Genomic DNA, 114,868 nt, shown 5'->3' on the forward strand with positions numbered 1-114,868 from the left:
CGATCAGCCCTGCCACCTTCATTCCGATCGCCGAGGAATCCGACCTGATCCACGAACTGGGCGATTGGGTGCTCGCAAGATCGCTGGAAGCCGTGAAGACGTGGCCGGATCACTATGTGTCGATCAACTTCTCACCGCGACAGTTCGGCCGGACCAATTTCGTCGGCCATTTGATGGAGACGGTGCAAAGGGCCGGGGTCGATCCGCGCCGCCTGCAGATCGAAATTACCGAAACCGCGCTGTTCGACGATGTGGAGCGTGCGGCGGAGACGCTGTACCGCCTGCGGCAGATGGGGTTCAGGGTGGCGCTGGACGATTTCGGGACGGGCTATTCCAACCTCTACAACATCCGCAAATTCGCGCTGGACGCGCTGAAGATCGATCGCAGCTTCACCGATGGCCTGGCACGCGAGCCGGTGTCGGCGGCGATCGTGCGGTCGATCGCGCAGCTTGGGCAGGCGCTGAACGTGGAGGTCATCGCCGAGGGGGTGGAGACCGAGGCGCAGGTCGCGCTGCTGACCGCGGCGGGGGCCAGCCACTTCCAAGGCTTCTTATTTGCCCATCCGCTGCGATCGGAGGACGCGCGATTGCTCGCCGGGAGTGGCCTTGTCGCCGAGGCGCAGGAGTGCGGCCCGGTGGCGATCGCCCCGATCATCCTTGTCTGAAGCGCGGCCAATACCTCGCCAAAGATTGGCGTTTACACCAGCCTCTTCAGAACCAGTCGCACACCGTTCTTCGGGCGGAGGGTGAGGCGGCTCACGGGTTCTGGTGCGGCGCCCGGCGCGGGGTGAAAGGTGAAGGCGCGCAGGAGCGTCGCGAGGACGATCACTGCCTCCTGGGTGGCGAAACCTGCCCCGACACAGATGCGCGGCCCCGCGCCGAAGGGCAGCCAAGCGTCACGGATGGTGGCTTTGTTCGCAGGATCTTCGAAGCGTGCGGGGTTGAAGGCGTGCGGGCAGGGCCAGTGTTCGGGATTGCGCTGGATCAGCCACGGAGACACGACAAGCATCGCGCCCGGCTGCAATGCCTTGTCGCGCATCTGGGTGGGGCAGCGGACTTCGCGCGGCATGAACGCGACAGGGGGATAGAGCCGGAGGGTTTCTCGAAAGATCTGGCGCAGAAAGGGCAATTGCCGGAGCATATCGGCCGATAATGGCTGGTCGCCGGCAGCGGCCAGAACCTCCGTGCGTGCGCGGCCTTGCGTCTCCGGATCGCCGGCAAGGCAGTAGAGCGCCCAGCTGAGCGCGCTGGCCGACGTCTCGTGCCCGGCGAGGAAGATCGTCGACACCTGCCCCATCAGATCGTCGTAGGCAAAGGGGGCGCCGGTTTCGGGGTGACGCGCGTCCAGCAGGGAAGCGAGGATGTCGTCGGGCCCGCGATCCTTATTCGTGCGATAGGCGTCGAGGCGGGTGCGGACGATGTGGGCGAAGACGGCGTGGATGTCGTCGGCCGCGCGACGTGATCGGCCGAAGAAGCCGAGCGACGGCAGGCGATAAAAGCGCAGCATCGAGGCCGATTGTGCGTGGCGCTGAAACCGGTTGAAGCCGTTGTGGATACGCCGGGCATCGGCCTCGCCCAAGGATTGGGAGAAGAGCGTTCGGAAGATGACGTCGGCGGCGACATGGGTCATCAGCGGATCGATATTCACCGGCTGGCGAAGATCGAGGGCGTGCAGCCGCGCGACCAGCGCGTCTGCCGCATCGCGCATCATGGCAAAGGTGCGCGCGAGCGCGGTCTGCTGAAAGGCGGGATTGATCATCGCGCGCTGCGTCGCCCAATCATCGCCATTGGCCGAGAACACGCTGTTGCCGATCGCCGGGTCCAAGGTTCGGACGAGTAGGTGATGCTTGGGAAAGTCTTTCCACTCGCCCATGATCCGCTTCACCAGCGGCAGCTCGTTGGCGATGTACATGTGGAGGCCGGGCGTGCGGATCTCGCCCATCTTCATCGTGTAGCTCTTCTGGAACAGCACGTGGATCCACGAATTCCAGCCGCGTACGAAGCGCCAGAACAAAGACGATTTCTTCGGATGCGGATCGGGGAAGGGGGGCACGAACAGGCCGTCGACGCGGCTTCCGCCGAGATCCGGCAGGCGCATCAGATCGCCCGGAACTCGGCGACAGATGCGTCGATCGGGCGCGCGGCGGTCATCAGGCAGGGGAAGTCGAGCGGCGACCGGCGATCGCCCATGCGCAGGTAATCGAAGTGGATCTCGTACTTGTTCGTATAGCCCTTGTGATAGGTTTCTGGATTGTAGAACAGGTGGAAGCGCGGGCTGAGCAACTCCATGCGCGGGCGCGGGTCGGGCGCGACGATCGCCATCGGGTTAACGCCGAAATAGGCGGCGCCATCGGGGGGCGAGCCGATGTCGATCCAGCGGAAGTCGGCTTGGGCCAGACGGCGTAGCTGATCGTGGAAGCGCGTCGCGTCGCGGCGGCAGGCGACCAGCGGGATGCAATGACCCATCGTCACGAGCGCGAAATTAGGCGGGAGGGTGCCGCTGCAGCGATCGAGCAGGCGGACCATTAGTGGCACCGACAGGATCGAGCCGTTGCTGTGCGTGAGCAACAGGATCTCGTCCCACGGCTGGTCGAAGCTGGCGAGGATCTCCTGTGCAAAGGCGTCTAGTCGCGCCTCGATCGCGGGGTGCGCGTCGCCGCCGCCCAGTTCGCTGTTAAAGACGAAGAAGCGCAGCAGCCAGGGCGCGTGCCATTTGCGCAGCAGCGGCGCGGAAATCAGGACGGCTGCCACGAATGCGGCGAGGAAGGCGATCCAGCCGGGCAGCCAGATTGCGGCGATGCCACCAATAATGAGGGTGAGCAGCAGCGGCAGCGCGATGGTGAGGATCGGCGGGTAGAAAAGGGTAATCAGCGGGCCCTTGCCCAGCTTCTTGCCCGTCTCGAAATCGAGGTGCCGGATGTTGGCGCTGTAGGCGCGCCATGCGCGGACCGCGAGCGCGAACGGATTGCGGACCCAGGCGGTGCGGACGATATCGTCCCAGCGCAGGAAGCTGTAGTCCGTCTCGACATCCTGCGCGGGATTGAGGATCGACCAGTCGGTGCGGAACTCGCCGGCATTGCGGCGGGTGGAAACGGAAGCGGGCTCTCCGGTCAACTTGGCGTAGCGCGCCACCTGCTCCACCGCGAGGGCATGGTAGAAGCGCACGCCGCGCGGATCGAAGCCGCCGACATAGAAGACTTTCCGCTTGAACCCCGCCATGGCGCCTGCCTACACGATGCGATGACCGATCGGGAACGGAATTACTGTCTTTTCCTGAACCCGCGCAAATACAACCGTAACATCGGCTGTCGGCGGCACGACAATCTTTATGGGATCGCCGGTGGCGGGACCGAGCGGCAGCGCTGGGCGGTCGATCGTGACTTCTATCGCACCATGAAACGGCAGGGTGATCCCATGGCGTTGCCGGCACTGATCGCCTGCCTCCTGTTCGGCTGGTTCTTCTGGAATTATCATGGCGAGCGCTGGCCGTGGAAAGGGCAGCTGCTGCGCCGCTTTGTGAAGGCACCGCGATGACCGTTGAGGTGGGCAACGTCATGTTCGGCAACGACCGGCCGTTCGTGCTGGTGAGTGGACCGTGCCAGATCGAGAGCCGCGATCACGCCTTACGACTAGCGGAAGCGATCGCCGGCATGGCGCGGGCGGCGGGCGTGCCGTTCGTGTTCAAATCCTCGTTCGACAAAGCGAACCGGACCTCGATCCATGGCAAGCGCGGGCTGGGGATCGACGAGGGGCTGCGGGTGCTGGCCGACGTAAAGGCCAGTGTGGGGTGTCCGGTGCTGACCGACATCCACGCGCCCGAGCAGGCCGCGCCGGCTGCCGAGGCGGTCGACATTCTTCAGATCCCCGCGTTTCTGTCGCGTCAGACCGACCTGCTGGTCGTGGCGGGTGCGACGGGGGCGGCGGTGAACATCAAGAAGGGGCAATTTCTGGCGCCGTGGGACATGGCGGCGGCGGCGGCCAAGGTGGCGGCGACGGGCAACGAGCGGATCATCCTGACCGATCGTGGCGCGAGCTTCGGCTACAACACGTTGGTCAGCGATTTTCGCGCGCTGCCGATCATGGCGGAGACGGGCTATCCGGTGATGTTCGATGCGACTCATGCGGTACAGGCGCCGGGTGGCAATGGCGCGTCGTCGGGCGGCGACCGGCGCTTCGCCCCGGCGCTGGCACGCGCGGCGCTGGCGGTGGGGGCGGCGGCGATCTTTGCCGAGGCGCATGACGATCCGGACAATGCGCCGTCGGATGGCCCGGTGATGCTGCCGCTTGGGTGGCTGCCGAGGCTGCTCGATCAGCTGCGGCGGATCGACGAGGTGGCCAAGGCGCCCGCCTGATCGGAGTTCAGGGGCGCACATCCCAGGCGATCAAGCGGCCGTCCCGCACTTCGCCGTAAGCGCCGGTGCGCAGGTGGGCGGGTGGCAGGCCGAGCGCGATGCGCGCGAACCGCGCCGCCCCGTTGCTGGTGACGAGAAGGAGCGTGCCGCTCGCGGTGGCGAAGAAGTGCTGCCAGGCGGCGATGCGGGCGGGCGCATCGACGATCCAGCCGGGCGGCGGCAGCGCCGCGGCGTTCCATCGTGCCAGCGCATCGGCGCCGATGCGGGCGACGACGTCCTCTTCGAGCGCGCCCTCGTCGGGGCCGTGATCGATCTCGCGCAGCCAGTCGGTTGGCTTTGGGGCGAGGTGCGGCGCGATGATCGCGGCGGTCTCCTGAGTGCGGGCGAGGGGAGAGGCGAGGCAGCGATCGAAGGGGGTGCCGGCAAAATGGCGCGCGAGGGCGGCGGCCTGTGCCCTGCCGCTTTCCACCAGCGGCAGATCGCTTCGGGCGCCGATGCGGCGGGGTGGGTCGCCGGGCGAAAAGGTGTTGCCGTGGCGGAGGATGATGGCGCGCATCACGCGTGCGGGTCGCCATGCGCCGCGATCAGCGCCTCCGCGCGTGCGATGTCCGCCGCGGTATCGATGCCCGATATGTCGAAGGGCGCAGGGGCGACCTCCACCGCATCGATCCTGAAGCCGAGCTCGAGCAGACGCAGTTGTTCCAGCCCCTCCAGCCGCTCGAGCTCGGTCGGCGGCGTTGCTTCGAATTGTTCGAGCGCGTGGCGCCGATAGCCGTAGATCCCGATGTGGCGCCAGATCGGGCAGGGCGCGCCGGCGCTGCGCAGCCGTTCCTCGTCTCGGATGGCGGGAATGATCGCCTTGGAGAACCAGAGCGCGCGGCCGTCGGCGGCGCGCGCGCAGCTGGTGCCGCTGAACGGCGTGGTTCTTTTGTGATCGCGCAAGGCGTCGAGGGCCGCCCAGCTCAGCCGAACGACGGGCGTGGCGACGTCGGTGGTCGGCGGGGCGAGCGCGCGGATCAGTGCGGCGGGCGCGCCGACCGGCTGGAAAGGCGCGTCGCCCTGAAGGTTGATGACGATCTCGGGCAGCGTCGGCGTCAGGCGCGCGGCGGCGAGCGCGCGGCCCGATCCCGTCGTGATCCTGGTGTCGGTCATCACCGCATCGCAGTCGACCTCCTGGGCATGCGCAACGATCGCGGGATCGTCGGTCGCCACCATCAGGCGCGCGGCGGGCAGGTCGGCCAGCGCGCGGCGGGCGTAGGCGATGGTGCGGTGGAGCAAACTGAGCCCGGCGATCGGCAGCAGCGGCTTCATCGGCAATCGCGTGGAGCCGGCGCGGGCCGGAATGACCACCAGCACGGTCATCGCTTCTGCCCGGTCAAAGCACCCCCGCGCGCAGGACGTCGTGCAGGTGGACGATGCCGACGAGCTGCTCGCCCTCGCGCACGAACAACAGCAGCACGTTGCGTTCGTGCATGCGCCGGATCGCCTCCGACGCCAACTCGTCCGGGCCGATACAATGCGGGCTGACGCTCATATATTTGTGCACCGGGTCGGTCAGCGTGCGCTGCACGGTAACGCTGCGCCGCAGATCGCCGTCGGTGAATGCGCCGACGAGCCGGTCGGCATTGTCCACGACGGCAGTCGCGCCAAGGCGCGTGCGCGTCATCTCGATGGTCGCGTCGAGCAGCGAGGCGTCGGGCGCGATCCGGGGGATATCGGCGCCGCGCGCCATTACGTCGTGCACCTTGAGCAGCCGGGCGCCGAGCTTCCCATTGGGGTGAAGCCGCTGGAAATCGTCACGCGAGAAGCCCTTGCCGGCCATCAGCGTCATCGCGAGCGCGTCGCCGAAGACGAGCTGCACGGTGGTGGAGGTGGTCGGGCTGAGCTGGATCGGGCAGGCCTCGGGAACGACAGGCAGGGCGATGCAGAAGTCCGCCGCCTTGCCGCCGGTCGATTGCGGGTCCGCGGTGATCGTCACGATGGGGATGGCGAAGCGCTTGCAGTAGCTGAAGATCGCCGCAAGCTCGCTGCTTTCGCCCGAGTGCGAGACGATCAGCACCACGTCGTCCTGGGTGATCATCCCCAGATCGCCATGGCCTGCCTCCGCCGGATGGAGAAAGGAGGCGGGTACGCCGGTGGAGGTGAGGGTGGCGGTGATCTTGCGGGCGATGATGCCGCTCTTGCCCATGCCCGCCAGGATCACGCGGCCGCGCACATCGGCGATCATCGCGACGAGCCGCTCGAACGCGTCGGCAAAGGCGGGGTCGCGAAAGCACGCCTTCAGCGCCGCAATCCCTTCCGCTGCCAGCGAGACGGTGCGGGCGGCGAGCGCGATGGTTTCCGGACTCGCCGACCGGGTGGTGATCGTTTCCGATTGTATCGTTGTCATGTCACCCCGCGATCAACACGCCGGAGCCTAGCGCGTCACCGCGCGGACGGCGAGGATCGGCGAGAACAGCTGCCCGAGGATCTGGGCCAATTTGGCCGGCGCATTGGCGCGCGCGGTGGCGATGTAGATCACATCCTTGTCGTGCATGCCGATGCGCTGCGAGAGGAAGTAACTGTCCGGGCGCATCATGTTGAGGCGGTAGATCACGGGCCGGGTGGTCGTTTCGTCGCCAGCGTCGGGGGCATAGCGGAAGAGGTACACCGCGGCCGGATCGGCGAGACGCTCGCTCGGACCACCGGTGCGCGCCAGTGCCTCGGCGAGCGACAGTTCGTTGGCGCCGAAATTGACCTGGCTCACCTTGTCGCTGGCGCCGAACACCAGATAGGTCCGAGGGCGATTGAACAGCTCGATCCGATCACCGGGCAGCAGCGCGATGTTCTGGGGGCCCGATGCCTCCACGGCGGAGAGCCGGCTCTCCTGCGACACGGTGCCGCGGGTGACTCGCACCACCATGTCGTCGGGCTGGTTCACCGTGCCGCCGGCGCGGGCCAGCGAATCGAGCAGGCGCTCGCGCGGTAGGCCGAGCGTATAGCGCCCCGGCTGGCGCACATCGCCCGACACGTAGAAGACGTTATAGGCATTGTCCTTGACCGACACGAGCGCCTGCGGGCGCTGCGACAGGCCGCGCAGGCCGCGCTCGATCATGCGCTCGACCTCACCGGGGGTCTTTCCCGCCACCGCCAGCCGGCCGATGTACGGCAGCTGGATGTCGCCTGCGCCGTCGACCTTTACCGTGCCGAGCTGGGTGCCGCGCGCGGACGGATTGAACGAGCCGCCCTGCGCCGGGCTGTCGGTGCTGGCGCCGGTGAAGAGCGTGACGCCGACCTCGAAGATGCTGATCTCCAGGATGTCGCCGGGTCCGACCGTGTCGATGCGGCCGGGCTGGTCGAGCGTCGCGAGGCCACCGGGCGGTGGCGGCGCAAAGGCAAGGCCGGGCGCGGAGGCGGCATCGATATCGACGATCGTGAACCCGGTCTGGTTGTCCTTGCGCAGCGCGGCGTTGATCTGCGACGCGGTCGGCCCGGCGCTCGGCAGTGTCGTGCAGCCGGCAAGCGCCGTCCCCACCAGCGCCGCCGCGATCAGCCGCGTCGAACCAAAACTGCCCTTGCGCATAGCGTCCCCCCGGAAGCGCCGCTTCAAACCATCCGGCGCTCAGGCGCGGGTTATCGCGTCAGATCAGCCAAGACAATCCGGCAGGCGCGGGAGGACCGAGGTTCAGGCCGCCTGGCCCTCGCGCGCGCCCAGGCTTTGTAGCCGGTGGTGGACGTCGGCTGCCTCTGCAATGGTATCGTACAAGGTGACGCTGCCGCCGTAGACCACCGCGCCGCGCTTGCAGTAGCGAAAGAGCGTGCCGGTATCGTGGGACACCATTACCAGCGTGCCGTTGTCGCGCCGCTCGTACAGCGCCTCCTCTGCCCGCACGCGGAAGCGCTCGTCGCCAGCGCCGGTCACTTCGTCGACGAGATAGCAATCGAACTTGATCGCCAGCGACACGCCAAAGGCGAGCCGCGCCGCCATGCCTGCCGAATAGGTGCGGATCGGCTCGTGCATGTACGAGCCGAGCTGCGCGAAGTCTTCGACAAAGGCGAGCAGCTCACGTTCATCGGCACCATAGATGCGCGCCACGAACTTGGCATTGTCCGCGCCGGTCAGATGCGGGTGAAAAGCGGTGGCATAGCCGATCGGCCACGACACGGTCATGTGGCGGGTCACCATGCCGGTGGTCGGCCGCTCCACGCCGGCGATCAGCTTCATCAGCGTCGACTTGCCGGCGCCGTTCGCGCCGCACACCCCGATGGAATCGCCGCGCGGGATCACCAGATCGACGGCGCGCAGCACCTCGTTGTCGACATTGTGGCCGCGATAGACCTTTGAAACATTGTCTAGGACAATCATGCCCGCCCCGTGCCATTGATGCCGCAATGGTAGAGGATCGGACGCCGGAGCGACAGGTGCCAGTTTGCATCGACGGCCGGCTTGCCGCTGCCGAAGCGACAGGCGTGGCGTCTTACGCGGGTGCCCTGCGCGACGGGCTGGCCGCCACCGGACCGGCGCCGCTGGTCCTCGATGACGACCAGCATGGGCGGTTCGGCGAGCCGGTGTCCACCGCCGGGATGATCCGACGTGGCCTGGCCGGACGGCTGCGCAGCAGGGTGAGCCTGCAGCGGGATGTGGCGCGGCTACATGCGCCGGACGTATTCCGGCTTGCGCAGTCGCGCTTCACGTCGACGGGCAAGCTGCTGACCCTCGACTGCCCCGGCCCGCCGGGGATCATGCACTGGACCTATCCGATCCCTGCGCGGATCAACGGGTGGGTCAATCTGTACACCGTTCACGACGTCATCCCGCTGGTGGCGCCAGACGTCGCCGCGGTGGAGCCGGCATCGTTGCAACGGCGGATCCTTGCCGTAGCGGCGGTGGCGGATCGCCTGCTGACGGTCTCCGCCTCTGCGCGCGAGCAGATCCTGTCGGCGCTATCCCTCTCGTCGGCGCTGGTGGTGGATTGCGGCACGGCGGTGACGGCACTGGAGCCGGGCGACGGGCGTCTGCCGGCTGACCTGCGGCCGGACGGCTATTATCTGTACTGCGGGCTTGCCGAGCCGCGAAAGAACCTGCCGCGGCTGATCGCGGCGTGGCGGGCGAGCGGCACGCGATATCCGCTGGTGCTGACTGGCCCGGATCACCAGTCAGTCGCATCCCAGCCGGGCCTCGTCATCCTGCCCTATCAGCCGCGCAGGGTACTGGTCGACCTGATGCGGCAGGCGCGTGCGCTGCTGTTTCCGTCGCTTCACGAGGGCTTCGGCTTGCCGGTGGCGGAAGCGATGGCGCTCGGCACGCCCGTGCTGGCGGCGAACGGCGGTGCGCTTGCCGAGGTGGCGGACGGCGCGGCGGTGATGGTCGATCCGCATGATGAGGCCGCGATCACGCAAGGTATCGCGCTGCTTGACCGGGATGATGCGCTACGGCGCGATCTGGCGGCGCGTGGCCGCGCGCGGGCGCAGGCGTTCACGATCGCGCGCTTCGGCGCGCGGGTGCGCCGGCTGCACGACGAATTCGCTAGCGATTCTCGCTTCGACGTTTAGTCCTTCGGCCGCATGGGGGACGAGCGAACAACCATTGCGAGCATCGGCATCGACGGGTTCAACCTGGCGCTGCCGCAGGGCACCGGGGTCGCGACCTATGGCATGGCGCTGGCGCAGGCGGTGCGCTCGCTCGGCATGCCGCTACATGGGCTGTTCGGCGTTCCGATCGGCCGTGATCCGCGGCTGCGCGAAATACTGTTCTATGAAGCGATGGGGCGCGGAATGCCGCCCCGCCGCGCGCCTCGCTGGCTGCGTCCCATGCTCGACCGGGTGTCGGTTGCCCGCGGACTGCGCGTCGCCGAGGTCGAGGACAGCGGGCGGATCGAGCGCGAGGGCTTCGTCGATCGTCTGCCCAGGTTCGATCGGCTGCTGAGCAGCGCGCATCTGTTCGAGCAGGCCGAGCATCATTTCCGGCGCACTCGCCGCTTTTTGGACCTCGAACTCCCCGATCCGCCGACGATCATGCACTGGACGTACCCGATCCCGATCAGGGTTGCCGGGGCACGCAACATCTACACCTTGCACGATCTGGTGCCGCTGAAGCTGCCGTTCGCCACCTTGGACCGCAAGCGCTTCTACCATCGGCTGGTGGAACGGTGCGTGGTCGAGGGGGATCATATCGTCACGGTGTCGGAGGCGAGCCGGCGCGATATCATCGAGCTGCTCGGCGCGCCGGAGGCGGGTGTCACCAACACCTATCAGCACACCCCGATGCCGGCAGCCCTGGCGGACGAGATGGTCGATGTGGAGGCGGTGTTCGGCGTCAAACCCGACGGCTTTTTCCTGTTCTTCGGTGCGATCGAGCCAAAAAAGAACGTCGCGCGGCTGGCCGAGGCTTTCCTGTCGACCGATACGCCGCATCCGCTGGTCCTGGTGGGCGGGCGAGGGTGGCAGAAGGACGAGGAACTGCGGCTGGTCGAAGCCGCGCAGCGCAGGAGCGGCGCGTCCGGGCCGCGCATCATCCAGCTCGATTACCTGCCGCGCCGGCTGGTGATGCAGCTGGTGCGGGCGGCGCGCGCCGTGCTGTTCCCCTCGCTGTACGAAGGGTTCGGCCTGCCGGTGCTGGAGGCGATGCAGCTCGGCACGCCGGTGATCACGTCCAACCGCGCCTCGTTGCCCGAGGTGGCGGGCGAGGCGGCGCTGATCGTCGATCCTTATGACGTTTCGGCGCTCTCCGCCGCGATCGCGCGGATCGATCGCGACGCCGACCTGCGCAGCAAGATGCGGCAGGCCGGGCTGGCCCAGTCAGCGCGCTTTTCGCTCGGCGAGCATCGCCGGCGGCTCCATGCGCTATACTCGGGCGTGCTGGCAGCGCCGCCACGATGACGTAGCGGGTGCCTCGACGGGCCGATCGCTTTCGTTTAGCGTTCTTGCACAATCCGGGGCAGGAACATGGCAAGCGTCAGCACTGATTTGCAGCCACAGCGCAATGTGCTGAGGACGGGGCTGCGCATTCAACGTCGCGTGGTGGGCGCGTTGATGATGCGCGAGCTGCACACGCGCTACGGGCGCGAGAACATCGGCTATCTGTGGTTGATCCTGGAGCCGCTGTTCCTTGCCACGGCGATCGGCCTGATCCACTCGCGCACGCCCAACCACTTCGCCGGCGACATCAAGCCGGTGCCGATGGCGCTGATCGGCTATTGCAACTTCATGACGTTCCGCTCGATGGTCGGGCGGGCCGAGGGGGCGCTCGAGAGCAACGTTTCGCTCTTCTATCACCGCACGATCACGCCGTTCGACGTGCTGTTGTCGCGCGCGCTGCTGGAGCAGGCGGGCACTCTCCTGGCCTTCTGCATCCTGATGGGCCTGGCAGTGGCGACCGGGATCGCCAACGTGCCCGAGCGGCCGCTGATCTACGCCGCGGGCGTGTTCGCGATGTTTCTGCTGTCGTGGAGCCTGTCGATGGTGGTGTGCGCCGTGACGCACGATCGCCGTGCCTTGGGACGTATCATCCACCCGATCGTCTATGTGCTGATGCCGCTGTCGGGCGCGTTCTTCATCATGAACACCTTGCCCAAGCAGGTGCGCGACGTGTTGCTCGCCATCCCGCTGGCCCATTGCTACGAGATCATGCGCTATGGCTGGTTCAAGTCGGCACGCTCGACCTACATCGATATCGGGTATCTCAGCGCCTGGATCCTCGGGCTGATGCTGTTGGGGCTTCTTTTGCTTTCGGTGGTGCGCAAGCGTATCGAGATGCCGTGATCGGCGGACCGGAAAACGTGGCGGCGGATCGGACGAACAGGGGGAAATAAGAGCGTGCACGGTTTCATGACGCCGGCCGAGGCGGAAGTCGAAGCTGCACCGCCGCTGCGCACGCGCCTGCGTCGCTTGTGGAAGCGGCACAAGTGGTTCGTCCTGACGGTGGTCGCGCCGACGCTGCTGCTCGCAACCTATCTTTATGGCCTCGCGTCCGACCAATATGTGTCGGAAGCGCATTTCATCGTGCGCACGCAAGGCGGCAGCAACCCGACGCCGTCGGTCGGCGGGATTACCGCCGCGCTGGGCTTCGGCGGCGGCGGGGGGGCTGGTGCTGCCTCTACCGAGGCGCAGAGCGTGGCGGATTACCTGACGTCGCACGATGTCGTGTCCACGCTGCAGAAGCGCCTGAACCTGGTGGCGCTGTTCCGCCGGCCCGAGGCCGATTTCGCCAGCCGGCTGACGGTGGCCGATCCCACGCCGGAGTATCTGCTGCGCTATTACCAGCAGCAGGTGGACGTGTACTTCGACACCGATAACGGCATCACCACACTGAAGGCGCGCGCGTTTCGCCCCAAGGACGCGTATGATCTTTCCAAAACGCTGCTGGCGCTGGGCGAGCAGCGGGTGAACGAGATGAATATCCGCGGCTTTTCCGACGCGGTGGCGCTGTCGCGGCGGCAGCTCGACGAGGCCGAGGTCGCGCTGGCCGAGGTGCAGACGCGGCTGACACGTTTCCGCCAGAGCGGGCGCGATGTCGATCCAGCGGGCACGGCGCAGGCGCAGATCGGGCTCGTCTCGCGGTTGTCGCAGGAGCTGTCCGCGGCGCGGGCGCAACTCGCGACGACCCAGTCGCTGATCGGATCGGAAGGGCCGCAGGTCGAGGCGCTGCGCCAGCAGATCCGGAGCCTGGAGGGGCAACTGGCCGCGCAGAGCGGACGGTTGGCCGGTGGATCGAGCACCATTGCCGAAGGACTGGGCGGCTATGAGCGGCTGCGCATCCAGCAGGAACTGCTCGCCAAAAGGTATGAGGCGGCGGCCGCGACCTATCAGCAGGCGCGGCAGAATGCGGTGCGGCAGCAACTGTACGTCGTGCGCGTGGTCGAGCCGAACCTGCCGGTGAAGTCGCTTTACCCCAAGCGCGCCTTGACCCTGATCACCGTTTTGTGCGCGTTGCTGGTGATCTATGCGATCGGCTGGCTGATCGCCGCCGGCGTGCGCGAGCATGCCGCCTGATCGGGGCGAGCGAGAGACGATGATCGCGGCGGCCAGCGCACCGTTGCTGCTGCGCGCGCCGCCGTTCCCCTGGATGGAGCAAGCGGTGGCCGCCGTCTCGATGCCGGGCCGGTCCCGCCTTCAGGATCCCGACCGCCTGTTCGCCGCGATGCGCGCCGGCGGTGTGGGAGGGGCGTTCTGGCGCGACGATCCGGTCGGGGGCGACGCGCACGAAGATGCGGTGCTTCGCTGGATTGCCGGCGCGCCGGGCGAACCCGATCGTCGGGCGGATGCAATTGCCGCGGTCGAGTCGGCAACCTATCGCAATCCCTTCACCAACGCTGCGTGCGATGCGCATGAGGCGGTGCGGATCCTGGCTGACTGGGCGTCTGCGCTGCGGGCGAACCGCCGGATCATCGGCGCGGTTGGCATGAGCGGTTGGAAGCGCGAGGCGATCGGGCGGTTCCTGTGGGACGGCGAGCGGGCGCCGCCCTTTCTGACGGCTGATCAGGCGCTGACGTCGGTCAGACCGGGAGACGCGATCACTTACTGGCCGTCGCGTGCACCGGCGAATTTTGCCGATGAGGTGGCGGCGCGCGGCGGAATTGCGTGGCAGGTGGAAGATGGCTTCATCCGCTCGGCGGGGCTTGGCGCGGAGTGCCGGCCGCCATGGTCGATCATCGTCGATCGATCGGGCGGCATCCATTATGATCCGCGGCAGGAGAGCGAGATAGAGCGGTTGCTCGCCACGCACAGCTTCGATGCGCCGCTGCTGGACCGTGCGCGTGCATTGCGCGCACAGATCGTGGACGCGCGCTTGTGCAAATATGGTGTCGATGCAGGAACGATGGACGCCGACCTGCCAACGGGCAGGCGCATCGTTCTGGTGATCGGGCAGGTTGCCGACGACCTGTCGGTGATGCGCAGCAGCGACGGTGGCATGGGTGACTTGCTGCAACGCGTGCGCGCGTGCGAGCCCGATGCTTTTATAGTCTATCGCCCGCATCCCGACGTGATCGCCGGGCTGCGCAGCGGCGCGGTGCCGGGTGCGGGCGAGGCGGATCTGATCAGCGCCGGTGGATCGCTGCTCGCGCTGCTCGAGCGGGTCGATGCGGTTCATGTGCTGTCATCGCTCACCGGCTTCGAGGCTTTGTTGAGGGGGGTTCCGGTGACGGTGCATGGTGCGCCGTTCTACGCCGGTTGGGGGCTGACGCGGGATCTTGGCCCCGTGCCGTCGCGCCGTGCGCGCCGTCTTTCGCTCGACGCATTGGTGGCGGCGGCGCTGATTCTGGCGCCGCGCTATTGCGACCCGGAAACCGGCCTGCCGTGCCCGCCCGAAGTTCTCGTCGACCGGCTCGCCAAAACGGGTAAGCCGACGTACAACGCCGTTACAGGGTTCAGGCGTGCCTATGGGGCAGCGCGTGCAGCAGGGCGGCTTATGACGAGGGGGCGGCGATGACAGCGCAGGCGCGACGCCGCTTCTTGTTTCTGCAAGGGCCGCACGGTTCTTATTTCGCTCGGCTTGGTGGCGCCTTGTCGGCGCTTGGCCATGCGGTGTTCCGAATTAATCTTTGCGGCGGCGATTGGCTGGACTGGCCGGAACCGGCCGTGGATTATCGCGGCACGCTGCATAACTGGCCGGTATTCTTCGACGATTTCATCGTCGATCATGAGATCACCGACGTGGTGCTGTTCGGCGATTGTCGCCCGCATCATTCCAGCGCGCACGGCATGGCAAAGATCCGCGGGCTGCGGGTGCACGTACTGGAAGAGGGCTATATCCGGCCCGATTACGTGACGCTGGAAGAAGGCGGGGTGAACGGCCATTCGCGCATGCCACGCGATCCCACCTGGTTCCGTGCGGAGGCGACGCGCCTGCCGCCCGAGCCGGTTCACGATCCCGTGCCGTCGAGCTTTCAACGGCGCGCGTCGGAAACGATCCGGCATCTCGCCGCGACGTTGCTGATGGCGCCGGCCTATCCATTCTATCGCACCCACCGGCCGCACAGCGCGATGGTGGAGGCGGCGGGCTGGGGCATGTGGAGCGCGACGCGCAATCACGAGCGCATTCGATCGCAGCGGACGCTCGACGCCATTTTGCCGGGGCGAGACAAGCACCCGATCTTCCTTGCCCCGTTGCAGCTGAATTCGGACTATCAGCTGCGGGTTCACTCGCCGTTTCGCGACATGCGCGCGGCGCTCCGGTTCATTATAAAGAGCTTCGCGCAGACCGCGCCGGCGCACAGCCGGCTGCTGGTAAAGCGTCACCCGCTGGACAATGGACTGGTCGCGTGGCGGCGTCTCACGCGTGCGCTGGCGCGCCATTACGATGTAGAAGATCGTGTTTTCTACATCTCGGACGGCGATATCGCGACGCTGCTGCCGAACGTCGCGGGAGCGGTGATGGTGAACAGCACGGTGGGGACGCTGGCGCTGAACCAGGGCGTGCCGGTCGCCGTGCTGGGCCATGCCGTCTATGATGTAGCGGGTGTGGTGCATCGCGGCGCGCTGGATGAGTTCTGGGCCGCCCCGTCTGCGCCCGATGCAGATCTATGGGCTGCAGTGCGGCGGGTGTTCGTCAACCGATCGCTGGTGCATGGCGGCTTCCTCAGCGAAGAAGGGCTGGCGATGCTGGTCGAGAACGCCATTCCCCGCCTGACCGGACCGGCAGCGGCCACGCCGGCCACGTTCGACAATGTAACGCGGATCGCGCATTGGCGCTGAAACCCTTTCGCGCTCCGGCGCAAATGCTGTTCAGCAAGGGATTGCCCGGCACGGGGCGGCATGGGCGCCGGGCGCGCAAGCCGATCGTGTTCGACCTGTCGCGCCTGCTCAGCCGGGCCTATCACCTGACGCCGACCGGCATCGACCGGGTCGAATATGCCTATGCAGTCGAATTGCTGAACCGTGTGCCGGATCGACTGCGCTTTGCGGCGGTGCATCCGGCGGGTGGCTATTACGGACGGCTGGAGATCGGTGCGGTTCGCCAGTTCCTCGCCTTCACCCAGGCGCGCTGGCAATCCCGCGGAGAGGCGCAGCGCGACGCCGTGCGCACCCAGGCGATCCGGCACCTGTTTGCGCTGCGCCCGCGCGCCGTTCCGGTAGCGCTGGGGCAGCGCGTGTACCTACAAGCATCGCCGCATCATCTGGAGGACGGCAAGCTGGTGCGCAGCATCCTCCAGACCGAGCGGGCGCGCTTCGTCAACCTGGTGCATGACGTGATCCCGCTGACCTACCCCGAATTTGCGCGGCCCAACGGCGCGGTGCAGCATGCCCGGCGGCTTCGCACGATCGACCGGCTGGCCGACGGCATCATCGCGAACTCGCACGCGACGCTGGCCGCATTGGGACCGCACCTTACCGACCGGCCGGGGCGCGTGGCGCGGGTCGCGCACCTTGGATGCGAGTGGAGCGATCCCTTGCCACCTTTGGCCGGCAAGGACGCGGAGCGGCCATACTTCCTGTGCATCGGCACGATCGAGCCACGCAAGAACCACCTGCTGCTCCTGAACGTCTGGCGCCGGCTGGCGGAGAGCATGGGTGACGCGGCGCCTCGCCTCGTGCTGATCGGCCGACGGGGCTGGGAAAACGAGAACGTGATCGATCTGCTGGAGCGGTCGGTGGCGTTGCGCGGCCATGTGGTGGAGCAGCCCGACGTCGACGATCGCCGGCTGACGCGATTGCTGGCCGGCGCGCGTGCGGTGCTGCTGCCGTCGTTTGCGGAGGGATATGGCATGCCGGTGGCGGAAGCGCTGGCGACGGGCGTTCCGGTGATTTGCAGCGACATCAGCGCGCTGCGCGAGGCAGGCGGCGACCTGCCCGATTATCTCGATCCGCTCGACGGCGTAGGATGGCTGCGCACCATTCTCGATTACGCCCGGCCCGATTCGCCGATGCGGGCCGCGCAATGCGAGAGGATGCGCGGCTGGGCGCCGATGTCGTGGAGCCGCCACATGGATATCGTGCTGGACGTGGTGGAAGCAGTGGCGGATCAACGCCGCTAGGTGGGCTGCGTCAGCCTCGCGTCAGCAGCAGCATCTGATCGTCGTGAGGCGAGGCGTTCAGCACGTCTGCCGGGCTGCGACCCTGCACGCCGCCGACCAGATCGACTTCCGCCAGATTGAAGCCGTGCGAGAGGATCTGGTTCAGAAAACCCGCGGGATCGGCGTAGCGAACGGCGGCGAATTCGAGCAGAATGGTCAGTGGGCGGTTGCGGGCGAGGATATCGTTCAGACCGGTCCAGATCGCCTGCTCGGCGCCCTCGGCATCGATCTTGATGAAGTCGGCATCGAGCGCACCGGGGATCTCGTCGGCGCGGCGCAGCGGCACCTCCACAGTGCCCGGCCCGCCCTTGCCCTGCACCACATGGGCGTTCTTTGGCTCGTTCTTCGGCACTTCGAGTGTTGCCGTGCCGCGTTCCTGGCCCAAGGCGATCTCGTGAACGGTCGTTCGCCCGTCGAAGCCGTTCACCGCTACGCTACGGCGCAGCAGCTCGGCCATTGGCGGATTGGGCTCGAACGACAGGAGCTTGCCGGTCGGGCCGACAAGATCGGCCAGCAGCACCGAGAAATAGCCGCAGTGCGCCCCCACATCGAGCACGGTCATGCCGGGCTTCACCAGCCGAATGATCGTCTCGGTGTTCCACATCTCCCAATAGCCATCGAGCATCAGGTGGCTGGCGACCCCGACGTCGCGAGTGTCGACATACATCTTGTACCGACCAAGGATGCGGCAGATGGCGGTATGATCGCCCAGATAAGCCGTCTGGCAAAGGCCGCGGATCACCGCCTCGTGCCGCCAGCGGTCGCCGGTACGCAGCGCCCAGATATCGAAAATGGTACCCAGCGCTTCGCCGTGGCGGCGGATTTCCGCCGGGCTTGCTTGATGATCGAGGAAGCGCATTGCCCTTCTTAGCCGCCGGGCGATGCTTCGGGAATATGACGCCGACGCTTTGTTATCAGGCGAGGATGTTTTCGGTGGCGGCGCGCACCACCAGCCCGAACGGGCCGGGCGTCTTACCGTGGCGCAGCTGTGCCGTGAAATGGCCCTGTGCCGCGATTTCGAGCGCAATTCGGTTCAGCCCATGGCGATCGAGCTGCGGACCGGTTTGCGCCATGACGATCGCGAGCCCGCCGGGGCGTAGGCGTGCGAGCAGGTCCTCGATCAACTTGAGCGCGCGCGCGACATCCCCTGCACCGAACGTGTCGCTGCGCGTATAGGCAAAGTCGAAGCCGACGCCGTCGCTGCCGGGCGCTTGCGTGGAACAGGCGGCATCGAGCGATTCGCCGGGCGGTAGGGCGATCGCCTGCATGGCGCAGCCGACCGTGCTGGCGAAGGCGGCGACTGGCTCTGGATGGGCGGACGCCGCAAGGCCGCGCGCCTCCGGCTCCAGCCGGCCATATTCTTCCAGCACGCGCACGATAAAGGCCGCCTCCCACCGATCCTTTACCGATCCGTGCTGCGCGAGCTGCGCGTCGAGCCGCTTGAAATCGGATTCGTCGACCTGGTCGGTCGTGAACCCCTGCGACACCGGCCAGGCGAGCTGGGGCTCCGTGCTGCTGATCATCGCACTCGCACGCCGCGCCTTCAGGCGACCGAAGAGGCTGCGCCTGCGGGCTGGATCCTCGTCCTCACCAGCGCGGCTCGCAATGGTGATCGCGATGCCGTCGGCCCGCGCCGAACACTCGCCGTAGACATAGCCGGTGACGGCATAGAGCGCGCCGGGGAGCGCCTCGAACGGCAGCCTGATGCGCCGTGGTGCCTTGGCCAGCGACGGCAGCAGGACGGTGATCTTGCCGCGCTCGGTCACCGGCGGTTTGCCGTCGGGCAGATGCTGGAAAATGCGAATTGCCAGCATGCCGACGTCCGCGGTCAGCCCTGCTATCTCGATCTCGGCGATCGATGGGCCGGGCGCCGCAGCCACATAGGAGGTGTGGAAGACGTAGCTTGAATCCTCGCTCTTGTCCTTGCCGCCAAGCGGGCGGATGCGGCTGCGCTGCGCTGGCCAATAGCCGAAGGGGTCAAGCGTTTGGGCGATCATGCGCGAACACTAGGCGAGCGGCAGATGCCGTGACAATCGGTGGAACCGCCTTGCTGGCAGAGAATGCGTGCGTCATGCCAGCGGCATGGGTGATCGATCATGACTCGCTGGACACGGCCGGGCCGTTCGCTGAGCACGCGGCCGATCATTCCGCCACTCGCCGCATTGGGTGCGATGGGCGAGGAGCGGCGGTTGCCCGCAGCACGGCCGGCCACTGACCGGATAGACAAGGGCCAATCGACGCACGATGATGGTGCTGCACGCTGGCGCAAGATCCTCGCCGTGGCGGAGGCGTTTGCGAGCGAGCGGCTCGCCGACGAAGCGCTCGCCGCCAGCCTTGGTTACCCGATCGAGGCGTACGATCAGTTTCGTCGCGACATTGCGGTGCGACCACCGCCGCCATCGTCCGAAAAGAGTTCGGTGCCAACGGTGCTGGTCGATGCACGCGATACGGAGCCGTATCTTCTTCGGGCGACGCTGCGCAGTCTACAGGATCAGTCGGTCGGCGACTGGTCGGCGCGGGTGATCGCGCCGGCGGCGATTTGCGAAGGGCCGGTCGCCTCTTTCGCCGACACCGATCCACGCATTCATTTCAAGAGTTCTGCGGCTTTTTCGCCGGTGGCGGGCGAGCATGCGATCCTCCTCGATGCGGGAACCGTGCTCGATCCCGAGGCGCTGGCGTGGTTCAGCTTCGCGCTTTTACGAACTGGCGCGGCGGCGGTGTTCGCCGATGAAGACCGCGGCGTCGCCGATCCTGACTTCGGCCTGCTACGGGCCGATCCATTGCTGTTTGGCATGTTCGATGAAGCGTTGGTCAGCCATGGCGTCGTGCCAGCGGTGGTCGCGCTGGCCGGCCCCTTGCCGGATCAGGCTGGCGCTGGATCGCGAGGCGCGGCGCTGCTTGCGGCCGCAGGGCGAGGCATGGTGGCGCATGTGCCCCGTGTCCTCGTGACGCGGCTCGAAGTGCCGCTGGTCGCCAGAGGGGGCAGGATAGACGCGCCCGGCGAGGGGCGTGAGGAGACGCCAGGGGAGCCTGCTGCAAGGACTGGAGCGAGTCCCGCTCAGGGCGGGCGCAGGATCGCCGTTGTTATTCCCACCCGCGATGAAGCACGCCTTCTCGCACGTGCTATCCAGAGTCTGCGATCAACCGCCAGCCAGCCAGATCGACTGGACATTGTGGTAGTGGACAATCGCAGCGTGCTGCCGGAAACAACGGCGTTGCTGGATCGGCTGATCATGGCCGGCACGGCGCGCGTGGTGCCGTTCGATTCCGCCTTCAATTGGTCGCTGGCGTCAAATCGAGGCGCAGCGGCCAGCGATGCGCCGCTCATCGTCTTTGCCAATAACGACATCGAGATGCTGTCTGCCGGCTGGGACGAACTTGTCGAAGATTGGCTGGGGCAGAGCGACGTGGGCGCGGTGGGTGCGCGATTGCTGTATCCGGATCGTACCATTCAGCACGCCGGCATCGCCTTCGGCTTCGGGCCGACCGGTACCGAGCATGAGGGGCGCGGCGTGCCGGCACCGGATAGCGGACCGGGTGGTCGCTACACCTCACCGCATCGGGTCTCCGCCGTGACCGGCGCCTTTCTGGCGGTGCGCCGGAGCGACTTCGAACAAGTGGGTGGCTTTGACGCGGCTCGCCTGATGATCGGGCATAGCGACATCGATCTGTGTCTGCGCCTGCGCGATGCGGGCCGGACGATCCTCTACTGCCCTGCCATCCAGGCGATCCACCATGAAGGCGCGACGCGCGGCCGCAACGAGACGCAGGCTGCGATCGCGTGGGACGAAGGGGAGCGGATAGACCTTGTGAAACGCTGGGGTGGCGCGCTGAACGACGATCCCGGCGTCAGCCCATATTGGCGGCGCGGCGAGCGGCCCTTCGCCTTTCTCCGCGAGCCGACGATGCGCGAGATACTGGCGCACATCGATCGCAGTGCCAGGGCCGATCCGTGGCGGCCGCACAAGGGGCAAAGTGTCCCACACCATGCGACGGACATGGCTTAACACAAGGCAGCGGATCGATTAGCCGCGAAGGCGGAACACTCGTTCCAATCGGGGGGAAGGCAGTGGGTCGAAGCTACCTGGCGCGCGCGGCAGCAGCACTTGGCTTTGGTGACACCAGGGCAGCGCCGGACGGCAAGCATCGGCTGTTGGGCGACAAGGCGCGCGACGCGGGCGATTGGGGGCTCGCTGCCGAACACTACCGATCATATCTGCGTGGGCATCCGGACTCGTTCGCGATCTGGGTTCAGTTGGGCCACGCGCTGAAGGAAGCTGGCGATTTCGCGCGGGCGGAAGAAGCGTATCTCCGCGCCGAACGGCTGGACCCGGATGACGCGGATCTTGCGCTCAACCTTGGTCACCTGATGAAATCCATGCGGCGTCTGCCGGATGCCGAACATTATTATACCCGCAGCTTTCAGATCGACGGCAATGCGCAGGCCGGAAGCGAATTGGAGCGGCTGGGTACCACCACCGAAGCGGAGGCGACGCCCGGCCCCAAGCCCATCCAGCAGGGCATGGCGGGCAGCGTCGATGAAATACAGGGGTGCGTGGTGCGGGGTTGGGCGGTGGAGCCTGACCCGACTAACGGCGCGGCGCAGATCGAGGCGGTCAATGCGGACGGCCATGTTGTTGCCACCGGCGTCGCAACGCGCGTCCGCTCGGATGTTGCCGCTGCCGGGTACACCGATGGACCGTCGGGCTTTACCCTGGTGATCGATCATCTGGCGCTGAGCGGCAATCAAGCATGGGTCGACGTTCGGCTGCGATCGAACGGCGCGTCGCTAAGCGGATCGCCGGTGATCATCGGCCTGCCTGAACAGACGGAAGCAGACGCCGCGCGGCGGATCAGCACGGCGCGCTATGTCATGCCGAAAACCCTGGGTGCTATCGGCGGCGAGCACGCGATCTTTGTTGCCTATGCCGCCACGGGGATGCTGCATTCGTTTGTGCGGCCGTTCCTGCGCATGCTGCGCGATCAGGGTATTGCCGTGTCACTGGTGGTCAACACCGACCGGCCGGTGGCGTTAGACGACGACCTGCTCGATCTGGTTGCCAGCGCGGTGGTGCGAGAGAACAAGGGATATGATTTCGGCGCCTGGGCGCACATGTTACGGCTTGAGCCGAAATTGCATGGCGCAGAATGCTTGTACATCATCAATGACAGCATCGTCGGGCCAAGCAACGAGGCTGACTTCGCAGCGATGATGGAAAAGTTGCGGCAGAACAAGGCCGACTTGCTCGGTCTTACCGAGACGCTTGAACGTGGCTGGCACGTGCAAAGCTATTTTCTGCGGGTCAGCGCGCCGCTCTTGCAATCCTATGCCTTTCAGCTCTTCGTCAACTCCGTTGCAGTGATCGCGGACAAGGACGCGATCATCAATACGTTCGAAGTGCCATTGGCGCGGCGCGTTGCCGAGGCAGGTTTCACCGTCGACAGTGTCTTCAAGATCGACGAGGCGCGCAATCCGACGCTGTTTGCTTGGAAGCGGTTGCTTGCGGCGGGCTTTCCCTTCGTCAAGCATTCATTGCTGCGACATGGCTTCGAGCATCTGAATACAGACGGCCTGGCACGCGAGATGAAGCGCGCAGGGTTCGACATGAAGGCATTCGAGGCGGCGCGGGACTATCGCAGTGAGGAGCCGCTGCCTCCAGCGGGGTTTCCGCTGCTGGCACGTGCAAAGCCAAGCGAACCGGACGAGGAGCGGCCGCAGAAGCCGTACAAAGTGGCATTCTATGGCCCGTGGAACTACGACAATGGCTTGGGCTCGGCCAGCCGAGGGATCATCTCGGCCATTAGGCAGGCTGGCGCTCGGCTGAACCTCCACCCGATCCGCAAGCCGTTTCACGTTCACAAGCCGGTGGGGCCGGCACATGATGTGCTCGACTTCGACGGCGCGGCCGACGTGGCGATCGTGCATCTGAACCCAGATTCCTGGCACCTGCTGACGGACGAGCAGCGTGCGCAGATCGACCGGGCGCAGCGGCGGATCGGCTATTGGGTGTGGGAGATGGAGGAGCTCCCCGCTGCGTGGCAGCAGGATTTCGGATCGGTGGACCGGATCTGGGCGCCGAGCGGCTTCAACGCGCAGGCCTTTGCGGCGGCGAAACAAGCCCCGGTGGACGTGATACCACACGTGGTGCCGGTGGCTGGCGAGGCAACTGCCGACCGACTGGCTATTCGCCATGCGCTGGGCCTGTCGACCGAGCGACGGCTGATCCTCTACGTCTTCGATGGCGCGAGCTATCTCGTGCGCAAGAACCCGGCCGCATTGCTGCGTGCTTTCGCCGCGTCGGGGCTGGCGGAGCAGGGCTGGAGCCTGGTGCTGAAAACCAAGCACCTGATGGATCGACCGGGCGAAGGGCAAGATCTGGCAGCCTTGGCCGAGGCGACCGACGGCGTGATCCTGCTGGATCGGTCGCTCAGCAGCCATGAGCTTTCCGACCTCGTCGCATCGTGCGACATCTACGCGTCGCCGCATTGTTCGGAAGGGTTCGGCCTGACCGTCGCCGAAGCGATGGCGGCCGGGCGGATCGTGGTGGCGACCGATTACAGCGGGACGACGCAATTCCTCGATCAAAGCTGCGGGTTCCCGGTCGCGGCAGAGCCGTGGACGCTGGAGGAGGATTTCGGCCATTACCTGAGCGGCGGCACATGGGCGCGTATCGACGAGGCGGCGCTGGCCGAGGCGCTGGTTCAAGCGGCAGCGCGGATCGATGCCGGCGACGAGACGATCGGCGAGGCGGCACGTGCGCGAGTGGCAGCGATGCTGTCTGCCGAAGCGGTGGGGGCCGCCATTGCGGCAAGCCTCGACGCGGTCGTTCACGACGATGGGCCGGTGCGACAACCCGTTCCGGCGATTGAAGATGCCGGCGCGGGCGTTGACCTGGCGGCGCTCGCGGGCGGGGCGCGCGACGGGCTTGCCGTGCTCAGCCTGTCGGAGGGTACGCTGACCGCCGAAACCGATGGGCTGACCGACGTGGCGGCTGATCGTGACGCGTGGCTTGCGATCGCGCCGGCCGGGGCACGCCTGCATCCGCATGCGGCGAACACCCTGGCGCGGTTCGCCGGACAGCGCCCCGACGTGGCGATCTTCTATGGCGACGATGTGGCGTATGCCGAGGAAACACTGCTGGAGCAGGTGCGGTTGAAGCCGCAGTTTGACCGGACGCTGTTCGCCGCGCAGGATTACATCGGGGCCCCGATCTTCGTACGTGGTTCGGCGCTTCACGAACTCGGCGGTTTGCGACTGTCGCTAGACGATGCGGCGCTGTACGATCTGGTGCTGCGCGCGGCAGAGCAGGGCATGTCGATCGGGCGGATCCCCGAGGTTCTGCTGGTGCAGGGCGAGCGGCGGGTGAGGGCGCCGCTAGCGGCGCGGCGCGCGCTGCTGGAACAGTCGCCGCTCTACGCCGGCTACCAGATCGCAGAAGGACGTGCGCCCGGGGCGCTGGCGCTTTCGCGCGATTTCGAGAGAGAATGGCCGCACGTCACCTTGTGCGTGCCGACGCGGCGTTCCGCGATCGAGGGTGGCGAGGGGAGCTATATCGAGCGGCTGCTGCATAGCCTGGCTGGTGTCGCGTGGCCGGCAGACCGGCTGACGGTGCTGGTGGGTGATGACGTGGAGGGCGAGCCGTCCTGGGCCGACCACGCATGGCCATTCGAGCTGCGGCGAATCGAGACACCACGCGCGCCGGGCGAGCCGTTCAACTTTTCCGCGAAGATGAACAGGTTGTGGCGTGCTGCCGACAGCGAATTCGTGGTCCTGCTCAACGATGACGTGGTGGCCAAGCGGCAGGACTGGTTGCGCGCGCTGATCAGCTTTGCGGTGGATCGCGACGTGGGCGCCGTCGGTCCTCGACTGTTGTATGACGATGGCACGATCCAGCACGCCGGCATCTATGGCGGAATAATGGGGACGAGCGCCCACGCTTGGCTGGGGCTGGAAGTGGATGCGCCGACGTATCAGGATTGGGCGCTTACGCAGCGCGAGGTGTCGATGGTGACGGGCGCGGTGCTGGCGACACGGCGCAGCGTGATGGAGGCAATCGGCGGCTTCGACGAACGCTTCACACTGGAGTTCAACGACATCGACCTGTGCCTGAAGATGCGGCAGCAGGGGTATCGCATTGTCTATAATCCGATGGCGGAGCTGATCCATTCCGAGAAGAAGTCGCGGGGTGACACGGCGCCGCCGGGCGAGCAGCTGGCGCTCTTCCTCGCTCGGTGGAACGATTGGCTGGCGGACGATCCTGCCTTGCCGCCGAACATGCGGCGCGACATGCTGGAGCTGACCCCGCGGGCCGGTGCGGCCGACTGGTTCGTCTGAGCTATCGAGCGGTGGTGGCGGGGTGGGCGAAGGGATCGTCGCGCAGCGACCGCCCAGCTGTTTCGGGCATGTAGCGAAGTGCAATCAGCCCGACGATGCAGGCCAGCATCATATAATAGGCTGGCATCAGCGGATCGCCGGTCATGCTGATAAGCCCGCTGCCGACCATCGGAGCGGTACCGCCGAAAATCGAGGTCGCGACGTTATAGGCGATGGCGAAGCCGGCGAAGCGCACCGATGTCGGGAACAGTGCGGGAAAGGTTGCCGAGATGGTCGCGAGCTGCGGCACGTACAGCAGGCCGAGCACCATAAAGGCGATGACTGCGCCTACGAAGCCGGTGCCAATCAGCATATAAAGCGGCACGACGAGCAGGAGCAGCCCGAGCAGCGACCAGCGCCACATAACCCGCCGGCCGACGCGATCGGACAAGCCGCCGGCGAACGGCACAAAGACCATCATGAACAGCATGCCGATGATCGGCACCAGCAACGCCTCGTCATGGCCGAGGCCGATGCGCCGCTGGAGATAGGTGGGCATGTAGCTGAGCAGCGAATAGTTCACGACGTTCAGCGCGATGACGAGCCCGCTGACGACCAGCATCGGCCGCCAATGGTGGCGCAGCAACGCGGCGAGCGTGGGTGGGTGGCGATCCTCGGCGGCTGCCATCTCCTCGCGGAAGATAGGCGTGTCTTCCATCTTCGAGCGAACGTACATGCCGACGAGGCCGATCGGGCCGGCGATGAGGAAGGGGATGCGCCAGCCCCAATCCTGCATCGCGGCGTCGCCGAGCGATAGCGAGAAGCCGAGCATCAGCGCCGCCCCGGCCGAGAAGCCGGCGAGCGTGCCGAATTCGAGAAAGCTGCCAAAGAAGCCGCGCCGGTCGTCGGGAGCATATTCCGCCATGAAGGTCGCCGCGCCGCCATATTCGCCGCCTGTCGAGAAGCCTTGCAGCAAGCGCAGGACGATGAGGATCGAGGGCGCCCAGAAACCGATCGATGCATAGCTCGGGATCAAGCCAACCGCGAAGGTCGCGCCGGCCATCAGCAGGATCGTCATGGCGAGCACCGCCTTGCGCCCGATGCGATCACCCATTGGCCCCCAGAACAAACCGCCCAGCGGTCGCACGAGAAAGGAGATCGCGAAGGTGGCGAGCGCGAAGAGCACCGCCTCCTCGGTTTCGCCCGGGAAGAGCGCGGCGGAGATGAAGGTCAGGCCGTACGCGTAGATGCCGTAATCGAACCATTCCACCGCATTGCCCAGCGCCGATGCGCCGACCGCTCGTCGCAGTTGCGCGCTGTCGACCGAATGGGAAGGCGGGAGCGCGGCTGCAGTCATCGATCACCTGTTTGCATGGCGGGCGTGTCGTACGGGGCGGCGTGCTCAGGCCCGGCGGGGTCGAGCAGCGCGGCGACGGGGGTGGTGCGCGGCAGAATCTGGAAATCCTGCTGCGCGGCGCTCGGCACCGGTGCGCTGGCGACGAGACGCCACAAGCCGAACGCGAGCGTGCCCATCGCCGCAAGCGCGATGAACCAGAACATGCCGCCGATCCCGAGCAGCGACATGGTGGATGCGGCGCCCATCGGGCCGAGCGCAGCGCCGGCTGAGTAGAGCAGTACCAATTGGCCGCTCGCCGCGACGCGCTCGGCGGCGAGCAGCCGGTCGTTGGCATGGGCGACGCACAGCGGATAAAGCGCAAAGGCGAGGCCGCCGAAGGCCGCGCCGAGCGCGAAGAGGATTATGCCGCCAGGCGCCGCCGCAAGTGCAAGGCTGACGGCGAGTGTCGCGGCGAGGCAGCCGAGGATGACGTGGCGGCGATCGAAGCGGTCTGACAAGCGACCAAGCGGCCACTGCAGGGCAACGCCGCCGAGGATCACTGCGGTCATGAAGCTGGCGGTACCCTTCAGGTCGAGGCCGATGCGACGGGCGTACACGGCGGCAAGGCCGTAGAAGGCGCCGAGCATCAGCCCGGTAACGCCCGCGCCGACGACGCCGAGCGGTGATGCCTCGTACAGCCGGCGGAGCGGGAGCGAGGCGGCATCCTCTAGCAAGGGTGCCGGGCTGCGGGTCAGGCAGACGGGAATGATCGCGAGGGTGATCAGCACCGAGGCGAGCTCGAACGGGACCTGCGGCGCGGTGTTGCCTGAGCGGAGCAGCAGCTGGCCCAGCGCCTGGCCCGAATAGAGCGCCACCATGTACCAGGCGAGGATCGATCCACGCGTGGTGGCGTCGGCGCGATCGTTCAGCCAGCTTTCGATGCAGATGAAGACGCCGGCGACGCAGATGCCGTCGACGAGCCGCAAGGCACCCCACAAGGGGGGCTGCTGGACCAATGCGTAGGTGAGCGTGCTGGCCGACAGCAGCGCCACGAAGGTGGCGAAAGCGCGGATATGGCCGACGCGGCGCACGATCGTGCCGGCACGCAGCGCGCCGATCGCCAGCCCGACGAAATAGGCGGTGGCGACCAGCCCGATAACCATCGTGCTGCTGCCGCCCCGCTCCAGCCGGAGCGCGAGCAGCGTCGACAGGAAGCCGCTGCCCGCCATCATCATGAAGATGGCGGCGAGCAGGCTTCGGACAGGAAGGATCGTTGCGAACATGATGGGTCACCGCCGGCCGGTCAGGCGGCGCGGCGATCCTCCGCCGCATCTGCCTCGTCTTCGATCAGCGCCCGGTGAAGCGCGCGTACCGCGGTGTCAAACTGATCGCAGTCGACGATGAACTGGACGTCGACGTTGCGGATCTGGTGCTGCATCGCGATCATCGTAACGCCTGCGTCGGCCAACGCGCGCAGTGCGTCGGGCACGAGACCCGGGCGCGAAATGTCGCTGCCGATCGCCGCCACCATTGCCACCGGCTGCGCCGAAATCGCGGCCTCCGGATACGTTTTCTGCAGCTCCGCCAACACTTTCGCTACGACGTCGGCGCCGGCGGACAGATAATGGGTGATGGTGTTCGCGTTGGACGCCTTGCTGACGATCCAGACGCGGTGCTTTGCCAGCACCTCCAGAATGGCGCTGTCGTAGCCCTTCACACCGACCATGTCCTGTTCGAAGAATTGCAGCGCCTGCATCTGACGAACGCCGGTCACGATCTCGACGCGTGGCTTTTCGGAGATGTAGTCGCCCGTCACCAACGTGCCGCCGTCCTCGCGATCGAAGGTGTTGCGGACGCGCAGCGGGATGCCGCTCTGCCGCAGGCCACGCCCCGCGCCAGGGTGGATCGCCTCCATGCCGACGTTCGCCAGCTGATCGGCGACATCGTAGTTGGTGCGCCCGATCTTGCGCGCCTTCTCCTCGCCGACAAGGCGGGGGTCGGCACTCGACAGGTGAAATTCCTTGTGAATGATCGCCTCGCGCGCGTCGGTGAGCACCGCCAGCCGCGAAAAGGTCATCTCGGTGTATCCGCGCGCGTAACGCCGCACCATGCCGCCTTCGCAACCCGCATAGCCGGTGACGATGGGCAGAACCTTGGTGAGATCGATCGCGGCGAATGCATCGCCGATGCGCGCGTCGAGGCTGCGCATGTCATCCTGATCCCACATGGTGAGATCGACGAATTGCGCGTTCACGTCGCGATCGCGCAGCAACAGTGCGGTGCTGTGCGCACTGTGCGCCTCGCCGATCCCGGCGAGCAGCTCGCGCACGGTCATAAGCTGTTCCTTGACGCAGAAGCGGCCGTGGCTGCGCAGCCGGGCGAGATCGTCGAGGCAGGCAGAGACGGCCGCGATCCGCTTGTCGACAAAAGCGTCTGCGGCCTCGCGACTGGCGGCACGGGCAAACATGCCGGCGTTGCGCTCATGCATCGCGCTGCGCACGCGCTCCATGGCATCGCGCCAGCCGTTCGCGTCGTCGTCCGCGATGAAGCGGCCGTAGACGCCGGGCTCGCCCGTCTTCTTGCACTCGAGCAGCAGGTTGGTCATCCCGGCATAGGCCGAGACGACAAAGATGCGGTTGTAGAGATCGGCACCCGACCGGCCGGCAATCAGCACATTGTCGAACAATGTGGTGGTGGCCGCCATCGACGTGCCCCCGATCTTCTCGACACTGTGGGGCTTGCTCATGCCGCCACCGCCTCGGCCAGTCGGCCGTGCTGCACCTGAAGCGCCTGCGGCGCATCACGATTGGCGAGGAACCAGGGGCGCGGCTTTTCGACGCCGAACGGCTTATGCAGCCGATTGCTGACCGCGTTGTACACCAGGAAGGCGTTGGCACGCGGGAAGGGCGTGATGTTGCCGTTCGAGCCGTGCATCAGGTTGCAATCGAACAGGATCACCGTGCCGGGCTTGCCCATCGGCGCGACGATGCCGTGCTTGTTCGCGAGCTCGGCAAGGCTCATCTCGTCGGGGACGCCATATTCCTGCTTCTTGAGCGAGGAGAGGTAATGGTCCTCCGGCGTCTCACCGATACAGGTGAGATAGGTCTTGTGCGATCCCGGGATCACCATCAGCGGGCCGTTGTTGGGCGTGTTCTCGGCAAGCAGGATCGACATGGACAGAGCGCGCATGCGCGGCATCCCGTCTTCGACGTGCCAGGTCTCGAAATCGCTGTGCCAGTAGAACTCGCGGCCCTTGAAGCCGGGTTTGTAGTTCAGCCGCGACTGGTGGATGTACACCTCGTCGCCGAGCAGGAAGCGCGCCACGTCGGCGAGGCGAGAGTCCGCGGCGAGGCGGCCGATCACCTCGCTCTGCTGGTGAATCTCGAAGATCGAACGGACCTCGTTGCCCTGCGGTTCGGTGACCACCGTTTCCGCGTCGAGGCGTGCGGGGTCGGCGAGCAATGCGCCCGCCGCCTGCTGCAAGAACGCCACCTCATCGGCGGAGAAAATGTCCTCGAGCACGAGATAGCCGTCGCGTTCGAACTGTTCGGCCTGCGCCGCGCTGACCGGCGCGTCCGGGCTCCACTGGCTGTGGACAACGGGATCCTGCCGCGACCGCATCTCGGCCTCGGCGGCGAAGCGTGAGGGGTAGATATCCTGCATGAGATGTCTCCCTTTTTGTAAGTTTCTGATTTTGGCTGCGGGCGCTCAGGCGGCCTTGGCAGCGACCTTCTGCGCGTCGGGATCGGCCGGATAGGCGCCGCTCTCGTCGTGAACCTCGCGGCCGGTGACCGGCGGATTGAAGGTGCAAGCGGTGAGGATGTCGGTTTCCGGACGAACGATGTGTTCGTCATGCGCGTTGAGCGCGTACATCACGCCCGGCTCCAGCCGGTGAACCTCGCCCGTACCCAGATCCTCGATCGTGCCCGTGCCCTTCAGCACCAGCACCGATTCCAGATGGTTCTGGTAGTGCATCTTGAGCTCGGCACCGGCAAACATGGTGGTGACGTGGAACGAGAAGCCCATGTTGTCGTCCTTGAGCAGCATGCGGGCGCTGGCCCAGCCCTTCGAACGGACGTTCTTGTCGGTCTTGCGGATGTCTTTCAGCTTGCGAACGATCATGAATGATCTCCTTTCTTATTCTGCGGCGATGGCTTGATTGGCGGCGTGATCGGCGCCCATCGCGTCGCGGATGCGGGTTTCCAGAATGTCGAGGCCGGCGCTCAGCACCGCATCGTCGATGACGAGCGGGGCGAGCACCTTGATGACCTCGTCATGGGCGCCGCTGGTTTCGATGATCAGCCCGTCGTCGAAGCAGGCCGAGGTGACTGCGCTGGCGAGATCGCCCGACTCTACGTTGATGCCCCGCATCATGCCGCGGCCGCGCATGCCGAATCCGTAGGTGTCGGCGATCCGCTGAAGCCGGCTGCCTAGCAGGTCGCTCCGCCGGCGGACGTCGGCGGCAAAGCCGTCAGTGCTCCAGAAGTGGCGCAGCGCGGCAGTGGCCGTGACAAAGGCATGGTTGTTGCCGCGGAACGTGCCGTTGTGCTCGCCGGGCAGCCACTGGTCGTGCTCGGGCTTGAGCAGGGTGAGCGCAAACGGCAGCCCCATGCCCGACAGCGACTTCGCCATGGTGACGATATCGGGCGTGAAGCCCATGTCCTCGAAGCTGAAGAAGTTGCCGGTGCGGCCGCAGCCTGCCTGAATGTCGTCAACGATCAGCAGTGCGCCGTGCGCCTTGGCGATCTCGGCAATGCGCCGCAGCCATTCGGGCGACGCGGCGTTGAGACCGCCTTCGCCCTGCACGGTTTCGACCAGGATCGCGGCCGGCGCGTCGAGTCCGCTCGACGGGTCAGCAAGGCGCTGCTCGAGCAGATCCGCGGTGTCGACGTCCGGGCCGTAATAGCCGTCGTACGGCTCATGCGAGACATGGCTGAGCGGCACGCCCGCGCCGCCGCGCTTGGTGGCGTTGCCGGTGCACGCAAGCGCGCCCAGCGTCATGCCGTGAAAGCCATTGGTGAAGGCGATCACCATCTCGCGCCCCGTCACCTTGCGCGCGAGCTTGATCGCGGCCTCGACGGCGTTGGTGCCGGTCGGGCCGGTGAACATCACCCGATAATCGAGGTCGCGCGGCTTCAGGATCACCTGCTCGAACGTGTCGAGGAATGCCTGCTTCGCATCGGTGTGAAGATCGAGGCCATGCGCGATCCCGTCTGCGGCGATGTAATCGAGCAGCGCCTGCTTCAGGATCGGGTGATTGTGCCCGTAATTGAGCGTGGAACAGCCCGACAGGAAGTCGAGATACCGGCCGCCCTGGTCGTCGTGCATCCACACGCCCTCGGCGCGGTTGAACTGCCGCGGCATCGAGCGGGCATAGCTGCGCACGATGGATTCACGGCGTTCGTAGATGCTGCGATCCGGCAGGCTGTCGGACGGTTTTGGTGTCGTGAACAAAGTCTTATCCCCTCTGTTCGTTGAAGTTAACGTGGTCGAGCGGCCCGATCCGGGCCTGGAACTCGGTGGCGTGTGCGCCGGCGAAATGGGCCTGGCGGTCGAAAAGCGTGCTGCGCTCGAGCGTGACGCCCCAGGTATTGGCCAGCCGCTGGAAAAGCCCCCACGACGCGGCATTGTCGTCCGTGATCGTGGTGATGAGGTGCGTGACCCCGCGCTGCGCCGGGCGCGCCAGCAGATGGTTGATCATGCGGCTGGCGAGACGCTTGCCGCGTCCTTCCGCCGCAACCGCAACCTGCCAGACGAAGAAGGCGTCCGGGTCGGCCGGCGGCCGATAGCCGGAGACCCAGCCGATCGTCTGCCCATCCTGTTCGGCAAGGACGCAATGATCGGCGAAATGCTCGCATTGCAGGAGATTGCAGTAGGGCGAGTTTTGATCGAGCGGCGGACATGCCGCGATCAGCGCCGTTACCGCGGGGCCGTCAGTAGCGCGCGGGACGCGTAGCTGAAGCTGATCGGCGGGAGGGTGGGTTCGGTCTGGATCGGACATTGAAGGGCTGGACTGATCAACGAATGGCCGAGCTGTAATGATTCACTCCTCGAAGCAAAAAGCGGCCGCCTGAGCAGCCGCGGTGAGGCGTAAACATAGGGTTGTTGGCTGATTCGGCAACCCTCCAGCAACAATTATATTTCAGTCCCCAAAGCAACAATAAGGCAGGTGTGGCATTCTTGTGCGCGCCTGCGAACGACGGCTACTCTGCCACGATGGATTCAGAGATTGCCCGCGCAACCCTCAAAGCCCTGCGGCGCGTGTTGCGTGCGGCGGAAGGCGGCACGCGCAAGCTGGCGGCCGCCACCGGCCTGACGCCTTCGCAACTCCTGGTGCTGCGCGAGATTGCGGGTGGGCAGGATGTGACTCCCGGTCAGGTGGCGCAGCGATTGCAGTTCAGCCAAGCCACCATCACGGCGATCGTCGATCGACTGGTTGCTCTGGAGCTCGCGACCCGCGTGCGTAGCGAGGCGGACAAGAGGCGCATGCTGCTGAGCAGCACGGCGAAGGGCAGAAACTGTCTGAACGACGCACCCGATATGCTGCAGGAGGTGTTCGAGGCGAGGTTCGCAGCGCTGCCGGCCTGGGAACAGGCGATGGTGCTGGCAAGCACCGAGCGCCTAGCCGATATTTTGGGCACGGGCGACATGGATGCGGCCCCGCTACTGGACTCAGGACCGATCGATCGGCCGTGAGCATGGCGGGAGTGCAGAGCCGATCCCGCGATGCAACTTGGCCGCAAACGCGATCCGGCTGCCCTGCAACCGTCCGGGTCCCGAGGGGTTGGGCATTGGCATGATTGCAGGTACGCGGTAGCGATGATTGAAACACGGATGAACCCCCGCGTCTTTTGGGGCGGGTCTGGGGTGATCTTCGCCCTGCTGGGTACGACATTGCTGATGCCGGGCCGGGCGGACGTGGTGTTCAAGGCCGCGCAAAGCTGGACGATCGACACCTTTGGTTGGTTCTATATCGCGTCGGTCGCGGTTTTCCTGTTCGTTGTGCTGATCCTTGGGTTTGGTCCGGCGGGTAAGCTGAAACTCGGCCCTGACGATGCCGAACCCGATTTCCCGTATGTTTCGTGGCTCGCCATGCTGTTTGCGGCGGGCATGGGTATCGGCCTGATGTATTTCGCGGTGGCCGAGCCGATCCAGCACTACATCTCGCCGCCGGAGGCGGAGAGCGGGACGATTTCCGCCGCGCGTGAGGCGATGGCGATCACCTTTCACCATTATGGTGTTCATGCTTGGGCGATCTACGCGCTGGTCGGGCTAAGCCTTGCCTATTTCACCTTCCGACGGGACATGCCGCTGACGCTTCGATCGGGCCTGTCACCGATCCTGGGCAAGCGCATCAACGGCCCGATCGGTGATGCCATCGACATCTTCGCGGTGTGCGGGACCGTGTTCGGCGTTGCCACATCGCTCGGTCTTGGCGTGTCGCAGATGACGGCGGGGCTCGCCTACAATTACGGTTTGCCTGATACGATGACGGCAAAGGTCATCGTCATCGCGATCGTGATGGGGGCGGCCACGCTTTCCGTGCTGAGCGGCGCCGATCGCGGCATTCGGCGCTTGTCCGAACTGAATCTGGCGGTGGCCGTGCTGCTGATGCTGTTCGTGCTGGCGGTCGGCCCGACCCTGTTCCTGATGCGGGCGCTGGTGCAGAATTTCGGCCTCTACCTCGACCATTTCGTGATGCGTACCTTTACACTGTACGCTTACGAGCCGCGCGCGTGGATGGCCGATTGGACGCTGTTCTACTGGGCGTGGTGGATCGCCTGGTCGCCCTTTGTGGGCATGTTCATTGCCCGTATCTCACGTGGGCGAACGATCCGCGAGTTCGTGACCGGCGTGCTGTTCGTGCCGACTGCCTTTACCTTCCTGTGGATGACGGTGTTCGGCAACACCGCCATCTCGCTCGATCTCGGGCAAGCAGCCGGTGGCATCGGCGACGCGGTGCAGGCGAACCTTTCTACCGCGCTGTTCAAGTTCTTCGAATATCTTCCTGCCGCCAGCGTCACATCCTCGCTCGCGATCCTGCTCGTCGCGGTGTTTTTCGTGACTTCGGCGGATTCGGGCGCACTGGTGATCGATACGCTCGCATCGGGTGGTGCAGAAGATTCGCCGCGCTGGCAGCGTATCTATTGGTGCCTGCTGCTGGGGGTTACCGCCACGCTGCTGCTCGTCGCGGGGGGGCTTGGCGCGTTGCAGGCAGCGACGCTGCTGGCGGCCCTGCCATTCTGTTTCATCATGCTGCTTTTGTCATTTGGGCTGATCCGCCAGACGAGCGCGGATCTTTCGGGTGTGACGCTGGCGAACGACGCGCCTGCGGTGAGCGAGCGGCTCAAGCGATTGTTCGTGCCGGCAAGCCGTGCGGAGATCCTGCGCCAGATCGAACGTAGTGCATTACCAGCTTTGGAGTCGGTCTGCGAAACACTGCGTGACGAGGGCTGGGCGAACAGCCGGGTTGATCGGGATGGTGACGACGTGATGCTGTCGGTCGACCTCGCGCCGGAGCGAACCATGACCTATCGCGTTGCGCCACGATCGCGCCCGCTGGCTGCCTATACGGCACTGGAGGCGTCGGAAGCGCGGCGCAGCATTACCTGGATCATGGGCGCGCAAACCAACGGCACCGGCCGGTATCATGACCTCACCGGCTTTTCCGCCGACCAGATCGCAGGCGATGTGCTGACTCAACTGGAAAGCCGGCGCGAGCGTTAGGCGGGATTACCGTGCACGCAAGGGCGCCCGCGCAGCAACAAGCGCGCGGTGCTAGCCCGGCCGCCACTCGCTGAGCGTCGCACCCTCGGCATCCTCATAGGCAACCCGATCGAGCCGGATCGCGACAATGCAGACGGGCCGCTGATCGGGCCCAGATGCGCTGCATTCGATCGCCCGTCCGCTGGGGTAAGAAGCGATGCGTCCTTCCAGCCGCATCCGGAAGCCGGCGGTCGGCGGTGTCGGTGCGGCATCACCCTCGCCGCGGATTGAATGCTCGTACGCCCGGCCATTACGTCGCCCGAGCCGGGAGCCGCCCTTCTCGAAGGCAGCGGCAAGTCCGATCGTTTGGGGCGAGGCCGGCGGCGTGCCGGTCTGCAATGGATCGGCCTGAACCGCAGGACACGTCTCCGCCAAGAGCCACGGGCGCGGCAGCCAAAAGCCCTCCACCGCTTCCCATGTGTCAGGCGCACCCGCCTTCGCGAGCAATGCCGAATCGGTCCAGTCGCTTGGCGTCATGCGCAGCTGAATGGCCTTGTGGTCGGTGCTCCAGCTCCAGACCGGCAGGCCGCTTCCGTCGGTCGCCGAAGCGTCGGCGACGGTCGGACCAGTACAACCAAAGGGAATGCGTACAGCGAAATTCCTGCCAACCAACGGATCGCTAGTGGGCGACGCTTCTCCCTGCGCAAAGCTCGACGCAGCCTGCGTAGCCGCGGACACGAGATCGCTGCGCGTGAGCGGCGGGAGGGGTAACGGCACGACGGGCGCTGCCGTCTCGTTAGCGTCTGCAGGCGCCGCCGCAGGGACGTCTGCCGTGTTCGCAGTCGGCTCCTTTTGATCGCAACTTGCCAGCGACAAAGCGGAAAGCGTCAACGCGGCGGTGGCGGCTGCGGAGCGGAAGGTAGCGGATCTCGGGTCACGGCGAAGCATGTCCGCGGGATAGCACCAGCGGCCTCAAAATGGGAGCGTTGTGCGTGCTGCGCTTGACGAAAGCGCGGCAGGGGGGTCTGCCACGCACATGAACTTCAATCAGATTGCCGCGCTGGTCGTCCTTGTTGCCGTCGTCGGTGTGCTGATCCACGGCAAGATCCGGTCGGAGGTGGCCGCGTTGGCGGCGGCAGCATCGCTGATGCTGCTTGGCGTGATCCGTCCGGTAGAGGTGCAGGAAGCCTTTGCGAGCCCCGCCATCATCGCGCTAGCCTGCCTGTTCATCATCGCATACGCGATCGAACTCTCCGGGCTGCTCGGCTTGCTGATCCGACAGGCGACCAAATTGTGCGCCCGGCTGGGCAGTTTGGGTTTGTGGATCGTCATGGTGCTGTGCGGCGCCGGATCGGCATTTCTCAACAACACGCCGATTGTCGTCCTCGCGGCGCCGGTGGTGAAGGATGTGGCGACCTCGCTTGGCCTGTCGCCCAAGCGCTTCCTGATCCCGCTGAGCTACATTACGATCATGGGCGGATCGTGCACCTTGATCGGCACGTCCACCAATCTGCTGGTCAACGACATGGCGCGTAACGCCGGCCAGCCGGTGTTCGGGGTTTTCGAGATCACCCCGGTGGGTCTGGTCGTCGCGGCGGCGGGCGGGCTGTACCTGTTCCTTTTCGGTGGTCGGCTGCTGGCGCATAGCCAGGATGGCGAGGAAGCGCCGAGCAGCAAGACCACCAACCAGACCGGCGACGGCACCTTGGGCGATGCCAAGATGTTCACGATGAAGACGCCGTTCCAGCCGCGCAAGGCGGCTATTTCGCTTGGCGTGTTCATGGTGGTGATCCTCTCGGCGGCGGTTGGCGTCACCTCCATCGCCGCGGCCGCCTTTGCCGGCGCGGTGCTGCTGATCCTTCTGAAGATCATCAGCCCTGAAGAAGCCTATGCGGGGCTCCGGCCGGAGGTGCTGCTGCTGATCGCAGGCATGGTGGTGGTCGGTTTGTCGATCGAGGTAACGGGGTTGGCGGCGGCCGGCACAGCCAAGCTGATCGACTTCATCCGGCCGTTCGGACCGCTGGTGGCGCTGGCCATTCTGTATGGCGTCACGCTGTTCGCCACCGAGATCCTGTCCAACGCCGCGGTCGCGGTGCTGATCACCCCGGTTGCCGTAGCGTTGGCGGAAAGCCTGGGCGTGGCGCCGCGCCCGTTTCTGATCGCGGTGATGATGGCGGCGAGCGCCGCCTTTGCGACACCGTTCGGCTATCAGACCAACGTGCTCGTCTTTCAGGTGGGCAACTACAAATACCTCGATTTCGTGCGGGTCGGCGTGCCGCTCAATCTGGTGACTTGGGCCGCCGGCGTGATCGCCATTCCGATCTTTTTTCCGTTCTGAAGCATGCGCCGGTCGCCAGTGAAACGTTGATGTCGCATGCTACAGCCGTTGCAGGCAATCGAGGGCTGGAGAAATCATGCGCGTGATGAGCCGGCAGCGGCCGAGACAATGCAGGCAGATGCCGACGCCACGTACGGGACGGCGGCCGCGGAAGGACAGCGGGGCGATCGCATGAGGGAGTTTGGTTTCGAGCAGCTCGGCCTCGTCCTTGTTGTCGCGTCGCTTGTGGCGATGCTGTCGCGGCGGATCGGATTGCCGTATACGGCCGGGCTCGTACTGGCGGGCATGGCGCTCGCGCTCTTCCCGGCTGGTGCCGAACTGCCGCTGTCGCGCGAGTTGATCTTCAACGTCTTTCTCCCGCCGCTGATCTTCGAGGCGGCATTGCAGCTGAAGTGGGACCGCTTCCGTCAGCAGATGCCGTTGACGGTTGTTCTGGCCTTTCTGGGCGTTGCCGTGTCGGCAGCGGTGGTTGCGATCGGCATGCGCGTCGGGCTCGGCTGGAGCTGGCTTGGCGCAGCGTTCTTTGGCGTGCTGATCGCGGCGACTGACCCGGTGTCGGTGATCGCCGCGTTCAAGGAGATGCGGGCAGAACCGCGGTTGAGGATCGTGGTCGAGTCGGAAAGCCTGCTTAACGACGGAGTGGCTGCAGTGGGCTTTGCACTGCTCGCCGGTGTGGCTGCGGGAACGCCGCTCAGTGCCGGTGCCGTCGCATTGTCATTTGGATGGACAGTGCTGGGTGGGCTGATCTTCGGGGCGGCGACCGCTGCTGTCATCCTGCTGATTGCTGGTCGGACGGAAGATCATCTGGTCGAGATTACCCTTACCACCGTTGCAGCCTGGGGCTCGTTTCTGGTGGCGGAGCATTTCCACGCCTCGGGGGTGTTTTCCGCGCTAATCGCCGGCCTGATCGTCGGCAACATCGGGTGGATGGGTTCGATATCGGACACCGGCCGCGAGCACGTGGTGGGATTCTGGGAATATGCCGCGTTTCTCGCCAATTCGTGCTTGTTCATCCTGATCGGCAGCCATGAAGCGCATCAGCCGATCGCGCTACTCACCGCAGCGCTTGGGCTGGCGATCGTCCTGACGCTGATCGGGCGAGCTGCTGCCATCTACCCGCTGGCCTTTCTATTCAGAGCGACCACTCTTCGGCTTCCGGCGACCTACCAGCATGTTCTGGTATGGGGTGGCCTTCGCGGCGCCGTGGGATTGGCGCTTGCGCTGGCGGTGCCGGGCACGGTCGCGGAACGGGCCGACATCATCGTGCTGACGTTCGGCGTCGTGGCGTTTTCGATCTTTGTTCAGGGGCTGACCATGCCGCCATTGATCCGCCGGTGGCGCCTGACCCGCCCCGCCGGCGAACCTGATGAGCACTGAAGCGGCACTACTCGCCTGCCGGTTGCTAAGCAGGTGGAGGACAGAAGAAGAATGGCGCGCCCGGCAGGAATCGAACCTGCGGCCCCAAGCTTAGAAGGCTCGTGCTCTATCCAACTGAGCTACGGGCGCGCGGCTTGCGCCTGTTAGCGTGGATTGCGGGCGAGTGAAACTGCCGGCATGATCGGTGCATGAGCGAGGGGGCGAAACCGGGGCGGGTCTCCGCCGATTGGCTGCACGGCCGCAACCTGCGCTTCTACGACTTCATCATGGCGGCGTTTGTCGCCATCCTGCTGCTCTCGAACGTGCTGGGCGCCGGCAAGGTGGCGCAGATCTGGTTGCCGGGCGTCGGCTATTGGCCGTTTGGCGCCGGGATCCTGTTTTTTCCGATCAGCTACATCATCGGAGACGTGCTCACCGAGGTGTACGGCTACGCACGCGCGAGGCGGGTGATCTGGGCGGGCTTTAGCGCAACAGTGTTCATGGCGTTTATGTCGTGGGTGGTCGTTGCGCTGCCGCCTGCGCCGGATTGGACCAACCAGCCGGCATACGAGGCGGTGTTCGGTCAGGTGCCGCGCATCGTGTTCGCCAGCATGTGCGCGTTCTGGGCGGGAGAGTTCGTCAACTCCTATGTGCTTGCCAGGCTGAAGGTCGCAACGGCGGGGCGCCATTTGTGGATGCGAACCATCGGCTCAACGATCGTGGGGCAGGGTGTGGACAGCGCGATCTTCTATCCACTGGCGTTTCTCTATGCCGAAGGATGGACGACGCAGCTGGTCTTCACCGTGCTGGTGACGCAATGGGTGCTGAAGGTTTCGTGGGAGGTGTTGCTGACGCCGCTGACGTACCTGGTGGTGGGGGCGCTGAAGCGGGCGGAAGGCGTTGACGTCTATGACGAGGACACGAACTTCACGCCTTTCGGCACCAAGGTCTGATCGCCATCAACCTGCCGTCAGGCGACGAGATCGAGCAGTCCTTCAAACAATCTGCGCCCGTCGGTGCCGCCATGCGCGCCTTCGACGCGGCGTTCGGGGTGTGGCATCATGCCGAGCACGTTACCGGCATCGTTGAGGATGCCGGCAATGCGGCGTGCCGAGCCGTTCACCTCTTCGTCGTAGCGAAAGGCGACGCGCCCCTCGCCCTCGAGGCGGTCGAGCGTTTCCTGATCGGCGACGTAATTGCCGTCGTGGTGCGCGACCGGCACCGTGATCGTCTCGCCGGCGGCGTAGCGGCTGGTGAACGCACTGTCGCCGTTCTCCACGGTGAGCGATACGTTGCGGCAGACAAAATCGAGGCCGGCGTTGCGCATCAGCGCACCCGGCAGCAGGCCCGCCTCGGTCAGCACCTGGAAACCGTTGCAAACGCCGAAGACCGGTAGCCCGCCGGCCGCCTTGTCGGCGACGGCGCGCATGATCGGCGAGCGCGCAGCCATCGCGCCGGAGCGGAGATAGTCGCCGTAGGAGAAGCCGCCGGGGACCGCGAGAAAGCCGATGCCGTCGGGCAGCTCGGTTTCGCGGTGCCACACCATGATCGGCTTGGTGCCGATCACGCTTTCCAGCGCGACCGCAATGTCGCGATCGCAATTGGAGCCGGGGAAAACGACAACCGCCGTCTTCATGCGCGCTCGACCCGGTAATTCTCGATCACGGTATTGGTGAGCAGCTGACGGCACATCGCATCGACCTGCGCATCGTCGACGGAGTCGGCGACGTCGAGCTCTATCAGCTTGCCGACCCGCGCGCCCTCGACGCCGGCGAAGCCGAGGCCGGAGAGGGCGTGTTCGATCGCCTTGCCCTGAGGGTCGAGGACGCCGGGCTTCAGGGTGACGTGAATGCGCAATTTCATGGCGGGCCCGCTATTCGATGAGGGTGAGTATCGCAACCGTGCGCGGACGTTACTTGCCGCGACGCTCGCGGTGTTCGGCCATGTCGAGAACCGCGGTCTCGCCGCCCTCCGGCAAGAGACCGAGACGACGCGCGACCTCCTGATAGGCCTCGACCTCGCCGCCGAGATCACGGCGGAAGCGATCCTTGTCGAGCTTTTCGTTGGTGGTCATGTCCCACAAACGGCAGCCGTCGGGGCTGATCTCGTCCGCCAGGATGATGCGGCCGTAGTCGTTGTCCCAGATGCGGCCGAACTCGAGCTTGAAGTCGACCAGGCGGATGCCGATGCCGGCGAACAGCCCCGACAGGAAATCGTTCACGCGGATCGCGAGGTCGGCGATGTCGTGCATTTCTTCCTGGCTGGCCCAGCCGAAGGCGGCGATATGTTCGTCGGAGATCATCGGATCGCCGAGCGCATCGTCCTTATAGTAATATTCGATGATCGTGCGCGGCAGCTTGGTGCCTTCCTCGATCCCAAGCCGCTTGCTGAGCGAACCGGCGGCGACGTTGCGCACCACCACCTCGATCGGCACGATCTCCACCTGGCGGATGAGTTGTTCGCGCATGTTGAGACGACGGATGAAGTGCGTCGGCACGCCGATCGCGTCGAGCATGGTGAAGACATGCTCGCTGATCCGGTTGTTCAGGACGCCCTTGCCGTTGATCGTGCCCTTTTTCTGAGCGTTGAAGGCGGTGGCATCGTCCTTGAAATACTGGATCAAGGTGCCGGGTTCGGGACCCTCGTAAAGGATCTTGGCCTTGCCTTCGTAGATCTGCCGGCGCCGCGCCATCGCATCACCCCTGAAATGGATAGCCCCGGCCACGCGACGTGTCGGCGCGGCCGGGGCGGGAATCGCCTGCCGTATAGGGTAGGGGGGCGAGGGGTGCAACGTCGCTCACCGATCGGGTGCCGCCGACAGCGCGCCGCGGATCGCCTCCTTTGCCTTCGTCCAAGCGGCGGTGCCTGGCGTCACCAGCTCGACGTGGCCGGTGGCGGGGACGGTCACGAGCCTCGCACGGTCGCCCGCACGTGTGGCGCGCGCGACATAGTCGGTGGCCATGCGGTAGGGAATGATGCGGTCTTCGCGGCCGTTGACGAGGGTCTGCGGGGTGCCGAACGGCAGGAGGCGGGGTACCGAGGTGTCGGCATACGGATCGCGCCGATCGGTACCGACCAGTTTTGCGACCACTTCCGTACCGCAGCCATTGTCGGGGCTGGCGGCGGTTGCCTCCAGATCGGGGAGGCCGCCGAGACTGATGACGTGATCGATCTTCAGCGGGCTCGCGGTGCGCAGCGGGCTGTCGGCGGGAAGTTTGCTGCGCCCGGCGAGCCACAGGGCGAGGTGACCACCGGCGGAGTGGCCGACCGCGACGATCCGCTTGATATCCAGATTGTACTTTGCGGCGTTCGCGGCGAGTTGGTCGCTGGCCTTTGCCGCATCTGCGAAGGTGCCGGGATAACCACCGCCGCTGCGATCCACCCCACGATAGTCGATGTTCCACACCGCGATGCCATCATGCCGCAAGTCGGCGGCGATCCAGTCCATGATCGACCGGTCGGCGATCTTCGTCTGCCAGCAGCCGCCGTGCACCATCAGGACAACCGGGTGCGGCCCGGACCCGGCGGGGAGCCACACGTCGACCTTCTGCATGGTGTCGTCACCATAAGCGATGGTCGCATCGGGCTTTTCGCGCGCACGGGATGTAAGGTCGTCCCAGGTGAGCGGGGCGAAGGCAGTTGCGGGAGTGGTGCTGGTCATGACTGCGGGAGAACATGACGTGGCGAGGAGCAGGGCGGCAAGTAGGGGGCGGGGCCAAACTTCTCGAAACTTGTGCATAAAGCCAATCTTTTGACCGTGTGATGTTCCGGCCGGGTGGGATCGAACGGCGGGAGCCGGAGTGCAGGCGGAGCGCATTGCGGCAAGGTGACACATCCGGCGGCTGTAGGACAGTGAGCGGAACGGTTGTGGAACATGGCCACAGCCTGCTAGCACACGGGCCATGCCGACCGATGCGACCGCGCTGCCACCCGACAATCCGCCCGTGGGGGTGTTCGACGCGCCGTTCGATTCCGCGCTGTCGGAACGGTATCTCGTCTATGCGCTGTCGACGATTACCGCACGATCGTTGCCGGATGTTCGCGACGGGCTGAAGCCGGTGCACCGCCGCTTGCTGTGGGCGATGCGACTGCTGCGGCTCGACCCCAGCCAAGGGTACAAGAAGTGCGCGCGCGTCGTCGGTGACGTGATCGGTAAATACCATCCGCATGGCGATCAGTCGGTTTACGACGCGATGGTGCGCCTCGCGCAGGATTTCGCGCTCCGCTATCCGCTGGTCGACGGACAGGGCAATTTCGGCAACATCGACGGCGATAACGCCGCCGCCTATCGCTACACCGAGGCGCGGCTGACGCAGGTCGCGATCGACCTGATGGACGGGCTAGACGAGGATGCCGTCGGCTTTCGCCCGACCTATAACGGCGAGGACCACGAGCCGGAGCTGTTCCCCGGCCTGTTCCCCAACCTGCTGGCGAATGGGGCGAGCGGAATCGCGGTCGGCATGGCGACGAGCATCCCGCCGCACAATGCGGCGGAGCTGCTCGATGCGGCGATCGCGCTGATCGACGATCCCGCTGCCGACCCGCTGGCACATGTGCTGGGGCCCGACTTCCCCACCGGCGGCCTGCTGGTGGATGCACCGGCGATCATTCGCGAAGCCTATGCGACCGGGCGCGGCGCCTTTCGCGTGCGCTGCCGCTGGAGCGTCGAGAAGGAAAAGGGCGGGAGCTGGCAGATCGTCGTCGGCGAGATCCCGTATGGCGTGCAGAAGGGCAAGCTGATCGAGCAGATCGCCGGTCTGGTAAACGACAAGAAGTTCCCGATTCTGGCCGATGTGCGCGACGAGTCGGATGCCGAGATCCGGCTGGTGCTCGAGCCGCGCAGCCGCACAGTCGATCCGCAGCTGTTGATGGACGGGCTGTATCGCCTTTCCGACCTGGAAGTGCGCGTGCCGCTGAACCTGAACGTGCTCGACGCGTCGCGCACGCCGCGGGTGATGAGCCTGGCCGAGGCATTGTCGGCATGGGTGGAGCATCAGTTCATCGTCCTGCGCCGGCGCACCGAGCATCGGCTGGCGAAGATCGCCGACCGACTGGAGCTGGTGAAGGGCTACATCATCGCCTTCCTCAACCTCGACCGGGTGATCGAGATCATCCGCACCGAGGACGAGCCGAAGGCGGTAATGATGGCCGAGTTCGACCTGACCGACCGGCAGGCCGAGGCAATACTCAACATGCGGCTGCGCAGCTTGCGCCGGCTGGAGGAAATGGAGCTGAAGCGCGAACAGGCGGCACTGGAGAAGGAGCAGGCGAGCCTTCAACTGCTCCTCGGCTCCGACCAGCGGCAGCGCACGCGGATGAAAAAGGACCTGACGACGATCCGCGACCGTTATGGTCCGGAGACGGCGCTGGGCAAGCGGCGCACAACGCTGGAGGAAGCGGCGCCGGCGCGCGACATCCCGATGGAGGCGATGATCGAGCGCGAGCCGATCACGGTGATCCTGTCGCAGCGCGGCTGGATCCGCGCCATGAAGGGGCATGTCGATCTCGCCTCCGCCGAGACGCTGAAGTTCAAGGAAGGCGACGGGCCGGCCTTCGCCTTTCACGCGCAGACCACCGACAAGCTGCTGCTCGCGGCGGAGAACGGGCGTTTCTACACGATGGGCGCCGACAAGCTGCCGGGCGGGCGTGGCTTTGGCGAGCCGGTGCGCGCGACGATCGACCTCGACGGCAATGTCGGCATCGTCCGGCTGCTGAAGGCGGAGCGCGAGGGCAAGCTGCTGGTGGCGGCAAGCGACGGGCGCGGCTTTATCGTGGCGGTGACCGAGGTGATCGCCGAAACGCGCAAGGGCAAGAATGTGGTGAGCCCGCGGCCCGGCGCGAAGCTGGCGGTGGTGCATCCGGTGCAGGCCGGCGACGACTACGTCGCGGCGATCGGTGACAATCGCAAGATGGTGGTGTTCCCGATCGGCGAGCTGCCGGAGATGACGCGCGGGCAGGGATCGCAGCTCCAGCGCTATCGCGACGGTGGGCTGAGCGACGCGACGACGTTCCGCTTCGGCGAAGGGCTGAGCTGGCCGATGGGCGGCGAAACCGGGCGGACGCGGACCGAAGCCGACCTGTCGTCGTGGCGCACGGCGCGCGGCGCGGCGGGGCGCATGCCGCCGACGGGCTTTCCCCGTAACAATCGGTTCACGTAACAACCGTTTCGGATTCAACGAACGTTAACGCCGTTCATCTACACGTTGACCAATGCCGTTGTTCGCCGCGCTAAAGACCGTTGAAGAGCCATCGGACGCTGCGTTCGATCGGACGGCGGCGGCGATTGCGATGGATCTGCTACCGATCGCGGCGGTCGTCGTGGCGCTGGAAGGCGGCAAGCTGCAGATCAAGCTTTCCAATGCGGCATTTCACGAGCTGGGGCTGGATGTTGATCCGCTTCGCTGCGTGCTGACGCGCGATCTTGGCGGGGCGCTGGTCCAGTTCCTCAACAGCGGCGGCGACCGCGAACAGCGTAGCTGGCGGACCGGAAGCGCGGTGGAGCAGCAATGGTTCGACGTGACCTTTGCGCGCATCGACCTTGCCGCGACGCCGCGCTGCCTTGTCACCCTGGTCGATCAGACGCGGGGTATGCGCACCGAGGCGAGCCTGCGCCGCGAGATGAGCACCGACAGCCTGACGGGGCTGCCGAACCGCGCCGGTTTTGGCGATTCGCTCGAAGCGCGGATCGCGAATGGTTCGAGCCAATATGCCGTGCTGGTGGTCGACCTCGACCGGTTCGGCCGCGTGAACGCCTGCCTTGGCAGCATGGCGGGCGACGAGATGCTCATCACGGTTGCGCGGCGCATCAGGGAGTCGCTGCAACCGGGCGACGTGCTGGGCCGCATCGGCGGCGACGAATTTGGCATCATGCTGGAAACCGGTGGTGACCGGGCCGCGATCGACCGCGCCGCCACCCAGATCCGCGCGTTGCTGGCCACGCCGGTGCGGCTGCGCGATTTTGAAATACGCATAACCTGCTCGATCGGAATCGCCTTCGAGGCGGAGACGACCGACGATGCGGAGGATGTGATCCGCAAGGCGCAGTTCGCCGTGCGTCGCTCCAAGGAGACGGGGCAGGCGGAGGTTTACGACACCCGCGCGCTCGATCGCGCGCGTGAGCGGTTTGCGATGGAAACGGCGCTTCGCCGCGCGGTGGAGGCGGAGCAGCTGACGCTGCATTACCAGCCGATCTGCGACCTCGCGAGCGGGCGGATCGTGGCCTTCGAGGCGCTGGCGCGGTGGACCACGGAGGACGGAAGCGACATTCCGCCGGCCGATTTCATACCGGTAGCGGAAGAATCGGGGCTGATCGTGCCGCTGGGTCGCTGGGTGATCGATCGGGCGCTGCGCACGTTGGCCGAGTGGGACAAACGTGCCGGTACGCCGCTGGACGTTCAGATGGGAGTCAACATCTCCCCGATCCAGCTGCAACGCGACCAGATCGCGCCACTGGTGGCCGACGCGCTGAAGACTCACGGGGTGACCGGCGATCGGCTGAAGCTGGAACTTACCGAAAGCGCGCTGGTCACCGACCCGGACGGCACCGCCGAGACGTTACGAGCGCTGAAGGCAACCGGCGCAACGATCGCGATGGACGATTTCGGCACCGGTTATTCGAACCTCGCCTATCTCCAGAAGCTGCCGATCGACACGCTGAAGATCGACCGCAGCTTCGTCACCGGCATGATGGCGGACCGCGACAAGATCGCGATCGTGCGTGCGGTGCTCAGCCTTGCATCGGCGCTTGGCATGGCGACCGTTGCCGAGGGGATCGAGAGTTGGGCGGTGTCGCAGACGCTGTCGGCGCTGGGCTGCACCTATGGCCAGGGTTACCATTTCTCGCGGCCGCTGCCGGCGGAGCAAGCCTATGCGCTGCTGGAAGCCCCGCGCGGCTGAGCGGTGAGGGCGTCGGCGATTGCCGCCGTGCGCGCCGCGTCGGGAAAATCTTCCGCAATCCACTGCGTCTCGACCTGCCGAAGCGTGCGCGCGACCTCCGGCCCGCGGGCGATGCCACGCGCCACCAGATCGCCGCCGCCGAGCGGCAGGCGCGGCGGGGTCCAGCCCGCCAACGGCTCGACCGACGCCCCGGCGAGTAGCAGACGATCGAGCGCGATCGCCGGGCCGACGCGATAGGCGAGCGCGCGTGCGCCTTCGCTGCCCGGCCCTTCATGCGCGGCGATCAGCCGCTTGCGATCGGCATTCGACAGTCGCAGCCGCGCGCCGACGCTCTCCGCCGCATCGGACGGGATCAGCGACGCCAGACGGCGGATCGGATCGGGGGCAAGCCCGGCCTGCGCCTCGGCATCGGCCAGCGCTTCGAACGCCGGCACGTCCGTGATTTCGGGCAGGACGGGCCGGAGGATGCCGCGCTCAATCATCAGCGCCACCACCGGCACCGCACCCTTCGCCACCAGCAGCTTTAGGAGTTCGGCCGCGATCCGTTCGCGGGAAAGCGCCATAAGGTCGTTGGCGCGATCGGTGCAGGCGTCGAGCCCTGGACCATCGGGCGCATCGCCAAAGCGCGCGTGGAAGCGGAAGAAGCGTAAAATACGCAAGTGATCCTCCGCGATACGCGTATATGGATCACCGATGAAGCGGACGCGGCGGTGGGCAAGATCGGCCAGTCCGCCGAACCAGTCGAACAAGGCGCCGCTTGTCGGATCGGCATAGAGCGCGTTCATCGTGAAGTCGCGGCGGGCGGCATCTGCCTCCCAATCGTCGGTGAACGCCACCTGCGCGTGGCGACCGTCGGTTGCGACATCGTGGCGCAAGGTGGTGACTTCCACCACCGTGCCGGCGGAGACGGCCGTGATCGTGCCGTGCGCGATCCCGGTCGGGATGGCCTTGATTCCCGCAGCCTGAAGGCGTGCGATCACTGCTTCAGGCTGATGGCTGGTCGCGATGTCGATGTCCGCGACGGGCAGGCCCAGCAACGTATCGCGCACGGCGCCGCCGACGTAGCGCGCCGCACCGTCCGATGCGCCCAGCGCCTCGGCCAGCGCGCTCAGCCCGGCCTTGTCGCGCCACGCGGCGTTCGGCAGGATCACGCGGTCCATCGCAGCCGTCGCGCCAGGTTCACGATCATGGCAGCGGTGGCACCCCAGATGCGGTGATTATCCCAGATGATCTCGTAATAGCGCCGCTCGCGTCCCTCCCATTGGGTGCGCGCCTCGACGTGATTGGCGCTGTCGAGCAGAAAGTCGAGCGGCACTTCGAACACGCGGGCGACCTCCGCCTCCGACGGGCGCAGCATCAGATCGGGCGGGACGACGCCGACGATCGGTGTGACGGTGTAGCCGGTGACCGTGCGGTAGCGGTCGGCCTCACCGACGACCTGGACCATTGACGGCGGAAGGGCGATTTCCTCGTCCGCTTCCCGCAGCGCGGCCGTGACGACATCCTCGCCAGGATCTAGCCGCCCACCGGGGAATGCGACCTGGCCGGCGTGCCGGCGGAGCGTTTCGGTGCGCTGCGTCAGGATCACGCCAGGGCGCGGCCGATCGGTGACGGGCACCAGAACGGCGGCGGGCGTCAGCGCCCCTTCGGTATGAAGGGCAACGTCGCCGTGATCGCCGGCGAGCAGGATCGTCTGCTGCGCCATGCCCTCGGTCAGCGCCCGTCCCAGCCGGTCAAAAAGCGTGCTCACGGCGCGATCGGGAAAAAGGCACCCGCGCTCCAGACGCCGGGCGGGTCGTCGTTTCCGCTGATCGCGCGCTCGGCGAGTTCGTAATAGATCGACCGGGCGATCAGCGCCTCGAGCCCGCCGCGCACATGCAGGTAAGGATGCGGGCCATCTGCATGCTCGACGAAACGCAGCGGGTGGTCGGCGGAGGCGGTGACGATGTCGCCGGTGTTCAGGCGAAAGGCCAGGGAGGCGGCCGCGCCGTCCCCTTCCACTTTCATCTCCACCGCAATAAAGGGCGCGTCCTCCACCTCGATGTCGAGCTTTTCGACCGGGGTCACCAGCACATAGCCGCCGTCGGGCTCGCGCCGCAGGATGCGGCTGAAGGCGCGCACCATGGCGAGGCGGCCGATCGGCGATCCTAGGTGAAACCATGTGCCGTCACGCGCGATGCGCATGTCGCTGTTGCCGCAATGATCGGGGTTCCAGCGGTCGACCGGGGGCAGGCGATCCGCCTCGGCCAGCCGCGCAATGTCGGCCATCGTCAGCGTGTCGAAATCGGGGGAGGGCGCCATGGGCATGCGCCCGACGTAGGGACGGGGGCGCCTTCCGTAAAGGATCAGCGGGCAAGCGCCGTGTTCGGTCCGATCTCGCCTGCGCCAGCGGGGACGCCATCGCCGCGTGCGAGCAGGCGGCGCTGCTCGAACGGGCCGGGCAGGCGCCATGCGCCCGTACGCGCCGCCGTGAATCCGAAAAAGCGCCCGTAATATTCGGGATCGCCGATGAGCATCAGCGGCGCGCCGGGCACGCGCGCCAAGGCGCCCTCCACGAGGTGTCGTCCGATGCCGTCGCGCTGACGCTCGGGCCCCACGGCGACCGGACCGACGAGCACCAAGGGCACCTGGCGGCCATCATCGCCGCTGAACAGCACCGGCCACAGCTGAATCGTGCCGAGCAGCGCGCCATCCTCGACCGCGCCGAGGCTAGGGCCGACAAGCGCGGGCACACCATCGCGTAGGCGATAGGCCGTGCGGCCGTGACGATCGGCACCGAAGGTGCGGTCGAGCAACTGCTCCACCGCCCGTTCCCCGACCTGTTCAAGCCCGATCAGTTCGACCACCAGCATCCTCCGCCCCCGACGTAACGGGGTGGCGCGCCTTAGCGATTCGCGCCTGTAACGCAAGTGGCATGGCGCGGGGCGCAATCTGGCGCTAAGCGCGCCGCGTGGAAGACATGCTCGAACTCGAAGTGCACGATCTGGAGGTGCCGGTGCTGACCGGCGTCTATTCCGAAGAAACGCACCTGCCGCAGCCGCTGCGAATCTCGCTCACCGTGCTGCTTGATGCGCCCAGCCATTTCGCGCCTGACACGCCGCTGTCGGCCTCCAAGAACTATCTCGACCTGAAACATGCCGCCACCGGCGCCTTGCCGCCGGGCGTTCATTTCACGCTGATCGAGGGTGTTGCCGATCATATCGCCGACACGCTGTTTCTGCAGGACAGGCGCGTGCGACGCGTGAAGATAAAGATCGTCAAGCTGGCGATCGCCGAGGACGGCGAATCGATCGGCATCACGCTGGTGCGGCATCGCCGCTGAACGCCGGCCGAGCGGCGGACCGGTCGGCCCGCCGCCCAATCAAATGGCCTTACTGCCCGCTGCGGGCGCATGGCCCGAGTTGCTGCAGGACGAACTGATAATCCTCGCGCGCGAGGTCGGCATCTGCGGGCTCCATGGCCTGCAGGCTGCGTGCCGGCAGCGACCGTGGCAGGCCGCACGCCAAGCGATACCATAACAAGGTGTCGCGCGCGGGCGGGGCTGCCGCGTCGTCGACGATCTCCGACAAGGCGACCGCCCAGCGGCGTTGCTCGCCCGGGCGACGCAGGATGTTGAGCGACACCGGCCGATTGTCCTGCGTGGTCAGAAATACCTGGGTTTCGCCTTCGCCGGGCAGCGATCCCGGAACGTGAAAGGCATTGCCTATCCCCGTCACGACGGGCGGGGCATCGGCGGCGAGCACGTCGCCCGCGATGCGGCGGGTGAGCGCGTCCAGCGCCGGCGACCACGCGCGCTGTGCCTCAGGGCCGACCAACTGGACCTGACCCGGGTTGCCGGGAACAGGACGGGCGAACAACAAAACGCGCGCCTTCTTGTAGCGCGGCTGCTTGCCGCCCGGGCCGAGCGGTGCGTCCAGCACATAGCCGATGCGTGGGGGTATTGCGCCCGGGCCGCGGATCAGCGCGGCGACATCAGCCTCCACATAATATCGGACAAAGCCGGGCGGCACGTCGGCCGCCTCGGCACCTTTGATCCGCGTCGTGCTCGAAATCGTTGCGTCCACGACAACCGGAGACTCGATCACCAGATCGGCAAGCGCGACATAGGAAGGCGCCGGCGCATCGGCCACCGAAGCGAGCGGGGGTTGCTGCGCGCCCATGCAGGCCGGGGCAAGCGTGACGGCGGCGCTGGCAAGCGCGAGCCTACGAATTGTACGGAACACCATGCGCAGAAGTTATCGCAACGTGCGCTTCTGATACAGAAATAAATCTGTTTTGCGCCGATTGTACGTTTGTTGCGTCCGACAAAGCGTTTGCGTGTCGTTAAGGCTCAAGTTAGGAGTCGCGCTGTGCAAGGGTTCCGTTTAGCCCTTGCCGTACGGACCGGCACGCCTACTCCGCACCATGCGGAGGCCGTGGCAGGCCGCCCGGCCCCTTCGGGCCATAGGGATTAGGGAGTGCTTTTGCTGAATGGCCTACTCTGACCAGAAGATGAGCGGGAGCAAGATCGTCGCGATTGCAATCGTGGCGCTCATCCATGCTGCTCTCGGCTACGCCTTCGTCACCGGCCTCGCGTTCCAATACGTGAAAAAGGTGTCGGAGAAGCTGAATACGTTCGACGTTGAGGAACCACCACCCCCGCCGCCGGACGAACCGCCGCCTCCGCCGCCAGACATTCCGATGACGCCGCCGCCCGTTGTGGCGCCGCCGCCTATCGTGTCTGCGCCGTCGGCGCCGGTGACGATCGCCACCGTGCCTACGCCGCCGCCGGTCTTCGTGCCGACGCCGGTCGCACCGCCGGCCCCGCCGCCACCGCCGCCGCCGCCTGCGCCGCCGACGGTGAGCAAGGCGTCTGCGCCTAAGGGCAATCCTGCCGACTGGATCACGACGGATGACTATCCGCCGAGCTCGATCCGTGCGGAGGAAGAAGGCACCACGGTGATCAAGTGGACCATTAACGCCCAGGGGCGCGTGGAAAACTGCGTCACCACCCAGTCGAGCGGCTCCAACGCCCTTGACCAGGCAGCATGTCGTGCACTGACGCGCCGGGCCCGCTATGCGCCGGCATTGGACGCGGCAGGCAACCCGATCGCCAGCACGCAGACGCGCCGCGTCGTGTGGAAGCTGCCACGGGATTGATCCAGGCTTAACAGAATCGCGCTTTTCAGAGGGAAACACATCGAATGATCACCACCATCCTCGCCGCTGCAGCCGCGGCGCCGGCCGCGGCCGAAGGCGAAAACCCGTACGGCCTGGGTGCCGCACTGGAGCAGGGCGGCATCATCGCTCAGACCGTGTTCGGCATTCTCGTGCTGATGTCGGTTGTCTCGTTCTACATCATGTTCACCAAGCTCTTCGAGCAGCAGAAGATCATCAACCAGGCGAAGCGCGTACGCGGCGGGTTCTGGCAGACGAATTCGCTGCGCGAGGGCGCGGCGAAGCTGGAGAAGAACTCGGCCTATAAGCAGATCGTCGACGACGGCCTGCAGGCGCAGGAGCAGCACTCGAAGCTGACCGACCCGGTTGAAGCACACGACTGGCTGCACGGCTCGCTCGCTCGCTCGGAAGCGATGATCAACTCGCGTCTGGGCACGGGCCTCGCGTTTCTCGCGACCGTGGGCGCGACGGCGCCGTTCATCGGTCTGTTCGGTACGGTTATCGGCATCTACCGCGCGCTCATCAAGATCGGTGCGGCTGGCCAGGCGTCGATCGACGCGGTCGCCGGTCCGGTCGGTGAGGCGCTGATCATGACCGCCCTCGGTCTCGCCGTGGCCGTTCCGGCCGTGCTCGGCTACAACTGGCTGCAGCGCCGCAACAAGTCGATCGCAGAGGACCTGTCGGCCTTCTCGAACGACGTGCTCGGCTACCTGGCTTCGAACGGCGCAGTGCGCCCGACGGTCGCCGGTGCAACCAAGCCGGTCGCAGCGAAGCCGGCTGCAACCGCCACGGCCGGTCAGGCCGGCGGCGTGCAGACCCGCTCGTAATAGGGGAAAGCGGGGCTGCCAGCCGGCAGCCCCGCCACCTTTCCCGGCCGGACAACCGGCGGGAACGAAGACATAGGATAGTCTGACTTATGGCGATGAGCGTTGGTGGAGACTCCGCCGCAGAAGCCCCGATGTCGGACATCAACACGACGCCTCTCGTGGACGTCATGCTGGTGCTCCTCATCATTTTCCTGATCGCGGTGCCAGTCGTGATCCAAACGGTTCCGGTGAAGCTGCCAAGCGTGCGGTTCGATCCGACCACCACCAAGCCCGAGAACGTTTCCCTCTCGATCACGACAAAGCCGGACGGCACCTGCGCGGTTTATTGGGGCATGACTGCTGTGACCCAGCAGGAGCTGCTCGATCGCGCGGTGGCCAAGCTGAAGGCCGAAATCGAACGCCAGGGTGGCCCGAATGCGCCCGGCCTCGAACTGCCGGAAGCACACGTCCGCGGCGACGTTAATGTGCCGTGGAAGTGCGTGGCAGGCGCGATCTACAACATGCAGATGGCAGGCTTCGCACGCGTCGGCTTCATTTCCGAACCGCCCCCCGGCTCGGGCGTCGAGCGTCTGTAAGCTAAGCCACGAGGAGTAATCGATATGGCAATGAGTGGCGGCAGCGATGATGGCGAGCCGATGATGGAGATGAACACGACGCCGTTGATCGACGTCATGCTCGTGCTCCTCATCATGTTCATCATCACCATTCCGATCCAAACCCATGCGGTGAAGGTCGACCTTCCGGTCAACAACCCGGATTCGCCGACCAACCCCGTCGATCCGCAGAAGAACAAGATCACCATTGCGGTGGATGGGACGACCAGCTGGAACGGTGTGCCGGTGGATGCAGTGCGCTTGCGCCAGTATCTCGACATCGCCGCGGCCATGAACCCGGAGCCGGAGTTGCACTTCCAGCCCGACGCGCAGGTTCGCTACGATGTGGTCGACCAGACGCTGGCGGTAATCCGGCGGTCCAACGTGACCAAGCTGGGCTTCATCGGCAACGAGCAATATTACAAGGAGTTCTAATCGCGCGAGCGACGTAGAACCCCATGAGACGGGCGGCCGCTTTGGCCGCCCTTTTTTTTGTTCGCGAACCCCGATGAGCCGGTTCGCGCCGCAACCGGTAGTTGCACCTTTGTCTTCGATATGTCATCACGATGTCACAAAACAGTAACGCGGATGTAGCGACACTGTAACTTGGGAGATCGTAGATGCGTGTAGCGCTTTTCGTGAGCCTTGCGGTTGCCGCGGCCTCGCCGGCACTGGCCACTGATCGCACCGGCTATCAGGCAATCGCCGCGGGCGATTACCAGAAGGCCGAGGAAACACTGGTCCAGGAACGTCGCATCTTCCCGCGGCGCCCCGAGCTGATGATCAATCTCGCGACGGTATATGCACGGACCGGACGCACGTCGGAGGCAGCCAATCTGTATCGCGCCGCATTGCAGGCGGATGCGGTCGATATGGCAATGCCGGACGGCATGGTGACGTCGTCGCACGACGTGGCACAACGCGGCCTCAATCGCCTCGGCACGACCACGCTCGCGGTCCGTTGATCTTCGGCGCCTAACAAGAGATTGGCGTATGCTGAAACGCCTTTGTCTTGTCGGCAACCTGGGACTGCAGCCGATTCTACGTCGAGACGGTGTGCGAAGGCCCGTCGGGCTCGGGTGATATGTCGAGCCGGTAAAGGAGATGAAGGCGAGGCCTTCCACTGTCCCATTCGCTGTCGGTGACTTTATCTACAGAGTCAGTCTCGCTGCTCACACATGATCGATCGGCACTGCGTAGCTTGGGTCGATAAGGCCGGGGCTGGCGCGGGTGCCCCGATGCTCGCGGGCGGTGCGCACAGTTGACCTTTGCGGGTCGTCGCTTCGCGTGTCGGTACGTCCGCACCAGCGCACGGCTTTCTGAATCAGCAGTTGGGCGCTGCATGGACCAATTTCATGGCGTTTGAGGGCATTGCTTCTCGCAAACGGCGTATGAATAGGCGCCGCCGCGTTGACGGGTTCTTCACCCTTGCCGGATATTGGTGAGTTCGTGCTTCTAGCCGAGCACTTCTCTCCCTAGTCTCGCCCTCTAGCCAGGGCACCTTGGCCGTTCGCTCGATCGGACGGCCATTTTTCTGCCGGTGTTCCTTGCATCCGACGGCCGATGGGCCTAGCGGCCGCGCGATCATGTCTACCGATCAGCAATCTGCCGTCGTTCTCGTGTCTGGCGGGCTCGACTCGATGATCTCCGCCGCCATCGCGCGCGAGGCCGGCTATCGCATCTTTGCGCTGTCGATCGATTACAATCAGCGGCATCAGGTCGAACTGGCGGCGGCACGCCGCATCGCGCAGACGCTCGGCGCAGTACGGCACGTTGTGTTGCCGATCGACTTATCCGCGTTCGGCGGATCCGCGTTGACTGCGGATATCTCCGTACCAAAAGATGGCGTTGGCACTGACATTCCGGTGACCTATGTGCCGGCGCGCAACACGGTGTTTCTCAGCCTCGCCCTGGCGTGGGCGGAGGCGGCCGGCGCGCGTTCGCTTTTCATCGGGGTCAATGCGCTTGATTATTCGGGCTATCCCGATTGTCGCCCGGAGTTCATCGCCGGGTTCGAGCATCTGGCCGAGCTCGCGACGAAAGCCGGCGTGGAGGGAGAGGCGTTTCGCATCCATGCGCCGTTGCAGCATATGACCAAGGCGGACATCGTGCGGGAGGGAACGCGGCTTGGTCTCGACCTGGGCATGAGTTGGTCCTGCTACGATCCGAGCCCGGCGGGCACGCATTGCGGATTGTGCGACAGCTGTCGCCTGCGTCACAAGGGGTTCGAGGACGCGGGAATCGCCGATCCGACAATCTATGCCGTTGCGCCGCCGGCGCCCTGACATGAGCTATGCGGTCAAGGAGATGTTCCTGACGCTCCAGGGTGAGGGCGTGCAGGCCGGGCGGCGCGCCGTGTTCATCCGCTTTGCCGGCTGCAATCTGTGGTCGGGGCGCGAGCAGGATCGCGCTACCGCCATCTGCCGTTTTTGCGACACCGATTTCGTCGGTATCGACGGGCTGGGGGGTGGGCGCTTTGCCGATGCCGAGGCCCTGGCAGCCGCCGCCGTGAATATGTGGGATGGAGACAAGGGGGGGCGTTTCGTCGTGCTGACCGGCGGCGAGCCGATGCTGCAGGTCGACGATGCGCTGATCGACGCGCTGCATGCCGCGGGGTTCTTCATCGCGATCGAGAGCAATGGCACGTTGCCGGTGAACCCAGGCATCGACTGGGTCTGCATCAGCCCCAAGGCGGGCAGCGAGACGGTGCAGCGGCAGGGCAACGAGCTGAAGCTGGTCTGGCCACAGCCCGGCAGCGATGTTGTCGCGATGGAAAGCTGGGCGTTCGATCATCTGCTGATCCAGCCGCTGGACGACATCAATGCTGCCGCAAACCAGGAAGCGGCGATGGCGCTGGTGATGGAGCGACCGCGCTGGCGCCTATCCCTGCAAACGCACAAGCTGCTCGGCTTGCGTTGATTAACGACGCGGCGCGACGGCGGTCAGGTTGAAGCAGTAACGGCGCTTAACGCTTCTTTTTCTTCAGGCCGTGCACCTTGTGCCACAGGTAGAATCCGCCCGCCGCCACCAGCGCCAGGCCGATCGCCAGATCCGCCTGATGGAAGAACGCCTTCAATCGAGGATCGTTGTTCCACGATTCGCCAAGCTGCGCCCCGATCCAGGCGAGAAGGAAGCAGAACGGCCAGGAGCCGACAAAGGTGTAAACGTGAAACGGGATGAGCTTCATCCGCGCGACGCCGGCGGGAAAAGCGATAAAGGTGCGGATGATCGGTAGCATGCGGCCGATCAGGATGGCTGCTGCGCCCCAGCGATTGAAGAAGCGGTCCGCCAGGTCGAGCTCGCCGGGGCCGACCAGAACATATTTGCCCCAGCGTTCCGCCAGCGGCCGGCCGCCGCGCTTCCCGATCTCGTAAGCGACGATCGAGCCGAGGTTGCAACCGAGCGCGCCAGCGGTTGCGGCAAGGAAGATGTTCATCTCGCCGGTCGAGACTAGATAGCCCGCGAACGGCATGATGATCTCGGACGGAAGCGGGATGCAGGCGCTCTCAATCGCCATGAGGAGGACGATGCCCCAATAACCGCCGGCACGGATCACGCCGACCGTGAAGATGGCAAGCGCCGCAATGATCTTCTCGAACATGGGTAGGCGCTTTGGCGGGGAGTGGGGGCGATGGTCAATCGCCGATTGCAGATGCTCGGCTGCCCGTCAGGCAATGCGCTGTTGCCGCACCAGAGTGCTGGGTCTGGTCAGGCGGCGGCTTTTGCGGCCAATCGGAGGTCGTCGACGAAGCGGGCATATTCCTGCGTCCGGGCGGCCTCATCCGGCAGCCGCAGAAGGTAGCTGGGATGAACCGTGATCCACGCCTCGCCGGCATTGTCGGGTAGTTGCTGCGCGCGGCCGCGCTCCCGACTGATCGTCATCACCTTCCCGAACAGCGAGCGCGCGGCCGTGGCGCCGAGCGCAACCGTTACCTTGGGGCGGACGAGCATCTGCTCCTGCTCGATCCACCAGCGGCACGCCTCGATCTCGCCGGCGTCGGGCTTGGCGTGGATGCGGCGTTTGCCGCGCGGCTCGAACTTGAAATGCTTGACGGCATTGGTGACATAGGTCTGCGAGCGGTCGATCCCTGCCTCGCCGAGCGCGCGATCGAACAGTTGGCCTGCCGGGCCCACGAAGGGATGACCGGCCATATCCTCCTGATCGCCGGGTTGTTCGCCGACGAACATAATGCTGGCAGACACCGGACCTTCGCCGAACACGGTCTGCGTGGCGGGCTTGTAGAGGTGGCAGCGGGTGCAGCTCATCGCCTCTTCGCGCAAAGCGTCCCACGCAATCTCGCTGTTTCCACCCGGTGCACTTCGTGCCTTGGCGATCATCCCGCTCTCTCGTGCCTGCGCGGTTGCCAGCAACTGGGGGACCAATGCGGTTTCAGGCATGTTTTTCCAGTATTTGCGCGGCATCTCCTTCAACATCGCGCCGACCTTCACACGCGCGGGGTTGAAGATCGATGCGTAATAGGTCTTCCAGACTTCCTCGATCGGATCGCCTTCGGGCGCATCGTCCTTGGTCGCACCGGGCCCTTGGCTGAGGGCAGCGCCATCCCAGTGCAGCGACACATCGGGCGTTAGGATAGACCAGCGCATGCTGGCGAAGCGGTTGACGAAAAACGCTGCGTTGGCGCGGACGATGTGATGCTCTGGCTCGAACCAGGCGACAAAGCGGCTGGCACCATCGTCTGGCACTTCGCGGAAGCGCAAAAAGGCACGCATCTTGTGGATGTCGCGACGGACGTGCTTGGCGAGCCCTTCAAGGCGCCGCACGAGCGGGTCGGCATGATCCTCGATCAGCCCCGCCTCGCGTGGAAGTCGGTAGAGCAGGGTGTAAAGGAGCGCGAAACGCTCCGGATCGCGGTTGAGGATCGCGTTGCGTGCGAGATCGAGGAAGGCGCGTGGTACCTTGAAGCCGGGCTGGACCGGATCGTGGTGCGGCGTTGCGCCGGCCGCGAACAGATCGCCGGCGTGGGCGCCGACCTGCCAGACGACATCGTCGGGCGGCACGTCTTGGGCGACCAGCCCGCGCGCCGCATCACGCCACGCGTCGAAGTCGTCGGGCTCCGGCAGGGTGATTAGGCGCATCGGGCGGTCGTGACGACTTAGTCGCGATCGTCGCCGCCGGGCGGGTTGTCGCGGGCGAGCTCCAGTTCCTCGGGCTTGCGCTCCTTGTAGGTGCCGGCGAGCTTCTTTTCGGTCGCATCGTCCAGTTCCGCGTCGGCGGCGGGGAACATGTCTTCCTCTTCCTCGTCGATGTGATGCTCGTAGCGATGGCGCATGTGGCCAAACCGCTCTTCCCATTCGTCGCTGCCGAACGACATGTCCATCAGCTCGCCGATGAGATCGTCGACCTCCTTGTGCTCGGCGACCGAGTGACGTGCGTCGTCGCGCAGATCCGGATTGCCGAGCATGACGGCGTAGAGCGACTCCTCTTCCGCCGCGGCGTGACTTTGGACTTCGAGGCGGAATTTCTCGAAAAGCGAGCGACGCTCGTCGGTGTCGCCCTTGAGCTCGCCCAACTCCTTCAACATGGATCGCTGCTTGTCGTGATCCGCCTTCAGCGCGGCGTAGATCTCTTGCTGGGCCATTGCGTGGTACTCCTCGGTGTTGCCGGGGAGAACAGGCGGCGCGAACGCTGGTTGCTGTTGCGATCGACTTTCAGGCGGGCAGGGCGGCGCCAAAGGTGGTGTGCAGCGCGACGTCGGCCTCTGCCTGGGCGAGCGCGCGGGCATCGTCGACGTCGAGCCACCAGCCATCACCGATGTCGATCGCGCGGGCACCGCCGGTCGGCACCAATGCCTCAACGCCGGCTGAGATCGAGCCGATGCCGCCGCTTGCGATTACCGCCCGAAGCGCGTCGTGAAAGCGGCCATCGACCGTGAAGACACCGCAGTCGAACGCGTCATAGTCAGGCAGGTGCTTGCCGATCGCCGTGATTGCATCGCCCCGGGTACGGACGCGCGTGACATCGTCCATGTCGACCAGCGGATTTTCGAGCCGCCGATCAACGGCGAGCGAGAGCGGGGCGGGCGGGGCGGCGATCATCTGCGCGATGATGGCAGGATCGCACAGATGGTCCGCCATCATCAGCAGGTGGCGTTCGGGGCCGATGACGTCGGCGCCGGTCAAAACCGAATGGCCATTCGGCAGCGTCCAGTCGGGCGTCGTCACCGTAACGATCGACGGGTCCAGATCGCCGAGATAGGATCGCAGGCGCCCCCCCTCATGCCCGGTAACGACGACGAAACCGCTCGCCCCGCCGGCGCGCGCCGCTTTGATCACGCGCGCGATCAAGGGGACGCCGGCAACGGGGGTCAGCGGCTTGGATGGTGACACCTCGCGCAGCCGGCTGCCAAGGCCGGCTGCGACGATGAGGGCTTTCACGGGAAAGCGCCCTTTTTGCTTACTCTGCGGCGAGCGTGGAGGGCGACTGGATGAACTCGTCGGTCATCTGCGCCGCGACATCGTCGGTGAACTGCTCGGGCGGATGCTTGCAGAAGAAAGCGGACGGGCCGGTGAGCGCGCCGGCCATGCCGCGCTCAAGGCCGAGCTTCACGCAGCGGATCGCGTCCACCACGACAGCGGCCGAGTTCGGGCTGTCCTCGACCGACAGGCGAAGCTCGAGGTTCATCGGTACGTCGCCGAACAGATTGCCCTCAAGTCGAAGGAAGCACAGCTTGTTATCGTGCAGCCACGGAATGTAGTCCGACGGGCCGACGTGGATGTTCTCGTCCGCCAGACGCTCGGACAGGACGGCCTGCACCGCCTCGGTCTTCGACTCTTTCTTGCTGGACAGACGATTGCGATCCAGCATGTTCATGAAGTCGGTGTTGCCGCCGGTGTTCAGCTGATAGGTGTGATCGATCGTCACGCCGCGCTGGTTGAACAGGTTCGACAAAACGCGGTGGACGATGGTGGCGCCGACCTGCGCCTTTACGTCGTCGCCGATGATCGGCAGGCCCGCATCGGCGAACTTCTTTTCCCACTCGGGACGGCTGGCAATGAAGACCGGCATGCAGTTCACTACGCCGACCCGCGCTTCAAGCGCGCATTCCATGTAGAATTCGGTCGCCTCCTGGCTGCCGACGGGCAGGAAGTTGACCAGGATCTCAGCGCCCGAATCCTTCAGCGCCTGGACGATCTCCGCCTTGGTCGCGTCGCGCGTCTCGTCCATGGAAAAGCCGCGATCGTTCGCTGCGGTGAGCATGTGCGGGGCGACACCATCAAGGCGCACGCCCATCTGCACGACGGTGCCCGTGTCCGGCACATCGGCGTGGAACACCTTCGTGCAGTTCGGCTTGGCGAAGATCGCCTTGCCCAGATCAAGGCCGACTTTGCGCGAATCGACGTCGAACGCGGCCACGAATTCCAGATCGGACACGCGATAGCCGCCGATTTCCTCGTGGATCAGGCCATGCGCGGTGTTGCTAGCGGCATAATGGTATTTGCCCTGCACAAGACTGGATGCGCAGTTGCCAACACCGATAACCGCAACCTTGATCGTCGCCATTCTGAAGAAATCCCATGCGGTCAGCGAGGAGCGCCGGCCGTGACAATTGATTTGCAGCGTCGTGACAGATGCGTGTCTCCTGTCAAGCGACCCCTGCCGATGCTAAGGCGCCAAACGCAAAGGGGCGAGCAACGTGACGATAACCGACCAGCCAGCGACAGTGACGGGCAAACCGCGCGAGTTGCAAGGTTTTTTGAACCGCGTGATTTACCATCCGGCGGCGCGGCGCCTGGCCCGTGCGCTGGTGCCGACGCCCGTCACGCCGAACATGGTATCCGTCTTCGGGGCGCTGCTCGTGATCAGCACCGGCGTGCTTTATGCGCGCGTCGGTACGCTTGGAGCCGTGCTCGCCGGCTTCGCCATCCACCTCCTGTGGCATGTGGTGGACGGTGCGGACGGCGATCTTGCTCGGCTTACGGGCCGGGCCAGCGCCAGCGGCGAAGTGGTGGACGGGCTTTGCGACTATGGCGGGCATATCGCGCTGTATGTGCTGTTGGGCAGCGCACTCGACGATGTGATCGGCGTTGCGGCCTGGGTATTGGCGGTGGGCGCCGGCGGGTCGCGCATCGCGCAGTCCGTATTCGCGGAAAGCTCGCGGCGCAGCTATCAATGGTGGGCCTACGGCGTACCGTGGCTCCAGCAGCAGCGCAGCGGTGCGACGGGGATCGGCCGTGCCCTGGGGATGGTCTATCTTGCGATCGGCCGGGTGCTGACGGGCGCGACTGCCAGGATCAACGCGGTCGTCGCGGGCGCGGAGGTGGACCCGTCCGAGCGGCAGCGCATCGCGCGGCTGGCGCGGGAGGTCGGCCCGTCTTTCCTCTTGTTGCCAAGCGCACTCGGCGCCAATCCGCGGACCATCATCCTGGGGCTCAGCATGATCGCGGGTAGCCCGATCTGGTTCTTTCTTGTGGAGATCACCGTGCTCAACCTCCTGCTTGTTACCGGCATCGTGCGACAGCGCAGCCAATGCCGCCGGCTGCTCGGCCTGATCGGGCGGGGGCGCGGCTGATGCCGGGTTTGTGGTTCGAGCAATTCTCGGTCGGGCAGCGCTTCGCTCATGAGATCCGTCGCACGGTGATCGAAGCGGACAACATGCTGTTTTCCGCGCTGACCTATAATCCGGCGGCGCTGCATATCGATCACGATTATGCCGCGACTACCGAGTTCGGGAAGCCGCTGGTCAACTCCTTGTTCACGCTGGGGCTGGTGATCGGCTTGAGTGTGCAGGACACAACCTTCGGTACGACCGTCGCCAATCTGGGCATGAGCGAAACGACGTTTCCGAAGCCAGTTTTCGCCGGTGATACGATTCGCGTCGAAACGGAAGTAAAGGCGCTTCGCCCATCGTCGTCACGGCCGGGGCAGGGGATCGTCACCTTCGAGCATCTCGGGCTCAATCAGCGGGACGAGATCGTGTGCCGAACGCTGCGTGCCGCGCTGATGATGGCAAAGCCCGCCTGAGAGGGAACAAGCGTCGCGCCCCCGCCGTTTCGCTTACGAAACAGGGAGACGTTCATGCTACGTTTAACGATGGCGGCCGGTCTGGCCGCTTGTGTCATCGGGCTCAGCGCGTGCGATGAAGGCAAGCTGGAAACTGGGGCACCGGTTGCGGGCGGCGCCACCGCCGTTGCCCCGTTGCGCACGGCGGCAGGCGCCGACGTCGGGCGCGCCACAGCTACCGAGGTTGCGGGCGGCCTGCGCTTCACCGTTGATGGAATGAACATGCCGGCGGGCACGCACGGCGCGCATGTTCACACCACGGGCCGCTGCGACGCGCCTGATTTCACGACGGCGGGTGGGCACTGGAACCCGACGGAGATGAAGCATGGGACGATGAACCCGCAGGGTCCGCATTACGGCGACATCCCCAATCTGATCGTCGACTCGGGGGGCCGGGGCACCGTGGCGGCGACCATTCCCGGTGCGACGATGGCCGGGCTGCTCGATGCGGACGGTGCGGCATTCGTGATCCACGCCGGGCCTGACGATCTGAAGACCGACCCGTCGGGCAATAGCGGCGGCCGGATTGCTTGCGGCGTGTTCCAGGCGTCCTGATGTCAAAAGGGGCTGCGCCATCAGCACCAGCCCCTTTTTTTCACCTGCCGAAACTTCGGTCGCTTTCAGTGCGGCCTCGCGTCACTCCTTGCGGGTGAGGCTGACGCCGTAAAGCTCCATGCGGTGATCGACGAGGCGAAAGCCCAGCCGCTCCGCGATCTGCTTTTGCAGCAATTCGAGTTCGGGATCGACAAACTCGATCACCTTGCCGGTTTCTACGTCGATCAGATGGTCGTGGTGCGCCTCCGGCGAAGGTTCGTACCGCGCGCGGCCATCGCCGAAATCGTGGCGGTCGAGGATGCCGGCCTCCTCGAACAAGCGCACGGTGCGATAGACCGTGGCGATCGAGATACCGGGGTCGATCGCAGACGCGCGCTCGTAAACCTTTTCCACGTCGGGGTGATCGTCGGCTTCGGAGAGGACGCGGGCTATGACCCGGCGCTGTTCGGTGATTCGCAGCCCTTTTTCATGGCAGAGCGCTTCAAGGTCGATCTTGCGTGGCATTCTCCCCGTGTAGTCGGGGGAGCCTGTTGCGAAAAGCGTAAACGACTCGCAACAACGCTAGGCGAGCTCCACCGAATAGCTGTGAGCGTCGTACGCCTGTCCGGTATGGCCGCGATAGTAACCGCGGCGCTCGCCGCATTTCACGAAACCGTTCGCGCTGTAGAGCCCGATCGCGGTGTTGCCGGCCCGCACCTCAAGGTGAACCCGGACGGCACCGCGGCTGCGCGCCTCTGCCAGAATGCTGCGGACCAGCGCCGCGCCGACACCCTGCCGGCGAAATGGCTGCGCGGTGGCGATAAGCAGCAGTTCGGCTTCGTCCACGATCGCGCGGGCAAGCGCGAAGCCCGCAACACTGCCGTTCACGCGCGCAAGCGTCAGCCACACGCCCGGCATGCCGAGAATGCCGAGCAGCTGGCTGCGCGTCCATGCCTCGCCGAAGCGAGGGTCAAAGGCGCTGTCCATCACCGCCTCAACGGCAGTTGCGTCGGCAGCAACACCGCTGGTCAGTTCCACCATGCGCAGGCGCGTGCTCATGCCGGCAACTTGGCATCCGGCGCGCGTCCATAAAGCGGACGGGCGGGCAGGGTGGAGAGGTCCGGCGGCAACAGATGCGCCTTGGCAGCCTCAGGCAGCGCCTCGCGCGTGGCGAGTTCGGGCTGCAACTGGGTGAGCCAGCGTACGCCGTTGCCAACTGCTATTCGGTGGCCAAGAGCTGCGATCGCTGCCTCGGGCCGCAGCGACGCGAGCGGCTCGGTGGGCATCAGGGGCGAGGCGGTAAACCCTTGCATGAAGACCTCACCGTGCCCGCCTTCCAGCACAACCGCAAGCGGCGTGGCATCATCCTCGGCAAAGGCCGCAGCGGCGATCAGCGCAAGCGAAGAATAGCCGCGTACCGGCACGCCCCACCCGAGCCCGAGCGCGCGGGCAGCGGCGATGCCGACCCGAATGCCGGTGAAGCTGCCGGGGCCAACGTCGACCAGCACGTCGCCTGCGCGGCCGCCATCGGGCAGCGCCGCGATCATCGGCACCAGTCGCTCGGCGTGGCCCCGCCCGACGACATCATGGCGGGCCGCAACGACGTGCCCATCCTCCAACAGCGCGACGGAGCAGGCGGCAGTGGCGGTATCGATAACAAGCGTGCGCGGCATCGCACCCCTTTGCCTGCGGGGCGTTGCGGCTCAAGCCCCTTTTGTTTGGTCCTTGACGTCCGAAGCGATACTCAGACGACGCGGTTAAATTTCTCAAATGCCGGGCGTGGGCTCCGTTCGAAGATGGTGGATGGATCACCATAGCCAAGCGTCGAGATGAAGTTCGTGCGCACGCCCGGCTGATCGGCGAAAAACGCCTTGTCCACTTCGCCCGCGTCAAAGCCGCTCATCGGGCCGGTATCGAGGCCGAGTGCCCGGGCGGCGAGGATGAAATAGCCGCCCTGTAACGACGAATTGCGGAAGGCGGATGCCTCGCGCAGCTCGGTGTTGCCGTCAAACCAGCTCTTCGCGTCGGCATGCGGGAACAGCTCGGGCAGATGCTCGTGAAAGTTCACGTCCATGCCCAAGACCACGCAGACGGGCGCCTTGCGGATCTTGTCGGCATTGCTGTCGCTGGCGAAGCGCGCAAGCTTCTCCTTTGCCTCGTCGCTGACGCACCACACGAGCCGGGCAGGCAGCTGATTGGCGCTGGTCGGCCCCATCTTCATCAGCTCCCAGATCGCGCGCAGCTGGTCTTCGCTGACCGGCTGATCGGTGAAGCCATTGTAGGTCCGGCCAGAACGAAACAGCTGGTCCAGCGCGGCGTCGTCGATCGGAGCGGCCATGAAAAGTCCTTCAGCGTTGATGGTCGCGCCGTTTCGGCCACGGCGCAAAGGGCGGGTGGTGATCGGCGCGCCGGATCAGACGGCGCGGACCTCGGTTACTTCGGGCACGTAATAGCGCAGCAACTGCTCGATGCCGTTCTTCAGCGTGGCCGTGGAGGAGGGGCAACCGGCACATGCGCCCTGCATGCGCAGGAAAACCTTGCCCTTGTCGAAGCCGCGATAGACGATGTCGCCGCCATCGTTCGCGACGGCCGGGCGCACGCGCATGTCGATCAGATCCTTGATCTGTGCCACAATCTCCGCGTCGGCCGGATCGTCGGCAAAGCTTTCTTCCTCCGCGGGGACCGAAAAACCGGCCGAGACGGTGCGGAACAGCGGCATCTGCGCAGTGAAGTGATCCATCAGGATCGCCAGCACGTCCGGCTTCACATCGCGCCAGTCGCTGCCCGGCGCGATGGTGACGGAGATGAAGTCACGGCCGAAGAAGACGCCGCTGACGTCACCCAAATCGAACAGCGCCGTTGCGAGCGGCGACGCCTCCGCCTCCTCCGGGTTTGCGAAATCGCGCGTGCCGGCATCCATGACGATGCGGCCAGGCAGGAATTTCTGGGTAGACGGATTGGGCGTCGGTTCTGTCTCGATCAGCATAAGGCGCATGTGGCGTGCGCAACGGCGACGATCAAGCGCGCGGGCGGAAAGGAAAGGTTTCCGGTCGCGCAAGGCGGCTGCGTCGGATAGCGTCAGGGCCGTGACGCCCATACGGATATCGCTCGATGCAGCCCGGCGCATTGCGCTTGCGGCGCAGGGATTTGGCATATCGCGGCCGCCCCACGCGACCCGGGCGCATCTGCGGCGCACCTTGGATCGGCTCGCGCTGCATCAGATCGACAGCGTCAACGTGCTTGAGCGTGCGCACTACCTACCGGCGTTCTCCCGGCTCGGCAGCTATGACCGGACATTGTTCGACCGCGCCGCCTGGGGGCCGCGATCGCAGCGGACGATGTTCGAATATTGGGCCCACGAAGCCTCGTTGCTGCCGCTGGATCTCCGCCCGCTGCTCCGCTGGCGCATGGATCGTGCCGATCGCGGGATCATGCGATCGGCGGGCATGCGGCGCTTTGCTACGGAGCGGCGATCCGAGGCGATGGCGCTGCTAGCCCGGATCCGCGCAGATGGCGCCATCGCAGCGTCCGATGTGGAGAGCAGCAAGACGGGGTGGTGGGCGTGGAGCGGGGCCAAGGCCGCGCTGGAATGGCTGTTCTATGCCGGCCACGTCACCACCGCGACGCGCCGTCGCGGGTTCGAGCGCGTCTATGACTTGCCCGAGCGTGTGTTGCCTCAGGCTGTTCTGGACCTGCCCACGCCGGACGAGGCAAGCGCGCAGGCCATGCTGATCGAGCGTGCCGCGCGGGCGCTCGGCATCGCGACCGCAGCCGAACTGCGCGACTATTTTCGCATGGGGCCGGCAGATACCGCAGCCGCTATCGGCAGGCTGGTGGCGGAGGGCATGCTACGACCCGCTGCGATCGACGGCTGGCCGCCCGTGTATCTTCATCACGCCGCCAAACACCCGCGCCGTATCGCCGCGCAGGCGCTGCTTGCCCCGTTCGATCCGCTAATCTGGGAGCGTGCACGAACGGAACGGCTATTTGGCTTTCGCTATCGGATCGAGATCTACGTGCCGGCGGACAAGCGGCAATACGGCTATTATGTCCTGCCCTTCCTGCTTGGCGAACGGATCGTCGCGCGGGTGGACCTGAAGGCAGATCGGGCGAATGGCCGCTTACTGGTTCGCGCGTGTCATCTCGAGCCTGGCGCACCGCCGGATACGCGCGAGCGGCTGGAGGAGGAACTGGCAGCCATGGCGACTTGGCTAGGGCTCGAAGCGGTCGAACACTGATCGTTTGCGGGCGTGTCTGCGCCTGGCTGTCGCGCCGCTGCGTACTATGCGGTCAAGTTGCGGCGTCGTTCCTGCGCAAAGGCGGCACGCCGGGCGGTCTGACGAACCAAGTTGGCGATCCATTTGCCGGGATTGCGCAGCGGACGATCAAACTCCAGCAGCAGCACAAGGCAAATTTCGTCGGTGTCGTTCCACACCTCATGCTCGAACGTGTCATCGAACACGAGGGTTTCACCTTCCGCCCAGCGTACGACGCGGCGACCGACTCGCATGCGCGCGTCGCCGTCGCGCGGCACGCCCAGCCCCAGGTGACAGGTGACAAGACCCTTGCTGACGCCGCGGTGCGCGGGAACGTGCGTGCCTGGCGCGAGAAGGGAGAAGAAGGCGCTGCTCAGGCCCGGCACCTGCCGCGCCAAGCCGCTGGTGACGGGACAGCGCGCGGCATTCTCATCGACGCGATAGACGTGATCCGAATGACCCAGCGACGGTGAGTCGGTGGTTTGCGGCATGGCGTGCTGGTCGGGAGCACTTCCGCCGTCACTGGGCGAGGCGTGGCCGCATAGCGCAACCTCAACCGCTTCGGCCCGGATTTCCTCCCAGCGGTCGCGGAACAGCTGCGTCCAGGGGAACAGGCGCACATCCAGAACGGGATCGTTGGGGATGATTGACGATGCCGCGATCAGGCGGTTGAGCGGGCCGCGCAGGTGGTTGCCGATGAGGGCGAGGACGGCGCGGCGCGGCGCTGCCACGATCGGTGCTGGGGTGCGGGGGCGGAGCGCGATCGGCGGAATGGAGCCAGCGGTGAGTTCAGCCGACATCGACACGCGCGGCGGGCAGGCGACGAGGTCGCGATCCTGCCTTGCTGCGCTTCGAGTCGAGATAGCGGCCTCCGCTCTGCCAATCGATTTTCCCCGCGCCGCGCACTTCGCGATCCGGCGGGAAGGCGGAACGCTAGGTACGATTCAGGTCAAAAACATGGCGCGATCGGGACCGTCGAAAGATCGGGAGGAAGTGTGGCGATGATGCAAGCGGCAGGCTAGAAGCCGCGCCATGATCCGCTTTTCGCGCGCTTGTTCTGCGCCACTCGCCGCTCTCCCGCTTCTTGCTCTGCTCGCCGCGCCCGCGATCGGACAGCGTACGCTGCCGAAGCAGGTCGCATCGACGAAAGCTGCCCCACAAGAAGGTGCGAGCACGATCGTCGATCCGGCGACGATCAAGGTCGATACCGCGCCGTGGCTGTTCAAAGGATCGGACATTCCACCCGATACGGCGTGGAATTTCGGCGCGCTGCGCAATGGCCTACGGTATGCGGTGCGCCGCAACGGCGTGCCGCCCGGGCAGGTGGCGGTCCGCGTGCGGATCGACGCCGGTTCGCTGAACGAAACCGATGCAGAGCGCGGCTATGCGCACCTGATCGAGCATTTGTCGTTTCGCGGATCGAAGTATGTGCCCGATGGCGAGGCGAAGCGCGTGTGGCAGCGTTTCGGGGCGACGTTCGGCTCCGATTCCAATGCGCAGACCACGCCGACGCAGACGGTGTACAAGCTCGATCTCCCGGCGGCGACCGAGGCGAACCTCGACGAAAGCCTGAAGATCTTCGCCGGCATGATGTCCGCACCCGGGATCAACGCGCAGGGCCTGGCGGCCGAGCGCCCGGCGGTGCTGGCCGAGCAGCGCGAGGCGCCCGGCCCGCAGGTGCGCCTTTCGGATGCGCGGAACGCCTTGTTCTTCGAGGGGCAGCCGCTGGCGGAGCGCTCTCCGATCGGGAGTGTGAAGACGCTTGAAGCGGCAACGCCGGAAAGCGTGCTCTCCTTTCACCAACGCTGGTATCGCCCGGCACGGACGGTCGTGATCATTTCCGGCGACATCGATCCGGCGACGGCGGCGCGGTTGATCGTCAAGAATTTCGGCGGCTGGCAGGGCACCGGCCCGAACCCCGCCGACCCTGATTTCGGCAAGCCCGATCCGAAGGGCACGCCGACCGCCGCGATTAACGAGCCGTCGATCCCGCCGTTGGTCATCACCGGGGTGCTGCGTCCGTGGACGTACCGCGACGACACGATCATCTTCAACCAGAAGCGGCTGGTCGACCTGGTCGCCATGCGGGTCATCAACCGTCGGCTGGAAGATCGCGCGCGTCAGGGCGGCAGCTACCTTCAGGCGAGCGTCAGCCTTGATGACGTGGCGCGATCCGCGAACGGCACGTTTGTCAGTATCCTGCCGATCGGGGACGATTGGGAGGCTGCGCTGAAGGATGTGCGCGCGGTCATCGCAGATGCGATGGCGACCGCGCCGACTCAGGCGGAGGTCGATCGCGAAACGGCCGAATTCGAAGGCGCTATGCGCAACGATGTCGAAACCGCGCGGGTTGAGGCCGGGTCGAAGCAGGCCGACGACATGGTGCAGGCGCTAGACATTCGCGAGACGGTGGCGGGGCCACAGGAATCGTACAACATCTTCGTGGATGCCAAGAAGAAGGGCATGTTCTCGGCCGCCGGCGTGCTCCAATCGACGCGGCGCGTCTTCAAGGGCGATGCCGAGCGGGCAATGGTAAACACGCGGGTTGCCGATCCGGGCGCCGCGGCAAAGCTGGCGGCGGCGCTCAACGCTGACGTATCGAAGCTGGCAGGGCGCCGCGCCCGCCAGAGCAAGGTCGATTTCAAGGATCTGCCCAAGCTCGGCACGCCCGGAAAGGTCGTGACGCGGGAGGCGATTTCCGATCCCGGCGTGGAAAAGGTGACCTTCTCCAACGGCGTCCGGATGCTGATGTACGCCAATGCGTCTGAAACCGGGCGAGTCTATCTGCGCGTTCGGTTCGGTCGTGGCTATGGGGCGCTGCCGTCCGATCGCCCGACCGCGGCGTGGGCGGCCGAGAGTGCGCTGGTGCAAAGTGGAATCGGCAAGTGGGATCAGGGCGATCTCGACGCGCTGACGACAGGCCGTCGCATGGGGCTGGGCTTCGACATCACGGACGACGCCTTTGTTCTGAACGCCATTACGACGCCAGGCGACTATGCCGACAATCTGGCGCTCATGGCGGCGAAACTGGCCGCGCCGCGGTGGGATGCGGCCCCGGTGTTGCGCGCCAAGGCCGGAGCGCTGGCGGGTTATGCCGGGTTCGATTCGTCGCCGGACGGCGTGCTGTCGCGCGATCTGGAGCGCAAGCTTCGGGCCGGCGACCCGCGCTGGGGGCCGCCGACCCGCGAGGAGATCGAAGCGCTGACGCCGCAGTCGTTCCGCAGCCTGTGGGAACCGCTGTTGGCGACGGGACCGATCGAGGTGGACGTCTTCGGCGACGTGAAGGCCGATGAGGCCATTGCAGCGGTCGCGCGGACGTTCGGGGCGATGAAGCCGCGCAGCGCGGCGCCGGTGGTGGCGCCCGCCACGGCGTTCCCTGCCCATAACGATCGTCCCACCGTGCTGACGCATGATGGCGCGCAGACACAGGCCGCGGCGGTGATCGCCTGGCCAACGGGCGGCGGCACCGACGGGATTGCGGAAAGCCGTCGGCTCGACATCCTGGCAGCGATCTTCGGCGATCGCCTGTTCGATCGGCTCCGCTCGGTGGCGGGGGCGAGCTACAGCCCGAGCGCGGTCAGCCAGTGGCCTCTGGGGCTGAAGAACGGTGGTCGCGTGCTCGCGGTCGGCCAGGTTGCACCGGAAAACGTCGATCTGTTCTTCAAGCTGAGCCGGGAGATTGCCGCCGAGTTGGCGACCAAACCGGTCAGCGACGACGAGTTGCGGCGCGCGATCGGGCCAATGATGCAGTATCTGTCGCGTGCCTCGTCCGGCAACCAGTTCTGGCTGCTTCAGGTGAGTGGCGGGGCCTATGACCCGCGCCGGCTGGATGGCGCCCGGACGCTCGTCACCGATTACATGTCGATCACGCCGCAAGTGCTGCAAGCGACGGCCGCCAAGTATCTGCAGCCGGCAAAGGACTGGACGCTGACGGTCCTGCCGAAGGACGTCGCAAAGTAGCGCTGCTGTGGAGAGGGACGCCGGTGGTGAAAACCGGCGTCCTTCTTGGTTTCGGCCGATCGCTCGCCGAGACCTGACGTGCCTTAGCCCTTGTAGAGCGCCTCAAGCCGATCGCCATAGACACTGCGCAGCACGTGGCGGCGGATCTTCAGGCTGGGTGTCAGCTGCTCGTTTTCGATCGTGAACGGTTCGTCAGCCAGGATGAAGCGGCGCACGCGCTCGGTGACCGACAGGTCCTTGTTGGTGCGCTCCACCGCCGCGCCGATCGCCGCGCGATAGTCGGCATCCTGGGCGAGCGAGGCGAAGTCGCACTTCGTACCGCGCGCGGCGCAGAATTCCTGCGTCCATTCGGGGTCCGGTACGATCACCGCCACCATATGCGGCTTGCGGTCACCGGCGATCATCGCCTGCATGATCTCGGGCTGAAGGGTCAGCATCCCCTCCACCTTCTGGGGCGCGACATTCTCGCCCTTGTCGTTGATGATGAGATCCTTCTTGCGGTCGGTGATCTTGATCCGGCCGACGCCATCGATCACCCCGATGTCGCCGGTGTGCAGCCAGCCGTCGTGCAGCACGCGCGCCGTCTCGGCCGGATTGCGCCAATAGCCGTGCATGACGAGTTCGCCGCGCACCAGGATCTCGCCATCCTCGGCGATCCTCACCTCCGTGTGCGGCAGCGGCGGGCCGACGCTGTCTACTGTCACGCCGACCTTGGGGCGATTGCACGAGATGACCGGCCCGGCCTCGGTCTGGCCATAGCCTTGGAGGAAGGTGACGCCGAGCGACTGGAAGAACACGCCCACCTCCGGTGTTAGCGGCGCACCGCCGGACACCATCGCCTTCATCCGCCCGCCGAACTTCTGTGCGATGCGCGGCTTGAACAGGCGGTCGACCAACAGCGCCTTCGGTCGGTCGATCAGCCGCAGCGTACCCGCCGCGCGCCGCTCGCCGATCTCCAGCGCGGCGCTCAGCAGCCGTTCGGACAAGCCGCCCTGTTTGGCGATCGCCTTGCCGATGCGCAGCCGCAGCACCTCGAACAGGCGGGGCACCACGAACATGATCGTGGGGTGCACCTCCTCCATGTTGGCGGCGAGCTTCTCCAGCCCTTCGGCGTAATAGATCTGCCCGCCCATCGCGATCGGCAGCATCTGCCCGCCGGTATGCTCGTAAGCGTGGCTGAGCGGCAGGAACGACAGGAACACTTCGTCACCCCAGCCCAGATCCTCCGAGATCACGTCCGCGCAGCCGGCGATGTTGTGGAGGATCGCGCCATGATGCTGCATCACGCCGCGTGGCGCGCCGCCGGTGCCCGAGGTGTAGATGATGCAGGCGGTGTCGGCGCGGGTGAAGGTGGCCGTGCTCGCGATCGCTTGGGGATCGGTCGCATGCTCCTCGATCAGCCCAGCCCAACTGCAACTGCGCACACCCAAGGGCCGCGGTCGAAGCTGGTCAAACGCGATCACCGTTTCAATGTGGGTGGTACGCAGCACCGCCTTCAGTAACGAGTCTGCCAGCTTCTGCGTCGACACGATCACCGCGCGCGCGCCGGAATTCTCGATGATGTGCGCATGATCGCGCTCGGTGTTGGTAATGTAGGTCGGCACGGTGATGCAGCCTGCGCCCATGATCGCAAGGTCGCTGATGCACCATTCGGGGCGGTTCTCGCTGATCAGCATCACGCGGTCGCCCGGCTGCAGCCCGATCGATTTCAGCGCCGCGGCGAGACTCGCGACCTGCCGCGCGGCCTCCGCCCAGCTGGTCTGCTGCCATGCTCCACCGCGCTTGGCCCACAGAAACGGCGCGTCACCCTTTTCCCGTGCGCGGGTGAAGAACATCGTCACGAGGTTCGGGAAATGCTCGAGCTGGCGCATGGCCGCATCCTCTCTCAATGCTGGCTTTCTCTGCTGGCGCTATCGGCCGCTTATTGCTGAAGTGCGGTGCCTACGCTGCGCGGATCGGCGGCGCCGCGCCAGCCGGCGGCGGTCTTCTCCGCGGCATTGGCCTTCAGCCCCAGCTTCGCCACCGATACCTTGTGGCCCATCGCCTCAAGCGCGGGCTTCATCGCCGGCAGGTTGGTGCCCTGTTCCAGCACCAGCCCGTCCTTGTTGAAGAATACCAGGCCCTGGCCGAGCGCCTCGCGCGCTGGCATGCCCCAGTCGAAATGCGCGATGATCGCCTTGGCGACCTGCATGATGATCGTCTTGCCGCCGGCCGCACCGACGGTGAACACCGGCTTGCCGCTCGCATCGTAGACGATCGTCGGGGACATTGAGGACAGCGGGCGCTTGCCCGGCTGCACGCGATTGGCGACGGGGGCACCGTCCTTCTCGGGGGCGAGACTGAAGTCGGTCAGCTCGTTGTTCAGGACGTAGCCGTTGGCCATCAACTGGCTGCCGAACGGCATTTCGATGGTCGAGGTCATGGTGGCGATGTCACCGGCTGCATCGATCGCAATAAAATGCGTTGTGCCATGCTCGTTACGCTGCGGCGCGCTGGTCCGCGGCGGGGCGCCCGGCGGCGTGCCCGGTTCGTAGCTGCCGAGCGCACGCGTTTCGGAGATCAGCCCGGAGCGCTTGGCGATGTACCCGCGGTCGATCAGCCCGGCGACCGGCACGTCGACGAAATCCGCATCACCAAGATATTTGTCGCGATCGGCGTAGGCGAGCTGCATTGCCTCGCCGATCAGATGCCAGGCGACCGGCGAATCCTTGCCGAGCTTGGCGAGATCGAACCGCTCCAGCATGCCGAGCACCTGGAGAACGGTGGTGGCACCGGAGGACGGCGGCCCCATGCCGCACACCTTGTAACTGCGATAGGTGCCGCACACCGGCGCACGCTCGGTCGCCTGATATTTGGCGAGATCGGCCTCGGTGATATCTCCCGGCGCGACCTTGCTGGTGGTAACGGCGGCGACCAGCGCCTTGGCGTTCTGGCCGCGGTAGAAGGCGTCAGGGCCTTCGGCGGCGATCCGGCGCAGCAGCTTGGCAAGCGTCGGGTTGGTGATCCGGTCGCCCTCCGCCAGCGGCTTGCCGGCGCGCGAATACATGCCGGCGATGGTCGGGAAGCGGCTTGTCGCCTTGGCGACGCCGGTTGAGGTGCCGCCCTCCGGCCCGGCGACGGCGGTCGTGCCGCCGGTCCACATCGGCGTCAGGTTCGTGCTGGCGGCGGCCATCGGGCGGGTCACCGAATAGCCGTTCTCCGCCAGCCGGATCGCGGGGGCGAACAGCGCCTTCCACGGCAGCTTGCCCCATTTCCTATTGGCGAGCGCGGCAAGGCGCACGTTGCCGGGCACGCCGACCGATCGGCCGCCGGGGAACGCTTCGACAAACGGCACCGGCTTGCCGTCGGGACCCAGGAAGCGCTGCGGCGTCGCCGCCATAGGTGCGCGCTCGCGCCCGTCGATCGTCTCCAGCGGGCCCTTGGCGGATTGATGGACCAGGAAACCGCCGCCCCCGATGCCGCTCGACTGCGGCTCCACGACGGTCAGCGCAAGCATCATCGCCATCGCCGCGTCCGCCGCCGATCCACCGGCACGCAGGATCTCGCGACCCGCCTCCGTGGCGCGCGGGTCGGCGGAGGTGACCATTCCCTGCGCAGCGGCGGGGAGGGGGGCGAGCAATGCGGCGAGCGCCAGCAGGTTCTTCATGGAGCGCGACCCTATCGGCGCCTTCCGCCGCGTCAACCGGCACCCACTGCCGACGACACTGACGCATATCCGTCACGCCGCAGCAGCGCGGCCAGATCGCGCAGGATGCGGAGCGGCAGGCCAGGGCCGGCATAGACCATCGCGCTGTACAGCTGGACGAGGCTCGCGCCGGCGCGGATGCGGGCATAGGCCTCCGCCCCGCTGTCGATGCCGCCAACGGCGATCAGCGGGATCGCGGCGCCCGTCGCGGTGCGGAACTCGGCCAGCTTCTGCCGCGCGAGCGCCTTCAGCGGTGCACCCGACAGGCCGCCGCTCTCGCCGGCATTGGCGGACGAAAGCGGCGGACGAGAGATGGTGGTGTTGCCGAGGATCAGCGCGTCGAGACGATGATCGATTACGGCCCGCGCGATGTCGTCGATCGCCGCGACATCGAGATCGGGCGCGACCTTCAGGAACAACGGCCGGCTGCCCGCGGCTTCTCGTGTCGCAGCCAACAGGTCGCGGAGTGCCGCGCCATGCTGGAGGTCGCGCAAGCCCGGTGTGTTGGGCGAGCTGACGTTGATGGTCACGTAATCGGCCACCTTAGCGGCCGCGGTCACCCCGCCGACGTAATCGGCGATGCGGTCCGCGGCATCCTTGTTCGCTCCGACGTTGAGCCCCATCACGCCGCGCCGCTTAGCAGGCAACCGGTGAAGTGCCGCCGACAGCCCGCCGTTGTTGAAGCCCATGCGGTTGATCACCGCGCCGTCTTCCACCAGCCGGAACAGGCGGGGCTTAAGATTGCCCGGCTGCGCGAGCGGGGTAAGCGTACCCACCTCCACTGCGCCGAAGCCGAGTGCGTGTAGTCCGGTGACCGCCTCGCCATCCTTATCGACTCCGGCGGCGACGCCGAGTGGATTGGCGAAGTCCAGCCCTGCGACTCGCGTCGCCAGCACCGGATCGGCAACGACGCGGGCGCCCGGCGTACCGATCCGGCCCCAGGCGGCGAGGCCGCGTATGGTGAGGCGATGCGCGCGCTCGGCATCGAGAGCGAACAGGGCGGGGCGCAGCGCAAAGGTCATGCCTCGTCCGGTGCCCGCGAAGCGACGGTGAAATCAAGAGGTGAGATCCGACGCGCGCTGGTTCGGCGCAGCGCTGATGCGCCGCAACACAGGCGGTTGATTTCCGTACGTGGCGCGCCCATCTGACAATCGGAACGAAACAGTCCGATTTGAGAATAGCTCGCAACATGCGCTTGTCCAGCCTTGCCGATTATGCCGTCGTCATGATGACGGCCGCGGCGCGCCATTGCGGCGGGCTGGCGCGTGTCAACGCGACAAGCCTGGCCGAAGAGACCGGCGTGCCGCTGCCGACCGCGCAGAAGCTGGTCAGCCGGCTGTCGTCTGCCGGGTTGATCGAGAGCACGCGCGGCACGGGCGGTGGGTTTCGCCTGTCTCGGCCGCCCGCCGCGATCACGCTTGCTGACATCATCGAAGCGGTGGAGGGGCCGATCGCGCTCACCAACTGCGTCGATCCGTCGCACCACGAATGTGCGCTTGACGGCACGTGCCGCGTGAAGCCGCATTGGCCGGTGGTGAACAATGCGGTTCGCGGCGCACTGGCGGGCGTGACCCTGACGCAGCTTGCCGGACAATCCTTGCCCGCTCCCCATGAGGGGCGGACTACGCATGACATGAGAGTTGAAGCCTGATGGCCACCAAGAACGCCGAGGCGCTCGCCGCCGTATCCAAGAAGTACGAGTGGGGCTTTGCCACCGAGATTGAGCAGGACTTCGCGCCCAAGGGGCTGAGCGAGGACACGGTGCGCTATATCTCCGCCAAGAAGGGCGAGCCCGAGTGGATGCTCGACTGGCGGCTGAAGGCCTATCGCAAGTGGCTGACCATGGCATCGCCGGACTGGGCCAAGCTCAACGTGCCGCCGATCGATTATCAGGACGCATATTATTATGCGGAGCCGAAGCAGAAGAAGACGATCGCGTCTTTGGACGAGCTCGACCCGGAGATCCGCCGCACATACGAGAAGCTCGGCATTCCGATTGCCGAGCAGGAAGTGCTCGCCGGCGTCGAGGGTGCGCGCAAGGTCGCGGTCGACGCGGTGTTCGACAGCGTCAGTGTGGCAACGACGTTTCGCGAGGAGCTGAAGGCCGCCGGCGTCATCTTCCTGTCGATCTCCGAAGCGATCCGCGAATATCCCGAGCTGGTGAAGAAGTGGCTCGGCAAGGTCGTGCCGCAGCATGATAATTACTTCGCGACGCTGAACAGCGCGGTCTTTTCCGATGGCACCTTCGTGTACATCCCGGAAGGTGTGCGCTGCCCGATGGAGCTTTCGACCTATTTCCGCATCAACGCGGAAAATACCGGGCAGTTCGAGCGCACGCTGATCGTCGCCGACAAGGGGGCGTACGTCTCATACCTCGAGGGCTGCACCGCCCCGATGCGCGACGAAAACCAGCTCCACGCTGCGGTGGTCGAGCTGGTCGCGCTGGACGACGCCGAGATCAAATACTCGACCGTCCAAAACTGGTATCCGGGCGACGAGAATGGCGTGGGTGGCATCTACAATTTCGTCACCAAGCGCGCGTTGTGCCAGGGCAAGAACAGCAAGGTTTCGTGGACGCAGGTCGAAACCGGCTCCGCGGTGACGTGGAAGTATCCGTCCTGCGTTCTCGCGGGCGACGGCAGCGTCGGTGAGTTCTACTCGGTTGCGGTGACCAACAATCGCCAGCAGGCGGACACCGGCACCAAGATGATTCACCTCGGCAAGAACACTCGCTCGACGATCGTGTCGAAGGGGATCAGCGCCGGCCGTTCGGACAACACCTATCGCGGGCTGGTGCGCGTCGCGCCTACCGCGGAGGGCGTGCGCAACTTCACCCAGTGCGACAGCCTGCTGCTGGGCGACCAGTGCGGTGCACATACGGTGCCGTACATCGAGGTCCGCAACCCGAGCGCGCAGATCGAGCACGAGGCGACCACGTCGAAGATCAGCGAGGACCAGCTGTTCTACGCCATGTCGCGCGGCCTCGATCAGGAAGCCGCCGTGGCGCTGATCGTCAACGGCTTCGCGCGGGAGGTGCTTCAGCAACTACCGATGGAATTCGCCGTCGAGGCGCAGAAGCTGCTGGGGATCAGCCTAGAGGGCTCGGTCGGATGATCCGCGCCTCCGTCACTCACCTTTGCGGGTCGGCCGCTCCGACCGCCTTCATCTCGGAATGACCATGCTCAAAATCGAAAACCTTCACGCCGAGATTGACGGCAAGACGATCCTCAAGGGCCTCAACCTTTCCGTGAATGCGGGTGAGGTGCATGCGATCATGGGGCCGAATGGCGCCGGCAAGTCGACGCTCGGCTATGTGCTCGGCGGTCGCCCGGGCTATGAAGTCACCGAGGGCAGCATCACCTTCGATGGGCAGGACCTGCTCGAACTGGAACCGCACCAGCGCGCAGCCGCGGGCGTGTTCCTAGGCTTCCAATATCCGGTCGAGATTCCCGGCGTGTCGAACGTTCAGTTCCTGCGCGAGGCGCTGAACGCGCAGCGCGGCGGGCGGGGCGAGAAACCGCTGTCGGGGGGCGAGTTCCTGAAGCTGGCGCGCGAGGAAGCGAAGAAGCTCGACATGGACGCCGAGATGCTGAAGCGCCCGGTCAACGTCGGTTTTTCCGGCGGCGAGAAGAAGCGCAACGAGATGGTGCAGATGGGTGTCATCGATCCGAAGTTCGCGATTCTCGACGAGACGGACTCGGGCCTCGACATCGACGCGCTGCGCATCGTCGGCGACGGCATCAACCGCATCATGCGCAAACCCGACAAGGCAGTGCTGCTCATCACGCACTACCAGCGGCTGCTCGACTATGTGAAGCCGGACTTCGTTCACGTTCTCGCCGACGGTCGGATCACCCGCTCGGGCGGTGCGGAGCTCGCGCATCAGCTCGAGCGTGAAGGCTATGCCGAGGTGGCGGCGTGAGCGACGCCGTGCTCGATCTACCCTCGACGCGCGAGGAGGCGTGGCGCTGGGCCGACCTGGGCGGTCTGGCGGCCGCCGCCGCGCTGGCGCCGGTTGCCGAACCCACGCACGAGTTCCTCGATCTTCCCGGTGCGCGCCTGTTGTTCGTGGATGGCGTGCTGGACGAGGGGCGTAGCAGGCTGTGCAATGTTCGTCTGACGACGCTGGAAGGCGACGATCATGCGCTCGGCCGCCGCGCCGCCGGCACCGGCTGGTCGCTGCGCCTCGACGCGCAGGGCGTGGCCGATCCGGTGCAGATCGTCCATGTCGCGACCGGCGGCGAGAACCATCTCGCGTCGGAAATTGTCCTGGCGGACGACGCAGTGGCGGAGGTCGTCGAGACGTTTGTCGGTGCCGGATGGCAGAATTGCTTCACCCGAACCCGGCTGGGCAAGGGTGCGCGGCTGATGCGCTCGGTACGGCTGCTCCAGCCGGCCGGATTCGTGTCGCTGCGGGAGGCGGCGGAGATCGGCGAGGCGGCGAGCCTCGTTGCCGTGTTTCTTGGTGCCGGCGGGCAGGGGAGCCGCATCGATGCGCAGCTCGTCATGGCGGGCGAGGGCGCGTTCGTGGAATATGGCGGCACGCTGCTAACCTCGGCCGAACAGAAGCAGGAGTGCGCGGTTCGCGTGAACCATGCGCAGCCCAACGGTGCGTCGCGCCAAGTTTGGCGCGCGGTGGCATCGGATCGCTCGCAGGTCAGTCTGGCCGCCGCGGTCGACGTCGCGCGGCATGCGCAGAAGACTGATGGCGAACAGTCGCTGCGCGGCTTGTTGCTTCACCGCACCGCAACGGTGAACCTGAAGCCCGAGCTGGAGATCTTCGCCGACGACGTGAAGTGCGCGCACGGGGCCACCGTGGGCGAGCTCGACAATCGTGCACTGTTCTATATGCAGAGCCGCGGCATCCCGAAGGCGCGGGCGCAGGCGATCCTCACGCGCGCGTTCGTCGCGGACGCGCTGGAGCGGATCGGTGACGAGACGGTCCGCGCCGCGTTCGAGGCGGATGCCGATGCATGGCTGGACGCGGCGCTTCAGTGACTCAGGCGACCACCATCCTTGACGCGGCCCGCCCGCTCGACGTGCTGGCCGACTTTCCGGCGATCCCCGAAGGCTGGGCGTATCTCGATACTGCTGCGACTTCGCAGAAGCCGCAAGCGGTCGTGGACGCGATCACGCGCGGCTATGCCGAAACTTATGCCACCGTGCACCGCGGGGTGTACCAGCGCTCGGCCGATATGACGCTGGCCTATGAGGCGGCGCGGCGCCGTGTTGCCCGGTTCATCAACGGCGCGGAGGAAGAGATCGTCTTCGTTCGCGGCGCGACCGAGGCGATCAATCTCGTTGCGCACAGCTGGGCGGGCACGCAGCTAAAGGCGGGCGATCGCATCCTGCTGTCGGCGCTGGAGCATCATAGCAACATCGTGCCGTGGCAGATGGTGGCGGAGCGCGTCGGCGCGGCGATCGACGTGGTGCCGCTGACCGACGATCACCGCATCGATCTGGACGCGATGGCGGCGATGCTGACTCCAGCGCACAAGCTGGTCGCGCTAGCACATGTCTCCAACGTGCTCGGCTCGGTGCTGGACGCGAGACGCGCGACCGAGCTTGCGCACGGCGTCGGGGCGAAGATCCTGATCGACGGGTGCCAGTCGGTGCCGCGGCTGGCGGTGGACGTGGCCGACATCGGCTGCGACTTCTACGTCTTTTCCGGTCACAAGCTCTACGGGCCGACGGGCATCGGCGTGCTGTGGGGCAGGGCCGATCTGCTCGACGCCATGCCGCCGTATCAGGGCGGCGGGTCGATGATCGATCGCGTCACGTTCGCCAGGACGACCTATGCGCCCGCACCGACCCGCTTCGAGGCGGGTACGCCGCATATCGTCGGCGCGCTCGGTCTCCATGCCGCGATCGACTATGTCGAGGCAATCGGGCTGGACCGCATCCACGCGCATGAGACCGCGCTGGTCAGCCGCACGCGCGAGGCGCTGGGTGCGCTGAACTCGGTTCGCCTGTTCGGTCCGGCGGACAGCGCCGGCATCGTCTCCTTTGCGGTGGAGGGGGTTCATCCGCACGACGTCGGCACCATATTGGATGAGGCCAAGGTCGCAATCCGCGCCGGCCATCATTGCGCGCAGCCGCTGATGGAGGTGCTGGGCGTGGAGGCGACCGCGCGTGCCAGCTTCGGCGTCTACAACGGGCCGCAGGATGTTGATGCGCTGGTCAAGGGCATCGAACGAGTGAGCCGGATTTTTGGATAGGGATCTTGCGATGAGCAGCGACACGTTCCGGATCGAGGAAGTGGAGGCGGAAACCAGGCCGCCGCGCGCCCGTGTCGAGGATGCGGTCGATGCGCCTGCCGTGGGTGAGCGCAAGCGCGACTATCTCGATGGTTTCCTGACGCAGAAGCCGCAGGGCGACGCTGCGCACGAACCCGGCGGTGCGTTGTACGAGGCGATCATTGATGCGCTGAAGGAGATCTACGATCCCGAGATCCCGGTGAACATCTACGAGCTTGGCCTCATCTACAACGTCGAGGTGACGGACGGCGGCCATGCGGTGGTCACCATGACGCTGACGACGCCGCATTGTCCGGTGGCCGAATCGATGCCGGGTGAGGTCGAACTGCGCGTCGGCTCGGTACCCGGCGTGTCGATCGCCGACGTCAACCTCGTCTGGGATCCGCCCTGGGACCCGGCCAAGATGTCCGACGAGGCGCGGCTCGAATTGGGGATGTTGTGATGGCGACGACAGTTCGTGAACGCCCCGCCGCGCTGATCCTGACCGATAGCGCGAAGGCGCGGATCGCATCGCTGATGGCGCAGGCGCCGGCGGGCGCGATCGGCGTCAAGCTGTCGACACCACGTCGCGGGTGTTCGGGGCTCGCCTATTCCGTCGATTATGTGAGCGAGGCGAAGCCGTTCGACGAGAAGATCGAGACCGATGGCGGCACGCTGTACGTCGATGGCGGATCGATCCTGTATCTGATCGGATCGACGATGAACTGGGTGGAGGACGATTTCACCGCCGGCTTCGTGTTCGCCAATCCGAACGCCAAGGGTGCCTGCGGCTGCGGCGAGAGTTTCACCGTCTGATTTTGGCTCAAGCTGCACCGCAGCATCGTGCGTGACTCTGGCGTCGCCGGCGCTAAGCTTGGCTTGCCATGACCGAACCCGAGATCGCGCCCGCTCCCGCTCCCGCCCGTTCCCCTTTGGCCGATCGCATCGTCGACACGCTGATCCATCGCATCGGCAAGGACGAGCGCGCCGCGCGCAAGCATGATTGGCTCGCTGCAACCATCCTGACCCTGCGCGATGAGATCATCGACAAATGGATGGCATCGACGCGGCAGGCGCATGCCGCGGGCGCGAAGCGCGTCTATTATCTCAGTCTCGAATTCCTGATCGGCAGGCTGTTGCGCGATGCCTTGTCCAACCTCGGCCGCAATGCGGAGGTGGGCGACGCATTGGCAGTGCTTGGCGTCGATTTGGCAGAGATCGAGGAGATCGAGCCCGACGCTGCGCTTGGCAACGGAGGGCTTGGGCGGCTGGCGGCGTGCTTCATGGAAAGCATGGCGACGCTGGACCTACCCGCCTACGGGTATGGCATCCGCTACGTGAATGGCATGTTCCGTCAGCGCATTGATGATGGCTGGCAGGTGGAATTGCCCGAGACATGGCTCGCGCACGGCAATCCGTGGGAGTTTGAGCGACGCGAGAGTGCTTATTTCGTCGGCTTCGGCGGTGAGGTGATCGGCAACGAGGTCGGGCATGTTCATTGGAAGCCAGCCGAGGCAGTGGAGGCGCTTGCCTATGACACGCCGGTCGTGGGCTGGCGCGGCAAGCGGGTCAACACGCTGCGGCTATGGAGCGCGCGGGCCTTTGATCCGATACGCCTGGACGCCTTCAACGCGGGTGATCATATCGGCGCGCTGGCGGGGCAGGTGCGCGCGGAGAGCCTGGTGCGGGTGCTCTATCCATCGGATAGCAGCGCCGCCGGCCAGGAACTGCGGCTGCGGCAGGAGTATTTCTTCTCCTCGGCGTCGATCCAAGACATCGTTCGGCGTCATGTCCAGTATTTCGGCGACATCCGCACGCTGCCGGACAAGGCGGCAATCCAGCTGAACGACACCCATCCTGCCGTATCAGTCGCGGAATTGATGCGCCTGCTGATCGATCACCATGACCTGCCGTTTGACGAAGCATGGGAGATCACCCGCAAGACGTTCGGCTACACGAACCACACGCTGCTGCCGGAAGCGCTGGAAAGCTGGCCCTTGCCGTTGTTCGAGCGACTGCTGCCCCGGCACATGCAGTTGATCTACGCCATCAACGGCCGGGTTCTTCGCGAAGCCCGCAAAAGCGACGGGATGAGCGATCAGGCGGTGGCGGCGATCAGCTTGATCGACGAGAATGGCGAACGGCGGGTGCGGATGGCCAATCTGGCCTTTGTCGGCAGTCACAGCGTGAACGGCGTGGCGGCGCTTCATACCGCTTTGATGAAGCAGACGGTCTTCGCCGATCTTCACCGCCTGTATCCGGCGCGCATCAACAACAAGACCAACGGGATCACGCCGCGACGTTGGCTGATGGATTGCAACCCGGGGCTGACCGCGCTGGTGCGGGATGCGATCGGCGCCGAATTCTGTGACGATACAGCTAAACTTCAGTCGCTTGATTCTTTTTCGAATGATCCCTCTTTCCGGGAGCGTTTCTCAGGAGTGAAGCGTTCGAACAAAGTGGGACTGTCAAATTTCATCGGGGAAAGCATGGGGTTGCGTCTCGACCCCGACGCGCTGTTCGATGTGCAGATCAAGCGTGTGCATGAATACAAGCGGCAGTTGTTGAATATCATCGAAACCGTCGCACTCTACGATCAGATCCGTAGCCATCCCGAAGAGGACTGGACGCCGCGCGTCAAGATTTTTGCCGGCAAGGCAGCGTCGAGTTATCATAATGCCAAACTCATCATCAAATTGGCCAATGACGTGGCGAAGCGGGTGAACAGCGATCCATCGGTCGGTGGCTTGCTGAAGGTGGCGTTCCTACCGAACTACAACGTCAGTCTGGCGGAGCGTATCATCCCGGCGGCTGACTTGTCGGAGCAGATCTCCACTGCTGGTATGGAGGCGTCGGGCACTGGCAACATGAAGTTCGCGCTGAATGGCGCGTTGACCATTGGCACGCTCGACGGCGCCAATATCGAGATCAAGGAACATGTTGGTGACGACAACATCGTCATCTTCGGCCTGACGGCTGATGAGGTGGCGGCAAAGCGGGCAGGCTCCTATCGCCCGCGCGAGGTGATCGAGGGGAGCCGCGAACTGTCGCAGGCGGTCAACGCCATCGCGTCCGGCGTGTTCTCGCCCGACGATCCGAGCCGCTATCGCGAATTGATGAACGGGCTATACGACCACGACTGGTTTATGGTTGCTGCGGACTTCGATGCGTACACCGCGGCGCAGCGCGCGGTTGATGCGCGTTGGGCGGACCAGGCGGGCTGGCAGGCGGCAGCGATCCGCAACGTCGCGCGGGTCGGGTGGTTTTCCTCCGACCGCACCATCGGCGAATATGCGCGTGAGATTTGGGGTGTGATGTGAAGCCGCCCCGTGGCGCCATCGAGGCATTGCTAGGGGGCGAGCACAGTGACCCTTTCGCGCTGCTCGGCACCTATGCCGGGCCGCAAGGTACATTTGCCCGGACGCTTGTTCCCGGCGCGGATACAGTAGAGGCGCACAGCCTTTCGGGCGACGTGCTTGGCACCCTGACACGCGTCGATCATCGCGGTCTATTCGAGGGGTTCATCGATGGCGAGCCGCAGCCGCTGAAGTACCGCGCAAAGGCGAGCGGCGCGGAATGGATGGTGACCGACCCATACACCTTCGGCCCGGTGCTTGGGCCGGTCGATGACGTGTTGATGGCGGAGGGCACGCATTATCGCCTGCATGACAAGATGGGCGCGCATCTGATCGAGCATGAAGGTGCCACCGGTGTGCATTTCGCGGTGTGGGCGCCCAATGCGCAGCGCGTCTCCGTTGTCGGTGACTTCAACGGTTGGAATGGCAAACGGCACCTGATGCGCCGACGTGGCGACGTGGGCGTCTGGGAAATCTTCATTCCGGACCTTGCTGCGGGACAGCATTACAAGTTCGAGATCATCGGGCGTGACGGGCAGGTGCAGCCGCTCAAGGCCGACCCTTATGCCTTTGCCACCGAGCTACGGCCCGGCACGGCCTCGGTCACGGCGGCGCCGCTGGCGCATGAATGGGGCGACGACGAACACCGCGCGCATTGGGCGTCGGTGGATCCGCGGCGCGTGCCGATCAGCATCTACGAGGTCCATGCCGGATCATGGGACCGGGATGAGAATGGCTGGTTCCTCACCTGGGATGCGCTGGCTGACAGGCTGATCCCTTATGTGGTGGAGCTCGGCTTCACGCACATCGAATTTCTGCCCGTGGCGGAGCACCCCTACGATCCGTCCTGGGGATATCAGACCACCGGGCTTTACGCGCCATCGGCCCGGTTCGGCGATGTCGAGGGGTTTGCCCGTTTTGTCGACGGCGCGCATCGTGCGGGGATCGGCGTGCTCCTCGATTGGGTGCCGGCCCATTTCCCTACCGATGCCCACGGGCTGGCGAGGTTCGACGGCACGGCCTTGTACGAGCACGAAGATCCGCGGCTCGGCTTCCATCCCGATTGGAACACCGCGATCTACAATTTCGGGCGCCGCGAAGTGTCCGCGTTTCTGGTGAACAACGCCCTGTTCTGGGCCGAGCGCTATCATGTCGACGGCTTGAGGGTCGATGCGGTCGCATCGATGCTCTACCGCGATTACAGCCGTAAGGCGGGCGAATGGATCCCGAACGAGGCTGGTGGGCGAGAGAATTGGGAGGCTGCCTCCTTTCTCCAATCGATGAACCGCGCGGTATATGGCGCGCATCCCGGCTTCTTTACCATCGCCGAGGAATCGACGGCGTGGCCAGGCGTTACTCATCCGGCGCATGACGGCGGGCTCGGCTTCGGCTTCAAGTGGAACATGGGCTTCATGCACGATACGCTGAAGTACATGGCGCGCGAGCCGGTGCATCGCCGGCATCATCATCAGGATGTGACCTTCGGGCTGGTCTACGCGTTTAGCGAAAACTACGTGCTGCCGATCAGCCATGACGAGGTGGTGCACGGCAAGGGATCGATGCTCACCAAGATGAGCGGCGACGATTGGCAGCAGTTCGCCAATCTGCGCGCCTTTTACGGCCTGATGTGGGGCTATCCCGGAAAGAAGCTGCTGTTTATGGGGCAGGAGTTCGCCCAGCGGCGCGAGTGGGATGAGAGCCGTGCGCTGGATTGGGATCTTTGCCGCTCGACCTCGCATGTGGGCGTGCGCAAGCTGGTTCGCGATCTAAACATTCTGTACCGTGAAAAGCCGGCGCTTCATGCGCGCGATTGCGAACCAGAGGGTTTCGAGTGGCTGGTGGCGGACGATGCGGATAATTCGGTCTTTGTCTGGCTGCGCAAGGCGCCCGATGCTCCGCCCGTAGTAATCGTGTGCAACATGACGCCGATCGCGCGCGCGCCGTATCGATTGCCGCTGCCGCGAGCGGGATTGTGGCGCGAAATTCTGAATACCGACGCCAAGGATTATTGGGGATCGGGGCTCGGCAATCTGGGCGGCGTGGTGGCAAAGGACGGGTCGGCGATGGTGACGCTGCCGCCGTTGGCGACCATTATGTTCGAGTTCGCAGGAGAGACGGCTGCCGCGTAGCGTTTGATGCCGTCTGGCAGGGACGCGTTCCTTGCAACCAAAAATCTGGGAGCACCGCCTCCCCAACTTCCTCTCGGCCCGGGAGGAGAAGGATGAAGAGGATGGAACACCGAAAGGGACAGCCACTTGCGCGTGACGCAATGGCGTATGTGCTTGCGGGCGGGCGCGGCAGCCGGCTTGCCGAGTTGACGGACACCCGCGCGAAGCCGGCGGTGTATTTCGGTGGGAAGAGCCGGATCATCGATTTCGCGCTGTCGAACGCGATCAATTCGGGCATTCGCCGGATCGGCGTGGCGACGCAGTACAAGGCGCATTCGCTGATCCGGCATCTTCAGCGCGGATGGAATTTCCTGCGACCCGAGCGGAACGAGAGTTTTGACATTCTACCCGCGTCGCAGCGCGTCAGCGAGTTCCAATGGTATGAAGGTACCGCAGACGCCGTCTTCCAGAACATCGACATCATCGAAAGTTACGATCCCGAATATATGGTGATCCTGGCGGGTGATCACATCTACAAGATGGATTACGAGCTGATGCTTCAACAGCACGTCGAGCAAGGCGCCGACGTGACGGTCGCCTGCATGGAGGTGCCGCGGATGGAAGCTGTTGCGTTCGGCGTCATGCACGTGGATGAAACCGATCGGATCATCGACTTCGTGGAAAAGCCGGCCGATCCGCCGGCAATGCCGGGGAAGCCCGACGTCGCGCTGGCGTCGATGGGCATTTACGTATTCAAGACGTCTTTATTGTTCGACCAGCTAAGGCGCGATGCCGAAACGCCCGGATCGAACCGCGACTTTGGGCGCGATATCGTGCCGTGGCTGGTCAAGCACGGCAAGGCGGTGGCGCACCAGTTCAGCACGTCCTGCGTGCGATCCTCCAATGAATCGTCGGCCTATTGGCGCGATGTGGGCACGGTGGATGCGTATTGGAAAGCCAATATCGATTTAACCGACGTGGTACCGGCGCTGGATCTGTACGATCGTTCCTGGCCGATCTCCACCTATTCGGAGCTGACGCCGCCGGCGAAGTTCGTCCATGACATCGACGGGCGGCGCGGATCGGCGGTGGCGAGCCTTGTGTCGGGCGACTGCATCGTTTCGGGGTCGTCGATCTACCGTTCGCTGCTGTTCACCGGAGTTCGCACGCACAGTTTTGCCATGCTCGATGAAGCGGTCGTGCTGCCGTACGTGAAGGTGGGGCGCGGTGCGCGGCTGCGCAAAGTGGTGATCGACCGCGGAGTGGAGATCCCCGACGGACTGGTGGTGGGTGACGATCCGGCGCTGGACGCGCATCGTTTTCGCCGCACCGATGAAGGCATTTGCCTGATCACCAAGCCGATGATCGATCGCCTTGCATGATGAATGCTGGGCCAAACCCGGCCGCCTTCTGGCGCAAAACAGCCTCCTTCGTAGCGGTTGCGGACGCTTGTGGCGCAATTTGGCCGCCTAGCGCACCTGTTCCGGCCAAGGCGTAGTGCGGTGAAGGTTCTCGCTGTCGCATCCGAGGCTTACCCACTGGTGAAGACCGGCGGGCTTGCCGATGTGGTCGGCGCGCTGCCGGCTGCGCTGGCGCCGCATGGCGTGCAGACCACGACCTTGCTGCCCGGCTTTCCCGCCGTGCTCAAGGCGACGTCAGGCCCGGCGATCCATAGCTGGCGTGACCTGCTCGGCGGCGGGGTTGCGCGGCTGCTGAGCGGTGAGATCGCGGGGCATCCGCTGCTGGTGCTGGATGCGCCGGGCTTCTTCGCGCGCGATGGCGGCCTGTACGGCGACCAATCGGGCGAGGACTGGTCGGATAACTGGCGCCGCTTTGCCGCGCTGTCGCGGGCGGCGGCCGAAATCGCGCGCGGCGGGGTAAAGAAGCTGCGCTTTGACGTTCTTCATGCGCACGACTGGCAGGCGGCTCTTGCCCCGGCGTATCTGCGATATGCGGCGGCACCCATCAAGACGGTGCTGACGATCCATAACATCGCGTTTCAGGGTCGGTTCGGGCCCGAAATCTTTAGTGAGCTTGGGCTTCCCGATGATGCATGGTCGATCGACGGTGTCGAATATTATGGCGGCGTCGGGTATTTGAAAGCAGGACTGCGCGCCGCCGATGCGATCACCACCGTCAGTCCGACGTACGCGCGCGAAATCCTGCAGCCGGACTATGGGATGGGGTTGGAGGGGTTGATCGCCGACCGGGTCGCGCGGGTGAGCGGCATCGTGAACGGCATCGATCCCGCGGTGTGGCGCCCGGACCATGATCCGGCTTTGGTGTCACGCTACACCTCCAAGACGCTGGCGCGACGAGCGGCGAACAAGCGCGCGGTGGAGCGGGAATTCGACCTGGCGCCCGGCGAGGGCCCGATATTCACCGTTATCAGCCGACTGACGTGGCAGAAGGGCATGGACGTCCTGGCGGATTGCGTCGACGATCTGGTCACCATGGGTGGGCGGCTCGCGCTGCTGGGCTCGGGCGATGCCGACCTGGAGCAGGCGTTCACGGCTGCGCGCGAGCGGCACCCGGGTAAGGTGGGCGTGCGGATCGGCTACAACGAGCCACTGTCGCACCTGCTGCAGGGCGGGGCCAACGCGATCCTCATTCCCTCGCGGTTCGAGCCGTGCGGGCTGACGCAATTATATGGCCTTGCCTATGGCTGCGTGCCGGTCGTGGCGCGGACCGGCGGTCTGGCCGACACGATCATCGACGCCAACATTGCGGCGCTTGGCGCGCAGGTGGCCAGTGGTATTCAGTTCGACGGCGTGACGCGCGACAGCCTGGTGCATGCGCTGACGCGCACTTGCGCGCTGTATGCCGACCAGCCGACTTGGCGGGCGATGCAGCGCTGCGGCATGAAGGCCGACTTTTCGTGGGGTAAGAGCGGCGCGGCCTATGCCGCGCTTTATCGGGGATTGATCGGGGAATGATCGAAACGGTTTCTACCACCGCCTTCACCGACCAGAAGCCGGGCACGTCCGGCCTTCGCAAGAAGGTGAAGGTGTTCCAGCAGCAACATTATGCAGAAAACTTCATCCAGGCGGTGTTCGACGTGCTGGACGATCGCGCCGGCGCAACGCTGGTGATCGGCGGCGATGGCCGGTTCCTCAATCGCGTGGTGATCGACAAGGCGATCCGCATGGCGGCGGCGAACGGCTTTTCGCGCGTGCTGGTGGGGCAGGGCGGCATCCTCTCCACGCCGGCCGCCTCCAACCTGATCCGCCAGTCGGGTGCGATCGGCGGGCTGATACTGTCGGCGAGCCACAATCCCGGCGGTCCCGACGAAGATTTCGGCATCAAATATAATGTCGGCAATGGCGGCCCGGCACCGGAGAAGATCACCGAGGCGATCTATGCTCGCACCCGGACGATCGACGCCTATCGCATTGTAACGGCGGGAGAGATCGACCTCGACCGGGTAGGAACCCAGGAGCTGGGCGGCATGACGGTGGAGATCGTCGATCCCGTGGGGGCCTATGCCGACCTGATGGCGACGCTGTTCGATTTCACCGCCATTCGCGGTGCTGGCCTGACGGTGGCGTTCGACGCCATGAGCGCGGTTACCGGCCCTTATGCGACGGAAATCCTCGAGTGCCGGCTCGGCTTTGCCGAGGGGACGGTGCGCAACGGCACGCCGCTGGAGGATTTCGGCGGCCACCACCCCGATCCCAATCTGGTGCATGCGCGCGAGCTATACGACCTGATGGTGGCCGAGGACGCGCCCGACTTCGGCGCGGCCTCGGACGGCGACGGCGATCGCAACCTGATCATCGGGCGCGGGATCTTCATCACGCCGTCCGACAGCCTGGCGATGCTGGCGGCCAATGCTCACTTGGCGCCGGCCTACGCCAAAGGGTTGAAGGGCATTGCGCGCTCGATGCCGACCAGCGCGGCGGCGGATCGCGTTGCCGACGCGTTGGAGATTCCCGCTTTCGAGACGCCAACGGGCTGGAAGTTTTTCGGCAATCTGCTCGATGCCGGCAGGGTCACGATCTGCGGCGAGGAGAGCGCGGGCACCGGATCGGACCATGTGCGCGAGAAGGATGGCCTGTGGGCCGTGCTGCTATGGCTCAACATTCTGGCGGCGACCGGCAAGAGCGTGCGGCAGATCGCCGAGGAGCATTGGGCACGCTTTGGCCGCAACTATTACGCGCGGCACGACTATGAGGGTGTCGACAGTGCGGCGGCCGACGCGTTGATGGCGACGCTGCGCGACAAGCTGGCCCATCTGCCCGGACAGAAGGTGGGCGATCTGACGATCGAGGCGGCGGATGATTTCGCCTATCACGATTCGACCGACGGGTCGGTGAGCAGCAACCAGGGCGTGCGCGTCCTATTCGCAGGCGGGAGCCGCGTGGTGTTTCGCCTGTCGGGCACGGGCACGTCCGGTGCGACGCTGCGTGTCTATCTGGAGCGGTACGAGCCGGTGAGTGGGCAGTTGGATGCGGACACGACGCAGATGCTTGCCGACATTGCGTCGGCGGCTGATGCGATTGCCGGCATCGTCCGACATACCGGGCGTACCCAACCTGATGTCGTGACCTGACACGAGCCTTGTGGCGAACAGGGCATCGCTGTGAGCGCCCCCGATAAAGACCTGCGTTCGAACGAGACGCGCGCTTTCCGCGTTCGCTCGCCGCGTGCCGACCAGTTGTGGCTATGTCTGTTCGACGGAGACGATGAGCGCCGGGTGGTGATGATCCATACGGGCGACGATTGGGTGTGTGAAACGGTGGCGCCAGCGGGAACGCGCTATGGCTTTCGAGCGGCGGGAGCACCACCGTTCGATGCGTCGAAGCTGCTGGTCGATCCAGGGGCGACGCATCTCGACCGGCCGTTCGCCTATGATCCGCGGCTTGCGACCTTTGGCTGCGACACCGCCTCCCTGGTGCCCAAGGCGGTGGTGACGCCGCCGCTGCCGCCGCTTGCCCGGCGCGCGCCCGTGTTTCGGCCCGGCGGGCTGATCTACGAAGTGAACGTGCGCGGTCTGACGATGCTGCACCCTGACATACCGGCGGCGCTGCGCGGCACGGTGGCGGCAATCGGGCATCCGGTTATCCTTGAGCATTTGCAGCGACTTGGCGTCGATGCGGTCGAGCTAATGCCGATTGTCGCCTGGATCGACGAGCGCCATTTGCCGTCGCTCGGGATGCACAATGCATGGGGCTATAATCCGGTGGTGCCGATGGCGCTCGATCCGCGGCTGTGCCCCGGTGGCATGGCGGAGCTGCGTGCGACGGTGGCAGCACTGCGCGAGGTGGGGATTGGCACCATCCTCGACCTCGTCTTCAATCATACGGGCGAGAGCGATCTTCAGGGGCCGACGCTGTCATTCCGCGGGCTAGACGATGCGGTGTATGCGCGTGCGCCGGACGGCACGCTGATCAATGATGCGGGGACGGGCAACACGCTCGACTTCGGCTATGCGCCCGTGCGCGAGATGACGCTGGCGGCGCTGCGGCATTTCGTCACGCAGGCCGGGGTGGACGGCTTCCGCTTCGACCTGGCGACGGTCATGGCGCGATCGCCGGGGTTCGATCGGGACGCGCCGATCTTTGCGGCGATCGCCGCCGATCCGGTGCTTGCCGACCGCATCATGATCGCCGAGCCGTGGGACATCGGGCCGGGTGGCTATCAGCTCGGGCAGTTTCCGGCGAACTGGCTGGAATGGAACGACCGCTTCCGCGACGACGTGCGGTGCTTCTGGCGCGGAGATGGGGCGGCGGGTGCGCTCGCCACGCGGCTGAGCGGATCGACCGACCTGTTCGGCGGCGCGCGGACCCGCAGCGTCAACTTCGTGGCGGCGCATGACGGCTTTACCCTGGCCGACACGGTCGCCTACGCAGGCCGGCACAACCATGCCAATGGCGAGCAGAACCGCGACGGGCATGGCGACGAGGTGAGCTGGAACGCGGGCGAGGAGGGGCAGGGCCGTGCCGAAGACCGGCGAGCGCTGCTAGCCACGCTGTTCGCCGCGCGCGGGACGATCATGCTGACGGCAGGTGACGAATTCGGGCGGACGCAGGCCGGGAATAACAATGCCTACGCGCAGGATAATGCGACGTCATGGCTCGACTGGGCTGGGCGGGACCGGGCGCTGGAGGCGTGCGTGGCTGGCCTCGCTGCCTGGCGGCGGGCGAACCGGGCGATCGGCGATCCTGGCATCCGACATGATCTGATCTGGCTGCGGCTGGATGGCGAGCCGATGACGGCAGAGGATTGGGGCGCCGCCGATGGCTTTGCCATGATGCTGCCGGGCGGGAGCGGCGTGCGGGTCGATCGGCGCACCCGCACTGCCGAGATACTGTCGCCGCGCCAACCCTGAAGGCTGACGCGGCGACCAATGGTCAGCGCTGCGGCATCACCAAATACTTTTCGCCCGTGGCGCGCTTGCCGAACGCGGCAATCGTCTCGGGATCGAGCATCTCGGAAAGCGCGATGCGCTTGGTGTACTTGCTGGCAAAGGTGGTCTTGAGCTCGCGCGCGACGCGATCACGCAGGTCCTTCGCTGCGTCGCTACCGATATCCTCAAGGAAATAGGTGAGCAGCCAACCGCCCATGCGCCAGCGCATGCCGAAGCCGCGGTTGAACTCGGTCGGGGCGGGGGAGAGGCCGCCGTAGAGATAGACCTGCTTCATCTGGCGCGAGCCATAGGGACCGTCGGCACGCTGGGTGCGCAGCGCGGCCTGCTCCATCGCGGTGAGGATCTGCCCGGCGAGCTTGCCGCCCCCAACTGCGTCAAAGGCGAGGTACGCGTTCGTCGCGGCGATCGCGTCGATCAGCTTGGGCAGGAAATCGTCGGCGGTCATGTCGACCACATGCTCCGCGCCGAGATCGCGCAGCAGCGATGCCTGCGCCTCACTGCGCACGATATTGACCAGCGGCACGCCATCAGCGGCGCACAGCTTTACCAGCATTTGACCGAGGTTTGAGGCGGCGGCGGTGTGGACGAGGCCGCTATAGCCCTCGCGCTTCATCGTGCCGACCATGCCGAGTGCGGTGAGCGGATTGACGTAGGACGAGGCGCCTTCCTCGGCGCTGGTGCCTTCGGGCACGATCATGCAATCGGCCGCGCGCACCTTGCGATATTGCGCGTAGAAACCGCCGCCGGCGAGCGCCACGGTCTTGCCGATCAGTGCCTGGGCCGCTGGAGACTGTCCCGCCGCGACCACTTCGCCTGCGCCCTCGTTGCCCACGGGCAGATCAACGCCAGCGCGCGCCGATAGGGCACGCTGCACCGCCGGGTTCAGCGGCGCGGTTGCGGCATCGCCATCACGGGTAAACTGCGTCCCATCGGTGAGGGCGAGCAGCACCGCAAGATCGGACGGGTTGATCGGGGTCGCTTCGACGCGGACAAGCACGTCATCCTCGTTCAGCGACGGCAGCGGCATTTCCTGGAGCGACAGCTTCACCTGCCCCTCGGACGTCACGGTAGATACAAGGCGGCGGTAGGTGTCGGGCAGATCGGTCATGGCGGCTCCTCTCGAAAGCTCTGTTGATGCCGGCTGTCCTTCTCCCCCGCGCGGCGCGATGTCGAGCCTATAAGTGGCGGCGCGGCGGCAAACCGCGCCGGATGGGGTGTGCTTCAGGCCAGGGTCATGCCCTTCATGCTCCCTTCCTCGCGCCAATCCTTGATGATCCGGAAGAAGGCGTTTGGACCCTTGCCATAGCTGGAGAAGCTGGCGGCCTTGGGGCTCAATTGACCTTCGCCATTGTAATAGCCGGGGGTGCATTCCTCGAGGAACTTGCGGCGATCGAGCACGGCGGAGAGAATCTGCTGCGTCCATGCTTCCTCGGCCTCTTCGGTCGGCTCGATGCGCGATTTCTGCGAGCGGCGCGCTTCGCCGATAATGTGCGCGGCGTGACCGGCCTGTTCGAGCAGCGCGTGCGGATAATTCGCGGTGAAGCCCGACTGGACGACGGAGAAGATGAACATGTTGGGGAAGCCGTTCACCGTCATGCCGTGCAGCGTCTTGCCGCCATCGGCCCATTTCTCCTCCAGCGTCCGACCGCCGATGCCGCGCACGTCATAGCCGGCGCGGCGCGCGTAGCTGGTGCCGACCTCGAAGCCGGTGCCGAAGATGAGGCAATCGAGCTTATACTCCTTGCCGGCGACGACAACGCCGTCGCGGGTGATCCGCTCGACGCCCTGGCCCTGTGTGTCGACCAGCTTGACGTTGGGGCGATTGAAGGTGGCGAGATAGTCGTCGTGAAAGCAGGGGCGCTTGCAGAACTGATTGTACCACGGCTTCAGCGCGTCGGCGGTGGCGGGATCCTGCACCACGTCGTCAACGCGTGCGCGGATCGATTCCATTTTCTGGAAGTCGGCCAGCTGCACGAGCTCGTCGGGGTTCTCGGCGCCGGCCTTTACCGCCTTCATGCGTGCGATCATGCCGAGGTTGCGGATGATGTCGGTCCAGCCGTCGTTGACCAAATCCTCCTCCGCCCAGCCGCCTGATACGAGCGTGTTGAAATTTTCCATGCGATCGCGGTGCCAGCCGGGGGTGAGCGACTGCGCCCATTGCTCGTCGGTCGGCCGATCGCCGCGTACGTCGATCGACGAGGGCGTGCGCTGGAAGACGTAGAGCTGCTTGGCGGTGGCGCCGAGATGCGGGACGCATTGCACCGCGGTCGCGCCGGTGCCGATGATGCCGACTACCTTGTCGCCGAGCTTGTCCAGCCCGCCATTCTGGTCACCGCCGGTATAGGCATAGTCCCAGCGGCTGGTGTGGAAGGTGTGGCCCTGAAACTGTTCGATACCGGGGATGCCGGGGAGCTTTGGGCGATGCAGCGGGCCATTCGCCATGACCACGAAGCGCGCCTTGATCGCGTCGCCGCGATTGGTGAATACCGTCCAGCGGCGGGTGTCCTCGTCCCATGCCATGTCGGTGACTTCGGTCTGGAACAGGACGTCATGATAAAGGTCGAATCGCTCGGCGATGCGGCGTGAGTAGGCGCGGATTTCCGGACCCTGGCTGTACTTGCGCTCGGGCATGAAGCCCGTTTCCTCCAGCAGCGGCAGGTAGACGTAACTTTCGATGTCGCAGGCAGCGCCGGGGTAACGATTCCAATACCAGGTGCCGCCGAACTCGCCGCCCTTCTCGATGATGCGAATGTCCTCGACGCCGGCTTCGCGCAGCTTGGCGCCGGCGAGAAGGCCACCGAAGCCGCCGCCGATCACGACGACCTCCTTCTGATCGGTGAGCGGCGCGCGCTCGATCGGTTGTTCGATATAGGGGTCTTCGAGATAATGGGCGAACTTACCATTCATCTCGACATATTGCTCGTTGGCGTCGGTGCGCAGGCGCTTGTCGCGCTCCGCCAGATATTTGGCTTTCAGCGCGGCCGGATCGAAGCCGAACTGCTCATCCGGCGCGGTGTGCACCGCCTGCGACTCGAGTGTCATTTGCCTCTCCGCGTTCTCGTTTATTGGAACGCATTATGGCTTAGCGCCGCCCGGGACGGTAGATTTAATTTGCGCTGGTGGAGTGCTTAACGCTCCAGCCGCCCGTCGCCGATCGCGGATGCCTCGAACGGGAAGAGGGTGTCGGGATCGGGTTTGCCTACATCCTCAGCGATCTTTGCCGGTGCAAGCTCGCGCAACAGATGCTGGATGATAGCGCGGCGGGCCTTTTTCTTGTGATCGGCGCGCACGCAGATCCAGGGCGCTGCCGGCGTACTGGTGCGGCTGAGCATCGTGTCGCGTGCGGCGCTGTAATCGTCCCACTTCTCCTGCGCGACTGCATCAAGCGCGGAGATCTTCAGCGCCTTCAACGGATCGCTGCGGCGAGATTCCAGCCGCTCGGCCTGCTCTTCGCGAGAGATGTCGAGCCACAGCTTTACCAGCTTGATTCCATCGGCGACCAGCATGGCCTCAAAGCCGGGAACGTCCTCAAGGAAGCGAGCCTGCGCTTCGGGCGAGGAGAAGCCGTTCACCACCTCGACGCCTGCGCGATTGTACCAGCTGCGGTTGAAGATCACGAGCTCGCCGGCGGCGGGTAGGTGCGCGACGTAGCGCTGGAAGAACCATTGCGTGCGTTCATGCTCGGTCGGCTTTGGCAGCGCGACAACGCGAGTCTGGCGGACGGCGAGGTGGCGGGTGAGCGTGCGTTTCGTCCCGTCCTTGCCCGCCGTGTCGCGCCCTTCGAGCACGACAACCGCGCGGTCATCGTTCTCGGCTGCCCAGCCCTGGTAGCGGACCAGCGCGACCTGAAGCGCGTGATCTTCTGCCGCGTGATCCCCTCCCATCGCTTAGACCAGCTCGACGGCGATGGCGGTGGCTTCGCCGCCGCCGATGCAGAGGCTGGCGACGCCGCGCTTCTTGCCGTGATGCTTCAGCGCCGCGATCAGCGTGGTGATGATCCGCGCGCCCGAGGCGCCGATCGGGTGGCCGAGCGCCGTCGCGCCGCCGTGGACGTTGATCTTGTCATGCGGGATGCCGAGGTCGCGCATCGCGAACATGGCGACGCAGGCAAACGCCTCGTTGATCTCGAACAGGTCGACGTCGTCGATCGACCAGCCGGCCTTGTCCAGCAGCTTCTGAATCGCACCGACCGGCGCGGTGGTGAAGGCGGACGGCTCCTGCGCGTGCGCCGAATGGGCGATGATGCGCGCCACTGGCTTCTGCCCCTTGGCCGCGGCGACGCTCGCCTTGGTCAGGACGAGCGCGGCGGCGCCGTCGGAAATGGAGGAGCTGGTGGCGGCGGTGATCGTGCCGTCCTTGGCGAAGGCGGGCTTCAGCGTCGGGATCTTGTCCGGCATGCCGCGGCCGGGCTGCTCGTCGGTGTCGACGACCACCTCGCCCTTGCGAGTGGCGACCGTCACCGGCGTGATTTCCTCGGCAAAAGCACCCGACGTGATCGCTGCTTGCGCGCGGCGCAGCGACTCGATCGAGTAATCGTCCTGCGCCTGGCGGGTGAGCTGATAGTCGTTGGCCGTATCCTGCGCGAAGGTGCCCATTGCGCGGCCGGCCTCATAGGCGTCTTCCAGACCGTCGAGGAACATGTGGTCGTAGGCCGTGTCATGACCAATACGCGCGCCCGAGCGATGCTTCTTCAGAAGATACGGCGCGTTGGTCATGCTCTCCATGCCGCCGGCGACGATCAGGTCGGCGGAGCCGGCGGCGATCGCCTCGGCGCCCATGATCACCGTCTGCATGCCCGAGCCGCAGACCTTGTTGACCGTGGTGGCCTGTACCGACTTGGGCAGGCCGGCCTTGATCGCTGCCTGACGCGCCGGCGCCTGACCGAGACCCGCGGGCAGCACGCAGCCCATGTAGATGCGCTCCACCGCCGCGCCGTCGACGCCGGCCCGCTCGACCGCCGCCTTCACCGCCGTGGCGCCAAGATCGGTTGCCGAGACATCGGCGAGCGCCCCCTGCATGCCCCCCATCGGCGTGCGTGCGTAGGACAGGATAACGACGGGATCGGTGGCCATGTGAATGCTGCTCCGCGGCAAAAGTGTTTGAACCGATCTAGTCACGACGGTCGGCGAATACAAAGGCCGTGATCGGCGTTGGGCGTCGATGGACACCGTAACCGACGTGCTCAAATGGGCCGCCTCGATCAGCGGCATGATCGCTGCCTTCATGGTTTCGCTCGATAATGGGCGAAGGGTGACCGGCTGGGGCTTCGTGCTGTTCGTGGGATCGTCGATCTGCTGGATCAGCGGGGCAGCGCTCACCGAAGACTGGGCATTGGGCACGCAAAATGTCGTGCTGTTCGGGATCAACCTGTTCGGCGTCTATCGCTATCTGATACGCAAGAAGGGTGTCTGACCTTTTCTGGCCGCTTTCACTCGCCGCCCTTGGCGCGATCATCGGCAGCTTCCTGGCAACCGTCGCCGTCCGCTGGCCGGAGGGCCGATCCGCGCTGACCGGCCGATCACTGTGTGACGGGTGTGGCGCGCCAGTTCAGGCGCGCGATCTCGTGCCGATCATCAGCATGCTGTCGTTGCGCGGTAAGGCGCGCTGCTGCCGCACAAGGATTGCTGGATTGCATCTGCAAGTCGAGCTTGCCTGCCTGCTGGTGGGGCTGCTTGCGGGAACGGTGGCGGGGGGCGTTGCGGGGCTGGCGATCGCGGCGTTCGGCTGGATGCTGGTGCTGATTGCGGCACTCGATGCGACCGAGCTGTGGATCCCCGACCCGCTGATTGCGGTATTGGCGGTGGGTGGGTTGCTGGCGGCATCGATCCTGCCGCCGCCAATTACTGACCGGTTGATCGGCGGCGTCGCGGGGTTTGGCTCTCTGTGGTTGATCGGCTTTGGCTATCGCCATGCGCGGGGCGTGGAAGGGCTGGGCGGCGCCGATCCCAAGCTCTTCGGGGCGATCGGACTGTGGCTTGGGTGGCGGCTGCTGCCGGCTGTGCTGCTGTGCGCCGCGTTGGTCGGGCTAGGCGTGGTAGCGGTGCGTGTCGTTACCGGGCGAGCGGTGGCGCGTGACGATGCGCTGCCGTTTGGCAGCTTTCTCGCGGCTGCGGCTTACCCGGGATTGCTCCTCATGATATATTTGATGCCATGATCGCGTTGCTCCTCGCGCTTGCCGCCGCCGATCCGCCAAAGACGGTCACCTCGATCGACGGCCTGCCGCTGGGTGGGCTGCCGCCGCAGTCACTCCCGACGGAAGGGTGCGCGGCCTATCTCTTCAGCGCGGGCAAGACGCGCGCGCTGGCGGCGGTTGCGAGTGCGCAGGCGGGGATCTTGCGCGTGTCCATTGGGGGCACGCCTATCGACCTGGTTCGCACGACGCAAAGTGGCAGCGCCGGCTACGGCTTTGCCGGTGTCACGCAATATACTGGCGGTGGTGCGGCCGCGACGCTCGACCTTTCGATTCAGACGCAGCGCTCGCTGACCCAAGGCGCCGTGATCGATCAGGCTACGTTGCGGATCGACCGATCGGGCGAGGACACGATCATCTTGCCACTCGCCGGCCTGATCGGTTGCGCCCAGCAGGCGTCATGATCCGGATACCATAAAAAGAAGGGGAGAGGACATCATGAGGGACATTCTGACCGCGCAACGCGAGAGCTTCATGGCCGCGCTGCCGGAGCCGATGGCGGTCCGGAAGGACCGGCTGAAACGTGCGGCGGCGATGGTGCGCGACCATGCCGACCGCTTCTGCGATGCGTTGAGCGAAGATTTCGGCCACCGCAGCCGCGAGCAATCGATGATCACCGACATCGGTGGCTCGATCGGCCCGATCAGCCATGCGCTGAAGAACCTCGACAAATGGGCGAAGCCGGAGAAGCGGGGGGTGCAATTCCCGCTCGGGCTGCTCGGCGCAAAGGCGTGGGTGGAATTTCAGCCCAAGGGCGTGATCGGCGTCATCGCGCCGTGGAATTTTCCCGTGAACCTCGTGATGGGCCCACTTGCCGGTGTGTTCGCGGCGGGCAATCGCGCGATGGTGAAGACGAGCGAGTTTACGCCTGCGACTGCCGCCCTGTTTGAAGAGATTGCGGGGCGATATTTCGATCGGACCGAGCTGGCGTTCGTTTCCGGCGGGCCGGACGTGGGCAAGGCTTTTGCCGAACTGCCGTTCGATCATCTGCTGTTTACCGGCGCAACGGGTATCGGTCGGCATATCCTGCATGCCGCCGCCGACAATCTGACGCCGGTGACGCTGGAGCTTGGCGGCAAATCGCCGGTGATCGTGGGCAGGGATGCCGATATGCAGCAGGTGGCCGAGCGCGTGGCAGTGGGCAAGATGCTCAACGCCGGGCAGATCTGCCTCGCGCCCGATTACGTGCTGGTGCCGTCCGATCAGGAGAATGCGGTCGTCGAGGGGCTGAAAACCGCGGCGAGCGCAATGTATCCGACGCTGCTCGCCAATCCCGATTACACCAGCATCGTCAACGACCGCCACTATCAGCGATTGAACGACTGGATCGAGGATGCGCGGAGCAAGGGTGCCGACGTCGAGGTGGTCAATCCCGCCAACGAGGATTTCGGCAGCACCAACAGCCGCAAAATGCCGCTGCACATCGTGCGCAATGTCACCGACGATATGACACTGATGCAGGAGGAGATCTTCGGTCCGGTGCTGCCGGTTCGCCGATACGACGGGATCGATGGCGCGATTGCCGAGGTGAACCGGCGGGATCGGCCGCTCGGCCTATATTATTTCGGCAAGGATGCTGACGAGCGGCGCCGCGTGCTGGACCGCACGATCTCGGGCGGCGTGACGATCGATGACGTCATTTTTCACGTGTCGATGGAGGATCTGCCGTTCGGCGGGGTCGGGCCATCGGGCATGGGATCGTACCACGGCCTCGATGGCTTCCGTACGTTCAGCCATGCCAAGGCGGTGTATCAGCAATCCAAGCTGGACGTTGCAAAGCTTGCAGGGCTGAAGCCACCGTATGGCGCGGCGACTCGCAAGGCCATTTCGCGCCAGATCGGCGGCTGATGGAGTTCGGCGCGGGTGATACCGCGCCGTTCCCCGTTCTTGCGTCAGTGCGAGGAAATCTCTTCCTTCAGACGCAGCTTCTGTTTCTTGAGGTCTGCGATCAACATGCTATCGGGCTGTGGCCGATGCCGTTCGTTGTCGATGCGCTGATCGAGCAGGGCATGCCTGGCCTCCAAAGCCGAACGATGCGCAGTCTGCATATCAGGAACCTCCTTGCTTGCTTGACGGGACTCAGGAGTAAATCATCTCCCGGAGTCATTGTCTCCACCGTAAGTTGGTTAATTTGGATCGGCCGACCTGCCGGCGCGACGTCTCGCTGCTGTAACGACAGCTTGCGACGGAGGCGGCACACTCTGCTAGGGACGCGGAAGCATCGGTACGGACGCAGGCGGGGCGGAGGCGAATCATGGATGACAGCCAATTGGTTGCACGGCTGGGTACGCTACGGATGGAGCATCGCGATCTCGACGATGCGATCACCGCGCTGTCCGCGGACGGCCCGCGCGATCAACTGCAGCTCGCTCGGCTGAAGAAGCGGAAATTGCTGCTGCGGGACGAGATTGCGGTGATCGAGGATCAACTAATCCCGGATATCATCGCGTAAGTATCGCTTTGGGACGGGGGCTGCCGCGATGCGGCGCCGATCTGCGATGCGCTTCACGCCCTCACGCTCTAAGCAGGATCGATGACCCAAGGCATGAAGGATTCGGCAGTTCAACGGCGCCTGATCGACTCACTCTATGTGGAGGCGATGCTGTTGGCAGATGATGCACGCAGCTACTTCGACGATGATGGCCGGGAGGAGCGTGACAGCCTGTCGGTGATGGCGCGCGTGACGTTCAGCTGCGAATCGCTGAAGGTGACGACGCGCCTGATGCATGTCATCGCCTGGCTGCTCACCCAGCGCGCGGTTTTCGCAGGCGAGCTCGGCATCACCGATGCCCACCATCCATCCCGCCGACTGGGCGAGGCGCCTGCGACCGATGAGTACGTTCACATGGAGCTGCCACCACGCGCCCAGCGGCTGGTGAATGCGAGCATGGAGCTGCACCGCCGCGTCGCTCGGCTGGACGAAGCACAAGTGGCGCAAGCACCGGGGCAGAGCCCGGCACGGCAGATGTTCGAACGGCTGGCGTCGTCGTTCTGATCTGACCGGCGCTGTACCGCGCCGAGGCTCGCCTATGCGGCCTCGAGCGCCTCGTTCGCTTCCAGCCAGCGCGCTTCGGCCGCCTCCAGCCGTTCGACCACCTGCGCGCGGCGCTTCAACAACTGACCGGTGTTGAAGCCGTAGAGCTCCTTGGGCGCAGATGACGGATCGGCCATGGCGCGGTCGATGGCGTCGCGCTCCGCTCCGAGCTTCGTGATCTCGGCTTCGGCCTCCTTGGCGGACTTGCGCCAGGCCTTGTCGTTCTCGCGCTTCTCCGCGAATGCCTTGCCGTCGCTCTTGCCGCGAGCCTTACCCTCGGCCTTTGGCTCCTTGGCGAGGATGAAGGAGGTATAATCGTCCAGGCTGCCGTCGAACTCGCGCGCGGTGCCGCCGTCGACCAGGACAAGCCGGTCGGCAGTCAGCTCCACCATGTGGCGATCGTGGCTGACGATCAGCACCGCGCCCTTATAGTCGTTGAGCGCCTGCACCAGCGCTTCGCGCGCATCGACGTCGAGGTGGTTGGTCGGCTCGTCGAGGATCAGGAGGTGCGGCGCCTCGCGGGTGATGAGCGCGAGCGCAAGCCGCGCCTTCTCGCCGCCCGACATCTTGCCGACCTGACCCGTGGCGCGATCACCCGAGAAGCCGAAGCGGCCAAGCTGCGCACGCACCGCGGCCGGGGTGGCGCCCTTCATCACGCGCGTCATGTGCGCGAGGGGGGTATCGTCGGAATCGAGCTCCTCCACCTGGTATTGCGTGAAGTAACCGACGCGCATCCGGTTGCTGGACGCCATGGTGCCTTCCATGGGCGCGAGCTGCGCGGCGATCAGGCGAGCAAAGGTCGTCTTGCCGTTGCCGTTGCGGCCGAGCAGCGCGATGCGATCGTCCGGGTCCATGCGCAGGTTCAGCCGGCGCAGGATCGGCGTGTCGTCGTAGCCGACGCTGGCATAATCGAGCGTGACTAGCGGTGGGCGCAACGCTTCCGGATCGGGGAAGCCGAACGAGAGCGTCGGATCGTTGGCGAGTTCGGCGATCGGCTGCATCTTGGACAGCATCTTGGCGCGGCTTTGCGCCTGTTTCGCGGTGGAGGCGCGGGCCGAGTTGCGGGCGATGTAATCCTGCAACTTGGCGCGCTGCACCTCCTGGTTTGCCTTGGCGGCGGCGATCTGCGCCATGCGCTCGGCGCGCTGACGCTCGAACGAATCGTAGCCGCCGGCGTAGAGCGTGGTCTTGCCGCCTTGCAGGTGCAGAATGTGGTCGACAACGTTGTTGAGGAAATCGCGCTCGTGGCTGACGACCACGATGGTGGCCTTGTAGGAGCGCAGGAAGTCCTCCAGCCACATCACCGCTTCGAGATCGAGGTGGTTCGACGGTTCGTCGAGCAGCAGCAGGTCGGGCTGCGAGAAGAGTAAAGCGGCGAGCGCGACGCGCATCTTCCATCCGCCCGAGAAGCTGTCGAGCGGGCGGTTCTGCGCATCCTCGTCAAAGCCGAGGCCGAGCAGGATTTGCGACGCGCGTGCCGGCGCGGTATAGGCGTCGATGGCGATCAGGCGTTCGTAGATGTCGCCGAGCTTTTCCGGATCCTGCTCGGTCTCGCTCTGCTCCATCAGCCGTGCGCGTTCGGTGTCGGCGGCCAGCACCGTGTCGAACGGGGTGGCGTCTCCATTCGGTGCCTCCTGCGCGATATAGCCGATGCGCGCACCGCGCGGCTTGTCGATCGACCCGCCGTCGGGCTCAATCTGGCCGGCGATGACCTTTACCATCGTCGACTTGCCCGCGCCGTTGCGCCCGATCAGCCCGACGCGGCTGCCGGGAGGCAGGGACGCGGAGGCGCCGTCGAGGATCGCGCGCCCGCCAAGGCGCACCGTGATACCGTTGATCGTCAGCATGCGCGCGCCCTTAGCAGGTCTGTGGCATCTGCGTAACAGGGCAGACGCGATGATGAACTCAGACATATTCCGTCACAAACCGGTCTCAATCGCGCATTAGCGGGATGGCGCGGGAGCATATCCCGTTTGCTGAACGAGCGAGTCGCCAGTGCGGGCAACGGTACATGGCGAGCCGTCAGCAACTCATCGAAAGGGGAACGAACGTGACTTCCGCCACCGCGCGTCGCGCGCTGCTTCTGTCTGCCACCGCGCTCCTGGCGCTGCCCGCGCTTGCAGCCGCCCAGACGAGCGAACCCGCCATGGATCCGGCGCAGGCCAATCAGGGTGCGGGGATTGCCACTGCGACCGATGGTGGGCTGGACGAGATCGTCGTAACGGCGGAACGGCGTGAGGAGAACCTGCAGCGCGTTCCGGTGTCGGTTACCGCGCTGCGCGGCGATGCGCTGCGCCAGATCCAGTCGGGCGGCGAGGACATCGTCTCGCTCGCGGGGCGTGTGCCGGGCCTGTATGCCGAAACGACCACCGGTCGCATCTTCCCGCGCTTCTACATTCGCGGCCTTGGCAACATCGATTTTTACCTTGGTGCATCGCAGCCCGTCTCGATCATCCAGGACGACATCGTGCTGGAGCACGTGGTGCTGAAATCGAACCCAGTGTTCGACGTCGCGCAGGTCGAGGTGCTGCGTGGGCCGCAGGGGTCGCTATTCGGGCGCAACACCACGGCCGGCATCATCAAGTTCGACACGATCCGCCCCTCGATGGACTTCAAGGCGCGGGGCAACTTCTCGTACGGCAGCTACAACACGGTTACTGCAGACGTTGGCGTCGGCGGCCCGCTCGTTCAGGACAAGATCGCGTTCCGCGTGTCCGGTCTGTACCAGCGCCGTGACGACTGGATCGACAACACCTTCACCGGTGTCGGCTTCGACGGCACCACCGGTGGCAAGGATGCGCTGGGCGGCTTCGAAGAAAAGGACGCGCGGCTCCAGCTGCTGTTCACCCCGACCGAAGACCTGTCGATCAACCTGTCGGGCCATTATCGCGACTATGACGGCACCTCGACCGTATTCCATCGCAACGCCCTGCCGCTCGGCACCAACAATCCGCGCAGTCCCCGCGACCGGACCGCGCAGGACGAGGCGTTCGACAATCGGCAGGCGTATGAAACCTATGGCGCATCGGCGAACGTCGCCTGGGATTTCGGCGCCATCACGCTGACGTCGATCACCGGTTACGAGACCACATCCGGCTTCAGCCGCGGTGATACCGATGGTGGCGCGGCGGTGAACTTCCCGGTCAACGGTGTGCCGAACGGCTATGGCCAGAGCCAGGGCAACATTCGCGATCTCGACCAGTGGACGCAGGAAGTGCGCCTCGCCAGCAGCGGGAACAGCGCGTTCAAGTGGCAGGTCGGCGGCTTCTACTTCGACAGCCGCGACACGACCGACTTCTACCAGCGCCGCTTTTTCCTGACCGCGCCGTTCGTCCCCTCGAACCCGAACACCAACAATCCGGACAATTGGGTGCGGCTGCGCAACGTCAACACGTCCTGGGCGGTCTTCGGGCAGGCGAGCTACACGTTCGATCGTCTGACGCTGACCGGCGGCGCGCGCTATACCGAGGATCGCAAGCGCACCAATCTTGTGAAGGCGGCAATGACCGGCGCGACGGTGAACTTCCCGGCCACCGCGCCGCGCAACGTGCGGCTGGTCGGCAAGGAGCCGAGCTGGGACCTGTCGGCGTTGTATGAGGTGGCGCCGGAGGTGAACGTGTTCGCCCGCGTTGCGCGCGGTTTCCGCGGGCCAACCATCCAGGGGCGCTCGGCCGTGTTCGGATCGGCCTTCACCACCGCCGATTCCGAAACGATCATGTCGTACGAGCTGGGGTTCAAGAGCGAGCCGTTCTCGAACCTGCGCCTGAACGCCACCGCCTTCCACTGGCGGGTCGACGATATTCAGCTGAACGGCAACGACGCGGACGGCAATGGTGTGTTGTTCAACGCCGACAAGGCAACGGCGTGGGGCGTTGAGGCGGAACTGGAATGGCGGCCGATCCGCAACATCAGCTTTACCCTCGGCGGCAACGTGCTGAAGACCGAGATCAAGGACGATCGCGTGTTCGCGCAGGTCTGCGCCCTGAACGGCCGCGTGACCTGCACCGTGCTCGACCCGACCATCGACCGAACGATCTTCGGTTCACCGGCCAAGCTCGCGCAGATCGACGGTAACCCGCTACCCAACGCGCCCAAGTGGCAGCTGAACGCCGCCGTGCGTTATGATGTCCCGCTGTGGAACGAGGGCAATCTGTTCGTCGCGAGCGACTTCCACGTTCAGGGCTACACGAACTTCGTGCTGTACCGGACGCGCGAATTCTATTCGGACGGCAATTACGAGCTGGGCTTGAAGGTCGGCTACACCGATCCCGACGATCGGTACGAGATCGCCCTGTTCGGTCGCAACCTGACGGGCGAGAAGAACCTGAAGGGCGTGATCGAGAACTACAACGCCGCAGTGTATAACGAGCCGCAGATCCTGGGCGTGTCGTTCGCGCTGAAGACCCGCTGATACAAGAAGGGCCGGGAGTTGATCTCCCGGCCCTTTCTCTTAATGGACGAAGCGGGCGACCACGTCGCGGTAGCTTCGGCTGACCTTCACCTGGGCGCCGGAATCGAGCACCAGGAAGCACTCGCCATTGGTGTGTGGCTTTACCTGCCGCACCTGATCGAGGTTTACGATGGTGGAGCGGTGAACGCGCTGGAAGCGACGTGGATCTAGCCGTTTCTCCAGATCCTTCATCGTTTCGCGCAGGATCAGCGTGTTGTCCGCCGTCTTGATGCACATGTAATCGCCGGCTGCCTCGACGATCTCGATCGTATCGACGTCGACGCGGAAGATCTGCCCGCGATCTTTGACGTTGATCAGCTTTTCAAACCGGCTCGATGTGACGCCATCGCCGCCGTCGACGATTTCGGCTGCAGCCTCCGGCGCATGCTCGGCGAGCGCCTCCTTCAGCTTTTCCGCCTCGTTGACGCTCGATTTTTCCGCCAGCCGCTGCCGCACACGATCCAGCGTGTCGGCGAGGCGGGATTCGTCCACCGGCTTCATCAGGTAATCGACGGCCTGCGCCTCGAAGGCGCGCAGGGCGTGATCGGAGTAAGCGGTGACAAAGACGAACAGCGGTGGCTCCACCTCCATCAATCCCTGAACGACGGAGAAGCCGTCGAACCCGGGCATCTGGATGTCGAGAAAGACCAGGTCTGGCTTGTGGGTCTTGATCGCGCTGATCGCCTCACGCCCGTTCTGGCACTTGGCGACGATCTCGACGTCTTCGTGAGCCTGCAACCGGAGCTCCAGCCCCTGGATTGCTAGCGGCTCGTCATCGACGAGAATGGTGCGAATGGTCATGGTCTGCTCGGTCTCCGATACGTCAGCCGTCGCGGGTCGGGTCGACACGCGCGGTCATCAAACTCAACTCCCCCGTTGAAACGTCGTCACTCCACCTGGAACGGTATCTCGATTTCCACGCCGAAGCCCCCCGTCGGCATGGCACGAAGCTCGAAACGATGATCCGTCCCGAACGATTGCTGTAGCCTCTCCCTGATATTGGCGATGCCAACACCGGTTGAAAGGCTTGGCTTGTTCTTTGTTGGCTGCAAGCCCGGTCCGGTGTCGGATACGCCGATCCGCACTCGATCGCCGTTGAGCCGCGCGGTGACGCAGATTTCCGCACCTTCCTCCTTGGGCGTGACCGCATATTTGATCGCATTCTCGACCAATGGCTGAAGCAGCAGCGAGGGCAGGCGGGCGCGCTCTGCCGCGGGATCGATCTCGAACTTGGGACGCAGGCGACTCTCGAAGCGCATCTTCTCGATCTCGAGGTAGAGCTTTAGCGTTTCAACCTCCTGCGCGAGCGTCACATGCGCCGTGGGTTCGTTCGCGAGCGTGTAGCGCAGGAAGCTCGACAGCCGGCTGAGCATCGCATTGGCGCGCTCAGTCTGCTTCAGCAGCACCAGTGTCGAAATCGAATTCAGCGTGTTGAAGAGGAAATGCGGGTTCAGCTGATAGCGAAGCATGGCGAGCTGCGCCGAGGACGCCTGTGTCTCGAGGTGCTGGAGCTGATCGATCTGCTCTTCGACGATCAGGTAGAAGTTGATCCCGAAATATAGCGCGGACCAGCCGGCGAGCACCGTGAAGTTGAGGAACAGGGCGCCGATCAACAGCTTTACGTCCACGCCGGGCGCGGACAATTTGATGAAGCTGAACGAGAAGGTGTCGAGCAGCGCGTAGATGAAGGTCGCGGCGCCAAGCGTCAGCACGGTTAGAATGATCGCCGTGATCCGGGGCAGACCGCGGTAGACGCCGTACAGCACGGACAGCAGCAGCGTGATGCAATAGCCGACGATCGTCTCGACAATGGTGCTGATAACGCCCTGAAGCGTGAAGCCATTGGAGATAGACGAAACGGTTCTGAGGATCAGATAGCCCGACCAACCGGCGGCCTGCAGGATCCAGAAGGCGCGCGCCTTGTCTTCGAAAAAAGGCCGCACGGCGAGGTTGCTCGGCCGGATCGGCGAAGCGGCTGTCGCAGGGGCGGGGTGAGTAGTCGCCATTTCGGCTCCTCTACACGTCCGCTTGCCGGCGCGCAAAAACGAAGGGCCGCCGCTTGCCCGAAGGAAGCGGCGGCCCTGAAAGGCTGATCAGGCGAGACCGATCAGAAGGTGAAGCGCGCACCCACGCGGATCGAGTATAGCGACTGGCGCGAGTAGATCTGATCGCTCGGCGCCGCCGCCGGCGCGCTGTAGCGATACTGTGCACATGGCTGCGTGGTGTCGGTCGTGGCCGCGCCACCTGCGGTCTGGAGACACGAAACACGGACTGCGGGGATGGTGTACGGGAACTGATATTCGCGCACTTGGCCCCAATTCTTGTTGATGAGGTTCGTCAGATTTTCGATATCCATGAACAGCTCGACGCGGCTGTCACCCACGAAGGTCGGGACTTCCTGACCGATGTGGAGATCGAAGCGGGTGAACCACTTCGAGTTGAAAGCATTCCGCGGCGCAATCGTGCCGCGATACTTGCTCAGCCCCGTCGAGTTGATGAGGTTGTCGAGGTTATCACGCGTTGCCGTGCTGTCGTACGACACCAGTGCGTCGGTCGGCGACGTCGGCACGTAGAGCAGGTAGCGCGAGCTGTTGCCGTTGGTGCCGAACACCGGCGAGCGGCCGCTGTTGACCTGATCCTGCATCGTATAGCTGTACGGGCGACCAATACGGGTTTCACCGAACAAGGTGAAGTTTGTCTTATAATCGCCGAAGAACGCGTGGTTGAAGCTCAGGTTGTACTTGATGTTGTGGCGCACCTCGTCGTTCGAGATGCCGTACGCCGCACCATTCGCGTCAAGGAAGGCACCGTTGCCGTAGTTCGACGAGGCGGTCGACGACGTTGCCGGCGCCTGATCCTTGATGTCCTGATAGGCGTAGCTGACCGCTGCGCGCAGGCCGAAGTCGAACTCCTTGGCGATACGGGCAACCGCAACGAGGCTGCGGCCCTTCTGCGTGTTGGTGAGCAGAAGATCCTGGTTCGTGTCGTTGAACGCCGTCAGCGGCGCATAACGAACGCGACCGTCCGGCGTACGCAGCGCGGTTGGCCTCACGCGCAGGTCGGTGAAGAACACCTGGTTGCGCACTTCGGACCACAGGAAGTCTGCGCCGAAATTCCAGCCGCTGCCGAACGTGCCACCCCAATCGGGATCGTAGTCGAACGACAGGGTACCGCGCCACTGCGACGGAACCTTGAAGTCCGGATCCAGCGCGTTGGTAGGCGACTGCGCGCTAACGCTTGCGTTGGTCAGCACGGCGTTGGCTGCACCCGGGATCGTCGTGCCGTTTACACCCGTGAGGATGGCAGCGCCAGTTGTCGGCACCTGCGTGCTGGGAATGCCGGGCACCGTATAGCCGCCGCCGTTCAGCTGACGCACGTCAATCGTGTTGGTGAGGAAGCCGGTGTTCGAGAAGCTGTTCGAGACATAGACGTCCGGCGAGCCGCCCGAGAAGATGCCGATACCTCCGCGAACCGAAAGCTCCGGCGTCGGTTTGAAGTCGATACCGACGCGCGGCTGGAACACGCCGCGACCCGAAATGTACGAGGTGTTCGGGTAGCCGTAGCGGCTGAGGAAGGAGCTGTTCAGTTCCGGACGGCTGTTGCCGCCGAAAAGGTCGTAACGCGCGCCGTAGGCTAGGGTCAGGATATCGCTGATCCGCCACGTGTCCTGAATACCGAAGGTGTAGGACTGGTAGCGGAACTTCGCCGCGCCGTTCACCGGATCAAGGCTGGGCACTGCGTTCCCGTAGCGAAAGCGCTGCGCGTTGCCCGCCTGGAAGTCCGCGATCGAGTCGAAGTAATAGTCGCCGGCGGTGCGCTGCAGGAACAGGTTGAAGATCTTCGTGTCCGAGAATTCGGCGAAGATGCGCAGATCGTGGTCGTTGCGCGTCAGGCGAGCCTGGACGAGGCCACCATAGGTGCGGCTGGTCAGCTCATTCGATTGACGCGACACGTCCGGACCAAACGTCACGTTGCCGAAGCCCGACTCGCAGGTACCCGACAGGTTATTCTGACCAGGAGCGCCCGCGCCACGATCCGAAGTCGGTGCGGTGCAGACCTGCATCTGTGCGAAGCCACGACCCAGGATCGGATCCTGACCACGCTTATAGTCCTTGTAGAAACCGCGAACTTCGGTCGAGAATTCGTCGGACCAGTCGCTGTTCAGCTGGACCACGCCGGTGTGCAGGCGGTTCGACCCGACATAGCCGTTCGACTCGAGGCCAAGGCCCGGCGTGCCGCTGGTGGAGGTGTTCTGGTTAAACTGGATAGAATCCTTGGTGTACAGATACGTCACCGAGGCGCGCTGCGTGTCCGACAGATTGGCGTCGATACGGGCAACGAGGCGATCGTCGCGATCCTTGGCATCGTTCAGGATGCCGCCCGTGTCATAGCCGTAACGGCTCTGCGCGATGCTCTGAACCTGCGCAACCGCCTCGTCGGTGATGTTCGGAACGACCGTGCCGGCATTGTTACCGAGCGTGCCTTCGGCGATCGGCGTGTTGGCCCGGATGCGCTCGCCGGCGACCATGAAGAACAGCTTGTCCTTGATGATCGGGCCGGACAGCTGGGCGCCGTAGTTCTCGTACTTGAAATCAGGAATGCTGACGCGGCCAGTGGGGACGCCCGGACCTGCCTTGGTTTCCTTGCCGGTCAGGCCGTCCTCGGAATAGGCGTAGAAGCCGGTGCCGTGAAAGCTGTTGGTGCCCGACTTCAGAATGGCGTTGATTGCGCCGCCCTGGAAGTTGCCTTCGCGAACGTCGTACGGCGCAACCTTGGTCTGAAACTGACCGATCGCGTCGAACGGGACCGGCGAGCGGCGGGTCGGCAGGCCATCGGGGTTCAGGCCGAAGTTGTCGGTGACGGGCACACCGTCGACCGAGAAGCGGTTGAAGCGGGCGTTCTGACCCGCGAAGCTGACAGCGCGGCCGCCGCCGGGGGTGTCGTCGAGGCGCGCGAACGGATCGCGGCGCATCAGGTCGCGCACGTCGCGGTTGACTGATGCAACGCTGGCGATGTCTGCGGCCGACAGAACGGTTGCCGGGCCCTGGCTGACCGTGCGGGCGTTGGCGACGCGCGACGCGGTGATGACGATGTCGCCGCCGGCAGTGTCGGTGCTTTCCGCCTGCAGCTCGATCGGCAAATCATAAGCCTGCGCCACAACGGTGTAGATGTCGGTCACCGTCACCTGCGGGTAACCCGCAGCAGCGGCCGTGACGGAGAAGGGACCGCCGACGCGCAGACCCGACGCGTTGAACGAACCGTTCGCGTCCGTCGTCACCGTGCTGGTCGTGCCCGACGGCACGTTCACTACGGTCACCGTTGCACCTGCAACCGGTGCACCAGCGGCCGTTACCGTGCCGCGGATAACCGATGTGGTTTCCTGAGCCATCGCCCCAGCCGGCGCGATGAGCGCAACAGCTGCTGCACCCAGAAACAGGTTATGTCGCATTGATCTAAATTCCCCTTGGAGCTCATGCTCTGACACGCGGTGCCCGAACTGCTGCCGCGGCCGTTGCGCCCGCAATATTTCTGTTCAGTTACGCGGGCGAGCAGAATCCAAGTGGAACCGATTTTGGTCGTGCTGCGTTGCAAAAAGGCGACAGGTATGTCGAGTGCCTAATCGGCCGCTGCGACAAGTGCTTGCCACCCGGCTTCGTCGATCAAGCGGATGCCTAGATCGGTTGCTTTCTTCGCTTTGCTCCCTGCGCCTGGCCCGGCAACGACCAGGTCGGTTTTGGCCGAAACCGAGCTTCCCACCCGTGCGCCCAGCGACTCGGCCTGCGCCTTTGCCTCGTCGCGGCTCATCGTTTCGAGTGAGCCGGTGAAGACAACCGTTTTGCCCGACACCTCAGAGACTCGGGTCTCGTGGATCACGTCGGCTGGCTGGACCTGTGTGAGCAGATCGTTCACCACCGCATCGTTGCGCTCCTCGGCGAAGAAGTCGACCAAGGCGAGCGCGACCTCCGGGCCGACCTGCTTCGTATCGATGATCTTCGCCAGTTCCTTCGCGGTGCGGGCGAGCAGCTTGTCGTCGCTTTCGCCAATAGCGCGCAGCATGGTGTCGCGCGTTTGCACGCCGGTAGTAACCATGGCGCGGAAGGTGGGCCAACTCACCCAGCGCCGTGCCAGATCGCGCGCGGTGACTTCGCCGATATGGCGGATGCCGAGCGCGAAGAGGAAGCGGTCGAGTGGCGGCTGGCGCTTGGCGTCGATCGCCGCAATCAGGTTTCTTGCGGACACGTCGGCCCAGCGCTCGCGGACCAGCAGATCATCTTCGGTAATGCGGAAAATATCGGCCGGGGTGGCAATCAAACCATCGGCAAAGAAGCTCTCGATGGTGGTGATCCCGAGTCCTTCGATATCGAGGGCGTGCCGCGAAACGAAGTGGCGCAGCCGCTCGACCTGTTGCGCCGGGCAGACCAGCCCGCCCGAACAGCGCCAGTCGACCTCGCCCGGCTCCCGTACCGCGTCCGATCCGCATTCGGGGCAGTGGGTCGGGAAAAGCCACGCGTCGCGCTTTTGATCAGCGGTGAGGTTTTCCACGATCTGGGGAATCACGTCGCCTGCGCGCTGGATCACGATTCGATCGCCGGGGCGCACGCCAAGCCGCGCAATCTCATCCGCGTTGTGCAGGGTGGCGTTGCGGACGACCACGCCGCCGACCGTCACCGGCTCGAGCTTCGCGACAGGGGTGAGCTTGCCGGTGCGGCCGACCTGGATATCGATGCCGTTGAGTGTGGTCTGCGCGCGCTCGGCCGGAAACTTGTGGGCAATTGCCCAGCGCGGGGCGCGCGCCACAAAGCCAAGGCGTTCCTGCCAGTCGAGGCGATCGACCTTGTACACCACGCCATCGATGTCGAACGGGAGGTCGGCGCGCTTCGCCTCAATCGCTCGGTAGCGGGCGAGCGCATCGGCGACGCCCTCCACGGCTGCAAAATCGGCGGCGATCGGAAACCCCCAATCGCGGATCGCGTCCACGACGCCGCTCTGTGTTTCCGATGGCAGCGAGGCTGCTTCACCCCAGCCGTGCGCGAGAAAGCGGAGCGGCCGCTGCGCCGTGACGGCCGCGTCCTTTTGCCGTAGCGAGCCGGCGGCTGCGTTGCGCGGATTGGCGAACTGACGCGCCTCCTTGCCGGCGACAGCCGCTTCGTCAGCGAGGCGCTGGTTAAGCGCGGCGAAATCGGCTTTTGCCATATACACCTCGCCACGCACCTCGAAGAGGTCCGGCGCGCCCGCCGGCAACTGCGCCGGAATATCGGAAATGGTGCGCACGTTCGCGGTCACGTCTTCGCCGGTAGCGCCGTCGCCTCGGGTCAGCGCCTGCACGAGCTTTCGCTGCTCGTAGCGCAAGGAGCAGGAGAGCCCGTCGATCTTCGGCTCGGCTGTGAGCGCGACTTCTTCGTCGTCGGAGAGCCGCAGAAAGCGGCGGACTCGGGCGACGAACTCCGTCACGTCTTCGTCGGAGAAGGCATTGTCCAGGCTGGTCATCGGCCGGGCATGGGCGACCTTGGCGAGATGGCCGCCGGGCGCGGCACCGACCTGCCTAGACGGTGTGTCGCTGCGGATCAGGTGCGGGAATGCCGCCTCGATCGCGTTGTTGCGGCGCACCAGTGCGTCATAGTCGGCGTCCGAGATCTCGGGGGCATCGTCGGCATGATACAGGCGGTTGTGACGCGCGATTTCGGCGGCAAGCTGTTCCAGTTCGGCGGCGGCGGCCTGATCGTCAGTCGGAATCGCGGTCATGTTCGTGAGGTAGGCCAGCAGGAACGCCACGCCAAGCCAATGCAAAAAGGCCGGAGC

General features: G+C 65.4%; 102 protein-coding genes and 1 tRNA gene (1 of these 103 cut by a window edge). 52 read left to right on the forward strand and 51 right to left on the reverse strand.

What is annotated here, in order from left to right:
* A protein-coding gene (locus SPDO_RS03420) for a putative bifunctional diguanylate cyclase/phosphodiesterase (protein ID WP_088365996.1) crosses the window boundary here: on the forward strand, positions 1-665 show its end. 1,210 nt of this gene lie to the left of the window's left edge; only the last 665 of its 1,875 coding nucleotides appear in the window; its start codon lies beyond the left edge, outside the window; the stop codon is at positions 663-665.
* A gap of 32 nt (positions 666-697) precedes the next feature.
* Here SPDO_RS03420 and SPDO_RS03425 read toward each other — a convergent pair whose 3' ends face one another.
* A complete protein-coding gene (locus tag SPDO_RS03425; protein WP_088365997.1) occupies positions 698-2,098 on the reverse strand; it encodes a cytochrome P450 in 1,401 nt (466 codons plus the stop codon).
* Positions 2,098-3,219: a hypothetical protein gene (locus tag SPDO_RS03430; RefSeq protein ID WP_088365998.1), complete on the reverse strand. Its 1,122-nt coding sequence runs from the start codon at positions 3,217-3,219 to the stop codon at positions 2,098-2,100. Before SPDO_RS03430 ends, SPDO_RS03425 begins: the two co-directional genes overlap by 1 nt.
* Before the next feature lie 21 nt (positions 3,220-3,240).
* Here SPDO_RS03430 and SPDO_RS03435 point away from each other — a divergent pair, with 21 nt between their 5' ends.
* Positions 3,241-3,534: a hypothetical protein gene (locus SPDO_RS03435; protein ID WP_088365999.1), complete on the forward strand. Its 294-nt coding sequence runs from the start codon at positions 3,241-3,243 to the stop codon at positions 3,532-3,534.
* Positions 3,531-4,352 carry a 3-deoxy-8-phosphooctulonate synthase gene (gene kdsA, locus SPDO_RS03440; protein WP_088366000.1) on the forward strand — a complete coding sequence of 274 codons (822 nt, stop codon included), beginning with the start codon at positions 3,531-3,533 and terminating at the stop codon, positions 4,350-4,352. Before SPDO_RS03435 ends, kdsA begins: the two co-directional genes overlap by 4 nt.
* Before the next feature lie 7 nt (positions 4,353-4,359).
* Here the strand turns inward: kdsA and SPDO_RS03445 are convergent, their stop codons facing one another.
* The 5 genes from SPDO_RS03445 to SPDO_RS03465 form a co-directional block, all read right to left on the reverse strand.
* Positions 4,360-4,908: a histidine phosphatase family protein gene (locus SPDO_RS03445; protein ID WP_088366001.1), complete on the reverse strand. Its 549-nt coding sequence runs from the start codon at positions 4,906-4,908 to the stop codon at positions 4,360-4,362.
* Positions 4,908-5,714 (reverse strand): 3-deoxy-manno-octulosonate cytidylyltransferase, encoded by an 807-nt coding sequence (locus tag SPDO_RS03450; RefSeq protein ID WP_211279985.1) that lies wholly within the window; start codon positions 5,712-5,714, stop codon positions 4,908-4,910. The genes SPDO_RS03445 and SPDO_RS03450 overlap by 1 nt, the downstream gene beginning before the upstream one ends.
* Positions 5,715-5,727: 13 nt before the next feature.
* Positions 5,728-6,741: a KpsF/GutQ family sugar-phosphate isomerase gene (locus tag SPDO_RS03455; RefSeq protein WP_088366002.1), complete on the reverse strand. Its 1,014-nt coding sequence runs from the start codon at positions 6,739-6,741 to the stop codon at positions 5,728-5,730.
* 27 nt (positions 6,742-6,768) lie between these two features.
* Positions 6,769-7,914 (reverse strand): polysaccharide biosynthesis/export family protein, encoded by a 1,146-nt coding sequence (locus tag SPDO_RS03460; protein WP_088366003.1) that lies wholly within the window; start codon positions 7,912-7,914, stop codon positions 6,769-6,771.
* 102 nt (positions 7,915-8,016) lie between these two features.
* Positions 8,017-8,697 (reverse strand): ABC transporter ATP-binding protein, encoded by a 681-nt coding sequence (locus SPDO_RS03465; RefSeq protein WP_088366004.1) that lies wholly within the window; start codon positions 8,695-8,697, stop codon positions 8,017-8,019.
* 26 nt (positions 8,698-8,723) lie between these two features.
* On the opposite strand from SPDO_RS03465, the gene SPDO_RS03470 reads away from it, so the two are divergent.
* From SPDO_RS03470 to SPDO_RS03500, 7 genes are all read left to right on the forward strand, one after another.
* Positions 8,724-9,884, forward strand: coding sequence for a glycosyltransferase family 4 protein (locus SPDO_RS03470; RefSeq protein ID WP_088366005.1), 1,161 nt, complete (start codon positions 8,724-8,726; stop codon positions 9,882-9,884).
* Positions 9,885-9,896: 12 nt separating this feature from the next.
* Positions 9,897-11,210 (forward strand): glycosyltransferase family 4 protein, encoded by a 1,314-nt coding sequence (locus SPDO_RS03475; protein ID WP_088366006.1) that lies wholly within the window; start codon positions 9,897-9,899, stop codon positions 11,208-11,210.
* A gap of 66 nt (positions 11,211-11,276) precedes the next feature.
* The gene (locus SPDO_RS03480; protein ID WP_088366007.1) at positions 11,277-12,092 is read left to right on the forward strand and encodes an ABC transporter permease; all 816 of its coding nucleotides are present in this window, start codon (positions 11,277-11,279) and stop codon (positions 12,090-12,092) included.
* 54 nt (positions 12,093-12,146) lie between these two features.
* Entirely contained in the window at positions 12,147-13,322 is a 1,176-nt protein-coding gene (locus SPDO_RS03485; protein WP_211279986.1) for a KpsE/RkpR family capsule polysaccharide export protein, read from the forward strand.
* Positions 13,323-13,341: 19 nt separating this feature from the next.
* Positions 13,342-14,760, forward strand: a complete 1,419-nt coding sequence (locus SPDO_RS03490) for a capsular polysaccharide export protein, LipB/KpsS family (RefSeq protein ID WP_158212136.1) — start codon at positions 13,342-13,344, stop codon at positions 14,758-14,760.
* Positions 14,757-16,025 carry a capsule biosynthesis protein gene (locus tag SPDO_RS03495; RefSeq protein WP_088366009.1) on the forward strand — a complete coding sequence of 423 codons (1,269 nt, stop codon included), beginning with the start codon at positions 14,757-14,759 and terminating at the stop codon, positions 16,023-16,025. The genes SPDO_RS03490 and SPDO_RS03495 overlap by 4 nt, the downstream gene beginning before the upstream one ends.
* Positions 16,016-17,305, forward strand: coding sequence for a glycosyltransferase family 4 protein (locus tag SPDO_RS03500; protein ID WP_425441914.1), 1,290 nt, complete (start codon positions 16,016-16,018; stop codon positions 17,303-17,305). The genes SPDO_RS03495 and SPDO_RS03500 overlap by 10 nt, the downstream gene beginning before the upstream one ends.
* A gap of 10 nt (positions 17,306-17,315) precedes the next feature.
* On the opposite strand, the gene SPDO_RS03505 is transcribed toward SPDO_RS03500, so the two are convergent.
* Together SPDO_RS03505 and SPDO_RS03510 are read right to left on the reverse strand one after the other, a co-directional pair.
* Complete coding sequence (locus tag SPDO_RS03505) at positions 17,316-18,203, reverse strand: FkbM family methyltransferase (RefSeq protein WP_088366011.1); 888 nt, start codon at positions 18,201-18,203, stop codon at positions 17,316-17,318.
* A gap of 55 nt (positions 18,204-18,258) precedes the next feature.
* Positions 18,259-19,341, reverse strand: a complete 1,083-nt coding sequence (locus SPDO_RS03510; RefSeq protein WP_088366012.1) for a hypothetical protein — start codon at positions 19,339-19,341, stop codon at positions 18,259-18,261.
* A 99-nt stretch (positions 19,342-19,440) separates the two neighbouring features.
* On the opposite strand from SPDO_RS03510, the gene SPDO_RS03515 reads away from it, so the two are divergent.
* Both SPDO_RS03515 and SPDO_RS03520 read left to right on the forward strand, forming a co-directional pair.
* On the forward strand, positions 19,441-21,351 hold the full coding sequence (locus tag SPDO_RS03515; protein ID WP_088366013.1) for a glycosyltransferase: 1,911 nt from the start codon (positions 19,441-19,443) through the stop codon (positions 21,349-21,351).
* Between the two features lie 62 nt (positions 21,352-21,413).
* Positions 21,414-25,679 carry a rhamnan synthesis F family protein gene (locus SPDO_RS03520; RefSeq protein ID WP_088366014.1) on the forward strand — a complete coding sequence of 1,422 codons (4,266 nt, stop codon included), beginning with the start codon at positions 21,414-21,416 and terminating at the stop codon, positions 25,677-25,679.
* Between the two features lies 1 nt (position 25,680).
* On the opposite strand, the gene SPDO_RS03525 is transcribed toward SPDO_RS03520, so the two are convergent.
* From SPDO_RS03525 to ectA, 7 genes are read right to left on the reverse strand one after another with little or no spacing between them, the layout of a single operon-like run.
* Positions 25,681-27,015 (reverse strand): MFS transporter, encoded by a 1,335-nt coding sequence (locus SPDO_RS03525; protein ID WP_088366015.1) that lies wholly within the window; start codon positions 27,013-27,015, stop codon positions 25,681-25,683.
* Entirely contained in the window at positions 27,012-28,277 is a 1,266-nt protein-coding gene (locus SPDO_RS03530) for an MFS transporter (protein ID WP_088366016.1), read from the reverse strand. The genes SPDO_RS03525 and SPDO_RS03530 overlap by 4 nt, the downstream gene beginning before the upstream one ends.
* A gap of 20 nt (positions 28,278-28,297) precedes the next feature.
* Complete coding sequence (locus SPDO_RS03535) at positions 28,298-29,740, reverse strand: aspartate kinase (protein ID WP_088366017.1); 1,443 nt, start codon at positions 29,738-29,740, stop codon at positions 28,298-28,300.
* A complete protein-coding gene (gene thpD, locus SPDO_RS03540) occupies positions 29,737-30,657 on the reverse strand; it encodes an ectoine hydroxylase (RefSeq protein WP_088366018.1) in 921 nt (306 codons plus the stop codon). The genes SPDO_RS03535 and thpD overlap by 4 nt, the downstream gene beginning before the upstream one ends.
* Positions 30,658-30,702: 45 nt before the next feature.
* Positions 30,703-31,116 carry an ectoine synthase gene (locus SPDO_RS03545; RefSeq protein WP_088366019.1) on the reverse strand — a complete coding sequence of 138 codons (414 nt, stop codon included), beginning with the start codon at positions 31,114-31,116 and terminating at the stop codon, positions 30,703-30,705.
* 15 nt (positions 31,117-31,131) lie between these two features.
* Complete coding sequence (gene ectB / locus SPDO_RS03550; RefSeq protein WP_088366020.1) at positions 31,132-32,448, reverse strand: diaminobutyrate--2-oxoglutarate transaminase; 1,317 nt, start codon at positions 32,446-32,448, stop codon at positions 31,132-31,134.
* A gap of 4 nt (positions 32,449-32,452) precedes the next feature.
* Positions 32,453-32,995, reverse strand: coding sequence for a diaminobutyrate acetyltransferase (gene ectA, locus SPDO_RS03555; protein WP_088366021.1), 543 nt, complete (start codon positions 32,993-32,995; stop codon positions 32,453-32,455).
* Positions 32,996-33,210: 215 nt separating this feature from the next.
* Between ectA and SPDO_RS03560 the strand changes: the two genes are divergently transcribed.
* On the forward strand, positions 33,211-33,690 hold the full coding sequence (locus SPDO_RS03560) for a MarR family winged helix-turn-helix transcriptional regulator (protein WP_088366022.1): 480 nt from the start codon (positions 33,211-33,213) through the stop codon (positions 33,688-33,690).
* 171 nt (positions 33,691-33,861) lie between these two features.
* Positions 33,862-35,721, forward strand: a complete 1,860-nt coding sequence (locus tag SPDO_RS03565) for a BCCT family transporter (RefSeq protein WP_245829050.1) — start codon at positions 33,862-33,864, stop codon at positions 35,719-35,721.
* A 51-nt stretch (positions 35,722-35,772) separates the two neighbouring features.
* On the opposite strand, the gene SPDO_RS17010 is transcribed toward SPDO_RS03565, so the two are convergent.
* The gene (locus SPDO_RS17010; RefSeq protein WP_211279987.1) at positions 35,773-36,237 is read right to left on the reverse strand and encodes a hypothetical protein; all 465 of its coding nucleotides are present in this window, start codon (positions 36,235-36,237) and stop codon (positions 35,773-35,775) included.
* A gap of 499 nt (positions 36,238-36,736) precedes the next feature.
* Here SPDO_RS17010 and SPDO_RS03575 point away from each other — a divergent pair, with 499 nt between their 5' ends.
* A complete protein-coding gene (locus tag SPDO_RS03575) occupies positions 36,737-38,038 on the forward strand; it encodes an SLC13 family permease (protein ID WP_088366025.1) in 1,302 nt (433 codons plus the stop codon).
* A 48-nt stretch (positions 38,039-38,086) separates the two neighbouring features.
* The gene (locus tag SPDO_RS03580) at positions 38,087-39,415 is read left to right on the forward strand and encodes a cation:proton antiporter (protein ID WP_245829053.1); all 1,329 of its coding nucleotides are present in this window, start codon (positions 38,087-38,089) and stop codon (positions 39,413-39,415) included.
* Between the two features lie 52 nt (positions 39,416-39,467).
* Here the strand turns inward: SPDO_RS03580 and SPDO_RS03585 are convergent.
* Positions 39,468-39,544, reverse strand: a tRNA-Arg gene (locus tag SPDO_RS03585).
* A gap of 59 nt (positions 39,545-39,603) precedes the next feature.
* Here SPDO_RS03585 and SPDO_RS03590 point away from each other — a divergent pair.
* A complete protein-coding gene (locus tag SPDO_RS03590) occupies positions 39,604-40,347 on the forward strand; it encodes a queuosine precursor transporter (RefSeq protein ID WP_088366026.1) in 744 nt (247 codons plus the stop codon).
* Positions 40,348-40,364: 17 nt separating this feature from the next.
* On the opposite strand, the gene purQ is transcribed toward SPDO_RS03590, so the two are convergent.
* The 4 genes from purQ to SPDO_RS03610 all read right to left on the reverse strand — a co-directional run bounded on the left by purQ (position 40,365) and on the right by SPDO_RS03610 (position 43,055).
* Positions 40,365-41,030 carry a phosphoribosylformylglycinamidine synthase subunit PurQ gene (purQ, locus tag SPDO_RS03595; protein WP_088366027.1) on the reverse strand — a complete coding sequence of 222 codons (666 nt, stop codon included), beginning with the start codon at positions 41,028-41,030 and terminating at the stop codon, positions 40,365-40,367.
* Entirely contained in the window at positions 41,027-41,257 is a 231-nt protein-coding gene (gene purS / locus SPDO_RS03600) for a phosphoribosylformylglycinamidine synthase subunit PurS (protein ID WP_088366028.1), read from the reverse strand. The genes purQ and purS overlap by 4 nt, the downstream gene beginning before the upstream one ends.
* Before the next feature lie 49 nt (positions 41,258-41,306).
* On the reverse strand, positions 41,307-42,086 hold the full coding sequence (gene purC / locus SPDO_RS03605; protein WP_088366029.1) for a phosphoribosylaminoimidazolesuccinocarboxamide synthase: 780 nt from the start codon (positions 42,084-42,086) through the stop codon (positions 41,307-41,309).
* A gap of 105 nt (positions 42,087-42,191) precedes the next feature.
* Complete coding sequence (locus tag SPDO_RS03610) at positions 42,192-43,055, reverse strand: alpha/beta hydrolase (protein ID WP_088366030.1); 864 nt, start codon at positions 43,053-43,055, stop codon at positions 42,192-42,194.
* 241 nt (positions 43,056-43,296) lie between these two features.
* Between SPDO_RS03610 and parC the strand changes: the two genes are divergently transcribed.
* Both parC and SPDO_RS03620 read left to right on the forward strand, forming a co-directional pair.
* Positions 43,297-45,552, forward strand: a complete 2,256-nt coding sequence (gene parC / locus SPDO_RS03615) for a DNA topoisomerase IV subunit A (protein ID WP_088366031.1) — start codon at positions 43,297-43,299, stop codon at positions 45,550-45,552.
* A 52-nt stretch (positions 45,553-45,604) separates the two neighbouring features.
* Positions 45,605-47,290, forward strand: coding sequence for a putative bifunctional diguanylate cyclase/phosphodiesterase (locus SPDO_RS03620; protein ID WP_245829055.1), 1,686 nt, complete (start codon positions 45,605-45,607; stop codon positions 47,288-47,290).
* On the opposite strand, the gene SPDO_RS03625 is transcribed toward SPDO_RS03620, so the two are convergent.
* From SPDO_RS03625 to SPDO_RS03640, 4 genes are read right to left on the reverse strand one after another with little or no spacing between them, the layout of a single operon-like run.
* Entirely contained in the window at positions 47,260-48,450 is a 1,191-nt protein-coding gene (locus SPDO_RS03625) for a CCA tRNA nucleotidyltransferase (RefSeq protein WP_088366032.1), read from the reverse strand. The two genes, SPDO_RS03620 and SPDO_RS03625, sit on opposite strands and share 31 nt — an antisense overlap.
* Positions 48,438-48,995 carry a CoA pyrophosphatase gene (locus tag SPDO_RS03630; RefSeq protein WP_088366361.1) on the reverse strand — a complete coding sequence of 186 codons (558 nt, stop codon included), beginning with the start codon at positions 48,993-48,995 and terminating at the stop codon, positions 48,438-48,440. Before SPDO_RS03630 ends, SPDO_RS03625 begins: the two co-directional genes overlap by 13 nt.
* Positions 48,996-49,036: 41 nt before the next feature.
* Positions 49,037-49,597, reverse strand: a complete 561-nt coding sequence (locus SPDO_RS03635) for a DUF1285 domain-containing protein (RefSeq protein ID WP_088366033.1) — start codon at positions 49,595-49,597, stop codon at positions 49,037-49,039.
* A 38-nt stretch (positions 49,598-49,635) separates the two neighbouring features.
* Positions 49,636-50,136: a GNAT family N-acetyltransferase gene (locus SPDO_RS03640; RefSeq protein WP_245829059.1), complete on the reverse strand. Its 501-nt coding sequence runs from the start codon at positions 50,134-50,136 to the stop codon at positions 49,636-49,638.
* A gap of 104 nt (positions 50,137-50,240) precedes the next feature.
* Between SPDO_RS03640 and SPDO_RS03645 the strand changes: the two genes are divergently transcribed.
* Positions 50,241-50,612, forward strand: a complete 372-nt coding sequence (locus SPDO_RS03645) for a dihydroneopterin aldolase (protein WP_088366035.1) — start codon at positions 50,241-50,243, stop codon at positions 50,610-50,612.
* Between the two features lie 49 nt (positions 50,613-50,661).
* Here SPDO_RS03645 and SPDO_RS03650 read toward each other — a convergent pair whose 3' ends face one another.
* Complete coding sequence (locus tag SPDO_RS03650) at positions 50,662-51,516, reverse strand: hypothetical protein (RefSeq protein ID WP_245829062.1); 855 nt, start codon at positions 51,514-51,516, stop codon at positions 50,662-50,664.
* Positions 51,517-51,760: 244 nt separating this feature from the next.
* Here SPDO_RS03650 and SPDO_RS03655 point away from each other — a divergent pair, with 244 nt between their 5' ends.
* From SPDO_RS03655 to queE, 7 genes are all read left to right on the forward strand, one after another.
* Positions 51,761-52,429 (forward strand): energy transducer TonB, encoded by a 669-nt coding sequence (locus SPDO_RS03655; RefSeq protein WP_088366037.1) that lies wholly within the window; start codon positions 51,761-51,763, stop codon positions 52,427-52,429.
* Positions 52,430-52,473: 44 nt separating this feature from the next.
* Positions 52,474-53,274, forward strand: coding sequence for a MotA/TolQ/ExbB proton channel family protein (locus tag SPDO_RS03660; protein ID WP_088366038.1), 801 nt, complete (start codon positions 52,474-52,476; stop codon positions 53,272-53,274).
* Positions 53,275-53,363: 89 nt separating this feature from the next.
* Entirely contained in the window at positions 53,364-53,849 is a 486-nt protein-coding gene (locus tag SPDO_RS03665) for an ExbD/TolR family protein (protein WP_088366039.1), read from the forward strand.
* A 24-nt stretch (positions 53,850-53,873) separates the two neighbouring features.
* Positions 53,874-54,302, forward strand: coding sequence for an ExbD/TolR family protein (locus tag SPDO_RS03670; RefSeq protein WP_169716233.1), 429 nt, complete (start codon positions 53,874-53,876; stop codon positions 54,300-54,302).
* Positions 54,303-54,487: 185 nt separating this feature from the next.
* Positions 54,488-54,832, forward strand: coding sequence for a tetratricopeptide repeat protein (locus SPDO_RS03675; RefSeq protein ID WP_088366041.1), 345 nt, complete (start codon positions 54,488-54,490; stop codon positions 54,830-54,832).
* A 621-nt stretch (positions 54,833-55,453) separates the two neighbouring features.
* On the forward strand, positions 55,454-56,152 hold the full coding sequence (gene queC, locus SPDO_RS03680; protein ID WP_088366363.1) for a 7-cyano-7-deazaguanine synthase QueC: 699 nt from the start codon (positions 55,454-55,456) through the stop codon (positions 56,150-56,152).
* 1 nt (position 56,153) lies between these two features.
* Positions 56,154-56,786 (forward strand): 7-carboxy-7-deazaguanine synthase, encoded by a 633-nt coding sequence (gene queE, locus SPDO_RS03685; protein WP_088366364.1) that lies wholly within the window; start codon positions 56,154-56,156, stop codon positions 56,784-56,786.
* Positions 56,787-56,832: 46 nt separating this feature from the next.
* Here the strand turns inward: queE and SPDO_RS03690 are convergent, their stop codons facing one another.
* The 5 genes from SPDO_RS03690 to SPDO_RS03710 all read right to left on the reverse strand — a co-directional run bounded on the left by SPDO_RS03690 (position 56,833) and on the right by SPDO_RS03710 (position 61,389).
* On the reverse strand, positions 56,833-57,468 hold the full coding sequence (locus SPDO_RS03690; protein ID WP_088366042.1) for a DedA family protein: 636 nt from the start codon (positions 57,466-57,468) through the stop codon (positions 56,833-56,835).
* A 107-nt stretch (positions 57,469-57,575) separates the two neighbouring features.
* Entirely contained in the window at positions 57,576-58,964 is a 1,389-nt protein-coding gene (locus SPDO_RS03695) for a UdgX family uracil-DNA binding protein (protein WP_088366043.1), read from the reverse strand.
* 17 nt (positions 58,965-58,981) lie between these two features.
* Positions 58,982-59,467 (reverse strand): hemerythrin domain-containing protein, encoded by a 486-nt coding sequence (locus SPDO_RS03700; RefSeq protein ID WP_088366044.1) that lies wholly within the window; start codon positions 59,465-59,467, stop codon positions 58,982-58,984.
* Positions 59,468-59,537: 70 nt separating this feature from the next.
* Complete coding sequence (locus SPDO_RS03705; RefSeq protein ID WP_088366045.1) at positions 59,538-60,263, reverse strand: phosphocholine cytidylyltransferase family protein; 726 nt, start codon at positions 60,261-60,263, stop codon at positions 59,538-59,540.
* 19 nt (positions 60,264-60,282) lie between these two features.
* Entirely contained in the window at positions 60,283-61,389 is a 1,107-nt protein-coding gene (locus SPDO_RS03710) for an inositol-3-phosphate synthase (RefSeq protein WP_088366046.1), read from the reverse strand.
* Between the two features lie 133 nt (positions 61,390-61,522).
* On the opposite strand from SPDO_RS03710, the gene SPDO_RS03715 reads away from it, so the two are divergent.
* Genes SPDO_RS03715 through SPDO_RS03725 form a run of 3 tightly spaced genes read left to right on the forward strand, consistent with a single transcriptional unit; the run spans position 61,523 to position 63,444 of the window.
* The gene (locus SPDO_RS03715) at positions 61,523-62,398 is read left to right on the forward strand and encodes a CDP-alcohol phosphatidyltransferase family protein (RefSeq protein WP_143559572.1); all 876 of its coding nucleotides are present in this window, start codon (positions 61,523-61,525) and stop codon (positions 62,396-62,398) included.
* A complete protein-coding gene (locus SPDO_RS03720) occupies positions 62,398-62,850 on the forward strand; it encodes a MaoC family dehydratase (RefSeq protein ID WP_088366048.1) in 453 nt (150 codons plus the stop codon). Before SPDO_RS03715 ends, SPDO_RS03720 begins: the two co-directional genes overlap by 1 nt.
* 54 nt (positions 62,851-62,904) lie before the next feature.
* Complete coding sequence (locus SPDO_RS03725) at positions 62,905-63,444, forward strand: superoxide dismutase family protein (protein ID WP_245829065.1); 540 nt, start codon at positions 62,905-62,907, stop codon at positions 63,442-63,444.
* 81 nt (positions 63,445-63,525) lie between these two features.
* On the opposite strand, the gene SPDO_RS03730 is transcribed toward SPDO_RS03725, so the two are convergent.
* The 5 genes from SPDO_RS03730 to SPDO_RS03750 form a co-directional block, all read right to left on the reverse strand.
* Complete coding sequence (locus SPDO_RS03730) at positions 63,526-63,948, reverse strand: Fur family transcriptional regulator (RefSeq protein WP_088366050.1); 423 nt, start codon at positions 63,946-63,948, stop codon at positions 63,526-63,528.
* 57 nt (positions 63,949-64,005) lie between these two features.
* On the reverse strand, positions 64,006-64,482 hold the full coding sequence (locus SPDO_RS03735; RefSeq protein ID WP_088366051.1) for a GNAT family N-acetyltransferase: 477 nt from the start codon (positions 64,480-64,482) through the stop codon (positions 64,006-64,008).
* Positions 64,479-65,096 (reverse strand): tRNA (adenosine(37)-N6)-threonylcarbamoyltransferase complex dimerization subunit type 1 TsaB, encoded by a 618-nt coding sequence (gene tsaB, locus SPDO_RS03740; RefSeq protein ID WP_088366052.1) that lies wholly within the window; start codon positions 65,094-65,096, stop codon positions 64,479-64,481. The genes SPDO_RS03735 and tsaB overlap by 4 nt, the downstream gene beginning before the upstream one ends.
* Before the next feature lie 71 nt (positions 65,097-65,167).
* A complete protein-coding gene (locus SPDO_RS03745; RefSeq protein WP_088366053.1) occupies positions 65,168-65,761 on the reverse strand; it encodes a malonic semialdehyde reductase in 594 nt (197 codons plus the stop codon).
* A gap of 75 nt (positions 65,762-65,836) precedes the next feature.
* Positions 65,837-66,409 (reverse strand): NifU family protein, encoded by a 573-nt coding sequence (locus SPDO_RS03750; protein WP_088366054.1) that lies wholly within the window; start codon positions 66,407-66,409, stop codon positions 65,837-65,839.
* Between the two features lie 211 nt (positions 66,410-66,620).
* Between SPDO_RS03750 and SPDO_RS03755 the strand changes: the two genes are divergently transcribed.
* Positions 66,621-67,661, forward strand: coding sequence for a winged helix-turn-helix domain-containing protein (locus tag SPDO_RS03755; RefSeq protein ID WP_245829068.1), 1,041 nt, complete (start codon positions 66,621-66,623; stop codon positions 67,659-67,661).
* 44 nt (positions 67,662-67,705) lie between these two features.
* Here SPDO_RS03755 and SPDO_RS03760 read toward each other — a convergent pair whose 3' ends face one another.
* Entirely contained in the window at positions 67,706-68,479 is a 774-nt protein-coding gene (locus SPDO_RS03760) for an aspartyl/asparaginyl beta-hydroxylase domain-containing protein (RefSeq protein WP_088366056.1), read from the reverse strand.
* A 232-nt stretch (positions 68,480-68,711) separates the two neighbouring features.
* Between SPDO_RS03760 and SPDO_RS03765 the strand changes: the two genes are divergently transcribed.
* Positions 68,712-71,639, forward strand: a complete 2,928-nt coding sequence (locus SPDO_RS03765; protein WP_088366057.1) for a M16 family metallopeptidase — start codon at positions 68,712-68,714, stop codon at positions 71,637-71,639.
* Between the two features lie 83 nt (positions 71,640-71,722).
* On the opposite strand, the gene SPDO_RS03770 is transcribed toward SPDO_RS03765, so the two are convergent.
* Genes SPDO_RS03770 through SPDO_RS03780 form a run of 3 tightly spaced genes read right to left on the reverse strand, consistent with a single transcriptional unit; the run spans position 71,723 to position 76,346 of the window.
* Positions 71,723-73,510 (reverse strand): AMP-dependent synthetase/ligase, encoded by a 1,788-nt coding sequence (locus tag SPDO_RS03770; protein ID WP_088366058.1) that lies wholly within the window; start codon positions 73,508-73,510, stop codon positions 71,723-71,725.
* A gap of 50 nt (positions 73,511-73,560) precedes the next feature.
* The gene (locus tag SPDO_RS03775; RefSeq protein ID WP_245829071.1) at positions 73,561-75,285 is read right to left on the reverse strand and encodes a gamma-glutamyltransferase family protein; all 1,725 of its coding nucleotides are present in this window, start codon (positions 75,283-75,285) and stop codon (positions 73,561-73,563) included.
* Between the two features lie 32 nt (positions 75,286-75,317).
* A complete protein-coding gene (locus SPDO_RS03780; RefSeq protein ID WP_088366059.1) occupies positions 75,318-76,346 on the reverse strand; it encodes a quinone-dependent dihydroorotate dehydrogenase in 1,029 nt (342 codons plus the stop codon).
* A 167-nt stretch (positions 76,347-76,513) separates the two neighbouring features.
* Between SPDO_RS03780 and SPDO_RS03785 the strand changes: the two genes are divergently transcribed.
* From SPDO_RS03785 to SPDO_RS03845, 13 genes are all read left to right on the forward strand, one after another.
* On the forward strand, positions 76,514-76,975 hold the full coding sequence (locus SPDO_RS03785) for an SUF system Fe-S cluster assembly regulator (protein ID WP_088366060.1): 462 nt from the start codon (positions 76,514-76,516) through the stop codon (positions 76,973-76,975).
* The gene (sufB, locus tag SPDO_RS03790) at positions 76,975-78,438 is read left to right on the forward strand and encodes a Fe-S cluster assembly protein SufB (protein ID WP_088366061.1); all 1,464 of its coding nucleotides are present in this window, start codon (positions 76,975-76,977) and stop codon (positions 78,436-78,438) included. Before SPDO_RS03785 ends, sufB begins: the two co-directional genes overlap by 1 nt.
* Positions 78,439-78,502: 64 nt before the next feature.
* Positions 78,503-79,246: a Fe-S cluster assembly ATPase SufC gene (gene sufC, locus SPDO_RS03795; protein ID WP_088366366.1), complete on the forward strand. Its 744-nt coding sequence runs from the start codon at positions 78,503-78,505 to the stop codon at positions 79,244-79,246.
* A complete protein-coding gene (locus SPDO_RS03800) occupies positions 79,243-80,322 on the forward strand; it encodes a SufD family Fe-S cluster assembly protein (RefSeq protein WP_088366062.1) in 1,080 nt (359 codons plus the stop codon). Before sufC ends, SPDO_RS03800 begins: the two co-directional genes overlap by 4 nt.
* The gene (locus SPDO_RS03805; protein WP_088366063.1) at positions 80,298-81,542 is read left to right on the forward strand and encodes a cysteine desulfurase; all 1,245 of its coding nucleotides are present in this window, start codon (positions 80,298-80,300) and stop codon (positions 81,540-81,542) included. Before SPDO_RS03800 ends, SPDO_RS03805 begins: the two co-directional genes overlap by 25 nt.
* 10 nt (positions 81,543-81,552) lie before the next feature.
* Complete coding sequence (locus SPDO_RS03810; protein ID WP_088366064.1) at positions 81,553-82,023, forward strand: SUF system Fe-S cluster assembly protein; 471 nt, start codon at positions 81,553-81,555, stop codon at positions 82,021-82,023.
* Positions 82,023-82,376, forward strand: coding sequence for a HesB/IscA family protein (locus tag SPDO_RS03815; protein ID WP_088366065.1), 354 nt, complete (start codon positions 82,023-82,025; stop codon positions 82,374-82,376). Before SPDO_RS03810 ends, SPDO_RS03815 begins: the two co-directional genes overlap by 1 nt.
* A gap of 68 nt (positions 82,377-82,444) precedes the next feature.
* The gene (locus tag SPDO_RS03820) at positions 82,445-84,880 is read left to right on the forward strand and encodes a glycogen/starch/alpha-glucan phosphorylase (protein WP_088366066.1); all 2,436 of its coding nucleotides are present in this window, start codon (positions 82,445-82,447) and stop codon (positions 84,878-84,880) included.
* Positions 84,877-87,045, forward strand: coding sequence for a 1,4-alpha-glucan branching protein GlgB (gene glgB, locus SPDO_RS03825; protein ID WP_088366067.1), 2,169 nt, complete (start codon positions 84,877-84,879; stop codon positions 87,043-87,045). The genes SPDO_RS03820 and glgB overlap by 4 nt, the downstream gene beginning before the upstream one ends.
* Positions 87,046-87,146: 101 nt before the next feature.
* Positions 87,147-88,406: a glucose-1-phosphate adenylyltransferase gene (gene glgC, locus SPDO_RS03830; protein WP_088366068.1), complete on the forward strand. Its 1,260-nt coding sequence runs from the start codon at positions 87,147-87,149 to the stop codon at positions 88,404-88,406.
* A 120-nt stretch (positions 88,407-88,526) separates the two neighbouring features.
* On the forward strand, positions 88,527-89,960 hold the full coding sequence (glgA, locus tag SPDO_RS03835) for a glycogen synthase GlgA (protein ID WP_088366069.1): 1,434 nt from the start codon (positions 88,527-88,529) through the stop codon (positions 89,958-89,960).
* Positions 89,957-91,576, forward strand: coding sequence for an alpha-D-glucose phosphate-specific phosphoglucomutase (locus SPDO_RS03840; RefSeq protein WP_088366070.1), 1,620 nt, complete (start codon positions 89,957-89,959; stop codon positions 91,574-91,576). Before glgA ends, SPDO_RS03840 begins: the two co-directional genes overlap by 4 nt.
* A gap of 150 nt (positions 91,577-91,726) precedes the next feature.
* Entirely contained in the window at positions 91,727-93,355 is a 1,629-nt protein-coding gene (locus SPDO_RS03845) for a glycogen debranching protein (protein ID WP_088366367.1), read from the forward strand.
* A 22-nt stretch (positions 93,356-93,377) separates the two neighbouring features.
* Here the strand turns inward: SPDO_RS03845 and SPDO_RS03850 are convergent, their stop codons facing one another.
* The 4 genes from SPDO_RS03850 to SPDO_RS03865 all read right to left on the reverse strand — a co-directional run bounded on the left by SPDO_RS03850 (position 93,378) and on the right by SPDO_RS03865 (position 98,466).
* The gene (locus tag SPDO_RS03850; RefSeq protein ID WP_088366071.1) at positions 93,378-94,502 is read right to left on the reverse strand and encodes a zinc-binding dehydrogenase; all 1,125 of its coding nucleotides are present in this window, start codon (positions 94,500-94,502) and stop codon (positions 93,378-93,380) included.
* Positions 94,503-94,615: 113 nt separating this feature from the next.
* Positions 94,616-96,436: a flavin-containing monooxygenase gene (locus SPDO_RS03855; RefSeq protein ID WP_088366072.1), complete on the reverse strand. Its 1,821-nt coding sequence runs from the start codon at positions 96,434-96,436 to the stop codon at positions 94,616-94,618.
* 86 nt (positions 96,437-96,522) lie between these two features.
* Complete coding sequence (locus SPDO_RS03860; protein WP_088366073.1) at positions 96,523-97,278, reverse strand: polyphosphate kinase 2 family protein; 756 nt, start codon at positions 97,276-97,278, stop codon at positions 96,523-96,525.
* A 3-nt stretch (positions 97,279-97,281) separates the two neighbouring features.
* Complete coding sequence (locus SPDO_RS03865) at positions 97,282-98,466, reverse strand: thiolase family protein (RefSeq protein WP_088366074.1); 1,185 nt, start codon at positions 98,464-98,466, stop codon at positions 97,282-97,284.
* An 88-nt stretch (positions 98,467-98,554) separates the two neighbouring features.
* Between SPDO_RS03865 and SPDO_RS03870 the strand changes: the two genes are divergently transcribed.
* From SPDO_RS03870 to SPDO_RS03885, 4 genes are read left to right on the forward strand one after another with little or no spacing between them, the layout of a single operon-like run.
* A complete protein-coding gene (locus SPDO_RS03870) occupies positions 98,555-98,806 on the forward strand; it encodes a hypothetical protein (protein WP_245829080.1) in 252 nt (83 codons plus the stop codon).
* Positions 98,799-99,548, forward strand: coding sequence for a prepilin peptidase (locus SPDO_RS03875; RefSeq protein ID WP_088366075.1), 750 nt, complete (start codon positions 98,799-98,801; stop codon positions 99,546-99,548). The genes SPDO_RS03870 and SPDO_RS03875 overlap by 8 nt, the downstream gene beginning before the upstream one ends.
* Positions 99,545-99,988, forward strand: coding sequence for a hypothetical protein (locus SPDO_RS03880; RefSeq protein ID WP_088366076.1), 444 nt, complete (start codon positions 99,545-99,547; stop codon positions 99,986-99,988). Before SPDO_RS03875 ends, SPDO_RS03880 begins: the two co-directional genes overlap by 4 nt.
* Positions 99,989-99,998: 10 nt before the next feature.
* Complete coding sequence (locus tag SPDO_RS03885) at positions 99,999-101,432, forward strand: coniferyl aldehyde dehydrogenase (RefSeq protein WP_342746653.1); 1,434 nt, start codon at positions 99,999-100,001, stop codon at positions 101,430-101,432.
* Between the two features lie 44 nt (positions 101,433-101,476).
* Here the strand turns inward: SPDO_RS03885 and SPDO_RS03890 are convergent, their stop codons facing one another.
* Complete coding sequence (locus tag SPDO_RS03890) at positions 101,477-101,632, reverse strand: YdcH family protein (protein ID WP_088366078.1); 156 nt, start codon at positions 101,630-101,632, stop codon at positions 101,477-101,479.
* A gap of 206 nt (positions 101,633-101,838) precedes the next feature.
* Here SPDO_RS03890 and SPDO_RS03895 point away from each other — a divergent pair, with 206 nt between their 5' ends.
* Together SPDO_RS03895 and SPDO_RS03900 are read left to right on the forward strand one after the other, a co-directional pair.
* Complete coding sequence (locus SPDO_RS03895) at positions 101,839-102,036, forward strand: YdcH family protein (RefSeq protein WP_088366079.1); 198 nt, start codon at positions 101,839-101,841, stop codon at positions 102,034-102,036.
* An 81-nt stretch (positions 102,037-102,117) separates the two neighbouring features.
* Complete coding sequence (locus SPDO_RS03900) at positions 102,118-102,579, forward strand: DUF1465 family protein (protein ID WP_088366080.1); 462 nt, start codon at positions 102,118-102,120, stop codon at positions 102,577-102,579.
* Between the two features lie 32 nt (positions 102,580-102,611).
* Here SPDO_RS03900 and SPDO_RS03905 read toward each other — a convergent pair whose 3' ends face one another.
* Positions 102,612-104,465: an ABC-F family ATP-binding cassette domain-containing protein gene (locus SPDO_RS03905; RefSeq protein ID WP_088366081.1), complete on the reverse strand. Its 1,854-nt coding sequence runs from the start codon at positions 104,463-104,465 to the stop codon at positions 102,612-102,614.
* Positions 104,466-104,629: 164 nt separating this feature from the next.
* On the opposite strand from SPDO_RS03905, the gene SPDO_RS03910 reads away from it, so the two are divergent.
* On the forward strand, positions 104,630-107,029 hold the full coding sequence (locus SPDO_RS03910; RefSeq protein WP_088366082.1) for a TonB-dependent receptor: 2,400 nt from the start codon (positions 104,630-104,632) through the stop codon (positions 107,027-107,029).
* A 39-nt stretch (positions 107,030-107,068) separates the two neighbouring features.
* On the opposite strand, the gene SPDO_RS03915 is transcribed toward SPDO_RS03910, so the two are convergent.
* The 4 genes from SPDO_RS03915 to ligA form a co-directional block, all read right to left on the reverse strand.
* Positions 107,069-107,869 carry a LytR/AlgR family response regulator transcription factor gene (locus SPDO_RS03915; RefSeq protein ID WP_088366369.1) on the reverse strand — a complete coding sequence of 267 codons (801 nt, stop codon included), beginning with the start codon at positions 107,867-107,869 and terminating at the stop codon, positions 107,069-107,071.
* An 86-nt stretch (positions 107,870-107,955) separates the two neighbouring features.
* Positions 107,956-109,074: a sensor histidine kinase gene (locus SPDO_RS03920; protein ID WP_088366083.1), complete on the reverse strand. Its 1,119-nt coding sequence runs from the start codon at positions 109,072-109,074 to the stop codon at positions 107,956-107,958.
* A 101-nt stretch (positions 109,075-109,175) separates the two neighbouring features.
* Complete coding sequence (locus SPDO_RS03925) at positions 109,176-112,517, reverse strand: TonB-dependent receptor (RefSeq protein WP_088366084.1); 3,342 nt, start codon at positions 112,515-112,517, stop codon at positions 109,176-109,178.
* Positions 112,518-112,684: 167 nt separating this feature from the next.
* Positions 112,685-114,811 carry an NAD-dependent DNA ligase LigA gene (ligA, locus tag SPDO_RS03930; RefSeq protein ID WP_088366370.1) on the reverse strand — a complete coding sequence of 709 codons (2,127 nt, stop codon included), beginning with the start codon at positions 114,809-114,811 and terminating at the stop codon, positions 112,685-112,687.
* Positions 114,812-114,868: the final 57 nt, after the last annotated feature.

Source organism: Sphingomonas dokdonensis (genome assembly GCF_002197685.1).
Taxonomy (GTDB): Bacteria; Pseudomonadota; Alphaproteobacteria; order Sphingomonadales; family Sphingomonadaceae; genus Sphingomonas; species Sphingomonas dokdonensis.

Bases quoted from the DNA above. Each gene is read 5' to 3' on its own strand.
- SPDO_RS03895 (WP_088366079.1), top strand. From the start codon at position 101,839: ATGGATGACAGCCAATTGGTTGCACGGCTGGGTACGCTACGGATGGAG.
- SPDO_RS03915 (WP_088366369.1), bottom strand. From the start codon at position 107,869: ATGACCATTCGCACCATTCTCGTCGATGACGAGCCGCTAGCAATCCAG.
- SPDO_RS03425 (WP_088365997.1), bottom strand. From the start codon at position 2,098: ATGCGCCTGCCGGATCTCGGCGGAAGCCGCGTCGACGGCCTGTTCGTG.
- SPDO_RS17010 (WP_211279987.1), bottom strand. From the start codon at position 36,237: ATGACGCCAAGCGACTGGACCGATTCGGCATTGCTCGCGAAGGCGGGT.
- SPDO_RS03805 (WP_088366063.1), top strand. From the start codon at position 80,298: ATGGCTGGACGCGGCGCTTCAGTGACTCAGGCGACCACCATCCTTGAC.
- SPDO_RS03745 (WP_088366053.1), bottom strand. From the start codon at position 65,761: ATGGCCGCTCCGATCGACGACGCCGCGCTGGACCAGCTGTTTCGTTCT.
- SPDO_RS03775 (WP_245829071.1), bottom strand. From the start codon at position 75,285: ATGAAGAACCTGCTGGCGCTCGCCGCATTGCTCGCCCCCCTCCCCGCC.
- SPDO_RS03655 (WP_088366037.1), top strand. From the start codon at position 51,761: ATGGCCTACTCTGACCAGAAGATGAGCGGGAGCAAGATCGTCGCGATT.
- SPDO_RS03780 (WP_088366059.1), bottom strand. From the start codon at position 76,346: ATGACCTTTGCGCTGCGCCCCGCCCTGTTCGCTCTCGATGCCGAGCGC.
- SPDO_RS03815 (WP_088366065.1), top strand. From the start codon at position 82,023: ATGGCGACGACAGTTCGTGAACGCCCCGCCGCGCTGATCCTGACCGAT.
- SPDO_RS03515 (WP_088366013.1), top strand. From the start codon at position 19,441: ATGACTCGCTGGACACGGCCGGGCCGTTCGCTGAGCACGCGGCCGATC.
- SPDO_RS03880 (WP_088366076.1), top strand. From the start codon at position 99,545: ATGATCGCGTTGCTCCTCGCGCTTGCCGCCGCCGATCCGCCAAAGACG.
- SPDO_RS03650 (WP_245829062.1), bottom strand. From the start codon at position 51,516: ATGGTGTTCCGTACAATTCGTAGGCTCGCGCTTGCCAGCGCCGCCGTC.
- sufB (WP_088366061.1), top strand. From the start codon at position 76,975: ATGGCCACCAAGAACGCCGAGGCGCTCGCCGCCGTATCCAAGAAGTAC.
- SPDO_RS03590 (WP_088366026.1), top strand. From the start codon at position 39,604: ATGAGCGAGGGGGCGAAACCGGGGCGGGTCTCCGCCGATTGGCTGCAC.
- SPDO_RS03475 (WP_088366006.1), top strand. From the start codon at position 9,897: ATGGGGGACGAGCGAACAACCATTGCGAGCATCGGCATCGACGGGTTC.
- SPDO_RS03905 (WP_088366081.1), bottom strand. From the start codon at position 104,465: ATGCTGACGATCAACGGTATCACGGTGCGCCTTGGCGGGCGCGCGATC.
- SPDO_RS03910 (WP_088366082.1), top strand. From the start codon at position 104,630: ATGGCGAGCCGTCAGCAACTCATCGAAAGGGGAACGAACGTGACTTCC.
- SPDO_RS03575 (WP_088366025.1), top strand. From the start codon at position 36,737: ATGAACTTCAATCAGATTGCCGCGCTGGTCGTCCTTGTTGCCGTCGTC.
- SPDO_RS03925 (WP_088366084.1), bottom strand. From the start codon at position 112,517: ATGCGACATAACCTGTTTCTGGGTGCAGCAGCTGTTGCGCTCATCGCG.
- purC (WP_088366029.1), bottom strand. From the start codon at position 42,086: ATGGCGCGGCGCCGGCAGATCTACGAAGGCAAGGCCAAGATCCTTTAC.
- purS (WP_088366028.1), bottom strand. From the start codon at position 41,257: ATGAAATTGCGCATTCACGTCACCCTGAAGCCCGGCGTCCTCGACCCT.
- SPDO_RS03660 (WP_088366038.1), top strand. From the start codon at position 52,474: ATGATCACCACCATCCTCGCCGCTGCAGCCGCGGCGCCGGCCGCGGCC.
- thpD (WP_088366018.1), bottom strand. From the start codon at position 30,657: ATGCAGGATATCTACCCCTCACGCTTCGCCGCCGAGGCCGAGATGCGG.
- SPDO_RS03530 (WP_088366016.1), bottom strand. From the start codon at position 28,277: ATGTTCGCAACGATCCTTCCTGTCCGAAGCCTGCTCGCCGCCATCTTC.
- SPDO_RS03770 (WP_088366058.1), bottom strand. From the start codon at position 73,510: ATGCGCCAGCTCGAGCATTTCCCGAACCTCGTGACGATGTTCTTCACC.
- SPDO_RS03430 (WP_088365998.1), bottom strand. From the start codon at position 3,219: ATGGCGGGGTTCAAGCGGAAAGTCTTCTATGTCGGCGGCTTCGATCCG.
- SPDO_RS03480 (WP_088366007.1), top strand. From the start codon at position 11,277: ATGGCAAGCGTCAGCACTGATTTGCAGCCACAGCGCAATGTGCTGAGG.
- SPDO_RS03820 (WP_088366066.1), top strand. From the start codon at position 82,445: ATGACCGAACCCGAGATCGCGCCCGCTCCCGCTCCCGCCCGTTCCCCT.
- SPDO_RS03630 (WP_088366361.1), bottom strand. From the start codon at position 48,995: ATGGCGCAGCAGACGATCCTGCTCGCCGGCGATCACGGCGACGTTGCC.
- SPDO_RS03505 (WP_088366011.1), bottom strand. From the start codon at position 18,203: ATGCGCTTCCTCGATCATCAAGCAAGCCCGGCGGAAATCCGCCGCCAC.
- SPDO_RS03900 (WP_088366080.1), top strand. From the start codon at position 102,118: ATGACCCAAGGCATGAAGGATTCGGCAGTTCAACGGCGCCTGATCGAC.
- SPDO_RS03525 (WP_088366015.1), bottom strand. From the start codon at position 27,015: ATGACTGCAGCCGCGCTCCCGCCTTCCCATTCGGTCGACAGCGCGCAA.
- SPDO_RS03730 (WP_088366050.1), bottom strand. From the start codon at position 63,948: ATGCCACGCAAGATCGACCTTGAAGCGCTCTGCCATGAAAAAGGGCTG.
- SPDO_RS03890 (WP_088366078.1), bottom strand. From the start codon at position 101,632: ATGCAGACTGCGCATCGTTCGGCTTTGGAGGCCAGGCATGCCCTGCTC.
- ectA (WP_088366021.1), bottom strand. From the start codon at position 32,995: ATGTCCGATCCAGACCGAACCCACCCTCCCGCCGATCAGCTTCAGCTA.
- SPDO_RS03435 (WP_088365999.1), top strand. From the start codon at position 3,241: ATGACCGATCGGGAACGGAATTACTGTCTTTTCCTGAACCCGCGCAAA.
- SPDO_RS03450 (WP_211279985.1), bottom strand. From the start codon at position 5,714: ATGACCGTGCTGGTGGTCATTCCGGCCCGCGCCGGCTCCACGCGATTG.
- SPDO_RS03700 (WP_088366044.1), bottom strand. From the start codon at position 59,467: ATGGCCCAGCAAGAGATCTACGCCGCGCTGAAGGCGGATCACGACAAG.
- SPDO_RS03760 (WP_088366056.1), bottom strand. From the start codon at position 68,479: ATGTCGGCTGAACTCACCGCTGGCTCCATTCCGCCGATCGCGCTCCGC.
- SPDO_RS03710 (WP_088366046.1), bottom strand. From the start codon at position 61,389: ATGGCGACGATCAAGGTTGCGGTTATCGGTGTTGGCAACTGCGCATCC.
- glgC (WP_088366068.1), top strand. From the start codon at position 87,147: ATGGAACACCGAAAGGGACAGCCACTTGCGCGTGACGCAATGGCGTAT.
- SPDO_RS03810 (WP_088366064.1), top strand. From the start codon at position 81,553: ATGAGCAGCGACACGTTCCGGATCGAGGAAGTGGAGGCGGAAACCAGG.
- tsaB (WP_088366052.1), bottom strand. From the start codon at position 65,096: ATGCCGCGCACGCTTGTTATCGATACCGCCACTGCCGCCTGCTCCGTC.
- SPDO_RS03920 (WP_088366083.1), bottom strand. From the start codon at position 109,074: ATGGCGACTACTCACCCCGCCCCTGCGACAGCCGCTTCGCCGATCCGG.
- queC (WP_088366363.1), top strand. From the start codon at position 55,454: ATGTCTACCGATCAGCAATCTGCCGTCGTTCTCGTGTCTGGCGGGCTC.
- SPDO_RS03490 (WP_158212136.1), top strand. From the start codon at position 13,342: ATGATCGCGGCGGCCAGCGCACCGTTGCTGCTGCGCGCGCCGCCGTTC.
- SPDO_RS03840 (WP_088366070.1), top strand. From the start codon at position 89,957: ATGATCGAAACGGTTTCTACCACCGCCTTCACCGACCAGAAGCCGGGC.
- SPDO_RS03455 (WP_088366002.1), bottom strand. From the start codon at position 6,741: ATGACAACGATACAATCGGAAACGATCACCACCCGGTCGGCGAGTCCG.
- SPDO_RS03665 (WP_088366039.1), top strand. From the start codon at position 53,364: ATGGCGATGAGCGTTGGTGGAGACTCCGCCGCAGAAGCCCCGATGTCG.
- parC (WP_088366031.1), top strand. From the start codon at position 43,297: ATGCCGACCGATGCGACCGCGCTGCCACCCGACAATCCGCCCGTGGGG.
- SPDO_RS03670 (WP_169716233.1), top strand. From the start codon at position 53,874: ATGGCAATGAGTGGCGGCAGCGATGATGGCGAGCCGATGATGGAGATG.
- SPDO_RS03750 (WP_088366054.1), bottom strand. From the start codon at position 66,409: ATGCTGATCGAGACAGAACCGACGCCCAATCCGTCTACCCAGAAATTC.
- SPDO_RS03445 (WP_088366001.1), bottom strand. From the start codon at position 4,908: ATGCGCGCCATCATCCTCCGCCACGGCAACACCTTTTCGCCCGGCGAC.
- ligA (WP_088366370.1), bottom strand. From the start codon at position 114,811: ATGACCGCGATTCCGACTGACGATCAGGCCGCCGCCGCCGAACTGGAA.
- SPDO_RS03675 (WP_088366041.1), top strand. From the start codon at position 54,488: ATGCGTGTAGCGCTTTTCGTGAGCCTTGCGGTTGCCGCGGCCTCGCCG.
- sufC (WP_088366366.1), top strand. From the start codon at position 78,503: ATGCTCAAAATCGAAAACCTTCACGCCGAGATTGACGGCAAGACGATC.
- SPDO_RS03460 (WP_088366003.1), bottom strand. From the start codon at position 7,914: ATGCGCAAGGGCAGTTTTGGTTCGACGCGGCTGATCGCGGCGGCGCTG.
- SPDO_RS03510 (WP_088366012.1), bottom strand. From the start codon at position 19,341: ATGATCGCCCAAACGCTTGACCCCTTCGGCTATTGGCCAGCGCAGCGC.
- SPDO_RS03635 (WP_088366033.1), bottom strand. From the start codon at position 49,597: ATGCCCATGGCGCCCTCCCCCGATTTCGACACGCTGACGATGGCCGAC.
- SPDO_RS03610 (WP_088366030.1), bottom strand. From the start codon at position 43,055: ATGACCAGCACCACTCCCGCAACTGCCTTCGCCCCGCTCACCTGGGAC.
- SPDO_RS03720 (WP_088366048.1), top strand. From the start codon at position 62,398: ATGCCGGGTTTGTGGTTCGAGCAATTCTCGGTCGGGCAGCGCTTCGCT.
- SPDO_RS03695 (WP_088366043.1), bottom strand. From the start codon at position 58,964: ATGCGCCTAATCACCCTGCCGGAGCCCGACGACTTCGACGCGTGGCGT.
- SPDO_RS03560 (WP_088366022.1), top strand. From the start codon at position 33,211: ATGGATTCAGAGATTGCCCGCGCAACCCTCAAAGCCCTGCGGCGCGTG.
- queE (WP_088366364.1), top strand. From the start codon at position 56,154: ATGAGCTATGCGGTCAAGGAGATGTTCCTGACGCTCCAGGGTGAGGGC.
- SPDO_RS03735 (WP_088366051.1), bottom strand. From the start codon at position 64,482: ATGAGCACGCGCCTGCGCATGGTGGAACTGACCAGCGGTGTTGCTGCC.
- SPDO_RS03725 (WP_245829065.1), top strand. From the start codon at position 62,905: ATGCTACGTTTAACGATGGCGGCCGGTCTGGCCGCTTGTGTCATCGGG.
- SPDO_RS03845 (WP_088366367.1), top strand. From the start codon at position 91,727: ATGATCCATACGGGCGACGATTGGGTGTGTGAAACGGTGGCGCCAGCG.
- SPDO_RS03470 (WP_088366005.1), top strand. From the start codon at position 8,724: ATGGTAGAGGATCGGACGCCGGAGCGACAGGTGCCAGTTTGCATCGAC.
- SPDO_RS03850 (WP_088366071.1), bottom strand. From the start codon at position 94,502: ATGACCGATCTGCCCGACACCTACCGCCGCCTTGTATCTACCGTGACG.
- SPDO_RS03545 (WP_088366019.1), bottom strand. From the start codon at position 31,116: ATGATCGTTCGCAAGCTGAAAGACATCCGCAAGACCGACAAGAACGTC.
- SPDO_RS03855 (WP_088366072.1), bottom strand. From the start codon at position 96,436: ATGACACTCGAGTCGCAGGCGGTGCACACCGCGCCGGATGAGCAGTTC.
- SPDO_RS03465 (WP_088366004.1), bottom strand. From the start codon at position 8,697: ATGATTGTCCTAGACAATGTTTCAAAGGTCTATCGCGGCCACAATGTC.
- SPDO_RS03620 (WP_245829055.1), top strand. From the start codon at position 45,605: ATGCCGTTGTTCGCCGCGCTAAAGACCGTTGAAGAGCCATCGGACGCT.
- SPDO_RS03495 (WP_088366009.1), top strand. From the start codon at position 14,757: ATGACAGCGCAGGCGCGACGCCGCTTCTTGTTTCTGCAAGGGCCGCAC.
- kdsA (WP_088366000.1), top strand. From the start codon at position 3,531: ATGACCGTTGAGGTGGGCAACGTCATGTTCGGCAACGACCGGCCGTTC.
- SPDO_RS03870 (WP_245829080.1), top strand. From the start codon at position 98,555: ATGGACACCGTAACCGACGTGCTCAAATGGGCCGCCTCGATCAGCGGC.
- SPDO_RS03865 (WP_088366074.1), bottom strand. From the start codon at position 98,466: ATGGCCACCGATCCCGTCGTTATCCTGTCCTACGCACGCACGCCGATG.
- SPDO_RS03625 (WP_088366032.1), bottom strand. From the start codon at position 48,450: ATGGACCGCGTGATCCTGCCGAACGCCGCGTGGCGCGACAAGGCCGGG.
- SPDO_RS03690 (WP_088366042.1), bottom strand. From the start codon at position 57,468: ATGTTCGAGAAGATCATTGCGGCGCTTGCCATCTTCACGGTCGGCGTG.
- purQ (WP_088366027.1), bottom strand. From the start codon at position 41,030: ATGAAGACGGCGGTTGTCGTTTTCCCCGGCTCCAATTGCGATCGCGAC.
- SPDO_RS03535 (WP_088366017.1), bottom strand. From the start codon at position 29,740: ATGAGCAAGCCCCACAGTGTCGAGAAGATCGGGGGCACGTCGATGGCG.
- SPDO_RS03785 (WP_088366060.1), top strand. From the start codon at position 76,514: ATGCGCTTGTCCAGCCTTGCCGATTATGCCGTCGTCATGATGACGGCC.
- SPDO_RS03860 (WP_088366073.1), bottom strand. From the start codon at position 97,278: ATGGGAGGGGATCACGCGGCAGAAGATCACGCGCTTCAGGTCGCGCTG.
- SPDO_RS03765 (WP_088366057.1), top strand. From the start codon at position 68,712: ATGATCCGCTTTTCGCGCGCTTGTTCTGCGCCACTCGCCGCTCTCCCG.